Source organism: Pararhizobium sp. LjRoot255 (genome assembly GCF_964252905.1).
Taxonomy (GTDB): Bacteria; Pseudomonadota; Alphaproteobacteria; order Rhizobiales; family Rhizobiaceae; genus Pararhizobium.
In genome coordinates, this window is the sequence record NZ_CAXUPQ020000001.1 from 2564608 (window position 1) to 2679950 (window position 115343).

The 115343-nt window shown below is 61.5% G+C and carries 103 protein-coding genes and 1 pseudogene (1 of these 104 running past the window's edge); 77 read left to right on the forward strand and 27 right to left on the reverse strand.

What is annotated here, in order from left to right; all coding sequences use genetic code 11:
- Positions 1-35: 35 nt before the first annotated feature.
- A complete protein-coding gene (locus ACSQ2W_RS12435) occupies positions 36-518 on the forward strand; it encodes a class I SAM-dependent methyltransferase (RefSeq protein WP_436086508.1) in 483 nt (160 codons plus the stop codon).
- A 14-nt stretch (positions 519-532) separates the two neighbouring features.
- On the opposite strand, the gene ACSQ2W_RS12440 is transcribed toward ACSQ2W_RS12435, so the two are convergent.
- Both ACSQ2W_RS12440 and ACSQ2W_RS12445 read right to left on the reverse strand, forming a co-directional pair.
- A complete protein-coding gene (locus ACSQ2W_RS12440) occupies positions 533-1396 on the reverse strand; it encodes an FkbM family methyltransferase (protein WP_436086509.1) in 864 nt (287 codons plus the stop codon).
- Between the two features lie 105 nt (positions 1397-1501).
- A complete protein-coding gene (locus ACSQ2W_RS12445) occupies positions 1502-2665 on the reverse strand; it encodes a dihydrodipicolinate synthase family protein (RefSeq protein WP_436086510.1) in 1164 nt (387 codons plus the stop codon).
- Positions 2666-2997: 332 nt separating this feature from the next.
- On the opposite strand from ACSQ2W_RS12445, the gene ACSQ2W_RS12450 reads away from it, so the two are divergent.
- From ACSQ2W_RS12450 to ACSQ2W_RS12470, 5 genes are read left to right on the forward strand one after another with little or no spacing between them, the layout of a single operon-like run.
- Positions 2998-4047, forward strand: coding sequence for a LacI family DNA-binding transcriptional regulator (locus ACSQ2W_RS12450; RefSeq protein ID WP_436086511.1), 1050 nt, complete (start codon positions 2998-3000; stop codon positions 4045-4047).
- A complete protein-coding gene (locus tag ACSQ2W_RS12455; protein WP_436086512.1) occupies positions 4044-5045 on the forward strand; it encodes a Gfo/Idh/MocA family protein in 1002 nt (333 codons plus the stop codon). The genes ACSQ2W_RS12450 and ACSQ2W_RS12455 overlap by 4 nt, the downstream gene beginning before the upstream one ends.
- 10 nt (positions 5046-5055) lie before the next feature.
- Positions 5056-6669: an acyl CoA:acetate/3-ketoacid CoA transferase gene (locus ACSQ2W_RS12460; RefSeq protein WP_436086513.1), complete on the forward strand. Its 1614-nt coding sequence runs from the start codon at positions 5056-5058 to the stop codon at positions 6667-6669.
- Complete coding sequence (locus ACSQ2W_RS12465; protein WP_436086514.1) at positions 6662-7441, forward strand: enoyl-CoA hydratase/isomerase family protein; 780 nt, start codon at positions 6662-6664, stop codon at positions 7439-7441. Before ACSQ2W_RS12460 ends, ACSQ2W_RS12465 begins: the two co-directional genes overlap by 8 nt.
- Positions 7441-8952 (forward strand): aldehyde dehydrogenase family protein, encoded by a 1512-nt coding sequence (locus ACSQ2W_RS12470; protein WP_436086515.1) that lies wholly within the window; start codon positions 7441-7443, stop codon positions 8950-8952. The genes ACSQ2W_RS12465 and ACSQ2W_RS12470 overlap by 1 nt, the downstream gene beginning before the upstream one ends.
- Before the next feature lie 331 nt (positions 8953-9283).
- Here ACSQ2W_RS12470 and ACSQ2W_RS12475 read toward each other — a convergent pair whose 3' ends face one another.
- Positions 9284-10333 carry a LacI family transcriptional regulator gene (locus ACSQ2W_RS12475; RefSeq protein WP_436086516.1) on the reverse strand — a complete coding sequence of 350 codons (1050 nt, stop codon included), beginning with the start codon at positions 10331-10333 and terminating at the stop codon, positions 9284-9286.
- Positions 10334-10666: 333 nt separating this feature from the next.
- Here ACSQ2W_RS12475 and ACSQ2W_RS12480 point away from each other — a divergent pair, with 333 nt between their 5' ends.
- The 13 genes and pseudogenes from ACSQ2W_RS12480 (at position 10667) to ACSQ2W_RS12540 (ending at position 25768) form a co-directional block, all read left to right on the forward strand.
- The gene (locus tag ACSQ2W_RS12480; RefSeq protein ID WP_436086517.1) at positions 10667-11923 is read left to right on the forward strand and encodes an ABC transporter substrate-binding protein; all 1257 of its coding nucleotides are present in this window, start codon (positions 10667-10669) and stop codon (positions 11921-11923) included.
- A gap of 242 nt (positions 11924-12165) precedes the next feature.
- The gene (locus ACSQ2W_RS12485) at positions 12166-13047 is read left to right on the forward strand and encodes a carbohydrate ABC transporter permease (RefSeq protein WP_436086518.1); all 882 of its coding nucleotides are present in this window, start codon (positions 12166-12168) and stop codon (positions 13045-13047) included.
- A complete protein-coding gene (locus ACSQ2W_RS12490) occupies positions 13044-13925 on the forward strand; it encodes a carbohydrate ABC transporter permease (protein WP_436086519.1) in 882 nt (293 codons plus the stop codon). Before ACSQ2W_RS12485 ends, ACSQ2W_RS12490 begins: the two co-directional genes overlap by 4 nt.
- A gap of 4 nt (positions 13926-13929) precedes the next feature.
- Positions 13930-15042: an ABC transporter ATP-binding protein gene (locus ACSQ2W_RS12495; protein WP_436086520.1), complete on the forward strand. Its 1113-nt coding sequence runs from the start codon at positions 13930-13932 to the stop codon at positions 15040-15042.
- A gap of 8 nt (positions 15043-15050) precedes the next feature.
- Positions 15051-16559, forward strand: coding sequence for a GMC oxidoreductase (locus ACSQ2W_RS12500; RefSeq protein ID WP_436086521.1), 1509 nt, complete (start codon positions 15051-15053; stop codon positions 16557-16559).
- Positions 16556-17323 carry a 3-ketoacyl-ACP reductase gene (locus ACSQ2W_RS12505; protein ID WP_436086522.1) on the forward strand — a complete coding sequence of 256 codons (768 nt, stop codon included), beginning with the start codon at positions 16556-16558 and terminating at the stop codon, positions 17321-17323. Before ACSQ2W_RS12500 ends, ACSQ2W_RS12505 begins: the two co-directional genes overlap by 4 nt.
- 143 nt (positions 17324-17466) lie before the next feature.
- Positions 17467-19122, forward strand: coding sequence for a GMC family oxidoreductase (locus tag ACSQ2W_RS12510; RefSeq protein ID WP_436086523.1), 1656 nt, complete (start codon positions 17467-17469; stop codon positions 19120-19122).
- Positions 19123-19131: 9 nt separating this feature from the next.
- Positions 19132-19446: a Dabb family protein gene (locus tag ACSQ2W_RS12515; RefSeq protein ID WP_436086524.1), complete on the forward strand. Its 315-nt coding sequence runs from the start codon at positions 19132-19134 to the stop codon at positions 19444-19446.
- A gap of 6 nt (positions 19447-19452) precedes the next feature.
- Complete coding sequence (locus tag ACSQ2W_RS12520; RefSeq protein WP_436086525.1) at positions 19453-20721, forward strand: glycerate kinase type-2 family protein; 1269 nt, start codon at positions 19453-19455, stop codon at positions 20719-20721.
- Between the two features lie 332 nt (positions 20722-21053).
- The gene (locus tag ACSQ2W_RS12525; protein WP_436086526.1) at positions 21054-21971 is read left to right on the forward strand and encodes a transglutaminase-like domain-containing protein; all 918 of its coding nucleotides are present in this window, start codon (positions 21054-21056) and stop codon (positions 21969-21971) included.
- Positions 21972-22514: 543 nt separating this feature from the next.
- Positions 22515-23248, forward strand: a pseudogene (locus ACSQ2W_RS12530) (MBL fold metallo-hydrolase).
- A gap of 14 nt (positions 23249-23262) precedes the next feature.
- Positions 23263-24696, forward strand: a complete 1434-nt coding sequence (locus tag ACSQ2W_RS12535; RefSeq protein ID WP_436086527.1) for an aldehyde dehydrogenase family protein — start codon at positions 23263-23265, stop codon at positions 24694-24696.
- 166 nt (positions 24697-24862) lie between these two features.
- Positions 24863-25768, forward strand: a complete 906-nt coding sequence (locus ACSQ2W_RS12540) for a DMT family transporter (RefSeq protein ID WP_436086528.1) — start codon at positions 24863-24865, stop codon at positions 25766-25768.
- Here ACSQ2W_RS12540 and ACSQ2W_RS12545 read toward each other — a convergent pair whose 3' ends face one another.
- Together ACSQ2W_RS12545 and ACSQ2W_RS12550 are read right to left on the reverse strand one after the other, a co-directional pair.
- Entirely contained in the window at positions 25769-26947 is a 1179-nt protein-coding gene (locus tag ACSQ2W_RS12545; RefSeq protein WP_436086529.1) for an aminotransferase, read from the reverse strand. It lies immediately after the preceding gene.
- An 18-nt stretch (positions 26948-26965) separates the two neighbouring features.
- The gene (locus ACSQ2W_RS12550) at positions 26966-28012 is read right to left on the reverse strand and encodes a LysR substrate-binding domain-containing protein (RefSeq protein WP_436086530.1); all 1047 of its coding nucleotides are present in this window, start codon (positions 28010-28012) and stop codon (positions 26966-26968) included.
- Positions 28013-28264: 252 nt separating this feature from the next.
- Here ACSQ2W_RS12550 and speB point away from each other — a divergent pair, with 252 nt between their 5' ends.
- The 11 genes from speB to ACSQ2W_RS12605 all read left to right on the forward strand — a co-directional run bounded on the left by speB (position 28265) and on the right by ACSQ2W_RS12605 (position 38209).
- Positions 28265-29326 (forward strand): agmatinase, encoded by a 1062-nt coding sequence (gene speB, locus ACSQ2W_RS12555; RefSeq protein ID WP_436086531.1) that lies wholly within the window; start codon positions 28265-28267, stop codon positions 29324-29326.
- Between the two features lie 198 nt (positions 29327-29524).
- On the forward strand, positions 29525-30331 hold the full coding sequence (locus ACSQ2W_RS12560; RefSeq protein ID WP_436086532.1) for a transporter substrate-binding domain-containing protein: 807 nt from the start codon (positions 29525-29527) through the stop codon (positions 30329-30331).
- 4 nt (positions 30332-30335) lie between these two features.
- Entirely contained in the window at positions 30336-31004 is a 669-nt protein-coding gene (locus ACSQ2W_RS12565) for an amino acid ABC transporter permease (RefSeq protein ID WP_436086533.1), read from the forward strand.
- Positions 31001-31648 carry an amino acid ABC transporter permease gene (locus ACSQ2W_RS12570; RefSeq protein ID WP_112848098.1) on the forward strand — a complete coding sequence of 216 codons (648 nt, stop codon included), beginning with the start codon at positions 31001-31003 and terminating at the stop codon, positions 31646-31648. Before ACSQ2W_RS12565 ends, ACSQ2W_RS12570 begins: the two co-directional genes overlap by 4 nt.
- Before the next feature lie 92 nt (positions 31649-31740).
- Complete coding sequence (locus ACSQ2W_RS12575) at positions 31741-32829, forward strand: ABC transporter substrate-binding protein (protein ID WP_436086534.1); 1089 nt, start codon at positions 31741-31743, stop codon at positions 32827-32829.
- A gap of 208 nt (positions 32830-33037) precedes the next feature.
- Complete coding sequence (locus tag ACSQ2W_RS12580; protein ID WP_436086535.1) at positions 33038-34075, forward strand: ABC transporter ATP-binding protein; 1038 nt, start codon at positions 33038-33040, stop codon at positions 34073-34075.
- Complete coding sequence (locus ACSQ2W_RS12585) at positions 34072-34926, forward strand: ABC transporter permease (RefSeq protein WP_436086536.1); 855 nt, start codon at positions 34072-34074, stop codon at positions 34924-34926. Before ACSQ2W_RS12580 ends, ACSQ2W_RS12585 begins: the two co-directional genes overlap by 4 nt.
- A complete protein-coding gene (locus tag ACSQ2W_RS12590) occupies positions 34923-35723 on the forward strand; it encodes an ABC transporter permease (protein WP_436086537.1) in 801 nt (266 codons plus the stop codon). Before ACSQ2W_RS12585 ends, ACSQ2W_RS12590 begins: the two co-directional genes overlap by 4 nt.
- The gene (locus ACSQ2W_RS12595; RefSeq protein ID WP_436086538.1) at positions 35720-36502 is read left to right on the forward strand and encodes a carbon-nitrogen hydrolase family protein; all 783 of its coding nucleotides are present in this window, start codon (positions 35720-35722) and stop codon (positions 36500-36502) included. Before ACSQ2W_RS12590 ends, ACSQ2W_RS12595 begins: the two co-directional genes overlap by 4 nt.
- A 94-nt stretch (positions 36503-36596) precedes the next feature.
- Positions 36597-37550: a ring-cleaving dioxygenase gene (locus ACSQ2W_RS12600; protein WP_436086539.1), complete on the forward strand. Its 954-nt coding sequence runs from the start codon at positions 36597-36599 to the stop codon at positions 37548-37550.
- A 101-nt stretch (positions 37551-37651) separates the two neighbouring features.
- Positions 37652-38209, forward strand: coding sequence for an NADPH-dependent FMN reductase (locus tag ACSQ2W_RS12605; protein WP_436086540.1), 558 nt, complete (start codon positions 37652-37654; stop codon positions 38207-38209).
- Positions 38210-38226: 17 nt separating this feature from the next.
- On the opposite strand, the gene ACSQ2W_RS12610 is transcribed toward ACSQ2W_RS12605, so the two are convergent.
- Positions 38227-39783 carry a VOC family protein gene (locus tag ACSQ2W_RS12610; protein ID WP_436086541.1) on the reverse strand — a complete coding sequence of 519 codons (1557 nt, stop codon included), beginning with the start codon at positions 39781-39783 and terminating at the stop codon, positions 38227-38229.
- A 118-nt stretch (positions 39784-39901) separates the two neighbouring features.
- Positions 39902-40765 (reverse strand): SDR family NAD(P)-dependent oxidoreductase, encoded by an 864-nt coding sequence (locus ACSQ2W_RS12615; RefSeq protein WP_436086542.1) that lies wholly within the window; start codon positions 40763-40765, stop codon positions 39902-39904.
- 379 nt (positions 40766-41144) lie between these two features.
- On the opposite strand from ACSQ2W_RS12615, the gene ACSQ2W_RS12620 reads away from it, so the two are divergent.
- Genes ACSQ2W_RS12620 through ACSQ2W_RS12630 form a run of 3 tightly spaced genes read left to right on the forward strand, consistent with a single transcriptional unit; the run spans position 41145 to position 46419 of the window.
- Positions 41145-42242, forward strand: coding sequence for an efflux RND transporter periplasmic adaptor subunit (locus ACSQ2W_RS12620; RefSeq protein ID WP_436086543.1), 1098 nt, complete (start codon positions 41145-41147; stop codon positions 42240-42242).
- Entirely contained in the window at positions 42239-43318 is a 1080-nt protein-coding gene (locus tag ACSQ2W_RS12625; RefSeq protein ID WP_436086544.1) for an efflux RND transporter periplasmic adaptor subunit, read from the forward strand. The genes ACSQ2W_RS12620 and ACSQ2W_RS12625 overlap by 4 nt, the downstream gene beginning before the upstream one ends.
- Entirely contained in the window at positions 43315-46419 is a 3105-nt protein-coding gene (locus tag ACSQ2W_RS12630; protein ID WP_436086545.1) for an efflux RND transporter permease subunit, read from the forward strand. Before ACSQ2W_RS12625 ends, ACSQ2W_RS12630 begins: the two co-directional genes overlap by 4 nt.
- A 166-nt stretch (positions 46420-46585) precedes the next feature.
- Here the strand turns inward: ACSQ2W_RS12630 and ACSQ2W_RS12635 are convergent, their stop codons facing one another.
- Positions 46586-47617, reverse strand: coding sequence for a DUF2793 domain-containing protein (locus ACSQ2W_RS12635; RefSeq protein WP_436086546.1), 1032 nt, complete (start codon positions 47615-47617; stop codon positions 46586-46588).
- 156 nt (positions 47618-47773) lie between these two features.
- Positions 47774-48550, reverse strand: a complete 777-nt coding sequence (gene cysQ, locus ACSQ2W_RS12640) for a 3'(2'),5'-bisphosphate nucleotidase CysQ (RefSeq protein WP_436080410.1) — start codon at positions 48548-48550, stop codon at positions 47774-47776.
- A gap of 288 nt (positions 48551-48838) precedes the next feature.
- Between cysQ and ACSQ2W_RS12645 the strand changes: the two genes are divergently transcribed.
- The 11 genes from ACSQ2W_RS12645 to ACSQ2W_RS12695 all read left to right on the forward strand — a co-directional run bounded on the left by ACSQ2W_RS12645 (position 48839) and on the right by ACSQ2W_RS12695 (position 62409).
- Positions 48839-50089 (forward strand): sarcosine oxidase subunit beta family protein, encoded by a 1251-nt coding sequence (locus tag ACSQ2W_RS12645; RefSeq protein WP_436086547.1) that lies wholly within the window; start codon positions 48839-48841, stop codon positions 50087-50089.
- A gap of 8 nt (positions 50090-50097) precedes the next feature.
- Positions 50098-50376, forward strand: a complete 279-nt coding sequence (locus tag ACSQ2W_RS12650; protein ID WP_436086548.1) for a sarcosine oxidase subunit delta — start codon at positions 50098-50100, stop codon at positions 50374-50376.
- Complete coding sequence (locus ACSQ2W_RS12655) at positions 50373-53330, forward strand: sarcosine oxidase subunit alpha family protein (RefSeq protein WP_436086549.1); 2958 nt, start codon at positions 50373-50375, stop codon at positions 53328-53330. Before ACSQ2W_RS12650 ends, ACSQ2W_RS12655 begins: the two co-directional genes overlap by 4 nt.
- A 13-nt stretch (positions 53331-53343) precedes the next feature.
- Positions 53344-53898 carry a sarcosine oxidase subunit gamma gene (locus tag ACSQ2W_RS12660; protein ID WP_436086550.1) on the forward strand — a complete coding sequence of 185 codons (555 nt, stop codon included), beginning with the start codon at positions 53344-53346 and terminating at the stop codon, positions 53896-53898.
- A 200-nt stretch (positions 53899-54098) separates the two neighbouring features.
- Positions 54099-56525, forward strand: coding sequence for a GcvT family protein (locus ACSQ2W_RS12665; RefSeq protein WP_436086551.1), 2427 nt, complete (start codon positions 54099-54101; stop codon positions 56523-56525).
- A 287-nt stretch (positions 56526-56812) separates the two neighbouring features.
- Positions 56813-57715: a branched-chain amino acid ABC transporter permease gene (locus tag ACSQ2W_RS12670; RefSeq protein ID WP_436086552.1), complete on the forward strand. Its 903-nt coding sequence runs from the start codon at positions 56813-56815 to the stop codon at positions 57713-57715.
- A 4-nt stretch (positions 57716-57719) separates the two neighbouring features.
- Positions 57720-59111 (forward strand): high-affinity branched-chain amino acid ABC transporter permease LivM, encoded by a 1392-nt coding sequence (gene livM / locus ACSQ2W_RS12675; RefSeq protein WP_436086553.1) that lies wholly within the window; start codon positions 57720-57722, stop codon positions 59109-59111.
- Entirely contained in the window at positions 59111-59989 is an 879-nt protein-coding gene (locus ACSQ2W_RS12680; RefSeq protein ID WP_436086554.1) for an ABC transporter ATP-binding protein, read from the forward strand. Before livM ends, ACSQ2W_RS12680 begins: the two co-directional genes overlap by 1 nt.
- Positions 59989-60711 carry an ABC transporter ATP-binding protein gene (locus ACSQ2W_RS12685; RefSeq protein WP_436086555.1) on the forward strand — a complete coding sequence of 241 codons (723 nt, stop codon included), beginning with the start codon at positions 59989-59991 and terminating at the stop codon, positions 60709-60711. The genes ACSQ2W_RS12680 and ACSQ2W_RS12685 overlap by 1 nt, the downstream gene beginning before the upstream one ends.
- A gap of 112 nt (positions 60712-60823) precedes the next feature.
- Entirely contained in the window at positions 60824-61168 is a 345-nt protein-coding gene (locus tag ACSQ2W_RS12690; protein ID WP_436086556.1) for a DUF6867 family protein, read from the forward strand.
- Between the two features lie 122 nt (positions 61169-61290).
- Positions 61291-62409 carry a branched-chain amino acid ABC transporter substrate-binding protein gene (locus ACSQ2W_RS12695; RefSeq protein WP_436086557.1) on the forward strand — a complete coding sequence of 373 codons (1119 nt, stop codon included), beginning with the start codon at positions 61291-61293 and terminating at the stop codon, positions 62407-62409.
- A 98-nt stretch (positions 62410-62507) separates the two neighbouring features.
- Here ACSQ2W_RS12695 and ACSQ2W_RS12700 read toward each other — a convergent pair whose 3' ends face one another.
- Positions 62508-62957 (reverse strand): MarR family winged helix-turn-helix transcriptional regulator, encoded by a 450-nt coding sequence (locus ACSQ2W_RS12700; RefSeq protein ID WP_436086558.1) that lies wholly within the window; start codon positions 62955-62957, stop codon positions 62508-62510.
- 241 nt (positions 62958-63198) lie between these two features.
- On the opposite strand from ACSQ2W_RS12700, the gene ACSQ2W_RS12705 reads away from it, so the two are divergent.
- Entirely contained in the window at positions 63199-64197 is a 999-nt protein-coding gene (locus ACSQ2W_RS12705; RefSeq protein WP_436086559.1) for an alpha/beta fold hydrolase, read from the forward strand.
- Between the two features lie 120 nt (positions 64198-64317).
- Complete coding sequence (locus ACSQ2W_RS12710; RefSeq protein ID WP_436086560.1) at positions 64318-65292, forward strand: 2-hydroxyacid dehydrogenase; 975 nt, start codon at positions 64318-64320, stop codon at positions 65290-65292.
- Between the two features lie 11 nt (positions 65293-65303).
- Here ACSQ2W_RS12710 and ACSQ2W_RS12715 read toward each other — a convergent pair whose 3' ends face one another.
- Positions 65304-65585, reverse strand: a complete 282-nt coding sequence (locus tag ACSQ2W_RS12715; RefSeq protein WP_436086561.1) for a hypothetical protein — start codon at positions 65583-65585, stop codon at positions 65304-65306.
- 64 nt (positions 65586-65649) lie between these two features.
- Here ACSQ2W_RS12715 and ACSQ2W_RS12720 point away from each other — a divergent pair, with 64 nt between their 5' ends.
- Positions 65650-65976: a hypothetical protein gene (locus ACSQ2W_RS12720; RefSeq protein WP_436083003.1), complete on the forward strand. Its 327-nt coding sequence runs from the start codon at positions 65650-65652 to the stop codon at positions 65974-65976.
- Positions 65977-66082: 106 nt separating this feature from the next.
- Here ACSQ2W_RS12720 and ACSQ2W_RS12725 read toward each other — a convergent pair whose 3' ends face one another.
- The gene (locus tag ACSQ2W_RS12725) at positions 66083-67003 is read right to left on the reverse strand and encodes a response regulator (protein WP_436086562.1); all 921 of its coding nucleotides are present in this window, start codon (positions 67001-67003) and stop codon (positions 66083-66085) included.
- A complete protein-coding gene (locus tag ACSQ2W_RS12730; protein ID WP_436086563.1) occupies positions 66996-70385 on the reverse strand; it encodes a hybrid sensor histidine kinase/response regulator in 3390 nt (1129 codons plus the stop codon). Before ACSQ2W_RS12730 ends, ACSQ2W_RS12725 begins: the two co-directional genes overlap by 8 nt.
- Before the next feature lie 210 nt (positions 70386-70595).
- Between ACSQ2W_RS12730 and urtA the strand changes: the two genes are divergently transcribed.
- The 19 genes from urtA (at position 70596) to ureG (ending at position 85950) form a co-directional block, all read left to right on the forward strand.
- Positions 70596-71885, forward strand: coding sequence for an urea ABC transporter substrate-binding protein (gene urtA / locus ACSQ2W_RS12735; RefSeq protein WP_436086564.1), 1290 nt, complete (start codon positions 70596-70598; stop codon positions 71883-71885).
- Between the two features lie 293 nt (positions 71886-72178).
- Entirely contained in the window at positions 72179-73786 is a 1608-nt protein-coding gene (gene urtB, locus ACSQ2W_RS12740; RefSeq protein WP_436086565.1) for an urea ABC transporter permease subunit UrtB, read from the forward strand.
- Positions 73783-74976 carry an urea ABC transporter permease subunit UrtC gene (urtC, locus tag ACSQ2W_RS12745; RefSeq protein WP_436086566.1) on the forward strand — a complete coding sequence of 398 codons (1194 nt, stop codon included), beginning with the start codon at positions 73783-73785 and terminating at the stop codon, positions 74974-74976. Before urtB ends, urtC begins: the two co-directional genes overlap by 4 nt.
- A 5-nt stretch (positions 74977-74981) precedes the next feature.
- On the forward strand, positions 74982-75734 hold the full coding sequence (urtD, locus tag ACSQ2W_RS12750) for an urea ABC transporter ATP-binding protein UrtD (protein WP_436086567.1): 753 nt from the start codon (positions 74982-74984) through the stop codon (positions 75732-75734).
- 98 nt (positions 75735-75832) lie between these two features.
- Positions 75833-76327, forward strand: a complete 495-nt coding sequence (locus tag ACSQ2W_RS12755) for a hypothetical protein (RefSeq protein ID WP_436086568.1) — start codon at positions 75833-75835, stop codon at positions 76325-76327.
- A 19-nt stretch (positions 76328-76346) separates the two neighbouring features.
- Positions 76347-77042 carry an urea ABC transporter ATP-binding subunit UrtE gene (gene urtE / locus ACSQ2W_RS12760; RefSeq protein ID WP_436086569.1) on the forward strand — a complete coding sequence of 232 codons (696 nt, stop codon included), beginning with the start codon at positions 76347-76349 and terminating at the stop codon, positions 77040-77042.
- An 11-nt stretch (positions 77043-77053) separates the two neighbouring features.
- Positions 77054-77884: an urease accessory protein UreD gene (locus tag ACSQ2W_RS12765; RefSeq protein ID WP_436086570.1), complete on the forward strand. Its 831-nt coding sequence runs from the start codon at positions 77054-77056 to the stop codon at positions 77882-77884.
- Between the two features lie 25 nt (positions 77885-77909).
- The gene (locus ACSQ2W_RS12770; protein ID WP_037126742.1) at positions 77910-78212 is read left to right on the forward strand and encodes an urease subunit gamma; all 303 of its coding nucleotides are present in this window, start codon (positions 77910-77912) and stop codon (positions 78210-78212) included.
- Positions 78213-78223: 11 nt separating this feature from the next.
- Positions 78224-78478: a DUF1272 domain-containing protein gene (locus tag ACSQ2W_RS12775; RefSeq protein ID WP_436086571.1), complete on the forward strand. Its 255-nt coding sequence runs from the start codon at positions 78224-78226 to the stop codon at positions 78476-78478.
- A gap of 16 nt (positions 78479-78494) precedes the next feature.
- Entirely contained in the window at positions 78495-78800 is a 306-nt protein-coding gene (locus ACSQ2W_RS12780; protein ID WP_436086572.1) for an urease subunit beta, read from the forward strand.
- The gene (locus ACSQ2W_RS12785) at positions 78797-79228 is read left to right on the forward strand and encodes a lysozyme inhibitor LprI family protein (protein WP_436086573.1); all 432 of its coding nucleotides are present in this window, start codon (positions 78797-78799) and stop codon (positions 79226-79228) included. The genes ACSQ2W_RS12780 and ACSQ2W_RS12785 overlap by 4 nt, the downstream gene beginning before the upstream one ends.
- Positions 79229-79238: 10 nt before the next feature.
- The gene (locus ACSQ2W_RS12790; protein ID WP_436086574.1) at positions 79239-79889 is read left to right on the forward strand and encodes a Urease operon accessory protein; all 651 of its coding nucleotides are present in this window, start codon (positions 79239-79241) and stop codon (positions 79887-79889) included.
- A 5-nt stretch (positions 79890-79894) separates the two neighbouring features.
- Complete coding sequence (ureC, locus tag ACSQ2W_RS12795) at positions 79895-81604, forward strand: urease subunit alpha (protein WP_436086575.1); 1710 nt, start codon at positions 79895-79897, stop codon at positions 81602-81604.
- A gap of 20 nt (positions 81605-81624) precedes the next feature.
- The gene (locus ACSQ2W_RS12800) at positions 81625-82305 is read left to right on the forward strand and encodes a TIGR02117 family protein (RefSeq protein WP_436086576.1); all 681 of its coding nucleotides are present in this window, start codon (positions 81625-81627) and stop codon (positions 82303-82305) included.
- Between the two features lie 901 nt (positions 82306-83206).
- Positions 83207-83746 carry a peroxiredoxin gene (locus ACSQ2W_RS12805; RefSeq protein ID WP_436087770.1) on the forward strand — a complete coding sequence of 180 codons (540 nt, stop codon included), beginning with the start codon at positions 83207-83209 and terminating at the stop codon, positions 83744-83746.
- Positions 83747-83846: 100 nt separating this feature from the next.
- Entirely contained in the window at positions 83847-84143 is a 297-nt protein-coding gene (locus ACSQ2W_RS12810; protein WP_436086577.1) for a putative quinol monooxygenase, read from the forward strand.
- Entirely contained in the window at positions 84144-84638 is a 495-nt protein-coding gene (gene ureE / locus ACSQ2W_RS12815) for an urease accessory protein UreE (RefSeq protein WP_436086578.1), read from the forward strand.
- The gene (locus ACSQ2W_RS12820) at positions 84631-85302 is read left to right on the forward strand and encodes an urease accessory protein UreF (RefSeq protein WP_436087771.1); all 672 of its coding nucleotides are present in this window, start codon (positions 84631-84633) and stop codon (positions 85300-85302) included. The genes ureE and ACSQ2W_RS12820 overlap by 8 nt, the downstream gene beginning before the upstream one ends.
- A 36-nt stretch (positions 85303-85338) precedes the next feature.
- A complete protein-coding gene (gene ureG / locus ACSQ2W_RS12825; RefSeq protein ID WP_436080441.1) occupies positions 85339-85950 on the forward strand; it encodes an urease accessory protein UreG in 612 nt (203 codons plus the stop codon).
- A gap of 120 nt (positions 85951-86070) precedes the next feature.
- On the opposite strand, the gene ACSQ2W_RS12830 is transcribed toward ureG, so the two are convergent.
- From ACSQ2W_RS12830 to ACSQ2W_RS12860, 7 genes are all read right to left on the reverse strand, one after another.
- Positions 86071-89364 carry an efflux RND transporter permease subunit gene (locus ACSQ2W_RS12830; protein ID WP_436086579.1) on the reverse strand — a complete coding sequence of 1098 codons (3294 nt, stop codon included), beginning with the start codon at positions 89362-89364 and terminating at the stop codon, positions 86071-86073.
- A 13-nt stretch (positions 89365-89377) separates the two neighbouring features.
- On the reverse strand, positions 89378-90568 hold the full coding sequence (locus ACSQ2W_RS12835; RefSeq protein WP_436086580.1) for an efflux RND transporter periplasmic adaptor subunit: 1191 nt from the start codon (positions 90566-90568) through the stop codon (positions 89378-89380).
- Positions 90569-90932: 364 nt separating this feature from the next.
- Positions 90933-91925 carry an ABC transporter substrate-binding protein gene (locus ACSQ2W_RS12840; protein ID WP_436086581.1) on the reverse strand — a complete coding sequence of 331 codons (993 nt, stop codon included), beginning with the start codon at positions 91923-91925 and terminating at the stop codon, positions 90933-90935.
- 50 nt (positions 91926-91975) lie between these two features.
- A complete protein-coding gene (locus ACSQ2W_RS12845; protein ID WP_436086582.1) occupies positions 91976-92848 on the reverse strand; it encodes an ABC transporter permease in 873 nt (290 codons plus the stop codon).
- The gene (locus tag ACSQ2W_RS12850) at positions 92845-93729 is read right to left on the reverse strand and encodes an ABC transporter permease (RefSeq protein WP_436086583.1); all 885 of its coding nucleotides are present in this window, start codon (positions 93727-93729) and stop codon (positions 92845-92847) included. The genes ACSQ2W_RS12845 and ACSQ2W_RS12850 overlap by 4 nt, the downstream gene beginning before the upstream one ends.
- A gap of 2 nt (positions 93730-93731) precedes the next feature.
- Entirely contained in the window at positions 93732-94067 is a 336-nt protein-coding gene (locus ACSQ2W_RS12855; RefSeq protein WP_436086584.1) for a hypothetical protein, read from the reverse strand.
- A 189-nt stretch (positions 94068-94256) separates the two neighbouring features.
- Positions 94257-95048, reverse strand: coding sequence for an ABC transporter ATP-binding protein (locus ACSQ2W_RS12860; protein WP_436086585.1), 792 nt, complete (start codon positions 95046-95048; stop codon positions 94257-94259).
- A 142-nt stretch (positions 95049-95190) separates the two neighbouring features.
- Here ACSQ2W_RS12860 and ACSQ2W_RS12865 point away from each other — a divergent pair, with 142 nt between their 5' ends.
- On the forward strand, positions 95191-95601 hold the full coding sequence (locus ACSQ2W_RS12865; protein WP_436086586.1) for a cupin domain-containing protein: 411 nt from the start codon (positions 95191-95193) through the stop codon (positions 95599-95601).
- An 86-nt stretch (positions 95602-95687) separates the two neighbouring features.
- On the opposite strand, the gene ACSQ2W_RS12870 is transcribed toward ACSQ2W_RS12865, so the two are convergent.
- The 3 genes from ACSQ2W_RS12870 to ACSQ2W_RS12880 all read right to left on the reverse strand — a co-directional run bounded on the left by ACSQ2W_RS12870 (position 95688) and on the right by ACSQ2W_RS12880 (position 98864).
- Positions 95688-96065, reverse strand: a complete 378-nt coding sequence (locus ACSQ2W_RS12870; RefSeq protein WP_436080450.1) for a hypothetical protein — start codon at positions 96063-96065, stop codon at positions 95688-95690.
- A gap of 2 nt (positions 96066-96067) precedes the next feature.
- Positions 96068-97522 (reverse strand): dihydropyrimidinase, encoded by a 1455-nt coding sequence (hydA, locus tag ACSQ2W_RS12875; RefSeq protein ID WP_436086587.1) that lies wholly within the window; start codon positions 97520-97522, stop codon positions 96068-96070.
- 88 nt (positions 97523-97610) lie between these two features.
- Positions 97611-98864, reverse strand: a complete 1254-nt coding sequence (locus ACSQ2W_RS12880; RefSeq protein WP_436086588.1) for a Zn-dependent hydrolase — start codon at positions 98862-98864, stop codon at positions 97611-97613.
- 289 nt (positions 98865-99153) lie between these two features.
- Here ACSQ2W_RS12880 and ACSQ2W_RS12885 point away from each other — a divergent pair, with 289 nt between their 5' ends.
- Positions 99154-99804 carry a TetR family transcriptional regulator C-terminal domain-containing protein gene (locus ACSQ2W_RS12885; protein ID WP_436086589.1) on the forward strand — a complete coding sequence of 217 codons (651 nt, stop codon included), beginning with the start codon at positions 99154-99156 and terminating at the stop codon, positions 99802-99804.
- Positions 99805-99835: 31 nt separating this feature from the next.
- On the opposite strand, the gene ACSQ2W_RS12890 is transcribed toward ACSQ2W_RS12885, so the two are convergent.
- The 3 genes from ACSQ2W_RS12890 to ACSQ2W_RS12900 all read right to left on the reverse strand — a co-directional run bounded on the left by ACSQ2W_RS12890 (position 99836) and on the right by ACSQ2W_RS12900 (position 104756).
- Entirely contained in the window at positions 99836-101506 is a 1671-nt protein-coding gene (locus tag ACSQ2W_RS12890; RefSeq protein ID WP_436086590.1) for an adenylate/guanylate cyclase domain-containing protein, read from the reverse strand.
- Positions 101507-102065: 559 nt separating this feature from the next.
- The gene (gene preA / locus ACSQ2W_RS12895) at positions 102066-103379 is read right to left on the reverse strand and encodes an NAD-dependent dihydropyrimidine dehydrogenase subunit PreA (RefSeq protein ID WP_436086591.1); all 1314 of its coding nucleotides are present in this window, start codon (positions 103377-103379) and stop codon (positions 102066-102068) included.
- 15 nt (positions 103380-103394) lie between these two features.
- Entirely contained in the window at positions 103395-104756 is a 1362-nt protein-coding gene (locus ACSQ2W_RS12900) for an NAD(P)-dependent oxidoreductase (RefSeq protein ID WP_436086592.1), read from the reverse strand.
- A gap of 204 nt (positions 104757-104960) precedes the next feature.
- On the opposite strand from ACSQ2W_RS12900, the gene ACSQ2W_RS12905 reads away from it, so the two are divergent.
- The 9 genes from ACSQ2W_RS12905 to ACSQ2W_RS12945 all read left to right on the forward strand — a co-directional run bounded on the left by ACSQ2W_RS12905 (position 104961) and on the right by ACSQ2W_RS12945 (position 114976).
- On the forward strand, positions 104961-105914 hold the full coding sequence (locus ACSQ2W_RS12905; protein WP_436086593.1) for a sugar-binding transcriptional regulator: 954 nt from the start codon (positions 104961-104963) through the stop codon (positions 105912-105914).
- Between the two features lie 154 nt (positions 105915-106068).
- Complete coding sequence (locus tag ACSQ2W_RS12910) at positions 106069-107379, forward strand: ABC transporter substrate-binding protein (RefSeq protein ID WP_436086594.1); 1311 nt, start codon at positions 106069-106071, stop codon at positions 107377-107379.
- Between the two features lie 195 nt (positions 107380-107574).
- The gene (locus ACSQ2W_RS12915) at positions 107575-108447 is read left to right on the forward strand and encodes a carbohydrate ABC transporter permease (RefSeq protein WP_436086595.1); all 873 of its coding nucleotides are present in this window, start codon (positions 107575-107577) and stop codon (positions 108445-108447) included.
- 13 nt (positions 108448-108460) lie between these two features.
- A complete protein-coding gene (locus ACSQ2W_RS12920) occupies positions 108461-109285 on the forward strand; it encodes a carbohydrate ABC transporter permease (protein ID WP_436086596.1) in 825 nt (274 codons plus the stop codon).
- A gap of 50 nt (positions 109286-109335) precedes the next feature.
- On the forward strand, positions 109336-110337 hold the full coding sequence (locus ACSQ2W_RS12925) for an ABC transporter ATP-binding protein (protein WP_436086597.1): 1002 nt from the start codon (positions 109336-109338) through the stop codon (positions 110335-110337).
- Entirely contained in the window at positions 110334-111107 is a 774-nt protein-coding gene (locus tag ACSQ2W_RS12930; protein WP_436086598.1) for an L-iditol 2-dehydrogenase, read from the forward strand. The genes ACSQ2W_RS12925 and ACSQ2W_RS12930 overlap by 4 nt, the downstream gene beginning before the upstream one ends.
- A gap of 27 nt (positions 111108-111134) precedes the next feature.
- On the forward strand, positions 111135-112619 hold the full coding sequence (locus ACSQ2W_RS12935) for a mannitol dehydrogenase family protein (RefSeq protein WP_436086599.1): 1485 nt from the start codon (positions 111135-111137) through the stop codon (positions 112617-112619).
- Between the two features lie 81 nt (positions 112620-112700).
- A complete protein-coding gene (locus ACSQ2W_RS12940; protein ID WP_436087772.1) occupies positions 112701-113396 on the forward strand; it encodes an HAD family hydrolase in 696 nt (231 codons plus the stop codon).
- A complete protein-coding gene (locus ACSQ2W_RS12945) occupies positions 113396-114976 on the forward strand; it encodes an FGGY-family carbohydrate kinase (RefSeq protein ID WP_436086600.1) in 1581 nt (526 codons plus the stop codon). The genes ACSQ2W_RS12940 and ACSQ2W_RS12945 overlap by 1 nt, the downstream gene beginning before the upstream one ends.
- A 266-nt stretch (positions 114977-115242) precedes the next feature.
- Here the strand turns inward: ACSQ2W_RS12945 and ACSQ2W_RS12950 are convergent, their stop codons facing one another.
- Positions 115243-115343, reverse strand: partial view of a sensor histidine kinase gene (locus ACSQ2W_RS12950; RefSeq protein ID WP_436087773.1) — the 3' end only. It continues 862 nt past the right edge of the window; 101 of the gene's 963 nt are visible here — the last part of the coding sequence; its start codon lies beyond the right edge, outside the window — the gene reads right to left on this strand; its stop codon occupies positions 115243-115245.

The following is a 115343-nucleotide window of genomic DNA, read 5'->3' on the forward strand; positions in this document are numbered from 1 at the left end:
GCCCCGCATGATTTGGAATGGATGGACAGTATTCGATGAGCCGCCTCGACAGTTTTATTTCACGCATGCAGTCGCAGCGCGCTGTTCTCAACCATATCAGGGACAAGGCGATGGTTGCGCCCGATGGCGTGATTTTGGAAATCGGGCTTGGAAACGGACGGACCTATGATCACATCCGCGAGCTGTTTCCGCGCAACCGAATCATTGCCTTCGATCGTGCCGTCGGTTCCCACCCCGATTCGACGCCGCCGGAGGCGGATCTCATCCTCGGCGACATCCGGGAGACGATCGAGCAGTTTGCCGGAAAGGATGTTGCCTTTGCGCATGCCGATATCGGCACGGCCTATCCGGAAAAGGATGCCCAGACGCTGACCTGGCTGCCGCAATCGGTCGCCGCGGCGCTTGTCACCGGCGGCATCGCTGCAAGCGGCCTGCCGCTCGACCATTCCGCGCTTGAGCCGCTGCCGCTTCCGACCGGCGCTGAGCCTGGACGAACCTATTTCTACCGGAAACGTTGATCGGGCCGTTGCCGTCAGGGCAGGAGCAGGACGTCGAACTGCTCCATCTCGACCGGCATCGCCGTAACTTTCATCTCCACCTGCCGGTCCCCGAAGAAGACGATGCAGTTGTCATAGAATTGTGCGAGATGATCGATGAAGGCCGCTGATCCGTCAGGTCCGTAGAAGACCGGCGAAAACTCCATGTAGAACGGCACGCGGCGCTCGAGCAGCGGCCGCATCGAGCGTGCGGCGAACGGCTCATATCCCTCGATATCCATCCAGATCAGCCCGATCTCTTCCGGCGCGACAGTTGCCTCAGTGAGGATGGTGGTGACGGGCTTTACGGGAACTGTAATGGCGATGTCACGGTCGCTCTGGCGCAGGGCGCTGCTCTTGCCGTGATTGTCGCGGTGCAGGAAGAAATCGAGAGCGCCTTCGCTTTCGCCGGCGGCGCTGTTGATCGCGGTGACCTGATCCTGCAGGCCGTTCTGGTCGATGTTTGTGCGCAGCAGCTTGAAATTGCGTGGATCGGGCTCCACCGTCACGATGTGGCGGAAGGCCTGGCTCAGGGCAAAATAGAGGGTTTGCGTGCCGATATTGCCGCCGAGTTCGAGGAGGACAGCGTCTTGCTTCAGCAAATTGCGCTGGCGCAGGATCCGTAGCAGGCGATCGACGTTTTCGCGTTCGAAATGGCCCTTGCGATAGATTTTCCGGCCGATGTAGTCGTGCGGCGAGAAGGTCATCAGATGGTCGCCGCAATCGGCCGTCATCGACACGATGGTCGGGCTGACAGAACTGACGAGCAGCTCGCGGCCGGTGCGGGTGCTCAGGATGTGTCTTGCGACGCGGTTGCGCCATTTGCGCAGTCGCCGTTTCCAGGATTTCATCGCAGCCATGCCTTCGCCGTCTCCGCATTTTCTTGTCCTTCTTCAACACGAGATGAGGCAAGAAATGAAGTGTTTCCGCGAAAAAGACGGCAATAATCGCGGGTCTGAGAGAACTCAGAACCCTTGACTGACGAGAAAGGCCTTCATTCTCTCCATGGCCAGATCCGGCTTGTCGAGCACATTGGCGTTGTCGGCAAGGCGGAAGATGTCGGCATAGTGCATTACGCCACGGGCCGATTGCATGCCGGCCGGCATGGTGAAGTGCTTCTGGTGACCGTTCAGCCAGGCGAGGAAGACGACGCCGGCCTTGTAATATTGCGTCGGTGCCTCGAAGATCTTTCGAGAGAGCGGCACCGTCGGCTCGATGACGCTGCGGAACGTGGCAACGTCGCCTGTTGCCAACGAAGCCAACGCCTTCGACGCCGAGGGCGCGACGGCATCGAAAATGCCGAGCAGGGCATGGCTGTATTTCCTGCCGTCGCCCTCGATCAATTCGGCATAGTTGAAATCATCGCCGGTGAAGCAGAGCACGCCGTCCGGCAGCCGGTTGCGCAACGCGACTTCGCAGGCATTGTCGAGCAGCGAGATCTTGATGCCTTCGACCTTTGCCTTGTTGTCCTCGATGATCGACAGGACCGTCTCCAGCGCGTCCTCGAATTTTTCCGAGCCCCAATAGCCTTTCAGCTGCGGATCGAACATGTCGCCGAGCCAGTGGAGCACGACCTTGTCCTTCGTCTGGCGAAGAATGTGGCCATAGACCTTGCCGTAGTCGTCCGGCGATCTGGCAATATGGGCGAGCGCCCGGCTTGCCATCATGATCGACCGGCCGCCATGCCGTTCGACGAAGCCGATCTGCGTTTCATAGGCTCGGATGACATCATCCAACGAGCGCGTGTCGGACGGCGAGAGATGGTCGGTGCCGGCGCCGCAGGCGAGATCGGCGCCCGGCACTGCGCGGGCTTCGGCCAGCGAACGGCGGATCAATTCCTGGGCGCCGGCCCAATCAAGGCCCATGCCACGCTGTGAGGTATCCATTGCCTCGGCAATCTTGAAGCCCAGCGCCCAGAGATGATGCCGGAACGCCATCGTCGCATCCCAGTCGATGGCAGGGCGGCCCCAGGGCTCGCGATCGGCCAGCGGATCGGACACGACGTGGGCTGCTGCATAGGCGATGCGGTTGAAGGCTGGAACCGTTGCGGGCCGTGCGATCGGCGTTCCCGAAAGGCGGTACGGCTCGAGCGTGCCATCGGCGCGCGGCAGCGACAGGGTAACGGACATGCGGGCTCCTCCTCGGGTGTTACAGGTCGAATAATTTAGATCGTTCCAAATTTCAAGTGGTGATTTAATGCGAATATTGCGCCGCGGCACGCTAGGCCAGTGGCCAAAGACGTCTCATTCCAAGGTTGTGGAGAGCGATATTTCTTGCAAGAAGTCATTATTATTATTGAAAATCAATTAAATGAGCGACGTGCGATCTGCCCGGGACTTTCATTGAGGACGGGCGGTCGGCCTGCTCGCGTATTTTTCAAGAAATCCGCTTGACAAGTTTGGAACGTTCCAATTATCTAATGGCAGATGTTGAGGCGAAAAGACCTCGCTGGGAGGAAAATGTGGGCAAGGAACGGGTCACGGTCATCGATATTGCGCACGCCGCCGGTGTGTCGAAGTCGACTGTGTCGCTCGTGCTGCAGGCAAGTCCGCTCGTTAATGAGGCGACCCGCGCCAAGGTCAATACGGCCATTCGCGAGCTGGGTTATGTCTACAATCGCGGCGCCGCCAATCTGCGCCAGTCCAATGCCAAGTCGAAAATCATCGGCATCGTCGTCAATGACCTGACCAACAGCTTCTTCGCCGAGCTTGCCGTCGGGGTCGACATGGTCGTGCAATCGGCCGGCTATGTGCAGTTCCTTGCCAATACGGGCGAAAGCCTCGATCGGCAGCGCGAGGTCATATCCTCGATGCGCGAACACGGTATTTCCGGCCTGATCCTGTCGCCGGCACGCGGCACGGAAGCCGCCGACCTGAAGTCTCTGGTGGCGAGCGGTATTCCGGTCGTCAACGTCGTCCGCCAGGTCGCGGGCGCCAAGGTTTCGTCACTGGTTTCGGACAATCATGCCGGCACCCGCGAAGCCGTGCGGCACCTTGCCGGGCTTGGTCATCACCGCATCGCCTTCCTTGGGGGCTTTCCCGATACGGCAGTCTTTCATGAGCGGCTGCAAGGTTATCGCGATGCGCTCTCGGACATGGATCTCGCTGTGCATGACGAGTTGGTCATCAGTTCCGCGCCGTCGCGGGCAGGCGGTGTTGCTGCCATCGAGAGGGCACTCCTGCTGCGCGAACGGCCGACGGCGGCGGTCTGCTTCAACGATGCGGTTGCCTTCGGGGTCTGCGACGGGTTGCGTGCCCATCGTCTCGACCCGGGCGAGGATTTTGCCGTCATCGGGTTCGACGATGTGATCGAGGCGCAGACGGCAGTACCGGCGCTGACGACGGTTTCCGTCGATCCGCAAGGGATGGGCCGGCGGGCCGCGCAATTGCTCTTGAAACAGATCAATGCAGGCCGGGCGGACGCCGAAGCGATCGTCAGTTCGGTGCGGCTCGTCGTACGCCAGAGTTGTGGTGCTGCGACCGACAGACGAGAAAGGTTGTCCTTGCTATGACACATTGGGGTTTGATCGGGGCAAGCACGATTGCCCATGAATGGGTCATCGATGCGATCCGCACCGTCGGCGGTGAGGTCGTGTCGGTGATGAGCACGAGCGCCGATCGGGGTGCTGCCTATGCGCGCGATCATGACATTGCCAAGTCCGTGACCGGGGTTGACGAACTCGTCAATGATCCTGATGTGCAGGCCATCTATATTTCCACCACCAACGAACTGCATCGCGACCAGGTGTTTGCGGCTGCCCGGGCGGGAAAACATATTCTCTGCGAAAAGCCGTTGGCGCTCTCGCTCGACGATGCGCATGCGATGGTGAAGGCTGCTCGTGACGCCGGTGTCGTGATGGCGACCAATCATCATCTGCGGGGCTCTGCCACCCATCGCGCCATGCGCGACGCGATCGCCGCCGGGACGATCGGCATACCTCTGGCGGCCCGTGTCTTTCACGCGGTCTACCTGCCGCCGCATCTGCAGGGCTGGCGCCTCAATAAGCCGGAAGCCGGCGGCGGCGTCATTCTCGATATCACCGTGCATGACACCGATACACTGCGCTTCGTGCTTGGCGATGATCCGGTCGAGGCCGTTGCCTACGGACAACATGGCGGCATGGCGAAGGCCGGGCTGGAAGACGCGGCAATGGGCGTGCTGCGGTTCAAATCGGGGCTCATCGCCCAATTCCATGACGGCTTCACCACGAAATACGCGACGACGGGCCTTGAGGTCCATGGCACTGAAGGTTCGCTGATCGGCCGCGACTGCATGACCCAGCAGCCGGTTGGCACGGTCACGCTGCGCAACGTCGATGGCGAGACCGAACTGTCGATCAGCCACCGCAATCTCTACCAAAACACGCTCGTGGCCTTCGAGGACGCCGTCGCCGGTAGGGGCCAGCCGCTCTGCAGCGGGGAAGACGGCATCTGGTCGCTGAGCACGGGCCTTGCCGTCATGCAGGCTGCGGCGAGCGGCGGCACCGTTCGCATCGAAACCGGACTTTGAGACGAGACTGATGAGCAAGCATATCACCCCGGCGGAGGCCGCTTCCCTGATCCCGGACGGCGCGATCGTGTCGGTGTCGTCGTCGAGCGGGCTCGGTTGCCCCGACCTGATGCTGAAAGCGATCGGCGAGCACTTCGATGCGACCGGCCATCCGCGCGACCTGACGACGCTGCACCCGATCGCCGCCGGCGACATGAGCGGCATCAAGGGTGTCGACCACATCGCCAGAAAGGGCCTCTTGAAGAAGATCATCGGCGGTTCCTATCCCTCCGGTCCATCGACGGCCGAGCCGCCGTTGATCTGGCAGATGATCGGCAATGACGAGGTCGCGGCCTACAACATTCCCTCCGGCGTGTTGTTCGACATGCATCGGGAGGCGGCGGCCAAGCGGCCGGGCGTGCTGACCAAGATCGGCCTCGATACCTTCGTCGACCCGTCGCGCCAGGGCTGCGCAATGAATGCGTCCGCCGCGGCCGAGCCGCTGGTGAAAAAGATCGAATTCGAAGGCGAGGACTGGCTCTATTTCAAGGCGATCGTGCCGCAGGTGGCAATCATCCGCGCCACGACGGCGGACGAGCGTGGCAACCTCACCTATGAGCACGAAGGTGCCACTCTCGGCGGCCTCGATCAGGCATTGGCAGCCCGCAACAATGGCGGCATCGTCATTGCGCAGGTCAAGCGCATCACCAAGTCCGGTTCACTGAAGCCGCATGACGTGCGCGTGCCCGGCATGCTGGTGGATTATGTCGTCGTCGATCCCGATCAGAAGCAGACGACGCTGACGGAATACGACCCGGCCATATCAGGCGAAATCTTCCGGCCGCTCGACACGTTCCGTGTGCCGGAGTTCAACATCCAGAAGGTCATCGCCCGCCGTGTGGCGCAGGAGCTTCAGGGCGGAAGCTGCGTCAATCTCGGCTTCGGCATCTCGGCCAACGTGCCGCGCATTCTGCTCGAAGAAGGCTTGCACGGGTCGGTCACCTGGGTGATCGAGCAGGGCGCTGTCGGCGGCGTGCCGTTGCTCGATTTTGCTTTCGGCTGCGCCTCGAACGCCGATGCCTTCATGCCGTCGCCCTACCAGTTCACATACTTCCAGGGGGCAGGCTTCGATGCCTCGCTCTTGTCCTTCCTCGAAATCGGCAGGGACGGCTCGGTCAATGTCTCGAAACTCTCCTTCCGGCCGCATGTGACGGCGGGCGCCGGCGGCTTCGTCGATATCACGGCGCGGGCGAGGAAGATCGTTTTCTCGGGCATGTTCAATGCCGGGGCGAAACTTTCCATGGCCGACAGCAAGCTGGTGATCGAGAAGGAAGGCAAGCTGAAGAAACTCGTTAACGAGGTCGAGCATGTGACTTTCTCCGGCCGCCGCGCCGTCAGCCAAGGTCAGGACATCACCTATGTCACCGAGCGCTGTGTGATGAAGCTGACACCGGAAGGCATCATGCTCACCGAGATCGCGCCGGGCGTCGACCTGCAGACGCATATTCTCGACCAGTCGGAGTTTCCGCTCCGCGTGTCCGACCGGTTGACGGTGATGGATGAGGCGCTGTTCCATGCGGCGCCGATCGGTCTGATACTGCCGCAAAAGCCGGTGCTGACCCTGGAAGGAGCGTCGCATGGCTGATGCTCGGATCAAGATCGAGATCGAAGATGCGATCGCTGTCCTCACCGTGGCGCGGCCGGAAAAGTTGAATGCCTTCGACATCGAGATGCTGAAAGCGCTCTCGGCCGCCTGCGATACGGTCGAGGCTGACGCCAAGGTGCGGGTCGTTATCCTGACCGGCGAGGGCAAGGCCTTTTCCGCCGGTGGCGACATCAAGGCCTGGGGGGCGATGAGCCCCAATGAATTCGGTCATCAATGGGTGCGCTTCGGCCACCGGGTGTTCGAGCGGCTGGCGACGCTGCGCATGCCGGTGATCGCCGCGATGAACGGCCACGCGCTCGGCGGCGGGCTGGAACTGGCGGCGGCTGCGGACATCCGCATCGCGGAAGCGCAGATCAGGATCGGGTTGCCGGAAACGGGCCTCGGCATGGTACCGGGCTGGTCGGGCACGCAGCGTCTCGTCAAACGGTTTGGCGCGCAACTCGTGCGCCGCATGGTGCTCGGCGGCGAGATGTTTGCGGCCAAGGAGGCGAGGGAGCTTGGGCTGGTCGACGCTGTGGCGGAGACCGGCACGGTGCTGGAGGCGGCGAAAGACTACGCCGGCCGCATTGCCAAGCGCGGCCCGCCGGCACTGGAGATCTGCAAGCTGATGATTGCTTCGGCCAACGGCGAGGACAACGGCACGGCCGTCGAGGCGCTGGGCTCGATGCTTGCCGCCAAGACCGGCGACATGAAGGAGGGCGTTGCGGCTTTCGCCGGAAAACGCCCCGCGGAATTCAAGGGAGAATGGTAATGACGGTTCTGGTGAAGCCCAAGGCGCTAGCCGACGCGAAGGTGCGCGAATTCCGGATGCTGATCGACGGCAAATGGGTGAACGCGGCCGATGGCAGGACGCTGGAGCGTGTAGCTCCCGGCCACGGCGTCACCGTCAGCCGCTATCCGGCCGCCACGAAAGCGGATGCCGAACGGGCGATTGCCGCTGCGCGCAAAGCCTTTGACGATGGGCCGTGGCCGCGCATGACCGCATCCGAGCGCTCGCTGATCCTGCTCAAGGCGGCAGACATGATCGCGGCGCGGGCCGATGAACTCGCCTATCTCGACTGCATAGAATCCGGCAAGCCGATCAGCCAGGCCAAGGGTGAACTCGGCGGCGCGGCGGACATTTGGCGCTATGCAGCCGCTCTTGCCCGCGACCTGCATGGCGAGAGCTATAACACGCTCGGCGACGGCACGCTCGGTGTCGTCCTGCGCGAAGCGATCGGCGTCGTCTCGATCATCACGCCGTGGAATTTCCCCTTCCTGATCGTCAGCCAAAAGCTGCCATTTGCCTTAGCGGCCGGTTGCACCACGGTGGTCAAACCGTCCGAACTGACATCGGGGTCTACTTTGGTTCTCGGCGAAATCCTCGAGGCCGCCGGTGTTCCGGCAGGCGTCGTCAACATCATCACCGGCACCGGCCCGGATGTCGGCGCAGTGATCACCAGCCATCCGGACGTCGACATGGTCTCCTTCACCGGCTCGACCGGCATCGGCAAGCTGACGATGAGCAATGCGGCGCAGACGTTGAAGAAAGTCTCGCTGGAACTTGGCGGCAAAAACCCGCAGATCGTCTTTCCGGACGCCAATCTCGACGATTTCATCGACGCTGCGGTGTTCGGCGCTTACTTCAATGCCGGCGAGTGCTGCAACGCAGGTTCCCGGCTGATCGTTCATCGCGAGATCGTAGATGAGGTCACGCGCCGGGTTGCCGAGCTTTCGGCCAAGGTCAAGGTCGGCGATCCGCTCGATCCCTCGACGCAGGTCGGTGCCATCATCACGCCGCAGCATCTGGAAAAGATCGTCGGTTATGTCTCTGCCGCCTCCGGCAATGGCGCGACCGTGTCGCACGGCGGCGCGGCGCTCGATCTCGGCTCCGGCCAGTTCATGTCGCCGACCATTCTGTCTGCCGTGACGCCCGACATGGCGGTGGCGCGTGAAGAAGTCTTCGGGCCGGTGCTTTCGGTTCTGAGTTTCGAGACGACCGAGGAAGCGATCCAGATCGCCAATTCCATTGATTATGGCCTCTCGGCCGGCGTCTGGAGCCGCGATTTCGATACTTGCCTCACCGTAGGCCGCAAGGTGCGGGCCGGAACAGTCTGGATGAACACCTTCATGGACGGCGCCTCCGAACTGCCGTTCGGCGGCTACAGGCAGTCAGGCCTTGGCCGCGAACTCGGCCGCCATGCGGTGGAAGACTATACCGAGACCAAGACGCTCAACATGCATATCGGCGGCCGCACCGGCTGGTGGATGCCGCGTCCATAGCGCGATTTAAACTAGGTAGCCGAGAGGAAAGGAGGGCGTGATGGGACTGAATTCGAATTTGGAGCGGGGCGGTGCCTCAGTCTCTTTCACAAATTTGCTCCGGTTCGGGGACGCTTCCCCCCCTCTGTCACTTCGTGACATCTCCCCCTCAAGGGGGGAGATCATCCTTTTCCCTTATGGCGACAAGGGTTTCGGTCAGACTGCCGACAGAGCCAGCGGCCGATCCCCCCCCTTGAGGGGGAGATGTGGGCCCCCGGGTCTTGCCTTCGGCAAGCCCGAGGACAGGCTCAGCCGACAGAGGGGGGTAAGTTCGATACTCGGCAACTCAGGATCAACTTTCCGGCGCCGGAAAGTTGATCTGCGGCTTGAGCAGCACCTGCATATCGGTCGTTTCGTCGCCGGCGATCCGCGCCAGAAGAATTCGTCCCATCTGCTCGCCGGTATCCGTCAGGTCTTCGTAGATGGTCTCGACCTTTGGCTGGATGTTGACCAGCAGTTTCGAAGTCTGCTTGGCAACGATGTCGTATTCGACGCCAAGTGTCAGGCCATGGTCGCTCATGCCGGTGATGGTCGCAAGCGCGGAAACTTCGCCGCCGCAGGCAAAACCGTCGGGGGCATCGGGCTCGCCGGCACGGCGGCTGATATAGTCGCGGATCTGGTCGACGGGACAGTCGAGGTCGATTTCGGTCGGGATTTCGTAGGCCACGCCCGCCTCGCGAACGGCGGTCATGAACCCGTGCAGCAGGTGCTGCGCGAAGGTCATGCGCTTCGGCGGCAGGATGATCATCGGTTTGCGGCGACCGCGGGCGATCAGCCGTCTTGTCGCCTCGTAGGCGAACGAGAAATTGTCGTAATCGACGTAAGGATGCGGCGTGGAGAACTCGGTTCGCCCGTGGGTAACGAAGGGAAAGCCGTTTTCGAGCAGAAGGCGCACGCGCGGATCGAAGGGCTCGGTGCGCGAAAAAATCAGGCCGTCCGCCATGCCATTGCGGACGATGTACCTGATGGCGTCGACATTGCTGTCATTGATGAAATTCGGCGTGACGATCAGGTGGTAGGGCGTGTTCTTCAGCGCGGTGGCGAGGCCGAGCATCAGCGACGTGCCGTAGCCGAGGATTTCCGCGTGCGGATCAAGCAGTACGCTAATGACATTGGTTCGGCCAGTCTTCAGGCGCTGGGCGGCGCGATCCGGCAGGTAGCCGATTTCGGCTGCGACCGCGTGAACGCGCTTGCGGGTATCGAGCGAGATCTGCGGTGCATTGCTCAGCGCGCGCGACACGGTCGTCACGGCAAAGCCGGTGATATCAGCAATCGTGCGCAGGGTCGGCTTGCCGCTTTTCCGGATGCTTTCGGAAGGGGCGGATTTGGGAGTGTCAGCCAATGAAATACTCCCCTGAGGCGATGACAGGACGCTTTTGTAACGCGGGACGAACGGATGTGCAACGTCGTTTGTGCAAACGTTTTAAATCATACTTTTCGCTCTTTTTGCTGCAGTGCGGAATCGTGGAGATGGCTTATAAACATCCAAATTCAGTATGTTAAAGCTATTGCCGTGGAGATTGTGAGCAACGCTTGACTTGATGTAGCTTATAACGTTTTAAATGTGCCAGCGGCGGGAGCCGCGACCAATTGCTTCCCGCCTTCGAGACGGGACGGCATTCAACGGCGGGGGAGGAGTTTCCCGCTTTATGACTTGCAAAATGGGAGGAATGCGATGCGCAAGTTTTTGACGATGACGGCAGTGGCAGCGATCATGATGGGCGGCATGGCGGGCGTCAGCGCCGTTCATGCGGCCGAGAGTGTTGAAGTTCTGCATTGGTGGACATCCGGCGGCGAAGCGGCTGCTCTCGACGTCCTGAAGAAGGATCTGGAAAGCAAGGGCATTTCGTGGACCGATATGCCGGTTGCCGGCGGTGGCGGTACGGAAGCCATGACGGTGCTTCGCGCCCGCGTCACCTCGGGCAACGCCCCGACGGCCGTTCAGATGCTCGGCTTCGACATTCTCGACTGGGCCAAGGAAGGCGCGCTCGGCAATCTCGATGAGACCGCCGCCAAGGAAGGCTGGGACAAGGTTATTCCGACCGCCCTGCAGCAGTTCTCCAAATATGACGGTCACTGGATCGCCGCGCCGGTCAACGTCCACTCCACCAACTGGGTATGGATCAACAAGGCAGCGCTTGACAAGGCAGGCGGCAAGGAGCCCCAGAACTGGGACGAACTGATCGCTCTCCTCGATAACTTCAAGGCTCAGGGCATTACCCCTGTGGCGCATGGCGGTCAGCCCTGGCAGGACGCAACGATCTTCGACGCCGTCGTGCTCTCGCTCGGCACCGATTTCTACAAGCAGGCTTTCATCGATCTCGATCCGGCCGCTCTCGGCGGCGACAAGATGAAGGAAGCCTTCGATCGCATGACCAAGCTGCGTTCCTATGTGGACGACAACTTCTCCGGCCGTGACTGGAACCTGGCTTCCGCCATGGTCATCGAGGGCAAGGCCGGCCTGCAGTTCATGGGAGATTGGGCAAAGGGTGAATTCGTGAAGGCCAAGAAGGTGCCGGGCACCGACTTCGTCTGCATGCGCTTCCCGGGCACTCAAGGGTCGGTGACCTTCAACTCCGACCAGTTCGCGATGTTCAAGGTTTCCGAAGACAAGGTGCCGGCCCAGTTGCAGATGGCATCGGCGATTGAAAGCCCGACGTTCCAGTCAGCCTTCAACGTGGTCAAGGGCTCCGTTCCCGCGCGCACCGATGTTCCAGACACGGATTTTGATGCCTGCGGCAAGAAGGGGATCAAGGACCTGGCCGAAGCCAATGCCAGCGGCAAGCTGTTCGGCTCCATGGCCCACGGTCATGCCAACCCGGCCTCGGTGAAGAACGCGATCTACGACGTCGTTACGCGTCAGTTCAACGGTGAACTGTCCTCGGAAGATGCCGTCAAGGAACTGGCAGCGGCCGTCGAAGCCGCCAAATAGGCCTTTGAGCGGGCTTGTGGCCCCTCACCCTAACCCTCTCCCCGCTTGCGGGGAGAGGGGACTTTTCGAGGATGCGGCTTCTACCTTCTCTCCCCGCATGCGGGGAGAAGGTGCCCGACAGGGCGGATGAGGGGCCGTCGCTTTGTTCCAAGGGCTCGAAATGCCCACGGTAGGTTTCAAAACTGTGCGTAATCGATCCGGACCATGAGGGCCGGAGGTATGCGCCAAAGGTGGTGTTCACTATGGATAGCCGCAGCCGGTTGCAGGATATTGTGCCAAAGCTGGTACTCGCTCCAAGCTTCCTTATCGTCCTGATTTTTGTCTATGGCTTCATTGTCTATACCGGCTTCCTGTCGATGACGGACAGCAAGATGCTGCCGTCCTACAATTTCGTCGGCTTGAGCAATTATTCCAAGCTTTGGGCGCTGCCGCACTGGTGGCGGGCGATTTCGAACCTGGCGATCTTCGCAACGCTCTATATCGGCATCTGTTCGGTGCTCGGCCTTGGTCTTGCGATCCTGCTCGACCAGAAAATCCGTGCCGAAGGCCTGCTGCGACCAATCTATCTCTATCCAATGGCGCTGTCCTTCATCGTCACCGGCACCGCGTGGAAATGGTTCCTCGACCCCGGCATCGGGCTTGAGAACACCATGCATCTCTGGGGCTGGGAAAGCTTTGCGTTCAACTGGATCAAGGACCGCAACTACGCGATCTATTGCGTGGTGATCGCTGCCGTCTGGCAGTCCTCGGGCTTCATCATGGCGATGTTCCTCGCCGGCCTGCGCGGCGTCGACAACGAGATCATCAAGGCTGCCCAGATCGACGGTGCTTCTACGGCGACCATTTACCGGCGGATCATCATTCCGCTGATGCGCCCGGTGTTTCTGTCGGCCTTCGTCGTGCTCGCCCACCTCGCCATCAAGGCCTACGATCTGATCATCGCGCTGACCGGCGGCGGGCCGGGGCAGGCGACCGAGCTTCCGGCGACATTCATGTATTCCTATACCTTTACCCGCAACCAGATGGGCATCGGCGCATCCTCGGCGATCATCATGCTGGTGATGATCTTCTCGATCATCATTCCGTACCTCTATTCTGAAATCAGAGGGGAGAAGCGCCAATGAGCGTCCAGAGCCCTGACACCGCCATCTCCAGCGGCCGCCTGATGCGCGCGATCATCTATTCGGTGCTGATCCTGTTTGCGCTCTATTCGCTGCTGCCGCTCTATGTGATGGTGGTCAATTCCTTCAAGCCGCTCGATGAAATCCGTCAGGGCGGCATGCTCAGCATGCCGCAGATCTGGACGATCGAACCCTGGCTGTCCGCCTGGTCGACGGCGCAGATCGGCGTGCAGCCGACCGGCCTTCGCCCGTTCTTCATCAATTCGATCCTGATGGTCGTGCCGGCCGTGGCGATCTCGACCATCGTCGGCGCGCTGAACGGCTATGTGCTGACCAAGTGGCGGTTCCCGGGATCGGGCATTTTCTTCGGCATGCTGCTTCTGTCCTGCTTTATCCCGTTCCAGATCGTGCTCATCCCGATGGCGCGCATCCTCGGTATCCTCGGACTGGCGGGGTCGGTGCCGGGGCTGATCTTCGTGCATGTCATCTACGGTCTCGGCTTCACGACGCTCTATTTCCGCAACTATTACGAGGCTTTCCCGACCGAACTGGTCCGTGCGGCCCAGATCGACGGCGCGAGCTTTTTCCAGATTTTCCGGCGCATCCTGCTGCCATCCTCCGGCCCGATCATCGTCGTCTCCGTCATCTGGCAGTTCACCAACATCTGGAACGACTTCCTCTTCGGTGCATCCTTCTCCGGCGCCCATTCGACGCCGATGACGGTCGCGCTCAACAATCTCGTTTCCTCCTCCACGGGGGTCAAGGAATACAATGTCCACTTCGCAGGGGCGATCCTCGCCGCCCTGCCAACGCTTGCCGTCTACATCGTCTCGGGCCGCTACTTCGTCCGCGGCCTGATGTCCGGCGCCGTGAAGGGTTAAGACCATGTCGTTTCTGAAAATCACCGATCTGCGCAAGTCCTACGGCTCGCTGGAAATCCTCAAGAACATCAATCTCGAGATCGAGGAGGGCGGCTTCCTGGTGCTCGTCGGTCCCTCCGGCTGCGGAAAATCGACGCTGCTCAACACGATCGCCGGTCTGGAGCCGATCACCTCGGGCGAGATTTCGATCAACGGCAGGTCAGTGGCGGGTCTGCATCCGTCCAAGCGCGATATCGCGATGGTGTTCCAGTCCTATGCGCTCTATCCGAACATGACGGTGGCCGGAAACATCGCCTTCGGCATGGAAATCCGCGGCGTGCCGAAGGAAGAGCGCGAAAAGGCCATCCATCAAGTCGCCGACATGCTGCAGATCGGCCATCTCTTGGAGCGCAAGCCGAGCCAGCTTTCCGGTGGTCAGCGCCAGCGCGTCGCCATGGGCCGGGCTCTGGTGCGCAATCCGCAGGTCTTCCTGTTCGACGAACCGCTGTCCAACCTCGATGCCAAACTCCGCGTCGACATGCGCACCGAGATCAAGCGCCTGCACCAGCGCATGAAGACGACGATCGTCTACGTCACGCACGACCAGATCGAGGCGATGACGCTGGCGACGAAGATCGCCGTCCTGAAGGACGGCGTGCTGCAGCAGTTCGGTACCCCGGCGGAGATCTACAACAATCCGGCCAATCTGTTCGTTGCCGATTTCATGGGCTCGCCGGCGATGAACCTCTTGAGCGCCACCGTCGAAGGCGGTGGTAACGACCTGCGGGTGTCCCTGGAGCGCCCGGATGCGGAGCCGCTGCATTTGCCGGTGACGCAGGCCAATGGCCTTTCCGCCTATGCCGGAAAGCAGATCGTCTTCGGAATCCGGCCGGAAGCCTTGACCGATCCGGATGGCGCCGATCGCAATGCCCGCTCGCTGGTCGAAGGTGAGTGCCTCATCGAAGTGGTTGAACCGGCCGGCTCCGATACGTTTGCCGTGACGAAGCTCGGGGGCAAGGAAGTGGTCGCACGCCTGCGCGCCGACGCGCGTATCGCCCCCGGACAACACACAAGGCTTGCCTTCAACCTGGACAAGGCGGTGTATTTCGATCCGCAAAGCCAGCAGCGCATCGGCTGAGCCTGGTCATGGTGAAGCAGCCCGATATCATCATCATCGGCTCCGGCATCGGCGGGGCGACGATCGCGTCTGCCCTTGCGGGTTCCGGCGCCGACATCCTGATCCTGGAGGCCGGCGGCCATATCGAAGACCGGCCGGAAAACCGCGACCAGCGGGCGATCTTCCAGCGCGGCCATTTCCGGCCGAAGGAACTCTGGTACGAGACCGATGGTACCGGCTTCAATCCCGGCAACTACTACAATGTCGGCGGCAATTCGAAATTCTTCGGTGCCGTGCTGGTGCGCTACCGCCGCGAGGACTTCGCCGAGATGCAGCATCTGGAGGGGGTCTCGCCCGCCTGGCCGTTTGCCTATGAAGAGCTGGAGCCCTGGTATAGCCGGGCCGAACAGCTTTATCAGGTGCGCGGAACACTTGGCGAGGACCCGACGGAGCCGCCGCATTCGCAAAGCTATGCCTTTGAGCCGGTTCCGGACGAACCGCCAATCGCATCGGTGCGCGAAAAGCTCAAGCGCAATGGCCTGCATCCTTATTCGCTGCCGCTTGGCGTCGATATCGACAAATGGCTCGCCAAGGCGAAGACGCCGTGGGATGCACATCCCAACAGTTTCGACGGCAAGATGGATGCGGAGACGGCGGCACTGACGGTCGCATTGCAGCATCGGAATGTCCGGTTGCAGACCGGGTCGCGGGTGACGCGGCTGGAAACGGCGCCGGACGGCAAGCGGATCGAGACCGTTCGCTATATCAGGGATGGCGTGGAGCAGACGGTATCGCCGAAGCTGGTCATCCTGTCGGCGGGTGCGGTGCAGTCGGCGGCGCTCTTGCTGCGCTCGGCCAATGCTGTTCATCCGAAGGGGCTCGCCAACAGCTCGGATCAGGTCGGCCGCAACTTCATGAATCACAATTCGAGCGCGGTGATCGGGGTTTCGCCGTTCTACAGGAACGATTCGATCTATCAGAAGACCTTCGGCTTCAACGACTACTACCTCTCGGACGGCGAGGGCGGTCCGCCGCTTGGCAACGTGCAGCTTCTCGGGCGGATTTCCGGCCCGATCCTGAAGGCGAGCATGCCGTCGGTGCCGGAATGGCTGCTCGGTCAGATCTCCGCCCACGCCATCGACTTCTACGCCATGAGCGAGGATATCCCGCATCCGGAAAGCCGGATCATGGTCGATGGCGAACGTATCGTGCTGCAATGGGTGCGCACCAACTGGCCGGCGCATCTGGTGCTGGTGAAGAAGCTGAAGCAAGCGCTGAAGGCAGCGGGCTTTCCGATCGTGTTGTCCCGGCCGTTCGACAAGCGCACGCCGTCGCATCAGTGCGGCACCATACGCATCGGTAGCGACCCGGCGTCTGCACCGCTTGATGTCTATTGCCGCGCCTTCGATCATCCAAACCTGTTCGTCGTCGACGCGAGTTTCTTGCCAACATCCGCCGCGGTCAATCCGGCCCTGACGGTGGCGGCGCAGGCGCTGCGTGTTGCGGATCATATCGTTTCAAAGGATCTGGCGGCATGACGACACGTCCCGTTGCCATCGTCACCGGCGGGCGCCGCGGCATCGGCCTTGGCATCGCCAAGACGCTTGCGAAAGGCGGCTTCGACATCGCCATCACCGGCATCGGCGAAGCCGATCAGGTCGGTTCTGTGCTGGATGACCTTTCGGCACTTGGCGCAAAGGCGATTTTCCTGCAGGCCGATCTTTCCGATCTCTTAGGGCACCAGGCGACGGTCGATGCCGTTCAGGTGCAACTGGGTCCCATCGCCTGCCTCGTCAACAATGCCGGCATGGCATCAGTGGTGCGTGGCGATTTTCTCGACCTGGCGCCGGCGAATTTCGACACGATCGTCGCTACTAATCTGCGCGGCACGGTGTTTTTCACGCAAGCCGTGGTGAAGGCGATGCTGGCGGCCGGTTCCGGTGCGAAACGCTCGGTGATCAACATTACCTCCGTCTCGGCGACGATGAGTTCGCCGGAGCGGTTGGACTATTGCATGAGCAAGGCGGGGCTGGCTGCGTTTTCGCAAGGGTTGGCCCTACGGCTGGCGGACACCGGCATCTCTGTTTTCGAAGTGCGGCCGGGCATCATCCGCTCCGATATGACTGCTGGAGTTTCGGGAAAATACGATGCGCTGATCGATGGTGGTCTGGTGCCGATGAAGCGCTGGGGTGAGCCGGACGATATCGGCAACATCGTCGCGGCGCTGGCAAGCGGTAGCTTCGGCTTTGCGACGGGGTCGGTGATCAATGCCGATGGCGGGCTGTCGATCGGACGGTTGTGAAATTCACCTCCCCCTTGAGGGGGGAGGTCGCGCGGCACGCGCGGGTGGGGGTGACACTGGAGATCTGAGGATCACCCCACCCCGGAGCTTCGCTCCGACCCTCCCCCTCAAGGGGAGGGTGACAACGATTTGAGGAAGACGACATGACCTACGACTACATCATCACCGGCGGCGGCCCGGCGGGTTGCGTTCTTGCCAACCGGCTGACCGAGGACGTCGATGTCAGGGTGCTGTTGCTCGAAGCGGGCGGCAGCGATTGGAATCCGCTGTTCCACATGCCGGCCGGTTTTGCCAAGATGACCAAGGGCGTGGCGAGCTGGGGTTGGGAGACCGTGCCGCAAAAGCATATGAAGGGTCGGGTGCTGCGTTATACGCAGGCCAAGGTGATCGGCGGCGGCTCCTCGATCAATGCGCAGCTTTATACGCGCGGCAACGCGGTGGACTATGACCTGTGGGCGAGCGAAGACGGCTGCACCGGCTGGGATTACCGCAGCGTGCTGCCATACTACAAGCGCGCCGAGGACAATCAACGCTTTGCCGACGACTACCATTCCTATGGTGGGCCGCTTGGCGTCTCCATGCCCGTTTCCGGCCTGCCGATCTGCGATGCCTATATCCGTGCTGGCCAGGAGCTCGGCATTCCCTACAATCACGATTTCAATGGCAAGCAGCAGGCCGGTATCGGCTTCTATCAGCTGACCCAGCGCAACCGCCGCCGCTCCTCGGCGTCGCTCGCCTATCTCTCGCCGATCAAGGATCGCAAGAACCTGACGGTCAGGCTTGGCGCGCGGGTGAGCCGGATCGTGCTGGAGGGCAAACGCGCTATCGGCGTCGAGATCGCCACGTCGCGCGGTATCGAGTTCATCCGGGCCGAGCGTGAGGTGCTCATCACGTCCGGCGCGATCGGGTCACCGAAACTCCTGCAACAGTCCGGCATCGGCCCGGCCGATCATCTGCGCTCGGTTGGTGTCGAGGTGAAACATGACCTGCCGGGCGTCGGCTCCAACCTGCAGGATCACCTCGATCTCTTCGTCATTTCCGAATGCACCGGCGATCACACCTATGACGGCGTTGCCAAGCTGCACCGCACGCTCTGGGCGGGGCTGCAATATATGCTGTTCCGCTCCGGCCCGGTGGCCTCCTCGCTCTTTGAGACCGGCGGCTTCTGGTACGCCGATCCGAATGCCCGCTCGCCCGATATCCAGTTCCATCTCGGTCTCGGCTCGGGTATAGAAGCGGGGGTGGAGAAGTTGAAGAATGCCGGCGTCACGCTGAACTCCGCCTATCTGCATCCGGGCTCGCGCGGCACCGTGCGGCTGTCGTCTTCCGACCCGGCGGCGGCTCCGTTGATCGATCCGAACTACTGGAGCGATCCGCATGACCGCAAGATGTCGCTGGAGGGTTTGAAGATCGCCCGCGAAATCTTCAACCAAGCGGCGCTGCAACCGTTTATCATGGCCGAGCGCCTGCCGGGGCCGAAAGTCATGACTGACGAGGAACTGTTCGACTACGGCTGCGCCAATGCCAAGACCGATCATCATCCGGTCGGCACATGCAAGATGGGCACCGGTTCTGATGCCGTTGTCGATCTTGAACTGAGAGTGCATGGGCTCGAGGGCTTGCGCGTCTGCGACAGTTCCGTCATGCCGCGCGTTCCCTCTTGCAATACCAATGGGCCAACGATCATGATGGGCGAAAAGGGGGCCGACATCATTCGCAACCGGCAGCCGCTGCCGGCGGCGATCTTCTCCCACGAACGCAACGACCAGCGGCCGCGGGCACGCGCCAACATTCGATAGGGACTTGTCATGATCCGCCATTGTGTTTTCATCCGCTTCAAGGCCAGCCTTGCGGATGCCGAAAGAGCATCGATCCTCTCCGACATCGCGGCGCTGAAGCCGCTTGTTCCCGGATATCTTGCCATCGACATTGGCCCCAACGTCAACCCCGAGGGCCTTGGCAAGGGCTACACCAATGGCTTCATCATCGACTTCAAGGATGCTGCCGCCCGCGGCGCCTATCTGGCTCATCCCGATCACGAGAAGGCTGCTGGCCGGATCGTTGCCGCCACGGAAGGCGGCGTCGATGGTGTCTTCGTCTATGATTTCGACGTTGCAGGCTGATTTTACATGATATCTGAACCCCGCGCCTTTCTGACCAGCCTGTTCGAGGCGGCGGTCAAAGCAGCCGATCCGCTCGCCGCGATCCGCGCCCATCTGCCCGAGAAGCCCAAGGGCCGTACCATCGTCGTCGGAGCCGGCAAGGCGGCAAGCCAGATGGCGGCGGCGTTCGAAAGCCTGTGGGACGGGCCGCTCGAGGGAATTGTCGTCGCACGGCACGGGCCGGTTTCTGCCTGCGAACGCATCCGCATCCTGCAATCGGCGCATCCGGTGCCGGACGAGGCGGGGCTTGCCGGCTCGGCCGAATTGCTGCGGCTGGTCAAAGGGCTGACGCCGGACGATCTTGTCGTGGCGCTGATTTCCGGTGGCGGTTCCTCGCTGCTGCCCGCGCCGCCTGCGGGTCTCACCCTTGACGACGAGATTGCCGTCAACCGCGCACTTCTTGCCTCCGGCGCGCCGATCTCGGCGATGAATGTCGTGCGCAAGCATGTCTCGCGCATCAAGGGCGGCCGGCTGGCTTTCGCGGCGGCACCCGCCAAGGTGGTCAGCCTGATCGTCTCCGACGTGCCCGGCGACAATCCGGCCTTCGTTGCATCAGGTCCAACGATCCCCGATCTGTCGACGCCGGCGGATGCTTTCGCGATTGTCGAGCGATACCGGATGGAACTGCCCGAAGCCGTGATGCGTCACCTGACATCATCCGAAGCTGCGGCGCCGCCGCCGGACAACGCGGTTTTCGCCCGTCACGAGCGTCATGTCATTGCCTCTGCCAGCGTTTCGCTGGAGGCGGCGGCTGCCAGGGCGCGGCAGCAGGGCATTGAGGCGGTGATCCTTTCCGATGCCATCGAAGGGGAGGCTGCCGATATCGGCCGCATGCATGCGGCGATCGCGCGCGAAACGGCCTGGCGCAACCGGCCATTTCAGAAGCCTGTCGTCATCCTGTCCGGTGGTGAGACGACCGTGACGATCTCCGGCAACAATTATGGCAAGGGCGGACGCAACAGCGAATTCCTGCTCTCCTTTGCTCTTGATATCGATGGCGCAGACGGCATTCATGCGCTGGCTGCCGATACGGATGGTATCGATGGTTCCGAGGACAATGCCGGCGCCTTTGCCGATGGTGCCACGGTCGCCCGCATGCGCGCCGCGGGCACCGATCCGCGCGGCCATCTGGCTCGTCACGACGCCTGGAGCGCCTTTGACGCAAGTGGCGATCTGTTCGTTCCGGGGCCGACAGGAACGAATGTCAACGACTTCCGGGCGCTGCTGGTCGTCTGATTTCGTTGACGCCATCGCGTGCGCGCCGGTGCCCGGCATCCACGGGTAGGTTGCCAGATAATGCCGATGGTTCTAGTATCGCCGGTGGCGCCTGCCTCGCGGTGGCGCCCAAACGACCCTCTCGTCAGTCATCAGGGGGCGCTGACAGCGGCGGTATCCCCGCCTTCTCCTCGAAAGCTCGATCCTACACGGCGCCGGGACGAGTGTTAAATACATGCGCCGTTACGGTATGCGCCTTGTGTCGGAGGCCCGATCGGCTTCCTATTTCCAGACCTGAAACCGGAACTAGGATGCGGGAAACCCCGTTTCCGCTTGGTTGGTGGAGCTAGGGCATGTTCATACGGTTCGGATACGAGATCGGCATCAGCTGCGATCAGCCGACGCCGATGATGACCTATCTTTCCGTTGATCGCAGCAGGCGGTCCGACATCATCAGCGAGCGCGGCCCGAGTTCCAATCCGGCGGTGAAAATCGGCGAGGTTACTGATCCGCATGGCAATGTCTGCATGCGCATGGTGGTACCGGTAGGCGGGCTGCATTTGAGCTACGACGCCGTCGTCAGGGATAGCGGCCGCCCCGACCGCGTCAATCTCGACGCAAAGGCTGTGCCGGTCGAACAACTGCCCGCCGTCTGCCTGCCCTATCTTTCGGCCAGCCGCTATTGCGAAACCGACCGTTTTGCTGCGCTCGCCTGGCGCCTGTTCGGTGATATCGAACCCGGTTGGCAGCGTGTGAAAGCGATCTGCGACTACGTGCATGATCGACTGATCTTCAGTTACGGATATGCACCAGCCTTGCGGACCGCGATGGAGGCACATGAGGAGCGGGCAGGGGTCTGCCGGGATTACGCCCATCTGGCCGTCACCCTCTGCCGCTGCATGAACATGCCCGCCCGCTACGTCAACGGCTATATGGGTGACATCGGCGTTGCCGGTGACCCGGCACCGATGGATTTCAATGCCTGGTTCGAAGTCTATCTTCAGGACCGGTGGTACACGTTCGATGCCCGCCACAATATTCCGCGCATCGGCCGCATCGCTGTTGCGCGCGGCCGCGACGCCGCCGACATTCCGCTGATCCAGACCTTCGGCAAACACGAGCTGACGACCTTCAAGGTATGGACCTTTGCGGAGGAAACCGGTGCGATGTCGGAGCTGCACGGCCAGCCGGATGTTTCATTGCTTAGCCCCTGGTTCAGCGAGCGATGGGTCAGGCACGTTCGGGAAAGAGAACACAGCCGGGAACATTAAGGCGCCTGCCGCGTTTACTGCGACGGCCGATCGCGCAGAGGACGGTTTTTTCCCCTGAGGCGCAAAACAAAGAAAATAATATCTATAAACTCGATGGAAAATATCGGAGAAAGCTAGGGCGCGATACGGTCAGCAGAAGATCTGCAACAACTCAAGTGGAGGACAGGATGCAAGGTTCGAAACCAGTCATGCAGAATCGCCCAACCGCCTTTGGCCACGCCGGAACTTCCTGGAACATGGCCATGCAAGCGGTCGCACTGGCTGCGGCCTTCCTTTTCGTTTCCGCACTCGTCCTCGGGGCGATCTGACTTTCCGAGAAGGCGACTACAAAGTTTAATGATTGCGAGGCCTCTGAGTCGATACCGGTTCAGGGGCTTTCGTTTGTTTAGGACGTGCCTGGTTGCGTCAACGGGGTCTCACGGCGCTTGTCGAGTTGAGACCCAGCCAGCTTCAATTTGCGATTGCTGACGGCCAGATCGTGCCACTTGCCGCCGATCTTGCCGATATTGTAGCCTTGCTTGCGTGAGGCGGCAGGAGATGAGCATGGAACGCATCGGTCCCGACAGATGGTACGCCGTCAAGCCTCTTGACGACGACGTGACCGCCATTTCCGAGCCGTTCATCCAGCAATTCTACCGCTGCAACATCTGGCACGTGCGCGGCCGTGACCGCGATATGCTGATCGATAGCGGCACGGGGGTCGTGTCCCTGCGCGAGTGGGTGCCGCTGGTAACCGAACGCGGCCTGATCGCCGTCGCCAGCCACACCCATTTCGATCATATCGGCTGCCATCACGAGTTCGAATGTCGCGCGGTGCATTCAGCGGAGGCCGATCTGCTCGCCAATCCGACGCGGGAAAACACGCTTGCCGATCCCTATGTCACAGACGAGATTTTCGAGGCGCTGCCGCCGGAGCCCTATTGCTCGAATGTTATGCCGTAAAAAAAGCGCAAGCGACGCGCATTCTCGAGGATGGCGATGTCATCGACCTTGGCGACCGCGTCTTCGAGGTCATCCATACGCCCGGCCACTCCCCGGGCGGCATTGCGCTCTACGAGAAGGCGACTGAAATTCTGTTCTCCGGCGATATCCTCTATGACGGCCCGCTGGTCGAGAATACTTATCATTCCAACGCCGAAGACTATCTCGCCTCGATGGAGCGGCTGTCACAAATCCCCGTGCGCATCGTGCATGGCGGCCATTTTCCAAGCTTTAGCGGCGAGCGCTATCGCCAATTGATCACCAACTGGCTGACGGAAAAACAGAAGACGATCTGACGGGAGGGAAAAGCATGCTCGACAAACGCAAGTTCTACATCAACGGCGAATGGGTTGACCCGATTACGCCCAATGATCTCGAAGTGCTGAACCCGGCGACGGAAAAACCGGTCGCGATGATTTCCATGGGAACGGCCGCCGATATCGACTGCGCCGTTGCCGCCGCCAAGAAGGCCTTCGTCACCTATAGCCGCACCAGCGTCAAGGAGCGGCTGGCGCTGCTCGAAAGACTTCTGGCGATCTACAAGCGTCGCTATGACGAGATGGCTGAGACCATCACCGTGGAACTCGGTGCGCCAGTGACGATGAGCCGCGAGCAGCAGGCCGATGTCGGCGTCGGCCATCTTCAGGGCTTCATCGATGCGCTGAAGCGGTTGCATGCGCGCGAAGTCCTGCCGAACGGCGACGTGTTGTTGCGCGAGCCGATCGGCGTCTGCGGCCTGATTACGCCGTGGAACTGGCCGATCAACCAGATCGCGCTCAAGGTCGTGCCTGCACTGGCGACCGGCTCGACCTGTGTCCTGAAGCCGAGCGAGTTTACGCCGCTCAATGCGCTGCTTTATGCCGAAATGGTGCACGAGGCCGGCTTCCCGGCCGGTACGTTCAACGTCGTCAACGGTGATGGCCTGAATGCCGGTGCGGCCCTTTCCCGGCACAAGGACGTCGACATGATGTCTTTCACCGGCTCGACCCGCGCCGGCATCGCCGTCAGCAAGGATGCTGCCGATACAGTCAAGCGGGTCACCTTGGAACTCGGCGGCAAGTCGCCGAACATCGTCTTTGAAGATGCCGACCTGGAGGAGCGCGTTACCGCCGGCGTGCTCGAATGCTTCAACAATTCCGGCCAGTCCTGCGACGCGCCGACGCGGCTGCTTGTGCAGAAATCGGTCTATGACAGGGTCGTCGAGATCGCCACGCGGGTCGGCAGGCAGGTCAAGGTCGGTAACCCGGCGGAAGAGGGCAGCCACATCGGGCCATTGGTCAGCGATATCCAGTTCTCTCGGGTGCAGGCGCTGATCGAGGCGGGCATTTCCGAAGGTGCCCGGCTTCTGGTCGGCGGCGCCGGCAAGCCGCAAGGCTTCAAGACCGGCTACTTCGTCAAGCCGACGATCTTTGCCGATGTCAACAACACGATGCGGATTGCCCGCGAAGAAGTGTTCGGCCCGGTGCTCGCCATCATGCCGTTCGAGACGGAAGAGGAAGCGATCGAGATCGCCAACGACACCAATTACGGTCTCGCGGCCTATGTCCAGACCGGCGATCCCAAGCGTGCCGAGCGTGTCGCCTCGCGGCTTCGCGCCGGCATGGTCCACATCAATGGCGGCCCGCATCGCTACGGCAGCCCCTTCGGCGGCTACAAGCAGTCGGGCAATGGCCGCGAAGGCGGCAGGTTCGGGCTCGAGGACTTCCTCGAGGTGAAGACGGTGCACCGGCCGGACGCGGCGTAACGCCTGTGAGCGGACCCCCCGCGGTTTTGCTTGCTGCGGGGCTTGCTTCACCAATTCTCATGCTTCCATAAGGAGAAGTCGTTGTTTCCGGCGGCGGGTTTCTGGTAGCTCCATGCGTCATCGCGCGGGGCGCATTCCCGCGTAAGATCGTATTGGACAGCACGCCGTGTCAGACACTGCCCTTCCTTCTTCCTCGTCACCGGCTTCAGCGGCGAACCGTGTTGCGTTTGTTGCACTGCTCGTCGGTGGAATCGCAATCAGCGGGTCGCCGATCTTCGTGCGGCTGTCGGAAGTCGGCCCGATGGCGACGGCGTTCTGGCGGGTGGCGCTGGCGCTGTTGCCGCTTTTGATCTGGGCCAAGGCGACTGAAAAGACGGTTACGGATTGCCGGCCTGCCGGATTGACGGACTACGGCCTGCTCGTCTTGCCGGGTCTCTTCCTTGCAGCCGATCTCGCCGCCTGGCACCTGTCCCTGCATATGACATCGGTCGCCAATGCGACGCTGCTTGCCAATCTGGCGCCGATCTTCGTGACGCTCGGCTCGTGGGCGCTGTTTCGCGCCCATGTCAGCGGCGTGTTCCTCGCCGGCCTGGCGACGACGCTGGCCGGCGTCGTGGTCCTGAAAGGCGGGCCTGCGGCGCTCAGTGATGGGCATCTGGCCGGTGACGCGACGGCAGTCGTCGCTGCCGTCTTCTATGCCGGCTACATGCTCTCGATCGGCCGCCTGCGCAGCCGCTTTTCCACCAACCGGATCATGATCTGGAGTACGGCTTCGGCAGCGGTGTGCCTATTGCCGTTGGCACTCCTCTTCGAAGACAGCTTCATCCCCGTGGCGCTGTTCGGTTGGGCCATTCTGATCGGCCTTGCGCTTATCAGCCACGCCGGCGGGCAGGCACTGATCATCTATGCGCTCGCCTTCCTGGCACCGGCCTTTTCGTCGCTGACGCTATTGCTACAGCCCGTCGTGGCGGCGATCCTTGCCTGGCTTCTGCTCAGCGAGCCTATTGGTCTGATGCAGGCGCTCGGAGGCACCGTCGTGCTTGCCGGCATCATGGTCGCCCGCCGGGGCTGATCAGATCCCCGGCAGGTGGAACGTCGACAGCCGTTCTTCCAGTTTCAGGATCGTCGGCACGTCCGCGTTGGCGAAGGCGAAGCGCAGGTACCCTTCCTGGCCTTCGCCGAAATAGTCGCCCGGCAGGCAGACGACACCGGCAATCTTCGCCAGCTTCTCAGCAACGAATTCCGAACTGATATCGGGATAGGGGTGGCGGATATAGGCAAAATAGGCGCCGATCGCCTGCAGCTTCCAGCCCTTCAGCTTGCTCATCACCTGTTTCAGCGCCTCTGCACGTCTGGCGATTTCCGCGCGGTTGCCGGCCCGCCAGTCGTCCAGCGCCGGAAGCGCCTTGGCCACAGCCGCTTGCGCAGACCGCGGCGCGCAAATCTGCAGATTGTCCATGACCTTTGCGACCTGTTTTATGACCGCGAGGCCTGCCGTGATCGCGCCGAGGCGGTGACCGGGGATGCAGAAGGATTTGGAGAAACTGTAGAGGCAGATCAGGCCGTCCTGCCACCCCTCGACCGCCAGCAGGTCATGCGGCGCGCCGCTGCCTTCGGCCAGAAAGTCGCGATAGGTTTCGTCGAGGATCAGCCAGGTTCCGTTGGCGCGGCAAAGGTCATGGATCCGCCGCAGCAGGGCAGGCGGATAGACGGATCCGGTCGGGTTGTTCGGCGTGACGAGCGCCAACGCCCGGACGCCCGGCTTCAGCGATGAGGCGATGGCGTCGACATCAGGCAGGAACCCATTGCTGGCATCGCAGGGCACCAGCTCGATACCGATGCCGAGCATGGCAAGCGTCGTTTCCTGGTTGAAATAGAAGGGGTTGGTCATCAGCACCGTATCGCCTGCGCCGGCGATCGCAATCACGGTCGAGATGAAAGCCTGGTTGCAGCCGGAGGTCACGTGAATGTTCTTCGCATTGATCGAGGCGTTGTAGAGCTCCGAAACATGCGCCGCATAAGCGGTCCGCAGAACATGTTCGCCTTCGATCACGCCGTAGCCGGTGAACGCGGGGGAGGCGGCGGCCTCGCCGAGCCATTTCAGCATGTCGGGATGCGGTGGATAGCCGGGAACAGCTTGGCTGAGATCGATGAGCGGTCCGCGTGCGCCATCATAGGCCTTTGCCCAGGCGAGAACGGAAGGCACCGGCGGCGGCGACAGTCTGGCGATCAGCGGATTGAAACGCGGCATTCGGATGATCCTGTGTTTTCAAGACTTGACCCGGCGCTTTGGCGTCGGTTCGGCCCGGCGGGCGCGGGTCGGAGAGGAGACGGGCTTGAAGCCATCCTTGGATGGCAGGTGTTCGGGCGCGCTGACCTTGGCGGCGCGGGCGCGGATGATGGTGCGCGCCGAGGTCTGCAATTCCGGCATCGGATCGCTCTCGAGCGCCGAGAACAGCCAGTCGATGAAGACCTTGACGATGGGGGCGGCGCGGATCTCGTTGCGGCAGGCAACATAGAAGGCGTCGTTGGCGGGTACTGTGAGATCAAAAGGCGCGATCAGTTCGCCCTTGGCGATCAGGCTGCCGGCGGTGATCGTGTCACCGAGCGCCACGCCCTGATTGTGCAGCGCCGCTTCCGTCGAAAGGCGGGCGTCGCTCATGAAATGCTGGCGTCCGCGTTGGATATCGATGCCGTCGGCGGCGGCAAGCCAGGTGTTCCATTCACGGCCGTCGTCGCCATGTAGGATGACATGGTCGCGCAGGTCGCGTACCGAGCGCAGCGGCTGCATGTTGAGCAACGTCGGGCTGACGACCGGAAACAGTTCCAGCCGGCTCCACAGACGCGCCCAGCAATCCGGCCAGTTGCCGTCACCATAGAGCAGGCAGATATCCACATCGCGGGAAAACAGGTTGGCTGTGTCGTTCGAGGCAACCAGTGTCAGCCGCACATCGGGAAATTGCCCGGTGAACTGATGCAGGCGCGGGATCATCCAGAAGGACAGGAGCGCCGGCACGCAGGTAATGCGCAATTGGCCACTGGTTGTCGGTCGCATCATGGCCGCGGTGGCGGCTGCAATGCCTTCGAATGCCTCGGTGACAGCGGGCAGCAGCAGTGCGCCCTGAGAGGTCAGCTTCAGCCGCTTGCCGCCACGTTCGAAAAGCGCCGCGTTGAAGGAGAGTTCCAGCGCTCTTATCTGATGGCTGATTGCGCCGTGTGTGACGTTGAGCTCGCGCGCCGCCGCCGAAACAGAGCCGCGCCGGGCCGTCGCCTCGAAGGCGCGCAACGGGTTCAGCGGTGGCAGGCGGCTGGACAAGGAAACGACTCCGAAGGGCAAAAAAGGATGTGAGTTTTTCTCACATGAAACGCTATAACAATGTCAATTGATTTTCCAATCAAATTGTTTCCTAATATCGGCAACAAAGGCAAAAGCCTGGGGAACATGCACGCAAGCGCTCCGGCACCAATGTCGATGCGCGAACCGTTTTCGGCGAACATTCGAGCCGTTTGAAGGCTTTCCGATCGTCGATCCCGCACGTCTCCTCTGGCCCCGTACGAGGTGACGGACATGGCGTGGGATGAGAAGAAGCTGAGCGAGCTGAAGGCGAAGTATGGCGAAAGCCATGGCGGCGAGTTGTTCGATCCGGCCTTCCGCAAGGTGGCGGACAAAATCTTTTCCAAAAGCGGCACGCGTCTTGCGCCTTATGCCGGCGTCCCGACTTTCCTGACCGCGCCCTATATGCCGGTCGATGCCAATGAGCCCGATTTCGGCAATCTCCAGGTCGCCATCGTGGGCGTGCCGATGGATCTCGGCGTCACAAACCGTCCGGGCTCCCGTTTCGGGCCGCGCGCCATCCGCACCATCGAGCGCATCGGCCCCTATAACCATGTGCTCGATTGCGCACCGGTATTCGATCTGCGCGTCGCCGATATCGGCGACGTACCGTTCCAGAGCCGCTACCGGCTGGAACTCAGCCATGAGGACATCGAGAAGCGGATCAACCAGATCGTCGATGCCGGCGTTGTACCGCTGTCGGTCGGCGGCGACCATTCGATGACCCATCCGATCCTGAAAGCCGTCGGCAAGAAGCGCCCGGTCGGCATGATCCATATCGACGCGCATTGTGATACCGGCGGCGCTTTCGACCAGACGAAATTTCACCATGGCGGACCGTTCCGCAACGCGGTTCTTGACGGCGTGCTCGATCCGACGCGCACTGTCCAGATCGGCATTCGCGGTTCGGCGGAATATCTCTGGGAGTTTTCCTACGAGTCCGGCATGACCGTGATCCATGCCGAGGAGGTGACCGGCATGGGCATGCCGGCGATCATCGAAAAGGCGAAACAGATCGTCGGCGACGGCCCGACTTATCTGTCGTTTGATATCGACAGCGTCGATCCGAGCTTTGCGCCTGGCACCGGCACGCCGGAAGTGGGCGGTCTTACCACCCGCGAAGTTCTGGAGCTGATCCGCGGCCTGAAGGGCATCAATCTCGTCGGCGGCGATGTCGTGGAGGTTGCGCCGCAATATGACGCGACGACCAACACGGCGCATGTCGGCGCCCAGGTCCTGTTTGAGATCCTCAGCCTCATGGTGTTCAGCCCCTTCGTCAACGGCAAGCGGGATTGAGGGCAAAGCCGCCCCTCATCCGGCCATCGTTGTTTCAGAAGAAGGGCCGCCACCTTCTCCCCGTAGGCGGAGAGAAGGGACAAGCGGCAAATTCGATCGTCCCTCCCCCCGTTCACGGGGCAAGGGCTAGGGTGAAGGGCAAAAGCCAAACCCGGTTTTCCGTGCCTGCCATAAACAAAATCACAAAGGGGAATGAAAATGACCAGACTCTCGAACCTGAAATCATCTGTCGCCGCCACCCTGATGCTGGGCGCCGCCGTTCTCGGCTTCACATCCGCTGCCAACGCCGATGCCGTCGACGACATCACCAAGGCGGGCGTCCTGAATGTCGGCGTCTTCGCCGATTTCCCGCCCTTCTCCTCGGCCAGCGCCGATATGAGCCTCAAGGGCTATGATATCGACGTCGCGCAGTACATCGCCGACAGTCTGAAGGTGAAGCTCGTTCCGGTGCCGGTGACCGGCCAGAACCGTATCCCGTATCTCACCGAGAAGCGTGTCGATGTGCTGGTCAGCGTCGGTTACAGCAAGGAACGCGCCGAAGTCATCGATTTCGCGGCCGCCTACGCGCCTTACTATATCGCCGTGATCGGCCCGGCCGCTCTCGAGGTCAAGGGCAAGGAAGACCTCGCCGGCAAGAGCATCGCCGTCAATCGCGGCACGCTCGAAGACACCTCGCTGACGGAAGCCGCGCCCAAGGATGCCGACATCAAGCGCTTCGACAACTACAACTCGGTGATCCAGGCCTTCATCTCCGGCCAGACCGAACTGATGGTTGTCGGCAATGATGTCGGTGCCCAGGTTCTGGCCCGCCAGGAAGCCTTGAAGCCGGAGCAGAAGTTCCAGCTCCTGACCTCGCCGTCGCATCTGGCGCTCAACAAGGGCGAGGACCGCCTGAAGCAGGCGATCAACGACGCCGTCGCCAAGATGCTCGCCGACGGAAAGCTCAATGAAAGCTCGCAAGCGTGGCTGAAGACCCCGCTCAACCCTGAAAACCTGAAAGATTGATCCTTTGGGCTATGCGCTCGATTTCGGCTGGCTGAATGACGCGGTCTCGCTGATCGCGAGCGGCGCGGCCATGACGATCTTCCTGATCGCGGTGTCGGCAGTCGCCGGCATCGTGCTCAGCATTTTGGGCGCGGCGGCCCGGCGCAGCCGTCATGCCGTGCTGCGCCGGGCGATCGCCGGTTATGTCGAGCTCATTCGCAACACGCCGTTTCTGGTGCAGCTATTCTTCATCTTCTTCGGGCTGCCCAGCCTCGGCATTCGCCTCGATCCCGTCGTCGCCGCAATTCTGGCGATGACCTTGAACATGACGGCCTATACGACAGAGATCGTCGGCGCCGGCCTCGATGCCGTGCCGAAGGGGCAGAGGGAAGCAGCACTTGCGCTGGGCTTGCGGCCACGCCTTGTCTTCATCAAAATCGTGCTGCCGCAGGCGCTGAAGGTGATCTATCCGGCGCTGACGAGCCAGATCGTCATCATGATGCTGGAATCCGCCGTCGTCTCGCAGATTGCCGTACGCGAACTGACCTATGAGGCCGACATGCTGCAGGCGCGCACGTTCCGCGCATTCGAGACTTATTTCATCATCACCCTTGTCTACCTCGCGATGAGCATCGGCTTGCGCCGCTTGCTGATCGCCGGCGGCAACCGCATGTTGGCCGGGGGCGTGTCGTGATCGAGTTCACGCTTTGGGACATCGTTCGCAACCTCTTGCTGGCAGCCCGGTGGACGGTGCTTTTGTCGGCGGTCGCTTTCGCGGGCGGCACGATTGTCGGCCTGCTCATCCTGTTCCTGCGGATATCCAAGCGGCGCTGGATGCGGCAGTTCGCCGAATATTACATCGGCCTGTTCCAGGGCACGCCGCTTCTGATGCAGCTTTTCCTGTTGTTCTTCGGCCTGCCCCTGCTTGGGTTTCGCATCGAACCCTGGACGGCTGCCGTGCTCGGGCTTACCCTGTGTGCCAGCGCGTTTCTGGCGGAAATCTGGCGCGGCGGGGTGCAGGCGGTGCCGCTTGGACAGTGGGATGCCGGCAGCAGCCTGGGGCTGCATTATCTCAAGCAATTGCGGCTGATCATCCTGCCGCAGGCCTTTGCAATCACTCGGGCTCCGACCGTCGGTTTTCTGGTGCAACTGATCAAAAGTACGGCCCTGACGTCGATTATCGGCTTTGAGGAACTGGTCAGAACCTCGAATGCGATCAACAATGCAACCTTCGAACCGTTCACGGTCTATGGGTTTGTCGCCTTGATCTATTTCGCCTTGTGTTTTCCGTTGACACGATACGCAAAAGTGCTGGAGCTTCGGGCCTTGAAACACTGACCGGAATGCAATCCGGACTTGCATGCCGGATCAAAAATTGGGAACAGACCGGAGCTGAAAAAAGCGGTACCGGCAAAAACAGGAGAACGATGATGACTGAATTTCTGAAACAGACGATCGGCCGCCGCGCCGTGCTCGGCGCCGGCCTTGCCGGTGTGTCGATGCTCGCCATGCCATCGATCCTGCGCGCGCAGGACAAGTCGCTGAAAGTCGGAGTCTATGGTGGTTACTTCAAGGGTTCGTTCGACAAGAACATCTTCCCGGAATTCACCAAGGCAACCGGCATCGCGGTCGAATCCGTTGCCGAGCCTACGGGCGAAGCCTGGCTGGTGCAACTCGAGCAGGCCGCCAAGGCCGGCCAGGCGCCGGCTGACGTCTCGATGATGTCGCAGGTTGCGATGCTGAAGGGCCAGTCCACCGACCTCTGGGCGCCGCTCGATGTTGCCAAGATCAAGAATGCTTCCAACCTGATCGATCGCTTCGTCAACAAGTATCCGGATGGCCGCGTCGCCGGCATCGGCGCCGTTTCATGGTACATCACGCTCGTGACGAACACCGACGTCTACAAGGAAGCACCGACTTCCTGGGCTGCATTCTGGGATCCGGCAAACGTCGACAAGCTCGGCCTGCTGGCGCTCGTCTCCAACTCCTTCCTGCTTGAGGTGACCGCCAAGACGTATTTCGGCGGCACCAATGCGCTGGACACGGAAGAAGGTCTCGAAAAGGCCTTCGCCAAGCTCGCCGAAGTCAAGCCGAACGTCCGCCTCTGGTACCGCGACGAGGCGCAATTCGAACAGGCGCTGAAGTCGGGCGAAATCCCGATGGGGCAGTATTACCATGACGTTACCGGCCTTGCCGCTGCCGACGGCAACCCCGTCCGCTCGACCTTCCCGAAGGAAGGCGGCATTCAGGATTCGGGTTGCTGGGCGCTGTCGCGCGCCTCGCAGAAGGTCGAGGAAGCCCATATCTTCATCGACTATATGAGCCAGGCGTCGATCCAGGCGACTTTGTCGCGCAAGGTCGGGACCGCGCCGACTGTAAAACGTGAACTCACGGACTTGACGGCAGAAGAGTTCGCCGCCGTCTCGTCCGACATCGAGCCGATCATTCCGCGCTACGACCTCTACCAGACGAAGTCGGATTGGCTGAACCAGAAGTGGACCGAACTGATCGTCGGTTGATTTTTTACCCTCCCCTTGAGGGGGAGGGTCGGCACGCAGTGCCGGGGTGGGGTGACGTTTCGCGGAACCCAATGGATCACCCCCACCCGCAGCTATGCTGCGACCTCCCCCCTCAAGGGGGAGGTAAAGGCCGCTTCGACCTTCGTGTATCTGGAAGCGGTAAACGGACTAAACTATTTTCCGCATGATGCGAAAAGACAGGAAAACAATGTCAGGCCTCGCCCTCAACAACGTCACGAAGGAATTCGGGACTTTCACCGCGGTCAACAATGTCGAGCTGACGGTGCCGCATGGCACCTTCGTTTGCATGCTCGGACCGTCCGGTTGCGGCAAGACCACGCTGCTCCGGATGATCGCCGGGCTCGACCTGCCGACCGGCGGCGGAATCCGGCTCGACGGCGAGGACATCACCCGCGTCCCGACCCACAAGCGCAATCTCGGCATGGTGTTTCAGTCGCTGGCCCTGTTTCCGCATCTGACGGTCGGCGAGAACATCGCCTATCCCTTGCGCATCCGCAGCGCGCCGAAGGAAGACCAGAAGAAACGGGTCGATGAACTCCTGTCGATGGTCCATCTCTCCGGCTATGCCGACCGGCCGGTGTCCAAGCTCTCTGGCGGCCAGCGCCAGCGCGTCGCCATCGCCCGGGCCCTTGCGATTTCGCCGAAACTCTTTCTGCTCGACGAGCCGCTCTCGGCGCTGGACGCCAAGCTGCGCGAGGCGATGCAGGTGGAACTGCGCCAGTTGCAGCAGCGGCTCGGCATCACGACCATCGTCGTGACACACGACCAGCGCGAAGCCATGACCATGGCCGATACGGTCGTGGTCATGAACGGTGGAGAGATCCGCCAGGCCGCGTCGCCGATCGAAATCTACCGCCGCCCGGCCGATACCTTCGTTGCCGATTTCATCGGATCGACCAATCTGCTCGAGGCCGAAGCCGACAGCACCGGCCGTGTCAGCGTGCTTGGCCAGCCGGTCGCTGGCATTTCGCTTGGCGCGCATGCCAGGAAGGCGACGCTGTCGATCCGGCCGGAAGACGTGCATCTGACGGCGCCCGGCGACGGCGCGCTGTCGGGCACGGTGACCTTCGTGCGCGATCTCGGCGGCACGATCGAGACCTTCGTCGACGTTGCCGGTCGTCAGATCATCGCCGTCTCGACGCCGCGGGCGCGGCCCGAGGTTTCCGTCGGCCAGCCGGTCGGCGTGGTGCTGTTGCCCGACGTTTGCGTGGTGCTTGCCAAATGAGACGCGAAACGCCGCAACGCCTGGCCGATTACGGGCCTTTGTTCTTTCCGGCGATGATGCTCATCGTCTTCTTCGTCGTACCGTTCGCGACGATGATCGCCGTCTCCTTCTTCCAGCGCCAGCAGGGCGGCTTCTACGTGCCGGCCTTCGAACTGGCCAACTACCAGCGCTTCCTCAGCCTGTTCTTCGCCAATGTGCTCGGCTTCTCGCTGATGCTGGCGATCGCGGTTGCGATCTGCTGCGTCGTGCTCGCCGTGCCCTTCACCTATCTTCTGACGCGGATGGCGAGACGCGTGCAGATCATCTGGCTGGTGGCGCTGCTGTCGGTGCTGTCGTTGTCGGAAGTCATCATCGGGTTTGCCTGGTCGACGCTGTTTTCGCGCACCGCCGGGATCACCAATCTCCTGGTCATGGCGGGGCTCATGAGCGAGGCGAAGGCATTGCTCCCGAGTTTCGGCGCGGTCCTGACCGGCATGGTCTATCAAGCCCTCCCCTATACGGTGCTGGTTCTTTACCCGGCTTTGGTGCGGCTCGACCCGACGCTGACGGAAGCGGCCCGCACGCTTGGCGCTTCGCCCGTCAAGGCCTTCTTCACCGTCGTCGTGCCGGCTCTCCGCAACACCATCACCGCGACGCTGATCATGGTCTTCATTTTCGCGCTCGGCTCCTATCTCTTGCCGCAGATTCTTGGCCGTCCGCAGCACTGGACCCTGTCGGTGCTGATCACCGATCAGGCGATCTACCAGTCCAACATGCCGTTCGCGGCGGCCATGGCGGTGTTCCTGGTGCTGGTGACGCTCGGCCTCGTGGCTCTGACCGTCATTGCGGGACGCAAGGGAGAAGCAGCATGACCGGCGCACTCAGCAAAATCTATTTCTTCCTGATCGGCCTGTTTCTCGCATTGCCGTTGATCGTCGTCGCCGGCGTCTCGGTGAATGCGAAGCAGACGCTCGCCTTTCCCCCCAAGGGTTTCTCACCCTCCTGGTACGGCGAAATCTTCCTCAATCCGGAATGGCGCAATGCGCTGCTTGCCTCGCTGACGCTGGCGATCCTGTCGGCGGCTCTCGCCGTGGCGATCGCGCTGCCGCTTGCCTGGTTCCTATGGCGGCGGATCGCGCCCTGGGCAAATATCTTCCAGCTTCTCGGCGTCGCGCCGTTTACGCTGCCACCGGTCATCACCGCGCTCGGGCTGCTCACCTTCTGGGCGACGACCGGGTTTTACGGCCAGCCATGGACGGCGGTCATCAGTCACGCGATCTTCTTCGTGACATTGCCGCTGGTGACGCTGTCGCTCGGCTTTACCGCGATCGACCGGTCCCTGGTGGAAGCTGCCGCGACAATGGGCGCCGACGATCGCACGGTTTTCCGCACGGTCGTCCTGCCGCTGATCCTGCCCTATATCGTCTCGGGTTATGCCTTCGCCTTCGTGCTGTCGCTCAACGAGTATATCGTCGCCTACATGACCGTCGGCTTCACCATGGAAACGCTGCCGATCAAGATCTTCAACGCCTTGCGCTACGGTTACACGCCGACGATGGCGTCCGTCACGGTCCTGTTCGTGGTGACGGCGGCCGTCATCTTCTCCCTTGTCGCACGGTTCGGCGATCTGCCGAAACTGCTCGGCGCCATGTCAACGGATGGCAAATGATCACGCTCGCCGCCCTGCAGATGAGATCGGAAAGCGGCGATGTCGCCGCCAATCTGGCGCGCATCGGCGAGGCGGCGCGGGATGCGGCTGGCAAGGGCGCAAGCCTGCTGATCACGCCGGAGCTTGGGCTGACGGGGTATGGCGCCGGCGACTTCATCCGCGATCTGGCAGAGCCCGCGGATGGGCCCTTGGTGCAGCGACTACAGGCGATTTCACTGGAGACCGGGGTGGCGGTGATCGCCGGATTTGCCGAAAAGGCGGGCTTCGAGGTGTTCAATAGCGCCGTTTATGTCGACGGTGCGGCAGAACCCGTCGTCTACCGCAAATCCCATCTCTACGGTGACTACGAGCGCGCGCTGTTTGCCGCCCCCGCGCCGAGCACGGTTCTGTTTGCGCATCGCGGCATCAAATGCGGCATGCTGATCTGCTATGACGTGGAGTTTCCGGAAAACGTCCGGCGGCTGGCCATGGCGGGCGCGGACGCCGTGCTGGTCCCGACCGCGCTGCCGGCCGGTTATTCCGGCACCTTCATTACCGATCACATGATCCAGACGCGCGCCTTCGAGAACCAGGTTTTCGTCGCCTACGTCAATCATTGCGGCGCGGACGAGCGCTTCACCTTCGCCGGCTCCTCGCGCATCGCCGCACCCGATGGCAGCCTGCTTGCGGGTGCTGCATCCCACGGCGAGACGTTGATGATCGTGACGCTCAACCCCGTTGATTTCGATGTTTCGAAAGGCGAAAATACTTACCTGCACGATCTGCAGCGCAGGCCCTGATCGCCTCGCGCAAAGCCGTGCTTCCGGCGGTCGCCCTTTATTAAACAGCTCAAGCGGCCGATATTCACTCCACATAATTTCAATGGAGGCAGCCATGAGCTTGCAACTGACAGGAATCCATCATCTGACGGCGATCACCGCCAACGCGCCGGAAAACCTGCGTTTCTATACGCAGACGCTTGGCATGCGGTTGGTCAAGAAGACGGTCAACCAGGACGACACCACCGCCTATCATCTCTTCTACGCCGACGGACAGGCGACCCCGGGGACCGACCTGACCTTCTTCGACTGGCCGCTCGAGCCTGAGGGTCGCGGCACACACAGCATTTCGCGCACCGGCCTGCGTGTCGGCGGCCGCGACAGCCTTTTCTGGTGGAAGGCGCGTTTCGACGAGCTCAAGGTCAAATCCGACGCGGTGACCGAGATCGACGGCCGGGCGTCGCTCGACTTCGAGGACGGGGAAGGCCAGCGCTTCCGGCTGATCGACGACGGCGGGCTTTCGCCGTCCCATCCGTGGGACAAAAGCCCGGTTCCGACTGAGCATCAGATCAAGGGTCTCGGCCCCATCACCATGAGCGTACCGGACATCACCAGCACCGCACTGGTTCTGGAAGAGGTGATGAACATGACCAAGGTGCGCCAGTATCCGTCACCGGACGGCATTGGCGAGGTGCATGTGTTCTCGATGGGCAAGGGTGGTCCGGCAGCCGAGCTGCATGTCGCGGTCCAGCCGGGATTGCCGGCGTCCCGGCAGGGCGCGGGCGCCGTCCATCATGTCGCCTTCCGAGCGCCGGACCAGGCTACGCTGCACGAATGGACCGAACGGCTACAGAGTTTCCGACTGCCGTCGAGCGGCGAGGTCGAGCGCTACTATTTTCGCTCGCTCTATTTCCGCGAGCCGAACGGCATCCTGTTCGAGATCGCAACCGACGGACCCGGCTTTGCGGTGGACGAACCGATGGAAACACTCGGCGAGGGCCTGTCGCTGCCGCCGTTCCTGGAGCACAAGCGCAGTCAGATCGAAGCTCGGTTGAAGCCGCTGAACTGAAATCGAAAATCGAAAAGCCGGGCGCGCCGCTTTCCGGCTTTTTCATCTGTACTTTTGCGTGTTTCTGGCCATGCTTCCGGTGAATCAAAAGGACCACCCGCATGACGAAACTGATCGGAATTTCCGGAAGCCTGAGAAAGGCGTCTTTCAACAAGGCCCTTCTGAACGCGGCGCTCCCGTTCGCGCCGCAGGGCGTAACCTTTACGACCGGAACCATCGAGGGCATCCCACTCTACAATGCCGATGTGGAACGGGAAGGCGTGCCGGGACCTGTGCAGCTTCTCAAGGACCAGATTGCTGCGGCAGATGGCGTGATCCTGTTCACGCCGGAATACAATAACTCGATACCGGGCGTTTTCAAAAATGCCATCGACTGGGTGAGTTCCTCGATGACCGGTGCGCCAAACGTCTTTGCCGGTCGCGCCTTCGCCCTTGCCGGCACGTCGCCCAGCGCCTTCGGCACGATCCTCAGCCAAAATGCCTGGCTGCCTGTCCTGCGCACGCTCGGCGCCGATCTCTGGTCCGGCAAGCGGCTGATGCTGCCGAAAGCGCGCTCGCTGTTCGACAAGGAGGGACAGCTTATCGATGAGGATGCCAAGGCGCGGCTCAAGGCCTTCGTCGAGGCCTTTGCCGATTATGTTGGCCGCAAAACGGCCTGAGCTTTTGACGACCGCGATCAGTCCCCGATTGTCTCCAGCCATTCCCGAACGGCTCGCGCATCCCTGTCGCCGATCTCGTGGCCGGCTTTCAGCGTGACGGTGTCGAGTGTTGCCCCTGCTTCTCGCAGAATGGCCTCGAGCGGCGGGGCATAGCGGGAATAGGCGTCCGTCGCTCCCGTCACCGTCAGGATATTGGTGCCGGAAAGATCGGCGTCCGGCACGGTCTCCAGCGGGTTCATCATGCGCAGCAGCGCGGCATTCCTGATCAGCCCGGGATGAAGCAGCATGGTTGCGATCAGCATGTTGGCGCCGTTCGAATAGCCGACGAAAACCATCTTGTCGCGGTCGATGCCGTAGGCGGGTCCCGCACCTTCGATCATCTCGACAAAGGCCTCGGCTTCGGAGACGATATCCTTCTGGTCGAAGCTGAACGGCGTGATCCGGCGGAAGAAGCGCGGGAAACCTTCCTCCGTGCTGCGGCCCCTGAGGCTGAGGAGCAGGGAATTCGGAGCGATCTGCCGGCCGAGCGGCAAAAGGCTCGTCTCGTTGGCGCCGCTGCCGTGCAGCAGCACGAGAGTGCGGCCGTCCGGGTTCTTCGGCTGGTGCAGGCGGTGAATGAAGGGCAGGTCGCGCGGGGTGAAGCGCTCTTCGCCGGGCAGCGCGAACTGCGGCAGGACGACGAGGTTGGATTCCAGATCGCCGCCGAAATGCTCGGGAACGAACAGGCGGGTTCCGAGCGAGGCCACATCCTCGTCCACAGTCATGCCCGGCGCGTCGGTTGCGAATTCGAACAGGGTGCCGCCCGGCTCGCGCACATAGAGCGAAAAGAAATACTTGCGGTCGTGGGCCGAGATCGTTCCGGCGTCCTCCGCCTCCAGGCGTATGCGCAGGTCATCGACCGCGGCCTTGTCGATTGCCCGGAAGGCGATATGGTCGATCGTGCCGGTGCCGGGCGCTGCGGTCCAGAATCCGCTGGCATCGCGCACGTCGATGATATCGCCGGACGCGGAGCCAAGGCGGCGGATCGTCTCGGTTCTTGCCGTTTCGGCATAGCCGAAATGCCGGCCGATGAAGGCTGCCGTCCCCTCCGGTTTGTCCGTCAGGATCGTTGCGCCACGAAGACGCCGGATGGCATCCTGCAGCGGAATCTCCGGCGCGGCGCAGGAGGTGCCGGTGGTAAGGGCGTCCGTGCCGACAAGCTTGACGATGACGCCGTCCGGGTCCTTCAGCCGGATGACGGGCTCGCCGAATTCCTGCGCCGGGCCGGTTGTCGAAATATTGTATCGCAGCGCGCGGGTCAGCCAGAAACCGATGCTTTCCGGCGCAATGGCAAAGGCGATTTCGCTTGGCTGGCCGTGGCCGACCCGGCCCGGCGCACCGTCTTCCCAGACAAGGAACGTCACCAGCGATCCCGGCGATCCGACGGCATCGCCATAGAGCAGGTGCAACTGCATCGCGTCTTCAAACCCCGCCGTCCGCTTGACGAGACGCAGGCCGAGAAAGCCCGCATAGAAGTCGACATTGGCCTGTACCTTGCGGGTGATCAGGGTGATGTGGTGGATGCCGCTCGTCATGTTATGAAACCTTTTGATGTGGCCGCAGGAAAGCAGCAAATGGCGGACCACGCCAGCGCTGCTGCGTGAACAGAGCGTCCACCGCATGAAGCCACAAACAAGCCTGTTGCCGTTAGCCTCAACTGATTTTCGGGCGATCTTTCGTCAAAAACGCCTTGAAGGCCTCAGCGTGGGCGGGATGCCAGCGCGACAGCGGCGGACGGTTCTCGATGATATCGCCAGCGGCCCACAAAATGCGTTTCTCGTCGATCGGGCGTGCGACGTCGTTGTCCGGGCAAAGGATGTAGAAGTCATTCTTCTCGAGGCTCTGCATCATGAAGTCGACCGTTTCCTCCGGCGTCCAGGCGCCCTCCGGCTTTTCCGTGCGGCCCTGGGCGGTGAGCGCCGTATAGACGAAGCCGGGGATCAGCAGATGTGCCGTGATCCGACAGTCGGGCGTGTTGCGCAGTTCATGCTGCAGGGCTTCGGTGAAGGCTTTGACGCCGGCTTTCGTCACGTTGTAAGCGGGGTCGCCGGGCGGGGTGGTGATGCCCTGTTTCGAGCCGGTATTGATGATCAGGCCGGGCTGGCCGTGGCCGATCATGGCGGGTGCAAAGATACGTGAGCCGTTGACGACGCCCCAGAGGTTGACGGCGAACACTTTCTCCCATTCTTCCTGCGCCCCGAACATCGAACTGCCGTGAATGCCGGCATTGTTCATCAACACGTGAACGCGGCCGAAACGCGCGACGGTGTCCTGCTCCAGCGCCCGCAGCGAACCGATCGACGCGACATCCGCAGCGACGGCAACCACACTGTCGGGACCATGCGGGGAGAGCGCCGCCGTCTCGCGTGCCGCCTTGTCGAGCCGCTCGCCCGGCAAGTCGGCGAGCACGACGTTCATGCCGAGGCCGGCGAAGCGCCTGGCGGCTGCAAGACCGATGCCTGACGCGGCTCCGGTCACAACGGCGACATGGTTGCTGGCAAAGGCTGGATGGTTCATCGCAGTTCCGTCCCGTTCTTAAGAGTATGATCTGGAAGAGAAAACTAGTGCTGCCGGGTACGGAAGTCCACCGGTGCATTGCCAATTTCCCTTACCGGAAAACATTGGCTCTAATTTTCATTGTAAATCAAAGCACGGCTTCCCAGGCTGATCGTCACCTCGTCGAGGACCCCATGGCTGCGCCGCCGTTGGTCTTACTGTGGATTTCTGCGATAAATCCCCATGGCATCGGCGGTGTTTTCGCTTCGCCGATGACGTGCGTCCTTGTTCTGACGCGACAATTTCACCCTTCCTTTCCGACCGGCTTGTCTTTGCTATGGTCCCTGTATATTGAGGGTCCACAGTAAATGGGAATGGACATTGGAGCGAGCTGCTGCAGATGAACGCAAAACGAAACTACAGCCTTGGCGGGTGGTGCGCGGTATCGATTGCCGTACTCACCCTGGCGTCCTGCCAGGGTGAGGCGATGCTGCCGGAAAAGGAAAAAACGACCGTGCGCGCGCGGAGCGTTGATTTCGTTGATCACCGGCAGACGGTAACACTGACCGGCGAGGTTGTTGCCCATGTTCAGACCAATCTCTCGTTCCGCGTCAGCGGCCAGATCACCGAGTGGTACGCGGATGTCGGATCGCATGTGACTGCCGGCGAGATTCTGGCCCGCATCGATCCCAAAGAGCAGCAGGCGGATGTCGAGGCTTCCGAGGCTTCCGTCCGTGCGGCGGAGGCGAGTGTAAGGCAGGCGTCGTCCGCGTTCGAACGCCAGAAAGCGCTGCTGGCGAAGAACTCCACCACCCAGGAGGCCTTCGATCAGGCGCAGACGGCCTTGCGGACTGCCACGGGATCGCTCGATTCCGCCAGGGCGCGGCTCGGCACGTCGCGCGATGCCCTGTCCTATACCGAGCTTCGCGCCGATGCAGATGGCATCGTTACCGAGCGCAAGGCGGAGGCGGGGCAGGTGGTCCAGGCGGCGCAGACGATGTTCACCGTCGCCAGGGATGGCCCGCGCGATGCAATCTTCAACGTCTATGAATCGTTGCTTTTCGAAAGGCCCGCGGAGCCGAAAATCAAACTGGCACTTGTCAGCGACCCCTCCGTCAAAACCGAGGGAACGGTCAGCGAAGTCTCGCCCACCATCGATACAGCAACCGGTACCGTGCGTGTCAAAGTCGCCATGGACGAAACGCCCGAACGCATGACGCTCGGCGCGCCGGTCACCGGCCTGGGCAGTTTTGCGCCGACAAAGCTCATGATCCTGCCCTGGACGGCACTTTCTGCGCGTGATGGAAAGCCTGCCGTCTGGGTGGTGGACGAGAAGGACAGTACGGTCAATTTGAGACCCGTGACGATGGCGTCATACGAAACGGGCCGAGTGCTTATTTCCGGCGGCCTCGTCAAGGGCGATACCGTGGTGATCGACGGGTCGAAGATGTTGCGCCCCGGTCAGGTGGTCGATGTGATCAAGGAGCAGGCAGAATGAGCCGCATCTCGCTGGCGCTGCTTTTTGCGCCTCTTACACTTCTATTGCTCGCGGGTTGCCAGGAAAAGGAAGAGCAGGCCGCGCCGGCGATCCGCCCGGTACTTTCGCAAATCGTAAGCCTCAGGCGCCTTCCGGGGGCAAGCTTCGCCGGTACCGTGCAGCCGAAGGTTCAGACGATCTTCGGCCCGCGCGTGACCGGCCTTCTGGTCGCCCGCGATGTCGATACAGGGGACACGGTCAGCCGGGGGCAGTTGCTGGCGGCGCTCGATCCAACCGCGCTTGAGCTTGCCGTTGGATCGGCCCGTGCCGATCTTGCCAACGCGGAAGCGACGCTCGCCAACGCGGTTTCCGTCGAGCAGCGCACCAGGGCGCTTTTCACGGCCGGCACGGAAACGCAGGCCGCCGTTGAAAGCGCGGAACAGACGAGCGCTGCCGCGCAAGCTTCGGTCGTGCAGTCGAGAGCCGCCTTGTCGAAGGCCGAGGAGCAGCTTTCCTACACCCAGATTACGGCGGCGTTCGACGGTGTCGTGACGCAGACCGGGGCGGAGGTCGGCCAGGTCGTTGCCGCCGGTGCCTCCGTTGTGACTGTTGCGCGGCCGGACGACAGGGATGCGGTCATAGATGTCCCGGACGGCAGCGCCCTGTTGCCGGTGGGAACGCCGTTTTCCGTTTTCTTGCAGATCAATCCCGCCATGGGGTTGAACGGCAAGGTCCGCGAGGTCGCGCCGGCTGCGGATCCGGCAACACGGACGCGCCGCGTCAGGATCGCCCTGGAAAATCCGCCGCCAAGCTTCCGGCTCGGCACAACGATCACAGCCTCAAGGGAGGAAGTCGCGGTCGAGCAGATTGTTCTGCCGGCAACCGCGGTTTTTTCGCGCGACGGAAAAACCTATGTCTGGGTGGTCGATGAGGGCGATGGAACGGTCAAGACTCGCGAAGTGGTTATCGGGCCTCAGGCTGGCAATGTGATCATCGTCGTGTCGGGTGTTGAGCCCGGCATGCGCGTTGTAACGGCGGGGGCGCATAGCCTCGAGGAAGGCCAGAAAGTGAAATTCGAAGGCGAGGCACGTTCATGAAAAAATTCAACCTTTCCGACTGGGCGCTCGATCATGCGTCGATGGTCTGGTATTTCATGATCGTCTTCGGCCTGCTCGGCTTTTTCTCCTATCTGAGCCTCGGGCGCGAAGAAGACCCGTCCTTCACCATCAAGACCATGACGATCTCGGCGCAGTGGCCAGGCGCCTCGGTCGAGGAAACCACCCGCCAGGTCACCGAGCGTATCGAACGCAAGCTGGAAGAGCTCGAATCGCTCGACTACACGCGCAGCATCACGACGCCGGGCCAGACGCTCGTCTTCGTCAACCTGAAGCAGACGACGAAGGCCCGCGACGTAGCCTCGATCTGGGTGACGGTTCGCAACATGATCGGCGATATCAGCGGCGAGTTTCCTTCCGGCGTGCTCGGCCCGTCGTTCAACGATCGGTTCGGCGACGTGTTCGGCAATATCTATGCGTTCACGGCCGATGGCCTGACGCAGCGGCAATTGCGCGACTATGTCGAGGACGCCCGCCGGCAGATACTCACCGTCCCGAATATCGGCAAGGTCGATATCATCGGGGCGCAGGACGAGGTGATCTATCTCGAATTCTCGGCCCGCCAGCTTGCAGCCCTCGGCATCAACCAGAACGAGGTCGTCGCTACCCTGCAGGCACAGAACGCCATCGCCCCCTCCGGCGTCGTGCAGGCGGACGGTGAACGGCTGAGCGTCCGCGTTAACGGCCAGTTCACATCGGAAGACAGCCTTCGCGCCGTCAATCTGCAGGTCAACAACCGCTTCTTCCGGCTGAGCGACATTGCGACGATCACCCGCGGCTACACTGATCCGCCGTCGGCCCTGTTCCGCTTCGATGGCCAGCCCGCCATAGGTCTTGCCATCGGCATGAAACAGGGTGCCAACCTGCTGGAATTCGGTGCCCATGTCGAAGAGCAGATCAAGGCGGTCGAGGCGGAGTTGCCGGTCGGCGTCGGCGTGCATCTCGTCTCCGACCAGCCGCTGATCGTCGAGGAAGCCGTATCGGGCTTCACCCGTGGTCTGGCGGAGGCGGTGATCATCGTTCTTGCCGTCAGCTTCGTCAGTCTCGGGATGCGGGCCGGTTTCGTCGTGGCGCTGTCGATCCCGCTGACGCTTGCCATCACCTTTGTCGTCATGTCCTATTTCGGCATCTCGCTGCAGCGCATCTCGCTCGGGGCGCTGATCATCTCGCTCGGTCTTCTCGTCGACGATGCCATGATTGCCGTCGAAATGATGGTGGCGCGGCTGGAGGCCGGCGACTCGCTGCGCAAGGCGGCGACCTATGTCTATACATCGACGGCCTTTCCGATGCTGACCGGCACGCTCGTCACGGTCGCGAGCTTCATTCCGGTCGGCCTCAACAACAGCGCCGCCGGCGAATTCACGTTCACGCTGTTCGTCGTCATCGCCGTTTCTCTGCTGGTCTCCTGGATCGTGGCGGTGGTGTTCGCACCCTTGCTTGGCGTCACCATTCTCCCGAAAACCATGAAGCAGCATCATGGCAAGAAGGGTCCATTTGGGCGAGTTTTTTCCAGACTTCTTCTCTGGTGCATGCGCTGGCGCTGGGTGACGATCGGCTTTACGGCCGTCATTTTTGCGGCATCCGTCTTCGGCATGGGTTTCGTCCAGCAGCAGTTCTTCCCGTCGTCCGACCGCCTCGAACTGATCGTCGACTGGTCGCTGCCGCAGAATGCGTCAATTACCGAGACCAATGCGCAGATGGCGAAGTTCGAAAAGGACAAGCTTGCCGGCAATCCGGATGTCGAGCGCTGGTCCACCTATGTTGGGCAGGGCGCGGTGCGCTTCGTTCTCTCCTTCGACGTGCAACCGCCGGACACCTCGTTCGGCCAGACGATCATCGTGACCAAGAGCCTGGAGGTGCGCGACAAGCTGCGTGCCGACCTGCAGAAATATCTGAAGGAAACCTTCGTCGGCACCGATGCCTATGTGAAGCTGCTCGATATCGGTCCGCCGGTCGGCCGCCCTGTGCAGTATCGCGTCAGCGGGCCGGATATCGGTCAGGTTCGCACATATGCACTGGAACTGGGCAGCGTCGTCGGTCGCAATCCGCTGCTGGGCGATGTCGTCTATGACTGGAACGAGCCCGCCCGCGTGATCAAGGTCGATGTCCTGCAGGACAAGGCCCGCCAGCTTGGCGTCACGTCGCAGGACATTTCCTCGGCGCTGAACGGCATTGTCGGCGGAATGACGGTAACGCAGGTTCGCGACGATATCTATCTGATCAACGTCGTCGCGCGTGCCAAGGCGTCCGAGCGGCAATCGATAGAGACCCTGCGCGACCTGCAGCTTCCAGGCGCCAGCGGCAATTCCGTGCCGCTCGCCGCTGTTGCTAACTTCCGCTACGAAATGGAACAACCGGTCGTCTGGCGGCGATCGCGCATGCCGACGCTGATTGTCAAGGCCGGCATCAACGGCCCGACGCAACCGGCAACGGTCGTCGCGCAGCTTGAAAAGGACGTGGCGGCCTTTGCCGAAAAGCTGCCGCCGGGGTACAAGGTCGCAGTCGGCGGCAGTGTCGAGGAAAGCGGCAAGAGCCAGGCGCCGATTGCGGCCGTCGTGCCGCTGATGCTGTTCATCATGGCGACGATCCTGATGATCCAGCTTCAGAGCTTCTCGCGGTTGTTCCTCGTCTTCGCGGTGGCGCCGCTGGCGCTGATCGGGGTGGTCGCGGCACTGCTGTCGAGCAATTCGCCGATGGGCTTCGTCGCCATTCTCGGCATCCTGGCGCTGATCGGCATCCTGATCCGTAACTCTGTCATCCTCGTCGTGCAGATCGAGGATCTGCGTAAGGAAGGTATTGCGCCCTGGCAGGCGGTGCGGGAGGCGACCGAACACCGGATGCGGCCGATCATGCTGACGGCGGCGGCGGCCAGTCTGGCGCTGATCCCGATCGCCCGCGAGGTGTTCTGGGGACCGATGGCATACGCCATGATGGGCGGCATCATCGTCGGCACGGTCCTGACCCTGCTCTTCCTGCCGGCACTCTACCTCGCCTGGTTCCGCATCAAGCCCCCAAAGAAGGAAGACGACGTGGCGATCGCGGGCGAGGAAGCGCCGGTTCGGGGCGAAGTCGTTCCGGTTTAGGCAAGCGTCCTCGGATAGGCGAGTTCGCATATGGCATGCGTCGCACCTCCTTCATCCTCGCCCTTGTGACGGGGAGCCTTTAGCGCCGCTTCTGCGGCGCTAAAGGCTCTCTTCTTTGAACGGCTGAGCAGCTAGACATACCTCGCGTCCGTTTTTTTCCACCGCCTTACAGCATCACAACGGTCAGTTCCGTCTTGTCATAACCGAAATCCAGCGGCGTGGTGCCGGTGTGCTCCAGCACCAGCCAGTCGCCGGCGTTCAGGAGCGCCATGCCGATCGCGCAATTGCCGTAGGAGGTGGAGGCTGTATCGTTGTCGTTGATGCTGGCGACCGTCGTCGTTCCGTTGACCTTGACAGCGACGGAAAAGGCGCCGGCGGGATTGGCTTCGACACCAAGGCAGACGAGGTAAGGCGCTGTTACCGGGACGATCAGCCGGTTGCCACCACCGGCGACGGCGGCGCCGAGGCTGAAGCCGCCCTGGTTGACGCTCAGGGTGGAAAAGCCGGTCTGGGAGCCGGAGGAGGGCGTCAGCACGCCGCCACCGCGCGTCGCCCGCACCAGCGGCCGTTGCGGCATTCGCACCTGGCCCTGGCCGGTGATGCTGAGCGCTTGGGTCCAGGCCGAGCCGTCCGGGCTGACCTTGATGGCGAACTGATCCGAGCCGGCAAGGCCCATTTCCGCCCGGCCGGACCAGCCGCTCTGGAACAGCAGGCTCGCCGTATCGCCGGCTGCGGCCTTGTTCACTTTCACCTGGTGACCGTTTCCGTCATGGGTCAGCAGTGTGGCCGCCGCCGAGACGGCGAGCCGGTTGGTGCTGTCGGCGGTGGTGTTGATGCCGAGAGACGAGGGCGTGCCGATGGCGTCATAGGCCGCCCAGGCGCTGCCGTCATGGATCTTCAACTTGTCCTCGGCCAGGAACCAGCCGCGCCAGCCCTCCTTCGGGCTGATGAAGATCCAGTCACCGTCCTGGCGGAAGGCGAGGTTTCCGCTCTTTCCGGTCCATGCGCCGGTCGACGATGCGGCAATGTCGTAGCAGGTTCCCTCCTCTGGGTCGGAAGGCGGGGTTGCCAAAGTGGCGGTCACCGTCAGCTGGGTGACAGCATCGAGGCGCTGTAGCGCTTCGTTGTGGGTGACGTGCTTCTGCGCCTGGGAGGGCAGGATATAGGGCAGTTCGAGATTGGCGGTCGTCTCGCTCATCGGGCGGTTCTCCTTGGTCGTCAGGAGAAGGGTACCCGTTGAAGGCGGAGCGGGGATGCGCGTGCCAAGGCTGGGTTGTCTGCAAAGGGAAATCTCTGGCGACTGTTCCCGCTGCCGCACGGATGAAGGCATTCAGCGCCGGTCAGGGAAGGAGGATCAGTTTTTTCCCCGCGACACGAAATGCGGGTTGGCGAAATCCACGTCGGAGCCCTGATTGCGCTTGCCATAGGACAGCGGATTCCCATCCATGGTTACGGTTTCGCCGCCCGCCGCCCGCAGCACCGCGTCGCCAGCGGCGGTGTCCCACTCCATCGTCCGGCTGAGACGGGGATAGATGTCGGCCAGCCCTTCGGCGAGAAGACAGAACTTTAGCGAAGAGCCGATCGCTTCATAGTCGGTGATGCCGTGTTCGGCGAGATAGGCGATGGTTTCCTGGTTGTTGTGGGAACGGCTGGCCAGCGCTACCAGCCTGTCGCCGCGGCTGCGGCAGCCGATAATCGTCGGCGGGCCGATTTCGCGTTGACCCGAGACGACAGCCTTTGTCGCCTTGTTGCGGCTGGCGGCGTAGAGTATTCCGAGCGCCGGCGCGTAGACGACGCCGGCAACGGGTTCACCCTTTTCGATCAGGGCGATATTGACCGTAAAGTCGTCGTTGCGGCCGACGAATTCCTTGGTGCCGTCGAGCGGGTCAACGAGAAAGAAGGACTTGCCCTCGATATCGGGAATGTGGCCGGCGGAGACGGCTTCCTCAGCGACGACAGGGATGTCCGGAAAGGCCGCTGCCAGCCGATCGAGGATGATCTTCTCAGCGCGCGCATCGGCATCGGTGACGGGGGAGGAGTCGGCCTTGTAGCTGACATCCGGCCCGGCATGATAGATGTCGAGGATCGCTTTCCCCGCAGCCACGGCCGCTTCTTCCAGTATGTCCAGCATTTGCTTCCTGTACCTTTCGCCTGGTTCGGGCGTGGTGATGAATTTTCCCGGAAACGGTGAATAATGCTGTCCGGGATGATGATTGTACATCCACGTTCCTTACCGGTCTTTTCAAGATGTGTTCGTCAAATTTTTCCGACTGTGCCGCATTTGGCACTGTATCGCGGGCTCGCTTCGGCTAGAGCAGGGCGGCGGCGCATGCGATCGGGTCCTGCCGCGGCGCTCTTTGCGCCAGCGGCGGCTTGTGTAAATGTGGCGCGGCAACATGGTGGGGGAATTGGGACTGGCATGCGCTATTCGGCATTCTCGATCGTCAGGAACGCGCTTTCGGGCAATCTCAACTGGAAGCCGGCCTGGCGCCGGCCGGTGCCGAAGCCATTCTATGACGTGATCATCGTCGGCGGCGGTGGCCACGGACTGGCGACGGCCTATTATCTCGCCAAGGAATTCGGTCTCAAGAACATCGCGGTGCTGGAAAAGGGCTATCTCGGCTCCGGCAATGTCGGCCGCAACACGACGATCGTGCGCTCCAACTATATGCTGCCCGGAAACGAGCCCTTCTACGAGTTTTCGATGAAGCTCTGGGAAGGCCTGGAGCAGGATCTCAACTACAACGCCATGCTGTCGCAGCGCGGCGTCATCAATCTCTACCACAATGACGGCCAGCGCGACGCCTATATCCGCCGCGGCAACGCCATGTGGATGGAGGGCGTTCCGGCCGAACTGCTTGACCGCGCGGCCTTGAAGAAAATGCTGCCCTTCCTCAATTTCGATCATGCCCGCTTCCCGATCATGGGCGGCCTCTTGCAGAAGCGCGGCGGCACGGCGCGCCATGACGCTGTCGCCTGGGGCTATGCCCGTGCCGCCGACCGCCTCGGCGTCGATCTCATCCAGAATTGCGAGGTGACCGGCATCCGCCGCGAGAACGGCCTGGTGATGGGGGTCGAGACCTCGAAGGGGTTCATCGCCTGCGGCAAGCTGGGCCTGGCGGCGGCGGGCAATACATCGCGCGTCGGCCAGATGGCAGACCTGAAGCTGCCGATCGAAAGCCATGTGCTGCAGGCCTTCGTGACGGAGGGGCTGAAGCCCGCCATCGATCACGTCATCACCTATGGTGCCGGGCATTTCTACATCTCGCAGTCTGACAAGGGCGGCCTCGTCTTTGGCGGAGAGATCGACGGCTACAATTCCTATGCCCAGCGCGGCAATCTGGCGACGGTCGAACATGTGATGGAGGAGGGCGTGTCGATGATCCCCGGCCTGTCGCGCGTGCGCGTGCTGCGCGCCTGGGGCGGCGTCATGGATATGAGCATGGATGGCTCGCCGATCATCAGCCATACGCCGGTCAGCAATCTCTACCTCAACTGCGGCTGGTGTTACGGCGGCTTCAAGGCGACGCCGGCCTCGGGCTGGTGTTTTGCGCATCTGATCGCCAAGGACGAGACCCATTCCGCCGCCCGCTTCCTGCGCCTCGATCGTTTCGAGCGCGGCTATGCCATCGATGAACGCGGCGCTGGCCCGCAGCCCAATCTGCATTGAGACCCTGAATGGCAAGCCTCGTTCATTGCCCGCACTGCGGCATCCGGCCCAAGCAGGAGTTTTCGATCCGCGGCGACGCATCGGTGGTGCGTCCGGCCCCCGAAGCTTCTGATGAAGCCTGGCACGAATACGTTCATATCCGTTCCAATCCGCAGGGTCGTTATCGGGAACACTGGCAACATGTCGCGGGCTGTCGGCGATGGCTTGTCGTCGAGCGCGATACGTTCACCCATGACGTCTTTTCGGTGACGGATGGCGCAGCTGTGGCGCGGGAGGGTGGCCGATGACCGCTTATCGTCTCACATCCGGTGGCGTCATCGACCGCACCAGCACGTTGAGCTTCAAATTCGACGGCCGAGCCATGAAGGGACATGCCGGCGATACGCTGGCTTCGGCCCTGCTTGCCAACGATCAGCTTCTGGTCGGCCGCAGCTTCAAATACCACCGGCCGCGCGGCATCGTCACGGCCGGGTCTTGCGAGCCGAATGCGCTGGTAGCGATCGGCAAGGGGGCGGCGACTGACCCGAATACGAAGGCAACGGTCGCGGAGCTTTACGCGGGGCTCGATGCCCGCAGCCAGAATCGCTGGCCGTCGCTGAAATACGACGTCGGCGCCCTCAACAGTCTTCTGTCGCCGTTCCTGTCGGCGGGTTTCTACTATAAGACCTTCATGTGGCCGGCGGCCTTCTGGGAGAAGGTCTACCAGCCCCTCATTCGCCGCGCCGCGGGTCTCGGCCGGGCCGTGCTGGAGCGCGATCCGGACAGTTACGAGAAATGCTGGGCGCATTGCGACCTGCTCGTTGTCGGTTCCGGCCCGACAGGCTTGATGGCGGCGTTGACCGCTGGCCGTGCCGGGCTGCGGGTCATTCTGGCGGATGAAGATTTCCGGCTCGGCGGTTCGCTGCTGGCCGAGACGACGCAGATCGACGACCGCTCCGCGGCGGATTTTGCCGAGGCATGTCTCGCCGAGCTTCGCGCGTTGCCGAATGTCACGATCATGCCGCGCACCACCGTCTTTGGTTGGTACGACGACAATGTCTTCGGTGCGGTGGAGCGGGTGCAGAAGCATGTTGCCGCGCCGCAGGCGAAGCTGCCGGTGGAGCGGCTCTGGCGCATCGCCGCCAAGCGCGCGCTGCTTGCGACGGGCGCCGAAGAACGGCCGCTGGTGTTCGGCGGCAATGACCGGCCGGGCGTGATGATGGCAGGCGCAATGCGCACCTATGCCAACCGGTTTGGCGTTGCGGCGGGAAAGTCGGTGGCGATCTTCACCAATGGCAGTGCAGGCTACCGGGCAGCCAGCGATCTCTCTGCTCATGGGGTGGAGGTGGCGGCGATTGTCGACAGCCGCGCCGCGCCCGTCGATGCGGCGCCAGCGGACGTGCGCGTTATCCAGTCCGCTTCCGTCATCGAGACGCGGGGACGCCAGCGTGTCTCGGGTCTTGTCGTCGAGCGCTCGGGCTTCGAGGAAACGATCGCCTGTGACGCGATCGGCATGTTCGGCGGCTGGAACCCGGTCATTCACCTTGCCTGCCAACGCGGTGCAAAAGCGGTGTGGTCGCCGGAGCTGAATACGTTTCTTGCACCTGACGTCGGAAACGCGCTCGTCGTTGCCGGTTCTGCCGCTGGCCGATACAGCCTTGCCGGCTGTCTCAAGGACGGCGCGGAAAAGGCGGCGATGATCGCGGCCGATCTCGGTTTTTCACCCGCTATCAATCCGTTGCCGGCGGTGGGAGAAGAAGCCGATCATTCCTTTACGGCGCTGTGGTACTCCCCGGGTGCCAGGGCGAAGGCTTTCGTCGATTTCCAGAACGACGTTCATGTCAAGGATCTGGGTCTGGCTCTGCGCGAAGGCTTCGGCCATGTCGAGCATGCCAAGCGCTACACGACCACCGGCATGGCGACGGATCAGGGCAAGCTTTCGGGCATCAATGCCACTGGCCTTTTGGCGGGCATGCAGGGGATCAGCCCCGCTGACGTCGGAACAACCACCTTCCGTCCCTTCTATACGCCGGTCGCCTTCGGCGCCCTTGCCGGGACATCGCGCGACGAGCACGCCGCTCCGGTACGCAAGTCGCCTCTGCATGCCTGGGCGGAGAAGAACGGTGCGGTCTTTGCCGATTCCGGCCTCTGGTATCGGCCGGCCTATTTTGTCCGGCACGGCGAAAAGACATGGCGGGAAAGCACCGGCCGGGAAGTACTGAATGTCCGCCAGAACGTCGGGCTATGCGACGTCTCGACGCTCGGAAAGATCGAGATTTTCGGGCCGGACGCGGCCGAGTTCCTCAACCGGCTCTATTGCAACCCGTTCTTGAAGCTGCCCGTCGGCAAGGCCCGCTACGGGCTGATGCTGCGCGAGGATGGTTTGGTCTATGACGATGGCACCACCAGCCGGCTGGCACCCGGGCATTTCTTCATGACGACAACGACGGCGCTCGCCGGCGGCGTCATGTCCCATATGGAATATTGTGCGCAGGTGCTGTGGCCGGAGCTCAAGGTTCGCTTCTGTTCTTCGACCGATCAGTGGGCGCAGATGGCCATCGCCGGGCCGAACGCCCGCCTCGTCGTTCAGGCGCTCGTCGAGGACGATATTTCGGACGCGGCCTTTCCGTTCCTCGCCGCTGGCGTCGTCACGCTGAAAGGCGGCCTCAAGGCGCGGCTGTTCCGTATCTCCTTTTCCGGCGAACTGGCCTACGAGCTTGCCGTGCCTGCGGGTTTTGGCGAAGCGCTCGCCGATGCGATCATGGAAGAGGGCAGGGCGCACGGCATCTGCGCCTATGGGCTGGAGGCATTGAACGTGCTGCGCATCGAGAAGGGTCATGTCACCCATGCCGAGTTCGACGGCCGCGTGACGCCGGACGATGCCGGCTTCGGGCGCATGGTATCGGCGCAAAAAACCGATTTCATCGGCAAGCGGCTTTCGACGCGCTATGGGCTGACGGCGGCGGACCGTATGCAAATGGTCGGGTTGAAACCGGTCGAGACGGACCAGCTTATCCGCGCTGGTGCGCATCTGCTGCGCGAAGGTGCCAAGGCGTCGACCCTGAACGACCAGGGTTATGTCAGTTCCGCCTGTTTTTCGCCAACGCTCGGCCATGACATCGCCCTCGCCTTCCTCAAATCCGGCCGCGAGCGTTATGGCGAACGCATCGTCGTCTGGGACAAGCTCGGCGGCAACGAGACGGTGGCGGAAGTCTGCAGCCCGGTCTTCGTCGATCCCGGCAATGCCAGGCTGAATGCGTGAGGTGGATGCAGACATGATCAAGACCTACACCTCTTGCCACCCGCTGGACGGTCGCCTTCCGCTGGAGCCCGGCATTCGCGCCGTCGATCACCTGGAGATCCCGCGCAGACAGGCGATTGCGACGGTCATGGCTGTTGATGGCGAGGAGGCGGCGGTCGCCGCGGGGCTGGCCGCCGTGAGCGGCGTATCCGTGCGCTTCGCCGGGCCGGGCGAATGGCTGGCAGTATCTCCGTCGGAAACGCCCGACAGCCTGCAGCGCAATCTTTCGCTGCTGCTTGCCGAGATCGCCTACATTTTCGATCAGAGTGACGGCCGCGTCGTCTTGCGGCTGTCGGGGCCGAATGTGCGCCGCCTTCTTGCCAAGGGCGTCGCAACCGATCTGCATCCTTCCGCCTTTGTGATCGGCACCGCGTCGAATGTTCTGTGCGGTCATGTCAGCGTCAATCTGGCGCGTACCGGCGACAACGAATTCGAACTGATCGTCATGCGCAGTTTTGCCGAATCCCTGTTTGACGACCTCAGGCTGATGGGGCGTGAGTTCGATCTATCCGCCGATTTCTCCGGCTGAGAGCGAATGCGTCATCGCATGCCGTTTTTACGGCGCGGGTGAAGCAGCGAATGGCGGGAATGGGCAAGACCTGTTCGCGCGGGTGTCTTTCTCCGCCACGGCTTTGACACTACGGTTTCAGTCAAGCTCGCGCTTAACAAAGCTGGCCGATTGACTGGGGACACCTTCCCCAATTGAGCGCCCGAAACCGGAGAATTTTCATGAAAAGCCATGCCAGGGTCGTCGTTATCGGCGGCGGCGTCGTCGGTTGTTCGATCCTCTACCACCTGACGAAGTTCGGCTGGACCGACGTGGTTCTCCTAGAGCGCTCGGAACTGACCTCCGGCTCGACCTGGCACGCCGCCGGCGGCATGCACACCATCAACGGCGATCCGAACGTCGCCAAGCTGCAGAAATATACGGTCGAACTCTACGAGGAAATCCAGGACTATTCCGGCCAGGATATCGGTCTGCACATGACCTCCGGCATGATGCTGGCTGCCACCAAGGAGCGGTTCGACTGGATGAAGTCGATTCTTGCCAAAGGCCGCTACATGGGGCTGGAGGCAGAGCTTCTCAGCCCCAGGGAAGCGCACGAACTGATGCCGCTTCTGGATCCGAGCCAGTTCGTCGGTGCGGTGTTCGATCCGGTCGAAGGCCATCTCGATCCCTATGGCACGACCCATGCCTATGCCAAGTCCGCCAGGAAGAACGGCGCCGACATCTACCTGCACACCAAGGTGGAGGATCTGGTGCAGCTGGAAAACGGTACATGGCGGGTAATCACCAACAAGGGTGAGATCATCGCCGAGCACGTCGTCAATGCGGCCGGTCTCTGGGCGCGCGAAGTAGGGCGCATGACAGGGCTCGAACTGCCGGTGCTCGCCATGGAGCACATGTACCTCATAACGGAAGACATGCCGGAGGTCATCGAGTTCAACCAGACGCGCGGCAAGGAGCTGATGCACTGCGTCGATTTCGACGGCGAGATCTATCTGCGCCAGGAACGCAACGGCATGCTGATGGGCACCTATGAGAAGGCCTGCCGCCCCTGGTCGCCGATCACCACGCCCTGGGACTTCGGCCATGAATTGCTGGCCGAGGATATCGAGCGCATCACGCCGGAACTTGAGGTCGGTTTCCGACACTTCCCGGCCTTCAACAAGGCCGGCATCAAGAAGATCATCAACGGCCCCTTCACGTTTTCGCCGGACGGCAATCCGCTGGTCGGCCCGGTTCGTGGCCTGACCAACTACTGGTCGGCCTGCGCCGTCATGGCCGGCTTCAGCCAGGGCGGCGGCGTTGGCCTTGCGCTCGCCAACTGGATCATCTATGGCGATCCGGGCTTCGACGTGTTTGCCATGGACGTCTCGCGCTACGGCGATTTCGCCACGCTCGGCTATACCAATGCCAAGGTTCGCGAAAACTATTCGCGTCGCTTCTCGATCCGCTACCCCAACGAGGAGCTGCCGGGCGCGCGCCCGTTCCTGACCACGCCGATTTACGACAAGCTGAAGGAGGCGGGAGCGATCTTCGGAGCTTCCTACGGCCTTGAGGCACCGCTCTGGTTCGCGCCGAAGGGCGAGGAAGACAAGTTCTCCTGGCGCCGCTCCAACGATTTCGACGTTGTCGGAGCCGAGGCGAAGGCCGTGCGCGACAGCGTCGGCCTGATGGAGACCTCCGGCTTCGCGAAGTACTCGATCACGGGCACGGGTGCCGAGGCCTGGCTCGACCGCATGTTGACCTGCCGCATACCGGCGACTGGCCGCATGGCGCTTGCCCCGATGCTGAAGGACGACGGCAAGCTGATCGGCGATTTCACGCTGGCCAAGCTCGGCGAAGGCGATTTCCTGCTGATCGGTTCCGGCATTGCCGAGGACTATCATATGCGCTGGTTCGAGAGCCATCTGCCGAAGGACGGTTCCGTTGTCCTGAGGGCGTTGAACCTGCAATTGGTCGGTCTTTCCATTGCCGGCCCGAATTCCCGTGCCCTGATCTCCAAGCTGACCCATCTCGACGTTTCGGACGGAGCCTTCCCGTTCATGGACATTCGCCGCATGGACCTCGGCATGGCGCCCGCCATCGTCGGCCGTGTCAGCTACACCGGCGATCTCGGTTATGAAATCTGGATGAAGCCCGAATACCAGCGTTATCTCTATGACCTGATCATGGAAGCAGGCGCCGAGTTCGGCATCAAGCTCTTTGGTCTGCGTGCCCTGAATGCCCTGCGCATCGAAAAATCATTCGGCAGTTGGTCGCGGGAATATCGCCCGCTCTACGGCCCGCTGGAAGCCGGGCTCGGTCGATTCGTTGCCTTGAAGAAGGAGGCCGATTTCATCGGCAAGGAAGCCGCCGCGAAGGAAAAGGCGGAAGGTGGCACGTTGCGCCTGCGCACCTTCGTCATCAATGCCGTGGACGCCGATGTGATCGGCGACGAGCCGATCTCGCTGAACGGCAAAGTCTGCGGTTGGGTGACGTCAGGCGGATACGCGCACACTTCGGGTGTGTCGGTGGCGATTGGCTATGTGCCCAAGGATGTTGCTGATGAGACGGACGGTTGGCAGGTGGAACTGCTTGGCGAAATGCTGCCGGCTCGCCTGCAGGCGCAACCCTTGCTTGATGCCAACGGATCGCGCATGCGGTCCTGACCATCAGGCCGGCCGGATGGTGACAAATGTGCAGGGCGCGCTGCGCAGGCGGCTGGTCGTAGGATTCACGGTTTGGTGCCCAAAAACACCTCCTGAACTGCTAATTTTTTGATTTTTTGGCTGTTAAAGCGTCAAAATCACTAAACTGGGAAAGAATTTCAGGAAACCGTCATTTTACGCTTCACTTTTGGTTCGAAAGCATTATGGAATCCCTATCGAAAAAAGGCTCGGAAAGAGCTTCTAAAACAAGAGGTCTGACCTAACAGGATCAGGCCCGGGGGATATAGATGGAGTATTTTGTCCAGCAGCTCGTCAACGGGCTGACACTTGGCTCGATTTACGGTTTGATTGCCATTGGTTATACAATGGTTTACGGCATCATCGGCATGGTCAACTTCGCCCACGGCGACATTTTCATGCTTGGTGGCTTTGCCGCTCTGATTGTCTACCTGGTCCTCGTCGGATTGTTCGGTGGCATTCCGATCGCCGTTGCCTTGTTCATCATGATCATCATCGCGATGCTGATGACGGGGCTGTGGAACTGGGTCATCGAGAAATTGGCTTACCGCCCGCTGCGCGGTTCGTTTCGGCTGGCGCCGCTGATCACTGCGATCGGCATGTCGATTGCGCTGTCGAACTTCATTCAGGTGACACAAGGTCCGCGCAACAAGCCGGTTCCGCCGCTGGTATCCTCCGTTTACGACGTTTTCGGCATAGCGCTTTCGCTGAAGCAGATCATTATCGTGCTGGTGACTGCGGTTCTGCTGACCATCTTCTGGTACGTCGTCAATCATACGCCACTCGGGCGCGCCCAGCGCGCCACCGAGCAGGACCGCAAGATGGCGGCGCTGCTCGGCATCGATGTCGACAAGACGATCTCGATCACCTTCGTCATGGGTGCGGCGCTGGCCGCCGTCGCCGGCACCATGTACCTGATGTATTACGGCGTGATCGTCTTCACCGATGGGTTCACACCGGGCGTCAAGGCCTTCACGGCAGCTGTTCTCGGCGGTATCGGGTCCCTTCCGGGCGCCGTGTTGGGTGGCCTCATGATCGGCCTGATCGAATCGCTCTGGTCCGCCTATTTCACCATCGACTACAAGGATGTCGCGACATTCTCGATCCTCGCCATCGTGCTGATTTTCAAGCCGTCTGGTATCCTGGGTCGGCCGGAAGTCGAGAAGGTATAATTTCATGGCAAACATTTCGCACACCAATGAGAGCGCCAACAGCAATCTGATGGCGCGGGCTCTGCGCGAGGCTTTTTATGCCGGTCTCGTCGCTCTCGGCCTGTTCGTGCTGTTCGTCGGCCTGGAGACCGGCCAGAACATCCGGAATGAACTCGAACTCGTTCCGCGCTGGGGTCTTTTGGCGACCTTCGTCGCCATTGCCATGGTCGGCCGCTTCCTGTCTGTCGCCTATATTCGCCCCTGGCTTGAGGCGCGCAAGGCGGCAAAGGCCGCAGGCCCGGTCGTCGAGCGGGAGGCGGGCTTCGTCGCGCGCAATTTCACCCTGCTCGCCATCGCTGCCCTGATCGCGTATCCGCTGGTCATGGTCGCAGCATTCGGCTTCCAGGGCTCGCTGAAATGGGTCGATAACTTCGGTATCCAGATTCTCATCTATGTGCTGCTGGCCTGGGGACTGAACATCGTCGTTGGCCTCGCCGGTCTCCTCGATCTCGGCTATGTCGCCTTCTACGCGGTCGGTGCATATTCCTATGCGCTCTTGTCTTCCTATTTCGGCCTGTCCTTCTGGCTGCTCCTGCCGATGGCCGGTATCCTGGCGGCACTTTGGGGCACGATCCTCGGTTTTCCCGTGCTGCGCCTCAAGGGTGACTATCTGGCGATCGTGACGCTCGCCTTCGGGGAAATCATCCGGCTGGTGCTGATCAACTGGACGGAAGTGACCAAGGGAACCTTTGGTATCTCCGGCATCGCCAAGGCAAGCGTCTTCGGCATCTGGTCCTTCGATGTCGGCGCCGCGAATAATTTCGCCAAGGTGTTCGGCCTGCCGATGTCCTCGGCCTATTACAAGATCTTCCTGTTCTATTTGGCCCTGGCGCTGTGCATGCTGGCTGCGTTCGTCACGATCCGCCTGCGCCGCATGCCGGTCGGCCGAGCCTGGGAAGCGTTGCGTGAAGATGAAATCGCCTGCCGTTCGCTCGGTATCAACACGGTCACGACCAAACTGACGGCATTTGCCACCGGCGCGATGTTCGGGGGGATTGCAGGCTCGTTCTTTGCTGTTCGCCAGGGCTTCGTATCGCCTGAGTCTTTCGTCTTCCTGGAATCGGCGATCATCCTGGCGATCGTGGTTCTCGGTGGCATGGGCTCTCTGGTCGGCATTGCCGTCGCAGCGATCGTCATGATCGGCGGTACCGAACTGCTGCGCGAAATGGAATTCCTGAAGCGGATCTTCGGACCTGATTTCACCCCGGAACTCTACCGCATGCTGATCTTTGGTCTGGCCATGATCGTCGTCATGGTCTGGAAGCCTCGCGGCTTCGTCGGCTCGCGCGAACCCACAGCATTCCTGCGCCAACGCAAGAGTGTCTCCGGCAGCTTTACCAAGGAAGGGCACGGCTGATGGCCCTTGAGACAGACACAATGACGAAAGATCCAATCCTCAAAGTCGAGCATCTGTCGATGCGTTTCGGCGGCCTGATGGCCATCAACGACCTGTCGTTCGAAGCCCATCGCGGCGATATCACTGCGCTCATCGGCCCGAACGGCGCCGGCAAGACAACGGTGTTCAACTGCATCACCGGCTTCTACAAGCCGACGATGGGCATGATCACGATGCGGCAGAAGGCCGGGAAGGAATACCTTCTCGAGCGCATGGCGGATTACGAGGTCAACCGCGACGCCAAGGTTGCCCGTACCTTCCAGAACATCCGCCTGTTCTCGGGCCTGACGGTTCTCGAGAACCTGCTGGTTGCCCAGCACAACAAGCTGATGCTGGCGTCTGGCTACACCATCCTCGGCCTGCTCGGCTTCCCGACCTACAAGGCGGCGGTCGGAGAATCGATCGAGCGTGCAAAGTACTGGCTTGACAAGGCAAACCTGACCGACCGCGCCGACGATCCGGCCGGCGACCTGCCGTACGGTGCACAGCGCCGTCTGGAAATCGCCCGCGCCATGTGCACGGGTCCGGAATTCCTTTGCCTCGACGAGCCTGCAGCCGGCCTCAATCCGCGTGAATCGCTCGCCCTCAACGAGCTCTTGCGCAGCATCCGCAAGGATACGGAAACGTCGATCCTGCTGATCGAGCACGACATGTCGGTGGTCATGGAAATTTCGGACCACGTCGTGGTGCTGGAATACGGCCAGAAGATATCCGATGGAAATCCGGACTTTGTGAAGCACGATCCGAAGGTTATCGCCGCCTATCTTGGTGTTGAAGATGTTGAGGTCGAAGAGGTGATCGAACAGATCGCGGAAATCACGCCAGGAGACACGCACTGATGAGCGATACCCTCCTGAATGTAAAAGCCGTCGAGGCCTACTACGGCAATATTCGTGCGCTTGCCGGCGTCGATGTCGAAGTCAAGCGCGGCGAGATCGTCTGCATGATCGGGGCCAACGGCGCCGGCAAATCGACGCTGATGATGACCATTTGCGGTAGCCCGCAGGCGAAGACCGGTTCGGTTACCTTCGATGGCCAGGACATTACCCGCATGCCGACGCACGAAATTGCCCGGTTGCGCGTTGCCCAGTCGCCGGAAGGTCGCCGTATCTTTCCGCGCATGACCGTCTTTGAAAATCTTCAGATGGGCGCGAGCCTCGACAATATGAAGCATTTCAATGAGGACGTGGAAAAGATCTTCACGCTGTTTCCGCGCCTCAAAGAGCGCCAGGCGCAGCGCGGCGGGACGCTTTCGGGCGGCGAGCAGCAGATGCTGTCGATCGGCCGCGCACTGATGGCCCGGCCGAAGCTTCTGCTTCTCGACGAGCCCTCGCTTGGTCTGGCTCCGCTGATCGTCAAGAGCATCTTCGAAGCGATCAAGAAGCTCAACGAGCAGGAAGGCCTGACCGTCTTCCTCGTCGAGCAGAACGCCTTCGCGGCGCTGAAACTGTCTCATCGCGGCTATGTCATGGTTAACGGCAAGGTGACGATGAGTGGTAGCGGCAAGGAATTGCTGGCCAATCCGGAAGTACGCGCCGCCTATCTCGAGGGCGGTCATTGAGCCATGTCTGCCGGCGGCGTTTTGAAACAGCCGGCGGATATGTGATTTCGGTACGTTGGAGCGCTTTTGCGCGGCTCGAAAGCCGGCCAGCGCTTTGAAGGGGAGAAATGGAATGCAAGGCATTCTCTACGAAGAACCGACCGTTCTGCAGTTTGCGCTGGTGACCGTGGTGATGGGCGGATGGACTGCCTGGCGCACCGGCAAGAGTGCTGCCGAAGGCTGGAGCAAATACTCGACGCTGATTATCTACACCCTGCTTCTGGGTGTGGCGATTCGCTTTATCCATCATGCGCTTTTCAACGGCAGCATGTTGACTTTGCAGTACTATATCGTGGACACCGTCGTCCTTTTGTTGTTTGCTACGGCCGGCTATCGCTATTACCGCACGAAGCAGATGACCAACAATTACTACTGGCTCTATGAGAAGGCGTCGCCTTTCTCATGGAAGTCGAAATAATAGAGGGAACCCCGTGGCAGCGCCGGGTGCGCTGCCTGCGGATACAAGAATACCGGCGCGATTATGGTGGGTATCGTGACCGGTTTAAACGACACCCGCTCAAATTTTTTGGGAGTAACAAGATGAAGAAGTCACTTTTGTCGGCTGTTGCGCTGACTGCAATGGTCGCTTTCAGCGGCACTGCATGGGCTGACCTGCTGGTTGGTGTTGCTGGTCCGCTGACGGGGCCGAACGCAGCTTTCGGCGCGCAGCTCCAGAAGGGTGCTGAGCAGGCCGCTGCTGACATCAACGCTGCCGGCGGCATCAATGGCGAGCAGATCAAGATCGTCCTCGGCGACGACGTTTCTGACCCGAAGCAGGGCGTTTCCGTCGCCAACAAGTTCGTGGCTGACGGCGTCAAGTTCGTGGTCGGCCACTTCAACTCCGGCGTTTCGATCCCGGCTTCCGAAGTCTACGCGGAGAACGGCATCCTGGAAATCACCCCGTCCGCTACCAACCCGGTCTTCACCGAGCGCGGCCTGTGGAACACCTTCCGTACCTGCGGTCGCGACGATCAGCAGGGTGCCGTTGCCGGTGCCTACATCGCTGCCAACTTCAAGGATGGCAAGGTTGCCGTCGTTCACGACAAGACGCCTTACGGCCAGGGTCTTGCTGACCTGACGAAGGCTGCCATGAACGAAGCCGGTGTGAAGGAAGTCATTTACGAAGGTATCACGACTGGCGACAAGGACTTCTCGGCGCTGATCGCCAAGATGAAGGACGCCGGTGTAACGGTGGTTTACTGGGGCGGCCTGCACACTGAAGCCGGCCTCATCATGCGCCAGATGGCTGACCAGGGCCTGAAGGCCACTTTCATGTCCGGCGACGGTATCGTTTCGAACGAACTTGCTTCGATCGCTGGCGACGCTGTTGACGGCACCCTGATGACGTTTGCTCCGGATCCGCGCAAGAACCCGGCTGCAAAGGAACTGGTTGAAAAGTTCCGCGCTGCCGGCTTTGAACCGGAAGCCTACACGCTGTATTCCTACGCCGCTCTGCAGGTCATCGCAGAAGCTGCCAAGAACACCGGCGGCAGCGATCCGCAGGCGGTTGCCGAGAACATCAAGGGCAAAGGTCCGTTCCACACCGCCATCGGCGAATTAAGCTATGACGAAAAGGGCGACATCACCCGTCCGGACTACGTCATGTACACCTGGAAGAAGGGTGACGACGGCAAGTACACCTACTTCCAGAACGAATAGTCGTTCCGGGCATAGATATTGGTCCATCTGGATCGCGAAAGGCCCGGCATTGCCGGGCCTTTTTGCGTGTGCGCGAGGCACGCGAGGCAGCATCGCCGCTATCGCAGCAGGGCTGATCTCAGCGTTGCGATCTCCTTCTTGAGCCGCACCAGTTCGCCCATCTCCAGGCCGCTTGCCTCCAGAATGCAGGGCGGAATGGTTTTTGCCTGGTCCTGAAGGACACGTCCGCTTGCCGTCAGTCGCACCCGCACCTGCCGCTCGTCGGTCTTGTCGCGCGTCCGCACGATATGCCCCAAAGCTTCCAGGCGCTTCAGCACCGGCGTCAATGTGCTCGATTCCAGAAACAGCTTTTCACCGAGGCTCCCGACTGTCCGGTCGTCCTGCTCCCAGAGCGTGACCATGGCGAGGTACTGCGTGTAGGTAAGCCCGATCGCGTCCAGAAGCGGCTTGTAGACGCGGTTGAGGGCGTGGTTGGCGGAGTAGATGGCGAAACAGAGGAAGTCGTCGAGTTTCGCCGCCTCCGTTTTATCGCACGATGTTTGATCCATTGCGTTCGTCCTTCATCTGGTGTGCATAAGATAAATCGTTCGCGATTTAATCGCAAGGCATTGACATTGAAATGCCTAAGGACTAAACGTCGATAACGATTTAATTGTGCACAAGCGAAATCGGCGCTGATCCAAAACGATCGCAGCCAGAACTTCAAGCACGTATATCGTGCACGATTAAATCGCTAATAAGTCAACGCATTGCCGCCAGGCGGCACCACAAACGAAGAAGGAGAACGTCATGTCTGACAGCAGCAACGAACAGAACTTTTCTCGCCGTAACGTCCTGCTTGCCGGTGTCGGCGGAGCAGGCATCGCCGCCGTATCAGGCGCTCTGGCCGGGGCGCATGCGGTCGCCGAGGATCAGGCTGCGCCGGCATCGGCGGATCAGTCGCCGGCAAGGCGCAGCGTCAATACCATAATCACGCGCGATGGCGTTGAAATCTATTACAAGGACTGGGGTCCGAAGGACGGTCCCGTCGTCGTCCTCAGCCACGGTTGGCCGCTCTCCTCCGACAGCTGGGAGGCGCAGGCGTTGCATCTCGCCAACAACGGCTTTCGCGTCATCACCCATGACCGTCGCGGCCATGGCCGCTCGTCCCAGCCCTGGGACGGCAACGATATGGATCACTATGCCGATGATCTGGCCGACCTGATCGACGTTCTGGACTTGAAGACGATCTCGTTGTTCGGCTTTTCTACCGGCGGCGGCGAGATCAGCCGCTATATCGGCCGCCATGGTACGAGCCGCGTCGCCAGGGCGGGTCTCATCTCCGCCGTGCCGCCGCTGATGCTGAAGACGGCGGCCAATCCCGGCGGTCTGCCGATCGAGGTATTCGATGGTATCCGTGCCGCGTCGATCGCCGACCGGTCGCAACTCTACAAGGACATTGCTTCCGGGCCGTTCTTCGGCTTTAACCGCCCCGGCGCCAAGCCTTCGCAGGGCATGATCGACTCGTTCTGGCTGCAGGGCATGACGGCTGGCCACAAGAACACCTATGACTCGATCAAGGCCTTTTCCGAAACGGACTTCACCGAGGATCTGAAGAAGTTCGACGTGCCGACGCTGATCGTTCACGGCGATGACGACCAGATCGTGCCGATCGACGCTGCAGCACGCGCATCGAAGACGCTGGTGCCGCATGCCACGCTGAAGGTCTATGCCGGCGCGCCGCACGGCATCGCCGACACGCACAAGCAGCAATTGAACGACGACATGCTCGCCTTCCTGAACAGCTAGCGTAACGCGCGGGGCGCCTTGGTGGCGCCCCGCTTGTATATCTGTTTCACCCGATTGGCCGCTGGTTTGCGGCCATTCCTGTGTTAAGTGTCTGTTCCAGATTCCAGTCCGGAGCAGCCGATGGCCCAGAACCCCCGCATTCTCGTCACTCGCCGCTGGCCTGAGGCTGTCGAGCGCGTTCTGGCCGAACGGTTCGATGCTTCATTCAATGTCTCGGATACCGCCATGGATGCGGCGGCTCTCGCCGAAGCGCTTCGCTCGTTCGATGCGGTCTTGCCGACGGTATCCGACCGCCTGCCGGCTTCGCTTTTCGATGCCACAGACATCCGCACGAAAATTCTCGGAAATTTCGGCGTCGGTTACAATCACATCGACATCGCTGCTGCAAGGGCGAGGGGCATAGCCGTCACCAACACGCCGGGCGTGCTCACCGACTGCACGGCGGATATCGCCATGTCGCTGCTGCTTGCCGTTGCGCGTCGGGCAGGTGAGGGCGAGCGCGAGGTCCGCTCCGGGCAATGGGCCGGCTGGCGGCCGACGCACATGATCGGAACCAAGGTGACCGGCAAGACGCTCGGGATCATCGGCTTCGGCCGGATCGGCAAGGCGATGGCGAAACGCTGCCATTTCGGCTTCGACATGGATGTGGTCTTCTACAACAGGTCGAAGATCGATACGGCGGAAGCATCCCGCTATGGGGCCAGGCAGATGGATACGGTCGAGGAGGTGCTGGCCGCCGCCGATTTCGTCTCGCTCCATTGCCCGGGCGGTGGTGAAAACCGGCATCTCATCAATGCGCAACGGCTGGCCGTGATGAAGCCGCAAGCCCTTCTGATCAATACGGCCCGCGGCGATGTCATCGATGAAAATGCGCTGATCGAGGCGCTGGAAAACGGTACCATCCGCGGCGCCGGTCTCGATGTCTTCGAGGCGGAGCCCAATGTTCCCGAACGGCTGCGTGTTCTGGACAATGTCTTGCTCTTGCCGCACCTCGGCAGCGCGACGGAAGAGACGCGCACGGCGATGGGCATGAAAGTCGTCGAGAACGTCACGGCCTTCTTCGAAGGCCGGCAACCGCCGGACCGCGTCGCATAAGCCGCTGACTTTCAAATACTAAATATTAGAATGTTGCGATATTGCAACGTGGTGTGTTTGTCGATGGCCACCGATTGCCGACCCGGCGGAATCGGCAGATAATGCTTAAATATAAGGCAGGCTGGCGCTCGCCCAAGGGTTATGGTGACGGCGCCGTGTCCAGGAACGGACGCAGGGTCCGGAAGGATCGTGCCGATGTCGGCGCCGGCGGAATTTTCCGGCGTCAGCCGGTATGCGGGAAGAAACGCTTCGATGGCGGGAACAGCAGTGGTCCCAAACCAGGAGTTCTTCATGCGCTTCTCAAAGGTAGCCTACCGCCCAATCGCCGATGGACATGTTTCGGCTGCGATCCCCATCATGCAGGAAGGAAGATACTATCTTGCCTGGCTGATACCGCCGCTGATCGCGGCCAGCTTATGGCCTGCGGCGGGCAAGGCGCATGATGCGCCGTCCGGCTGGAGCTATCCGTTCTCCTGCTGCTCCAATCAGGATTGCCGGCCGGTCGCAACCAAAGCGATCAGCGAGAAGCCGCAAGGCTACGTCATCAATCTCACCGGTGAGGTCGTGCCCTACGCGGATACGCGCGTCCGGTCCTCGCCGGACGGCGAATACCATTGGTGCTCGGTTGCGGGTGAGGAAAAAACTCGGACCATCTGTCTCTTCGTGCCACCGCATTCCTACTGAAGGTGGCTAAAGCACATCGCCTCAAGACGGATTTGCGCGATGCGCTTTAGGTTTTGTTTTGCATGTCGTTGTCCCAAAACCGCTGCACACTTTTGGGCGACATGCATTAGACCTCACGCAAGGCGTTCGCCGCCTTGACGGCGGCAGACGCGCGGTTTTCGACGCCGAGCTTCACATAGATCTGTTCCAGGTGCTTGTTGACCGTGCGAGCGCTCAAGCCCAGGATTTCGCCGATGTCGCGGTTCGATTTGCCCTTGGCGATCCAGAGCAGCACCTGAGCCTCGCGCACCGTCAGCGAAAAATTCTGGCGGAGAATGTCGTCGTCGCTGGTCTGGCTGACGCCGGTCAGGCGGAACAGGAATTCGTCGCCGCCGATGGCGCCGAGATAGGCAAGCTGCAGCACCGGTTGGCCGTTCTGGTGGATGATCAGCGGCTCCTTGGAGACGCCGTATTTTTCGCGCTCCTCCAGCCAGGCGCGGATATGGTCGGCAAGCGTCTCCAGCCCATCATCCCGGCCCGTCGCGGCATTGACCAGCCGCGTCGCCTGCGGCGTCGACCACTGGATGCTTCCGGTGCCGCGCACGGCAAGCAGGTGCCGTCCAGCCGCGTCCAAGGCAACGCGCGCGCTTTGCGCCGAGCGGGCATTGGCAAGGTGTACGCGGATACGGGCGCGCAGTTCATCGATGTTGATAGGCTTCGAAAGATAATCGACACCGCCGGATTCCAGCGCGTGGACGATATGTTCGGTTTCCGTCAGCCCGGTCATGAAGATCACCGGAACCTGGGCGATGCCGGGATTGGCCTTGAGGCTGCGGCAGGTGTCGAAACCGTCCATGCCGGGCATCACCGCGTCCATCAGGATGATATCCGGCGTGATGCGGTCAACGACGTTGATCGCAGCCTTGCCCGAGGTGGCGATCAGCACCGAGAAGCCGGATTGTTCGAGCGCATCGGTGAGGAAGCCCAGCGTTTCCGGAGAATCATCCACGATGAGCACGATATCGCGTGGATGGACTGCTTCATTCACCGGCGGCTCTCCCCTGTTTGTTTATGCTCTGGAGGAAATCCGCATAGCCGGCAAGGTCGAAAGCCTGGACATAGGTCTTCACAGCCTCGGTAAAGGGCTGATTTTCCTCCGAACGCGCGAGATCGGCGAGCTTCGCCTCGATGCCGCGGACATAGCCGATTTCGCCCAGCCGGATCAGTTCCTCGACATGGGCGACGCCGGGCGTCTTGACCTCGGCGTTGACCTTTGGCTTTGGCGCAGCAGCGGCCGTATCGCTATAGTCCCATTCGAGCGCCAGATGGACGGCCAGCTTGTCATGCAACTGGCGGATATCGAAGGGCTTGGTGAGGGTGTCGTTGTGGCCGGTATGGGTGTCGGCCTCCGTCCCGTCGCCGATATTGGCAGACAGCATGAGCACCGGTGCAGTCTGTCCGTGCTCGCGCAGGCGTGTGACCAATTGCCAGCCGTTCATGCCGGGCATCGAGATGTCGATCAGGAAGAGATCGGGCTTGATACCCTCGATCAGCGTCAGGCATTCTGTTCCGCCTGCCGCTGTCAGCACGACGAAATCGAGCGGCATCAGCACCTCGCGCATCAGGTCGCGATGATCCTCGTTGTCATCGACGACAACGATCGTGCGGCGTGGTCCGGCATAACCGGCGATCTTGCGCACCGAGGGCAGGGATGCGGTCGGCCGGTTGATCGCCGAGAGCATCAGGCGGACACGGAAAGTCGAGCCCTTGTCGCGTTCGCTGTCGACGACGATCTCGCCACCGAGCGTCTGGGTCAGAAGACGGGTGATGGTGAGCCCCAGCCCAAGGCCGGGCATCGGCCGGACATGTTCGGCCTCGCCGCGCTGGAAGGGCTCGAAAATGCGCGGCAGGTCTGTCTGTGAAATGCCGCGACCGGTATCGGAGACGGTGAAGGTCGCAACCTGGCTGCGATAGGTGACGTCGAAGCGGATTGTGCCGCTGTCGGTGAATTTGATGGCGTTGGAGAGCAGGTTGACGAGGATCTGGCGCAGCCGCTTCTCGTCGGCGCGGACATATTGCGGCAGGGTGCCTGCCCGCTTGTGCTCGAAGACCACGCCCTTGGCCTGCGCCTGCGGGCGGAACATGTCGGTGACCTGGTCGAGGAAGTCCTGGATGTTGATCTCGTTCGAATAGACCTGCAGACGGCCGGCCTCGATCTTGGAAATATCGAGCAGCCCGTCGATCAGGCCCGACAGATGATCGGCGCTGCGCTTGATCACCTTGATCGCCGATTGACGCGGTGCCGGAATGGTCTCGTCGCGTTCGAGGATCTGCGCATAGCCGAGAACGGCGTTGAGCGGTGTGCGCAGTTCATGGCTGAGCCCCACGACATAGCGGCTCTTGGCGCGGTTGGCGGCCTCTGCCGTTTCCTTGGCATATTGCAGGGCGGCGTCGGTCTTCTTGTGGGCGGCGATTTCCTTCAGGAGCAACGTGTTTTGCCGCGAGGACTCCTCCTCGGCCACCAGCCGGCTGTCATGCGCGAGAACGTAGAACCAGCAGACGATGCCGGTGACGACGGCAAAGACGAAGAAGACGATGCCGATCGTCCGGTTGATGACCGATGCGGTCTGCGGCGATGCGCTCCCGGTCTGGTGGGCGATCATTGCCAGGATGATGCCGATGCCGGCAATGGAGAGGACGACGGCAATGCCATAGCGTCCGAGGCGAGTGGAGAGCGTTTCGGTGACCTTCTGCGGCAGCAGGGCCCTGGCGACAACGGCGGTCTGCGCGTTGAAGCTCGCATGCGGCTTGCACATGTCGTGGCAGCGGCTGTCGAGCGAGCAGCAGAGCGAACAGATCGGTGCCGAATAGGCCGGGCACCAGGCCATGTCCTCGGGTTCGAACGGATGTTCACAGATCGAGCAGGTGACGGTGGACAGCTTTTTCCAGCTCTGGCGCGGCTTGCGGGCGAGATAGTATTTGCCCTTGGTGGCCCAGGCGATGGCGGGGGAGGCGATGAAGGCGGTGATCAGCGCGATATAGGGGGCCAACGACGATGCCATCGCGCCGAGCAGACCGAAATGCGCGGTGAGGGCGACCAAGGCCGACAGCGTCATGGCACCGATGCCGACCGGGTTAACGTCGTAGAGATGGGCGCGCTTGAACTCGATGTTCGGCGGCGCCAGACCCAGCGGCTTGTTGACGAAGAGATCGGCGGAGATGGTGCAGAGCCATGACATGGCGATAATCGAGAAGATGCCGAGCGTTTCTTCCAGCAGCTTATAGATGCCGAGTTCCATCAACAGAAGCGCGATCGCCACGTTGAACATCAGCCAGACGACACGGCCGGGATGGCTGTGGGTAAGGCGCGAGAAGAAGTTCGACCAGGCGAGCGAACCCGCATAGGCATTCATCACGTTGATCTTCAGTTGCGAGACGACCACGAAGGCCGCCATCAGCAGCAAAGCCGCATTGTGCCACGGGATCATGTAGCCGAAGGCGGTCAGGTACATATGCGCCGGATCTGCGGCATCCTCGACCGGTACACCGGCGCTGAGGCAGAGCACGACGAGGAAGGAGCCTGCCAGCAATTTTGGGGCGCCGACGATCACCCAACCGGAGCCGGCGAGGAAAACCGCGATACGATGATGCAGCTTGCGCTGGCCCTCTGGCGGCAGGAAGCGCAGGAAATCCACCTGTTCGCCGATCTGCGCCATCAAGGCGAGGATGACGGCCGACGCCGCACCGAACTCGGCAAGGGAAAACGGTGCCAGCGAACCTGGAGCGCCAGCGGTCTTGTGGGCACCCGCAAAGGCGAGCCAGAGGTCGAATTTGCCCCAATCGGCCAGAGCAATGAAGACAAAGGGAAGGATGTTGAGGATGATCCAGAACGGCTGGGTGATCAGCTGGAACTTGCTGATGAGCCGAACGCCATGCGTTACCAGCGGGATCACCATGACGGCGCTGATGATATAGCCGATCCAGACCGGGATACCGAGCGCCAGTTCCAGCGCGGCCGACATGATCGAGGCCTCGATGGCAAAGAGCATGAAGGTGAAGCTCGCATAGATCAGCGAGGTAATGGTTGAGCCGATATAGCCGAAGCTTGCGCCGCGCGTCAGAAGGTCGATATCGACGCCATGGCGGATGGCATAGCGGCTGATCGGCAGGCCGACACAAAGCATGACAATGCTGGCGACCAGAATGGCGATAATGGCGTTGGTCGTTCCGTAGGAGAGGGTGATCGCGCCGCCGATCGCCTCCAGCGCCAGGAAGGAAATGGCCCCGATCGCCGTCTGGGAAATGCGCTGCGAGGAGAATTGCCGGGCGCTCTTGGGTGTGAAGCGCAGCGCATAGTCTTCCAGCGTCTGGTTGGCGACCCAACGGTTATATTCGCGTCGGACCGGTATGATGCGCTGGCGAGCTGTCATCGGCGGTGTCGGTTCCCCTTGCTATCTTCGCGGCCGCGACAAAAGTCGTAGCACAGAAGATCGCGATCCTTAAAGGTGCTGCATTGCACACTTCGCCCCGGCGCCTACGTCAATTGACGTATACAGGTTTCTCTGCCCCCGGCGGATAGTCCCTTTACGAACGGTAAAGGTCTCCCAAGAGCCGTCGTCAAAGAACGAGAGGGGTTCACAATGAAAATCAAATCTCATGTCATGAGCGCGTTTCTGGCCGGTGCACTGGCCACGACCGCATTCTCTGGCGTTTTTGCCGCCGAAGACACGATCAAGGTCGGGGTTCTTCACTCGCTTTCGGGCACCATGGCTATTTCCGAGACGACGCTCAAGGACGCCATGCTGATGCTCATCGAAGAGCAGAACAAGAAGGGCGGCCTTCTCGGCAAGAAGCTTGAGGCTGTCGTTGTCGATCCGGCGTCCGATTGGCCGCTGTTTGCTGAAAAGGCGCGCGAGTTGATCTCCGTCAACAAGGTCTCGGCCGTCTTCGGTTGCTGGACTTCGTCGTCGCGCAAATCCGTTCTGCCGGTCTTCGAAGAGCTGAATTCGCTGCTTTTCTACCCGGTCCAGTACGAGGGTGAAGAATCCTCGCGCAACATCTTCTACACCGGTGCTGCGCCGAACCAGCAGGCCATTCCCGCTGTCGATTACCTGATGGAAACGGAAGGCGTCGAGCGTTTCGTGCTTGAAGGCACCGACTACGTCTATCCGCGCACGACCAACAAGATCCTTGAAGCCTATCTGATCGCCAAGGGTATCCCGAAGGAAGATATCCTGATCAACTACACGCCGTTCGGTTTCTCCGACTGGCAGACGGAAGTGGCTAAGATCAAGGAATTCGGCTCGGCCGGCAAGAAGACCGCCGTCGTCTCGACCATCAACGGCGACGCCAACGTCCCCTTCTACAAGGAACTCGGCAACAAGGGCATCAAGGCAACCGATATCCCGGTCGTCGCCTTCTCGGTCGGCGAAGAAGAGCTTGCCGGTCTCGACACCAAGCCGCTGGTCGGCCATCTCGCTGCCTGGAACTACTTCCAGTCGGTCGATGCTCCGGTCAACGCCGAATTCATCAAGCAGTGGCATGCCTTCACCAAGAACGACAAGCGCGTGACCAACGACCCGATGGAAGCTGCCTATATCGGCTTCAGCGCCTGGGTGAAGGCGGTCGAGGCTGCCGGCACCACCGACACGGATGCCGTTCTCGACACGATCATCGGCACCAGCGTTCCCAACCTTTCTGGCGGCTATTCCACCGTCATGCCGAACCACCACATCACCAAGCCGGTGCTGATCGGTGAAATCCAGGAAGACGGCCAGTTCGAAATCGTCCAGCAGACGCCAGCCGTCGTTGGCGACGAATGGTCCGACTTCCTGCCCGACTCCAAGGACCTGATCTCCGATTGGCGCAAGCCGATGTCCTGCGGCAACTTCAACGTTGCAACCGGCAAGTGCGGCGGCAAGGGCTCCTGATTTCAGCACGTAAGTATATTGGGAAACGGCTTTACGGCCGTCTCCCGCAAGTCATTCACGGCATCGTCGAAGAATACCCCTCCGTCCGGATTTCTCACCCGGACGGAGGGACTTTCATCCTTTGCGCCATGGCTGGCATGGTTTCTGCATGGTGTAGGGGTGGGACAGAGCAGCCAGATGCAGGTCGCCTTCGATCTGATCGTCGGACGAGCGCATTGCGGAAACTTTAAGCAGCGCCAGCGGTCAAGCACGAGCCGGAAATCGCGACGCCGCCAACGGAACAAGAAGAGCTCATGTATCGCGCCATCCAGACCTTCCTTGTCGCTCTTTGCCTGCTGGTCAGTTGCCTTGCAACGTGCCTGCGCGCGCAGGAAGATATCCGGCCGCTGGTCGATGCGCTGGGCGCCAAGAGCTTTCCGCAGAAGATCGAAGCGGTGAAAGCGCTCGCCGCCTCGGGCGATGCCAAGGTTGCCGAAATTCTGCAAAGCCTGAGCGACGGCAAACTCTACGCGCCGAAGACCGGCGGCTCCGTTTACCTCGCCGCACCGACGGATGGCGCCTACCTCGACGTGCTGACCGGCGCGCCGGCAGCCGATGTTCCCGGCAATCTTGCGAAGATCAAGCTGAACAACGGTCTGCGCGGCGCGATCGGCGCGGCACTGAGCCAGCTGACGCTCTTGAGCCCCGATCGGGCCGCGCGGCTGGCCGCCTCGCAGGACCTGCTCAAGGATGGTGATCCCGACAATCTCGATTTGTTGAATTCCGCACTGGCGCAGGAGAAGGACCCAGAGGTCAAGGCGACCATGGAAGCAGCGCGTGCAGTGATCCTGCTCAAGACAGACGCCAGCGCCGAGGACAAGAAGGCTGCCATCGACACCATCGCGGCGCGCGGAAATCGCGATGCGCTGACGATCCTGACCGCGGCTCTGGAGAATGCGCCGCAAGACCTGAAACCGGCGATCGAGCAGAACATCGCGTCGATCAAGACCAGCCTTGCAGCATGGGACGTGGCGCAAAACGTCTGGTACGGCCTGTCGCTCGGCTCCGTGCTGCTCCTCGCAGCCATCGGCCTTGCCATCACCTTCGGCGTCATGGGTATCATCAACATGGCGCATGGCGAGATGGTCATGCTCGGCGCCTACACCACCTATGTGGTGCAGCAGACGGTCGCCTCCGTCGCCCCTGGCATGGCCGACTATACGCTCGCCTTTGCGGTTCCTGCCGCCTTTCTGTTCACTGGCCTGGTCGGCGTCGGCATCGAACGTAGCGTTATCCGCTGGCTCTATGGGCGTCCGCTGGAAACGCTGCTTGCCACCTGGGGCATTTCGCTGATCCTGCAGCAAGCGATCCGTACCATCTTCGGGCCGACCAACCGCCAGGTCGATAATCCAAGCTGGATGTCGGGCGCGTTCGAGTTCGGCGGTCTCGCCATCACCTATAACCGGATGTGGATCATCGTCTTTTCGCTCGGCGTTTTCGTTGCGCTGCTCCTGCTTCTGAAGCGCTCCAAGTTCGGGCTGCAGATGCGCGCCGTGACGCAGAACCGCCGCATGGCATCCTCCATGGGTATCCGCACGCCTTGGGTCGATGCGCTGACCTTCGGCCTCGGTTCGGGCATTGCCGGCATGGCAGGCGTGGCGCTCAGCCAGATCGACAATGTCTCGCCCAATCTCGGCCAGAACTACATCATCGACAGCTTCATGGTCGTGGTCTTCGGCGGCGTCGGCAACCTCTGGGGCACGCTCGTCGGCGCGCTCACACTGGGCATCGCCAACAAGTTCCTCGAACCCTATGCCGGTGCGGTGCTGGGCAAGATCCTCATCCTCATCTTTATCATTCTCTTCATTCAGCGGCGGCCACGCGGCCTGTTCGCGCTCAAGGGAAGGGCGATCGAACAATGATCACGCACATGCTGTTCAGCCGGCACGAGACGAAAATCCTCTTTGCCGTGGCGCTCATTCTTCTCGCAGCAGCCCTCGTGCCGCTCGCCAATCTCCTCATCCCGGAAGGCAGCGCCTTCCATGTTCCGGGCTATCTGGTGCCGCTTCTCGGCAAGTACCTCTGCTACGCCCTGCTGGCGCTCGCGCTCGATCTCGTCTGGGGCTATTGCGGCATCCTTTCGCTCGGCCACGGCGCCTTCTTCGCGCTCGGCGGCTATGCCATGGGCATGTACCTGATGCGCCAGATTGGCGATCGGGGCGTCTATGCCAATCCGCTGCTGCCGGATTTCATGGTGTTCCTGAACTGGAGCGAACTGCCCTGGTACTGGTATGGCTTCAACCATTTCGCGTTCGCGGCGCTGATGGTTCTGCTGGTGCCCGGCCTGCTCGCCTTCGTCTTCGGCTGGTTCGCCTTTCGCTCGCGCGTCACCGGCGTCTACTTGTCGATCATCACCCAGGCGATGACCTATGCGCTGCTGCTCGCCTTCTTCCGCAATGAGATGGGCTTCGGCGGCAACAACGGCCTCACCGATTTCAAGGATATCCTCGGCTTCAACGTCCAGGCTGGCGGCACCCGCGCGACGTTGTTTGCGGCAACCGCCATCGCTCTGGCTCTGGCGCTGATCCTGAGTTCCGCGATCGTCCGCTCGAAATACGGCAAGGTGCTGGTCGGCGTCCGCGACGCGGAAAGCCGGACCCGCTTCCTCGGCTACCGGGTCGAGAACATGAAGCTCTTCATCTTCACCGTCTCGGCGATGATGGCGGGTGTCGCCGGCGCGCTCTATGTGCCGCAGGTCGGTATCATCAATCCCGGTGAATTTGCGCCGGCAAATTCGATCGAAGTGGTCATCTGGACGGCCGTCGGCGGCCGCGGCACGCTGATCGGACCGATCATCGGCGCCGTTCTCGTCAATTTCGGCAAGAGCATCTTCACTGCGGCGTTTCCGGAATTCTGGCTGTTTGCGCTCGGCGTGCTGTTCGTTGCAACGACGCTGTTCCTGCCCAAGGGCGTTGTCGGCACGGTCCAACAGTTCGTCGCCTCCCGCAAGGAACGGAGACAAGCCGATGCTGTCGAGCAGGCCTATCAGGACAAGGCCGCTGCAAAGGCCGAAAGCCAGCTTGCCACTCAAGAACCCCAGGCTGCGGAGTAAGACCGATGGATGAAAAGACCTCCCGCAGCCTTCTCTATCTCGACGGCGTCTCGGTTTCCTTCGACGGTTTCAAGGCGCTGAACTCGCTGTCCTTCGTCGTCGAACCCGGCGAATTGCGCGCCATCATCGGCCCGAACGGTGCCGGCAAGACGACGATGATGGACATCATTACCGGCAAGACCCGGCCGGATTCCGGCCAGGTGTTCTTCAACGGTGATATCGACCTCACCAAGAAAGACGAGGCCGACATCGCCCAACTCGGCATCGGCCGCAAGTTCCAGAAGCCGACGGTGTTCGAAAGCCACACGGTCTGGGACAATATCGAGCTGGCGCTCAACCGGAAGCGCGGCGTTTTCGCGACCCTCTTTTATCGCCTGACGCCTGAGGACAAGGCGCGTATCGAGGAGATCCTCGAAACGGTCCGCATGACCGCCCGCAAGGACGATCTGGCCGCCAATCTCTCGCACGGGCAGAAGCAGTGGCTGGAGATCGGCATGCTCTTGGCGCAGGAACCGAAGCTGCTTCTGGTCGACGAGCCCGTGGCCGGCATGACGGATGCCGAAACCGCCGAAACCGCGGTGCTGCTCAAGGAGATCGCCAAGACCCGCTCGGTCGTCGTCGTCGAGCACGACATGGGCTTCATCCGCGATCTCGGTGTCAAGGTGACGTGCCTGGCGGAGGGCTCGGTGCTGGCCGAAGGCTCGATCGATTTCGTCAGCAACGATCCGAAAGTGATCGAGAATTATCTGGGGCGGTGAATGAACGGACAGGTTGAACACTTGCGGGAAAGCGGCTTAACATCGGCAGCCTTTCGCATTCGGGGGTTCAATCAATGCATATTGTCGGATTTTTAGTGATGGTCTTGGCCGGGGCGGCCGTCTGGTACTGGCGTTTGAAAATGGTGCGGGAAGCAGGAAACGAAATCATCGACTCGGTCGAACGCATGCGGGGCGCCTACAAACGCCGCCAGTTCCGCAAGCAGGCCGAGGCCGCGCCACTTGCTTCAATCGCCGAGCCTGCCATTGCGGCCGTCGCCTTTTTCCTCAGCCTCGCCAACGAAAAGCCGGTCTGGAAGGATGCCGCGCGTGACGTGATCCGGCAGCGGATGAACGGCATCATCAAGCCCGGCGATATGGATGAAGTACTCGTGTTCGCCGACTGGGCGGTCAAGAACGTGGTCAATCCGGAAGACCCGATCCGCCGCTTCCGCGATCTGTGGAGCAAGGCGCTGACCATGGACGAATGCCAGGAACTGATCGCCGTTGCCGACGAGGTTTCCATGGTTGGCGGCGAGGCGACGCAGGAGCAGAAACACGTTCTGCAGATGCTGAGGCGGACGCTTTTGAACTGATGCTGAAAAGGGTGATGGGATGCTGACGGTCGATAACATCAATCTGCACTATGGTGCGGCGCAAGCGCTTCGCGGCGTCTCCATCACGGCCCCCATGGGCAAGATCACCTGTGTGCTTGGCCGCAACGGCGTCGGCAAGACCAGCCTGTTGCGCGCCATCACCGGTCAGCATGGGCCGAGCGCCGGAACCATTACCTTCAATGATACCCCGCTGAACGGCATGGCATCCTACAATCGCGCCAAGCACGGCATCGGCTTCGTGCCGCAGGGACGCGAAATCTTTCCGTTGCTGACGGTCAAGGAGAACCTGGAATCGGGCTATGCGCCGGTGGCGCGCAAGGACCGTTTCATTCCGGAGGATATCTTCAATCTCTTTCCGATCCTGCGCTCCATGCTCGGCCGCCGCGGCGGTGACCTCTCCGGCGGGCAACAGCAGCAGCTGGCAATCGGCCGCGCGCTGGTGACCCGCCCGAAGATCCTCGTTCTTGACGAGCCGACCGAAGGCATCCAGCCGTCGATCATCAAGGATATCGGCCGGGCGATCCAGTATCTGCGCGATTCCACGGGCATGGCAATTCTGCTTGTGGAACAATATCTTGACTTCTGCCGCGAGCTTGCAGACCATGTCTATATCATGGATCGGGGCGAGATCGTGCATGAGGGGCCGGCGGACACGCTGGATACGCCGGAAGCACGCCGCCACCTGACAGTCTGACGGCGGGTTTTATGGCTGAAGCGGCGGCAATCGCTCCCCAAAGAGCGTGGGGCAAGGGACGGCTGGTGGCAAAGCCATTTGCCGGGCGCACCCGGCTTTCCGAATTCTACCAGGAAGGCTGCGCCAAGATCCGGCTGCCCGATACGTTCGATGCCACGATGGAGGCGGTGCTGATCAACAGCTCCGGCGGGCTGACCGGCGGCGACCATATGGAGTGGGAATTTTCGGCCGGAGAGGGCACGCATCTCACCCTGACGACCCAGGCTTGCGAGAAAATCTACAAGGCGAGCGCCGGAACAGCGGCCGTAAAAGCAAAGATCTCGGTTGGGGCCGGGGCGACGGTGCACTGGCTGCCGCAGGAAACGATCCTGTTCGACCGCGCCTCGCTGTCGCGCCGGCTAGACGTCGACATTGCGGAAGGCGGCGAGTTCCTGGCCGTCGAGGCCATCCTGCTCGGCCGCAAGGCCATGGGCGAGATAATGCGGACGGGGCTGTTTCAGGATTGCTGGCGTATCCGCAAGGGAGGAGTTCTGCTGCATGCCGAAAATCTGCGCCTGAACGGCGATATCGCCGCGCTGACGCAGGAGACCGCCACGCTCGGCGGGCAGGTCGCCTTTGCCACGCTCCTCTACAGCGGCGTGGACTGCGAGCAGCAGGTGGAGAAACTGCGTGCTCTGGTCGGCGGTGCAAATGGCGGGATCAGCCATTATCAGGTTGCCGGACAGGACAAGCTGATTGCCCGCCTCGCCGCCGCCGACGGCTTCGCCTTGAGAAAAATCCTCATCCCGGTCATTTCGCACTTGCGCAAGGGCGCCTCTGTGCCGAAAGTCTGGAACCTGTAGTCGACACGCAATCTGGTGACCGCGCATGAATCTCACTCCTCGTGAAAAAGACAAACTGCTGATTTCGATGGCGGCGATGGTGGCCCGCAGGCGCCTGGAGCGCGGGGTGAAGCTCAACCACCCCGAGGCGATCGCGCTGATCACCGACTTTGTCGTCGAAGGCGCGCGCGACGGCCGCTCCGTCGCAGACCTGATGGAGGCGGGCGCCCATGTCATCACCCGCGCCCAGGTGATGGAAGGTATCCCGGAAATGATCCACGACATCCAGATCGAGGCGACTTTTCCGGATGGCACCAAGCTCGTCACCGTCCATGAACCCATTCGCTGAAGGAACGGGCGATGCTGCAACTGAGACCGAATTGCGAATGCTGTGACAAGGATCTGCCGCCGGGCAGTCGTGAAGCGATGATCTGCAGTTTCGAATGCACCTTCTGTACGCATTGCGCATCCGAGGTTCTGGACGGGCATTGCCCGAACTGCTCAGGAGAACTCGTCCGTCGCCCGGTGCGCCCTGCGGCCAAACTTGGCAAGTTCCCGGCGTCCACCGAACGCGTTTTGAAGCCGGACGGCTGCGCGCCGATCAGGGCAGCCTGAACAGGAGAAACAGATCATGATCCCCGGTGAAATCATTGTCGAAAGCGGCGAGATCGAACTGAATGCCGGTCTGGAGACCGTGACGCTCGAGGTCTCGAACACGGGCGACCGGCCGATCCAGGTCGGCAGCCATTATCACTTCGCCGAGACCAATGCCGGCCTGTCCTTCGACCGGGCGCTGGCGCACGGCAAGCGTCTCGACATTCCGGCAGGCACCGCGGTCCGCTTCGAGCCCGGGCAGACCCGCAACGTCACGCTCATCCCGTTTGGCGGCAAGCGCGAAGTTTACGGCTTCCAGCAGAAGATCATGGGCAAGCTATGAACCGGCTTTCTCCCGCAAGCGTGGTCGTGGCGGGCTTTCTGGCCATTGCGTCGCTTGCGCAGGCACAGGACGAGCCCGAGGTCGATTGCGAGAACGCAATGACCCAGTCGGACATGAACATTTGCGCCAACAAGGACTATGAAGCGGCCGACAAGGAGCTGAACGCCGTCTACAAGACGACGATGACGGCGATGCAGACGACCGACAAGGAACTCGGTGAGATCGACCTGAATTATGTCGGTGCCGTCGAGGCATTGAAGAAGGCGCAGCGCGCCTGGATCGGCTATCGCGACGGTCAGTGCGATCTTGCCGGGTTCCAGGCGCGGGGCGGATCGATGGAGCCGACGCTGGTTTCCGGTTGCCTTGCCGACCTGACGAAGAAGCGCACTGCGGAATTGAAAAGCCTGACCGAAGGCCTTGGAAACTGAGAGGCGATAAGTGACGGTGAGCCGGACCATCATGATCGTCGGAAACGGGCCGGTACCGGAAGGTGCGGCGCCCGTGATCGATGCGGCCGATCTGGTGATCCGCTTCAACGACTGCCGCTCGTGCAGTGCGGGGGGCAAGAAGACCGATATCGTCGCCGTCTGCAATACCGGCCGTCCGGCACTGGCGATGCTGGGCGGCGGCCGGTGGAAAACCCATGCGGCCGTGCGGCGGGCGCGCGAGCTCTGGTGTGTCCGGTCTACGGAAAAGTTTCGGCAACTGCGGCCGGAAATCGAGAAACGCCACCCTGAGTTGGATGATCTCTGCGACGATTATACGGATGGTTTTCGCACTTTCGCGGCGGCGACCGGCCGGAGCTTCCATACCGTCCCGGCGTCCACACATGAAAGCGTCGACGCCGAGCTGAAAAGCGTCGATCCCGGCGACTATGTCGTGCCGAGCAGCGGCCTGATCGTGATCGCCGAGGTGCTCAGCCATTGGCGGCGGCCGCGTGACCGCGTCGTGCTTGCCGGTTTCGGCCACGCCGGCTGGGCGTGGCATCCGTTCGCGGCCGAGCGCCGGCATGTCGACGCGTTGATTTCAAACGGGCGCCTCATGCGCCTCGATCAAAATTATATATCCGCTTTTGCTCAGGGAGCCTGATACCCATGTCCTACAAGATGTCGCGCGCAGCCTATGCCAACATGTTCGGCCCCACCACCGGCGACAAGGTGCGGCTGGCCGATACCGAGCTCTTCATCGAGGTCGAGAAGGATTTCACCATCTATGGTGACGAGGTGAAGTTTGGCGGCGGCAAGGTCATCCGTGACGGCATGGGCCAAAGCCAGGTGACGCGCGCCGAGGGGGCCGTCGATACCGTCATCACCAATGCGCTGATCGTTGATCACTCCGGTATCGTCAAGGCGGATATCGGCCTGAAGAATGGCCGCATCGTCGGAATCGGCAAGGCCGGCAATCCGGATACGCAGCCGGGCGTCACCATCATCGTCGGTCCCTCGACCGAGGCGATCGCCGGGGAGGGCAAGATCGTCACGGCCGGCGGTATGGACAGCCACATCCACTTCATCTGCCCGCAGCAGATCGAGGAGGCACTGATGAGCGGTATTACGACGATGCTCGGCGGCGGTTCCGGGCCTGCGCACGGGACGCTCGCCACGACCTGCACGGGTGCCTGGCACATCGAGCGGATGATCGAGAGCTTCGATGCCTTCCCGATGAACCTTGCGCTTGCCGGCAAGGGTAATGCGTCGCTGCCGGCCGGCATCGTCGAAATGGTGCTGTCGGGCGCAAGTTCGCTGAAGCTGCACGAGGACTGGGGCACAACGCCGGCCGCTATCGACTGCTGCCTGTCGGTCGCCGACGAATACGACGTGCAGGTGATGATCCACACCGACACGCTGAACGAAAGCGGTTTCGTGGAAGATACGATTGCCGCGATCAAGGGCCGGACGATCCATGCCTTCCACACCGAAGGGGCGGGCGGCGGCCATGCGCCGGATATCATCAAGATCTGCGGCCAACCGAACGTCATCCCGTCCTCGACCAACCCGACGCGGCCCTACACGAAGAACACGCTGGCCGAACACCTTGATATGTTGATGGTCTGCCACCACCTGTCGCCCTCGATTCCGGAGGATATCGCCTTTGCCGAAAGCCGCATCCGCAAGGAAACGATCGCGGCGGAAGATATTTTGCATGATATCGGCGCCTTCTCGATCATCTCGTCCGACAGCCAGGCCATGGGCCGCGTCGGCGAAGTGGCGATCCGCACCTGGCAAACGGCCGACAAGATGAAGCGCCAGCGCGGGCGGCTCACGCAGGAGAGCGGCGAGAACGACAATTTCCGCGTCAAACGCTACATCGCCAAATACACGATCAACCCGGCAATCGCCCATGGCGTCAGCCATGAGGTCGGTTCGATCGAGGTGGGCAAGCGCGCCGATCTGGTCATCTGGAATCCGGCCTTCTTCGGCGTCAAGCCCGAAATGGTGCTGCTCGGCGGCTCGATCGCAGCAGCCCCGATGGGCGATCCGAATGCCTCGATCCCGACGCCGCAGCCGGTGCATTATCGCCTGATGTTCGGCGCCTATGGAAAGAACCGGACGAATTCATCGGTCACCTTCGTCAGCCAAGCGTCGCTCGATGCGGGCCTCAAGGGCCGCCTCGGTGTCGCCAAGGAGCTGGTCGCGGTCCAGAACACGCGTCACGGCATCGGCAAACATTCGATGATCCACAACAGCCTGACGCCGCATATCGAGGTCGATCCGGAAACCTACGAGGTCCGCGCCAACGGCGAGCTTCTGACATGCGAACCGGCAACCGTGCTGCCGATGGCACAGCGGTACTTCCTGTTCTAGCGTCGGAGGGAAATCCGCTGGTGGCCTGCAAACGGTCGATACGAGGGTTGTTTGCCCTGGCGCTCGTGCTGGTGTTGGCGGCGATTGCGGGGACGTTGATGCCGCGGCCTTTATGGCCTTCCGCAAAGGCCAGCGAGGCTTTCGGTCAGACGCGCCGTATCCTTGTCCTGTCGAACCCCATCCACACAGACATCGCTATTCCCGTTAATGCCGAAACGCTGGCGCGCTTTCCCTTTCTCGCGGAGAGCGGCATGCCCGTCGCCCATCCGAACGCGCGCTGGCTGGTTTTCGGCTGGGGCGGCCGCGCCTTCTATATCGAAACGCCGACCTGGGCGGACTTGAAGCCCATGCCGCTGATCAAGGGGCTGACGCTTGACCGGTCCGTGATTCATGCCGATGTCGCCGCAGAGATCGTCGAGCCTTCGGCTCGCGTCAGGAGTTTCGAGATCGGTTCGAATGAATATCAGCTGCTTTTGGCGTACATCGAGGCCAGTTTCAAAGCGGAAGACGGCGGTATCACAGCGATACCGGACACGGCCTATGGCCCAACCGACGATTTCTTCGAGGCGAATGGCTGGTTCAGCGCCGCGGTCGGTTGCAACACATGGACGGCAGGGGCTTTGCGGGAGGCCGGCAGCAGGACCGGTTGGTGGAATCCGCTGCCGGTATCGCTGTCCATGTCGCTTGATTTGTACAACTGAAATCCATGATCAGCGACGCGCTGCTCTGGTTCTCGCTTGCGCCGTTCCCTCCAATCAAGTCCACGTGGCGAGTCGAGCAAGAGACGTCGGGAAAAACCGGCCTACGCAGCCATTGCTCCAGAATTCATCCCCGCAAATCTCCGTCTGGAAAACCTGTGCCACGATCATGGCGTCCGGTCGCGGATACACCGCAAGACGTTTGCGGCGAGGCAGGACTGGCGCTCCACGGGAAACCTCGTGGCCTTCGATGAGGGGGCTGCGAACGTCAGGCGGACCGGAAGGAGAGCCCCGGAAAATGGATCCCCTCCGTCCTTATGGGGCGGGCGTGCGAGCATGTCCCGCCCGGCTTCGCCGGGCGAAAGGTGCATGCCTCCATATCAGAATCAAAGCCAGCTTGTCGCGATCCTACGGATCGCGGCGGCTTTGTGGGGCACAGATGTCGGGAGAGGACGCGTGACGTTACCGGATCGAGATTGCTTAATGCCGGTCCGGAAACCTACGCCACAAGGTCGTTCCGAGGCAGAGGGTCTAAAGCCGGGGTCTGTAGGGAGGAAAGCTCCCGAGAGAACGCCAAACGGGGCGCTGGAAGGCGTCACATATCCTATCCATCAGAGGCGGCTTCCAGTGCCCCGTCCGGATGAATGCATTTTTCGAAGACCACGGCAGCGCGCGGGAGGTTTCGGGCTGTCCTGCGGGCAGAGTGGCGGAGTGGCGGGTATTCCGGGGCGGATTGGACTTTCTATCATGCGCGTATCGCATGGCAGCCATGCAAAGCGACTTTCACGGCTGTCTGGTGCTGCATCGCAGCACGGCTTGCTGTAAAAAAGCGGCTTCGAGTCCTGTGCCGGGTTTTTCCCAAGACCTGCCGCGCGGGAAACGCAATTTCAAGGAGATCGCTATGATCGTTGGCAGAAAAGTGCCCTCCGTAACCTTCCGTACGCGCATCCGTGACGAGGCCGTCGGTGGTCCGAATCCCTATCGCTGGCAGGATGTTTCCTCCGCCGACTACTTTGCCGGCAAGCGTGTTGTCCTGTTCTCTTTGCCGGGTGCCTTCACGCCAACCTGCTCGACCTATCAGCTTCCCGATTTCGAAAAGCTGGCCGGCGAATTCAAGGCCCAAGGCATCGATGCGATCTACTGCATCTCGGTCAACGACGCCTTCGTCATGAACGCCTGGGGCAAGTCGCAGAATCTCGAAAACGTCAAGCTCATCCCGGACGGCTCCGGCGAGTTCACCCGCAAGATGGGCATGCTCGTCGCCAAGGACAATCTCGGTTTCGGCATGCGATCCTGGCGCTATGCCGCCATCATCAATGACGGCGCCGTCGAACAGTGGTTCGAGGAAGAAGGCTATTCGGATAACTGCGACAGCGATCCCTACGGCGTTTCCTCGCCGCAGAACATCCTGGAAGCACTGAAGTCGGAAAGGCTCGCAGCCTGAACCGAGCCATGGTGTCGATCTGAATTCCGGTGCCGGGCCTCTTTGGTCTGGCGCCGGTTTTTTTTATGGCTACAGTGGCGGAAAGCATTCCGAGGTTCACATGATCTATGTCATCGCCCATCTCAAGACCCATCCCGGCAAGGGGCCCGCGGTTGTTTCTGATGCCGGTCCCCTGATCGAGGGGACGCGCAAGGAGGCAGGCTGCATCTTCTACGATCTCTACCAAAAGCCCGGCGAACCGGAAACCCTGGTCTTCGTCGAGCAATGGAAGAGCCGCGAAGCGCTGGAGGCGCATTTCGCCGAAGCGCATATCATCGCCTTCCAGAAGGCGACGGCGGAACTGGTGGCGGATGGCCGTATCGAGGTTGTCCATTCGGAGAAGGTCGAGGTTCTCTGAATGCCCTATCGCTCGACCCAAATTCTTTCGCCTGGCCCGGCGGACAAGACGCCTCTGCACACGATCGCGCTTGCTCACGACCAACGGCACCTGCGCCGCAAACTGCTGCATCTCGACAATGATGACGTGGTGATGCTCGACCTGAAAGAACCGGTGATGCTTGCCGACGGCGATCTCCTGGTGCTGGATACCGGCGACTATGTCCGCATCGCTGCCACCCACGAGCCGCTATACGATATCCGCCCGCGCGATCCGCTGCACCTGATCGAACTCGCCTGGCATCTCGGCAACCGCCATCTGCCGGCTGAAATCCGGCAGGATCGGATTCTCATCCTGCGCGACCCGGTGATCAAGGCGATGCTCGAAGGCCTGGGTGCGACGGTGAGTGAGGTGACGGAACCATTCCAGCCGATGCGCGGCGCCTATCATGGTTCTGGCGGGCACGACCATGGACACTCCCACGGACATGGCGGCCATCATCACGCCCATGACTGAGCAGGCAGATACGCGGGCGCTGCTCAGGCTGGTGACGTGGCTGTCGCCGGCTTTTCCGGTGGGCGCATTCGCCTATTCCGGCGGGCTGGAACAGGCGGTTCACGACGGTCTGATCACCGATGCTCCCGCTTTAAGGCGATGGTTGGAGGCGCTGATCCGCCATGGATCGAGCTGGAACGACGCGGTCCTTCTGGCGGAGAGCTATCGGGCTTGCGATGATCCGCTCAGGCTTGAAGCCGTGCGGGAACTGGCCGAAGCGCTGGCCGGCTCACGCGAGCGCCACATGGAAACGACGTTGCAGGGAGAGGCTTTTCTCACTGCAGCGGCGCATTGGCCGCATCCGGTGCTCGATACCCTGATCGGTGCTGTCGCCTATCCGGTCGCGGTCGGCGCTGTCGCCGGCGCGCACAATACCGGGTCGGAGCCTGCCTTGGCCGCCTATCTGCACGCCACGGCATCCAACCTTGTCTCGGTGGCAATCCGTTGCAGCGTGACGGGCCAGAAGCACGGGGTCGGCGTTCTTGCCGAACTGGAGCCGGTGATCGCCGAAACGGCGGCACGGGCGTCATCGAGCACGCTGGACGATCTCGGTTCTGCTACAATTCTTGCCGACATATCGGCGCTGCGCCACGAGACCCTGCATTCGCGGCTCTTCCGTTCCTGACGGCCACGGATACAAGTTCGAGAAAGGAATATTACGATGAAATCTGCGAACGGTCCGCTTCGCGTCGGCATCGGCGGTCCTGTCGGCTCCGGCAAGACGGCGCTGACCGACAAGCTCTGCAAGGCGATGCGCGAGACCTACTCCGTCGCCGTCGTCACCAACGATATCTACACCAAGGAGGATGCCGAGGCGCTGGTGCGCATGCAGGCGCTGCCGTCCGACAGGATCGTCGGCGTCGAAACCGGCGGCTGCCCGCACACGGCGATCCGCGAGGATGCGACGATCAACCTCCAGGCCATTGCCGACCTCAACCGCCGTATTCCCGATCTCGACGTCATCTTCATCGAATCCGGTGGCGACAATCTGGCGGCGACCTTTTCGCCCGATCTCGCGGATATCACCATCTATGTGATCTCGGTCTGCCAGGGCGAGGAAATCCCGCGCAAGGGCGGACCCGGCATCACGCGGTCGGACCTGCTGGTCATCAACAAGAAGGACTTGGCTCCCTATGTCGGTGCCGATCTCGATGTGATGGAGCGGGATGCCAATCGCATGCGTGCCGAGCGGCCATTCGTGTTTTCCGACATGAAGCGCGGCGACGGCGTCGACAGGATCGTTGACTTTCTGAGGGTCGAAGGCGGCCTCTGAAGTCAGTTGCAGTTTCAAAGTGCCACAGCGTCCTTTGCGCGCCAGGTTTGACGCGCGGCGCTGTAAACGAAAAAAGGCCGGCCGCATCATCGATGCGGCCGGCCTTCTGTTTTGCTAATGTCATTCCGCGGCGAGGTGGATGACGTTGCCGCTGCGCTTCGGGCCTTCCAGCTTGTCGAGCCGCTCCCGCAATTGGCTGATGGTCTTGCTCTGGTCGGCGACGATTTCCGTCAGCGCGGTGTTTTCCAGAGGCTCCGTCTCCTGTTCCTTGCTGCCGACCAGGCGGCCAAAGAGCCAGCCGAGCAGGCGGGACAGATCGTCCATGATCAGGAAGAAGGACGGGACGACCACCAGCGAGATCACCGTCGAGACGATAATGCCACCGATCACAGCGATTGCCATCGGCGCGCGGAACGAACCGCCTTCGCCGACGCCGAGCGCCGACGGCAACATGCCGGCCGACATGGCGATCGAGGTCATGATGATCGGGCGGGCGCGCTTGCGGCCGGCCTCGACCATCGCGTGCGTCCGCTCCATGCCGCGATGCATCATCTCGATGGCGAAATCGACGAGCAGGATGGCGTTCTTGGTGACGATCCCCATCAGCATCAGGATGCCGATCAGCACGGGCATCGACATGGCATTCTGCGTGACGATGAGGCCGATCGCGACGCCGCCGATGGCGAGCGGCAGCGAGAACAGGATCGTGAACGGCTGGATGACGTCCTTGAACAGGAGGATGAGCACGACGAGCACCAGCATCAGGCCGAGCAGCATGGCGTTGCCGAAGCCCTGCTGCATTTCCGCCTGAACTTCAGCGTCACCACTTTCGAGGAACTGCACGCTCGCCGGCAGTTTCGTTTCCCTGGCGATCTCCTTGAAACGATCCGAGGCCGAGTTGAGCGCGACGCCGATCGGCAGGTCCGCGCCCATGGTCACGACACGATACCGGTCGTAACGCTTGATCGAGCTTGGGCCTTCCGAATAGTCGACATCGGCGACGCTCGAAATCGGCACCAGCGCACCCGCCGCAGTCTGGACCTTCAGGTTGCGGATGGCGGCAAGGTCGGTGCGGAAGTTCGTATCCACCTGGACACGGATCGGAATCTGCCGGTCGTCGAGCGAAATCTTCGTCAGCGCCGCATCGATGTCGCCGATCGTGGCGACGCGAACGACGTCAGCGATCTGCGAGGTCATGATACCAAGCCGCGACATCTGATCGGCGCGCGGGCGGATCTGCAGTTCGGGCCGCGGCAAGGCGCCGTCGGGGCTGACATTGGCAAGCAGCGGCTCGTCCCGCAGATTGGCTTCAAGCATGCCGACGGCCTTGTTCAGGTCCTCGTCGTTCTTCGACAGGAGGTTGAATGCCAGGTCGCGCTCACCGCGATCGTTCAGCTTCAGGATGCGGACGTCCGGAATGGAGCGGACGGCGGCATAGACCTGCTTCTCGATCTCGGCCTGCGGAATGATGCGGCCGGCTGGTGGCAGCTTGGGCAGATACTGGCCGATCAACGGGGTACGGCCGAGAACGTCGTTCACCACCTTGTTGAGCAAGGAATGATCGAGCTTGCCGAGCATGATGCTGATCGTTGCGCGGCGCAGTTCGAGGTCGCCCTTCGGCGAGGCACCACCGAGGACGAAGACGTCGTCGACACCGTCGAGATGCTTGACCTTGTCATAGATCTGCGCCGTCGTCGTGTCCGTGTCGTCCAGCATGGCGTCCGGCGGCAACTCGACCGACAGCACGATGCGCGAGGCGTCTTCCGGCGGCAGGAAGCTGCCGGGCACCGTCATGAGGAGAAAAACGGACCCGATCACGAAGGCAATCGCCGCCACGAGCGTCGCATAACGCATGTACCAGCGTCTGGTGGTTACGGTTACCAGCCACGTGTAGCCGCGCATCAGCGCGCCGTCCTTGTCTTCGTGATGACCGTCGCCGTCACCCGATTTCATCAGATAGGCAGCCATGACCGGCGTGATCAGACGGGCAACCATCAGCGAGAAGAACACTGCGACCGCGACCGTCAGGCCGAACTGGATGAAATACTGGCCCGGGATGCCCGGCATGAACGAGACCGGCACAAACACCGCGATAATCGTGAAGGTCGTCGCGATGACGGCAAGGCCGATTTCGTCGGCGGCCTCGATGGAGGCCTTATACGGCGATTTGCCCATCTTGATGTGCCGGGCGATGTTCTCGATTTCGACGATGGCGTCATCGACGAGAATACCGGTCGCAAGCGTCATGGCGAGGAAGCTCACCAGGTTCAGCGAGAAGCCGAGCAGTTCCATCACCCAGAAGGTGGGGATGGCCGAAAGCGGCAGGGCCATCGCCGAAATCAGCGTTGCCCGCCAGTTGCGCAGGAACAGGAGAACGACCGCCACCGCCAGCAGGGCGCCCTCGAGCAGCGTATGGATTGCAGCCTCGTAGTTGCCGTAGGTGTAGTAGACGGAATCATTGACCAGTTCGATCGACACGTCCGGGTTCTTCGCCCGCAGATCCTTCAGCGTCTTTTCCACCGTTTCGGCGACGGTCACTTCGCTGGCGCCCTTCGAGCGGAAGACCGCGAAGGTGACGACCGGATTGCCGTTGAAACGGGAAAACGACTTCGGCTCCTCATAAGTGTCGGTCACCTGACCGAGTTCGGAAAGGCGGACGAACCTGCCGTTCGGCATGGCGATCATCGTGCTTGCCAGGCCTTCGACCGAGCGTGCGTCGCCGAGCGTGCGGATCGCCTGTTCGCTGCCGCCCACCTGGCCGCGGCCGGAGCCGAGGTCGGTGTTCATCTTGCGCAACTGATTGTTCACGTCCGCGGCGGTGATGCCGTAGGAGTTCAGGCGAGCATCGTTGAGTTCGACGCGAACCTCACGGTCAGCCCCGCCGTAGCGGTCGATACGGCCGATGCCGCTCTGGCCCTGAAGCGCCCGCTTGATCGTGTCATCGACGAACCAGGAGATTTCCTCAAGCGTCATGCCGGGGGAGGAAACGGCGAAGGTCTGGATCGCCTGTCCCTCGACGTCGATCTTCGAGACGATCGGCTCCTCGACGGAGGCGGGGAGATCGCTGCGGATACGATCGATGGCGTCCTTGACGTCCTGTACCGCCTGGTTGGTCGGCACGTCCATCTCGAATTGGACAGCCGTCGTCGAAAGACCGTCGCTGATGGTCGAGGTGATGTGGTCGACGCCGGAAATGCCGGCGACCGCGTCCTCGATCTCCTTGGTCACCTGCGTTTCGAGCTCGGCCGGGGCTGCGCCGCTCTGGGTGACGCTGATCGAGACGATCGGCACGTCGATATTGGGGAAACGCGTGATCGGCAGCGTGTTGAACGACTGATATCCGAGATACATCAGCAACACGAAGCCGAGGATCGGCGCAATCGGATTGCGAATTGCCCAAGCTGAAAAATTCATCCCGCTGTTCCCGTCAATTGGTCGCCGTGGCGGCGGATGTCACCGGATTGATCTTGTCGCCGTCGCGCACATAGGCGCCGGCCTTGGCGACCACCTTGTCACCCGGCTTCAGGCCGGTGGTGATCTCGATGAACTCACCATCCTGGATGCCGGTGGTCACCGGTGTCAGGCGGACGATGCCGTCATCGACCTTGCGAACGACCGTTTCATCGTGGCCGACTGTAACGGCCGTCAGGGGCAGGACGATGGCCTGCTTTTCCTCGATGATGATCTGCGCATCGGCGTACATCCCCACCCTGGCCTTCTCGGGTTCGGAAAGGCTGATGTAAACGGTCCCAAGGCGGGTTTGCGCATCCACCATCGGTGAAATCAGGCGAATTTTACCGTCAACTTCGGTCTTGCCGTCCGCGAGCGTGACTTTGGCCTTCTGGCCGATGGCAAGCTTGATGAGTTCCGACTCGGTGATGTCAGCCTGCATTTCCACCGCGCCGTCGCGAATGATGGTGAACAGCGGGTCGCCCGTGCCATTGGCGATCGCGCCGATCTTGGCATTCCTTGCCGAGACGACGCCGCTGACCGGCGTTTTGACTTCGGTGCGGGCGAGGCGCAGGTCCAGATCGGATATCTGGGCTTCGACGACCTTGATCTCCGCCGTGGCCACTGCAACAAATTGTTCAGCCGAGTTGACGCGCGCCAATGCAGCGGTCGCCGCGGCCTTTTCCTGATCGCGTTGCGCTGTCGAGATGGTTCCGGCTTCCGAGAGCTTGATGGATCGCCCGCTCACCCGCACTGCTTCCTCGGCATTGGCCCGGGCTTCGGCAAGGAGTGCCTGATATTGTGCGAGCGACGCATTGGCCTTGGCGAGGCTTGCGGCAAACTGGCTCTTCTGCAGCAGCAGCGTGTCCTCGTTCAACGTCACCAGCGTGCTGTCCGCTTCGACCCGGTCACCGACATCGGCATTCAAAGTGCGGATGGAGAGCCCGTCGACCAACGGGGAGACGTAGATCTCCTCCACGGCCTTGATGGTACCGGTTGCGACAACGCGATCGACGACGGGCTTGTTCTCAACCTGGGTTACGACGATCGAAGGCAGTGCTTGCTCGGTCTTGGGCGCGGTGGCTTCCTCCGCAAATACGGCGCTGGAAAGGAAAGTCAGGACCAGGGCAGCAGAAATACCAAATGCAAAGGTCTTGTTACGGGCCATCGGCTTTTCCTTAAAATTCCGGATAGTTCAGTTCGCTAACGCCGCATAGTTCCAAGAAAAGGACGTGTCGTCGTCTAATGCTGGAAGGGAAGAAAATACCGCTTCGATCTCAATTAGCGAAAAATTTCCCCCGCCTCCTCCTCAAAATGCCACGGGGCTCTATTTAGGGAGCGCCTTTCGGCTATGCAAGGCGATACAAAAAAAGAATGGTGCCTCATTACTTTATTTGTTCCACCCATGCAAGACGATGTTCTTTTTCGCGGCGAAATGTAGCAGAAACGGTTCTGCGCGTGGGAGTTGAAAAAAGGACAAAGCGCGCGGGCCACCCCGCGCGCTCCTTTTTGTCTTGGACGATGAGATCGAACTACTTCAAGGCAGCGTCCGTGATCTCGTGGGTAAAGGCGCCTTCCGGTTCCTTGGTGATGACGGGATCGGAGCCACCCTTCATCAGCGAAGCGACCGTGCGCTTGTAGTCCGCCTCGTCGAGCGCGCCGTTCGAGCCGGCGGTGAGCTTGGCGATCTCGCCCATCATGCGCTTCTGGTGCGCTTCGGTCTGGGCGCCCGTCGCGTCGTTTTCGAGAACGATGCCGGCCGCCTCATCCGGGTTGGCCTCGGCATATTTCCAGCCCTTCATCGAGGCGCGGACGAACTTGACCATCTTTTCCTTGAAGGCCGGGTCCTTGAGCTTGTCTTCCAGTGCATAGAGGCCGTCTTCCAGAGTTGCGACGCCCTGGTCTTCATACTTGAAGGTCACGAGGTCCTCCGGCTTGATGCCTGCGTCAATGACCTGCCAGTATTCATTATAGGTCATGGTCGAGATACAGGCGGCCTGCTTCTGGATCAGCGGATCGACGTTGAAGCCCTGCTTCAGGACCGTGACGCCGTCCGGGCCGCCGTCGGTCTTGAGGCCAAGCTGGCTCATCCAGGAGAGGAACGGATATTCGTTGCCGAAGAACCAGACGCCGAGCGTCTTGCCCTTGAAATCAGCGGGCGTGGCAACGCCGGATTCCTTCAGGCAGGTCAGCATCATGCCGGAAGACTTGAAGGGCTGGGCGATGTTGACAAGGGGGACACCCTTCTCGCGGGTCGCAAGCGCCGACGGCATCCAGTCGACGACGACGTCGGCACCGCCACCGGCGATGACCTGCGGAGGTGCGATATCCGGGCCGCCCGGCTTGATCTCGACGTCGAGGCCTTCCTCTTCGTAGAAGCCCTTGTCCTTGGCAACGTAATAGCCCGCGAACTGGGCCTGGGTGACCCACTTCAGCTGCAGCACCACCTTGTCGGCGGCGATGGCCTGGAATGCGGACAGCGAAAAAGCGCTTGCCAGCAGCAGGGATGCAAGTCTTGTCTTCATGTCAGTTCCCTCGTTTTTGTTAAGCCTGTCCACCACGGACAGGCTTTTTCTCAGGCCGTCCGTGCGCTCCGCACGGACGGGTGCCAGAACGTGACGGCGCGCTCGACGAGTGCCACCGCCCCGTAAAAAACCGAGCCAGCCAACGCCGCGACGGCGATCTCGGCCCAAACCATGTCGACATTCATGCGCCCCACTTCCGTGGAGATCCGGAACCCCATGCCGACGATCGGGGTGCCGAAGAACTCGGCCACGATAGCGCCGATCAGCGCCAGGGTGGAGTTGATCTTGAGCGCATTGAAGATGAATGGCCATGCCGCCGGCAGCCGGAGCTTGATCAATGTCTGGAACCAGCTTGCCGCATAGGTGCGCATCAGGTCCCGCTCCATCGAACTCGTGGCCGCAAGCCCCGATACCGTGTTCACCAGCATGGGGAAGAAGGTCATGATGACGACGACCGCCACCTTCGACTGCCAATCGAAACCGAACCACATGACCATGATCGGCGCCACGCCGATGACGGGCAGCGCCGAGACGAAATTGCCGAGCGGCAGCAGGCCCTTCTGCAGGAAGGGCGAGCGGTCGATGGCGATCGCGACGAGGAAGCCGAGGCCGCAGCCGAGTGCATAGCCGGTAATAACGGCCTTCAGGAACGTCTGGCGGAAATCGGCCCAGAGCGTCGGCAGCGAATTGATCAGCCGCGCCCAGATCATCGACGGCGGCGGCAGGAGAACGGAGGGGACGTTTAGCCCGCGCACCAGACCTTCCCAGAGGACGAGTATGGTGATGCCGAAAATCAGCGGCACGGCGAGCCTGGCGGCCCGCGCTGCGGTCCGATTTGCGAACTTCCGGCGAACCAGCCATTCATTGTTAGCCCAGGCAACGAGCCAAAAGGCGAGGGCACTGACGAGAAGACCGGAATTCATGGCTTGATCCCCATACGCTTGAGGACGGCGGTGTGGGCAAGGCCGACGATGATCACCAGCGTTGCAGCCAGGGCCGCCGCCATGAACAGCGCCGACCAGATCTGCACGGTCTGACCGTAATAGGAGCCGGCGAGAAGTCTTGCGCCGAGGCCGGACACGGCACCGGTCGGCAGTTCGCCGACGATCGCGCCGACGAGCGAAATGGCGATGGCGACCTTCAGCGATGTGAACAGATAGGGCATCGACGCCGGCCAGCGCAGTTTCCAGAAGGTCTGGGAGGCGCTGGCATAATAGGTATGCATCAGGTCGAGCTGGATCTGTTCGGGGCTGCGAAGGCCCTTCACCATGCCGACGACGATCGGGAAGAAGCTGAGATAGGTGGAAATCAGCGCCTTCGGCAGCAGGCCGGCGATGCCGACCGCATTCAGGACGACGATGATCATTGGTGCGATGGCAAGGATGGGAATGGTCTGGCTGGCAATGACCCAGGGCATCAGCGAGCGGTCCATCGCCCTGTTGTGGACGATGCCGACAGCAAGCAGAATGCCGAGGACTGTGCCAATGCCGAAGCCGAGCAGCGTCGCCGACAGTGTGATCCAGGCGTGGTAGACGAGGCTGCGCTTCGACGTGATCGGCTTGTTGACGGTCGTGTCCCAGATCTCGGCGACCACCTGATGTGGGGCGGGGAGAACAGGCCGTTGCTGAAACATCGTTTTCGGCAGGATTTCCGAGAAGGTGATCGGCGTTCCGGCGCGAGCTGCCGTGTCCCGCTCGAAGGGGGTGTTGAGAAAGACGGCGGCGACATACCAGATGACCACCAGGGCAAGCAGGATGGCTCCCACCGGCATGATCCTGTCGTTGAAAAAGCTGGGCTTCTCCATGCTCAGGCCTTTCCGCTCGATGGCAAGAGCATCAGCGCCATGGAAACGACGCCGAGGGCGACGCCGGCCATCTGCGAAAGCGTCAGCCGCTCGCCGAACATGACAAAGGCAATGAGATTGACCAGCAGAAGCTGGGCAATCGCAGACGCGGAAATGGCAAGCCCCAGCCCGCCTTCGCGCATCAAGCGCACCATCATCAGATTGCCGATGCAATAGAGGCCCAGCGAAAACAGCAGGATCAGGATGTTGTTGCTGGCGACATAGTAGCGCGAGGCCGTGGCGGCGCTGAGGAATATGGCCATGGACGCGGCGAGCCAGAGGATGAAGGAGGGGTTCATGACAAGCACCTCGTTGTGGCGTGGCACCCCCCTCTGTCACTTCGTGACATCTCAGCCACAAGGGGGGAGATTAGCCGCAGGTATTGTGCTCGGCTTGCCCGAGAGGCGGCGAGGGAAAAGAGTGATTTCCCCCCGTGTGGGGGAGATGTCACGAAGTGACAGAGGGGGGTATCCACCGGCACAATTGATCTATTCATCATAGCTATGCCCCGCCCTCAGCCCTTCGCGGACCCGGCTGGCGATCTCCAGGAACTCCGGCGTTTCGCGGATATCGAGCGGGCGTTCTTTCGGAAGGGTGGACTCGATGATGTCGGTGACGCGGCCGGGGCGGGGGCTCATGACGACGATCTTTGTCGAGAGATAGACAGCTTCGGGGATGGAGTGCGTGACGAAGCAGATCGTCTTGTTGGTGCGATCCCAGAGCTGCAGCAATTGCTCGTTCAGATGATCGCGGACGATCTCGTCCAGCGCGCCAAAGGGTTCGTCCATCAACAGCAGGTCGGCATCGAAGGCGAGCGCGCGAGCGATAGACGCGCGCTGCTGCATGCCGCCGGAAAGCTGCCAGGGGAACTTCTTGCCGAAGCCGGTCAGGTTGACGAGATCCAGCGTCCGCTCGATGCGGGCCTTCTGGTCGGCGGCACTGTAACCCATGATTTCGAGCGGCAGGGCGATATTCTTCTCGATGGTGCGCCAGGGATAAAGTGCTGCCGCCTGGAAAACATAGCCGTAGGAACGGTTCTGGCGCGCGTCTTCTGGTGTCGTGCCGTTGACCGTTATCGTGCCGGAGGTCGGCTTTTCCAGATCGGCGATGACGCGCAAGAACGTCGTCTTGCCGCAGCCGGAAGGGCCGATGAAGGAGACGAAATCGCCCTTGTTGACGTCGAGATTGACGCCGGTCAGCGCGTTGACGGGGCCGTCATTGGTCTCGAAGGTGAGGCCGAGATTGCGGGCTGAGACGACGGATGCTGGTGTGATTGTCATTGGATCCGGTGCGCTCCGTCCTGAATGCCATTGGCTGGAAGTTTGCTGTGTCGTCATTCGGCTGTCTGCCTTCGATAGTCGTACTTCATATTTTTCGAATGAGGTATGCTGCGCGCGATATTGCTGCCGAGGAGATGTGGAAATGTTGCAATCATCAAAACCGACCTGCCGGATCGTGCGCCCTGGCCAGACCTATGACGGCAAGCAGGGGCTCAGTTATTTCGAAGGCATTTCGGCGGAGGCAACAGGTTCGACCGGCATCTGCATGCATCTCCTGACGATCCCGCCGGGCGGCCGCGCCAAGGCGCATCGGCACGAAAGCCACGAGACGGCGATCTACGTGCTGTCGGGAGAGGCGCACACCTGGCACGGCGACCGGTTGGAGCACCACGCCATCGTGCGGGCAGGCGAGATGTTCTACATCCCGGCCGGCGTTCCGCATCTGCCGGCCAACCTGTCGGACCAGCCCTGTTCGGCGGTGATCGCGCGGACAGATCCGAAGGGGCAGGAGAGCGTGGTTCTGTTGCCGGAGCTGGATGCCCTCGTGCCGTAGTAATGTCCGTGTTGCGTCAGCGGGCCCGTCGTTCCGCTCTTGGCCCGCCGGCCGGCGACAGAGTGATGTGCTGGATGGAGGGCGGCTCATTTGCATTTCTTCAGAGGCCCCCAGCGTGTCCCGTCCTTGAAAGCGATGGTGTAGTCCTTGCCGGTGCGCAGAATGTCGACGCTGTCGTCCGCCTCTCCGGTTTCGCCCTCAGCGCTGCAGGAAACTGTGGCGGCAAAGGATTTTCCGTTTTTTGTCACCGGACCTTTGAAGCTGCAATAAGATGCCGCCGTCGTGATGCCTTCGTCGGTCAGCAGAAAGAAGTCGTCGGAGCCGGTATATTCGCCGGTCTTGGCATAGGCGCAGCCGTCCTTGTTGCCATAGGCGCCGTCGAGGAAATTTTGGCTCGCAACGGCCGATCCGGCCGCCGCGACGATGGTCAGAAGCAACACAGCAATGCGAGTTGCGGCGCTCACCATCACACCCCGCTCGCCGGGATGCCGGTGCGCTGGACCTTGCGTGGCGCGGTGATATCCTTCCACGTAGAGAGCGCCTTGTTGACGGCGGTAAAGGGTTCACGGCTGATGAACTTGCCCTGGCCTTCGCGCGTCTTGATCGTCGATTCCTCGATCGCAACCACGCCGCCGGTCAACGTGTAGCGCGGCAGGCCGGTCACGTGCTTGCCCTCGAAGACATTGTAGTCGATCGCCGACTGCTGGGTGGCAGCCGAGATCGTCTTTGAGCGCTTCGGGTCCCAGACGACGATGTCGGCATCGGCCCCGACGAGAATCGCGCCTTTCCTCGGATACATGTTGAGGATCTTGGCGATATTGGTCGAGGTCACGGCGACGAACTCGTTCATGGTGATGCGGCCGGTCGCGACGCCATGGGTCCAGAGCATCGGCATGCGGTCTTCAAGGCCGCCGGTGCCGTTGGGGATCTTGGTGAAGTCGCCGATGCCGAAACGCTTCTGCGCGGTGGTGAAGGCGCAGTGGTCAGTCGCGACCACCTGCAGGGAGCCGCTAGCAAGTCCGGCCCAGAGACTGTCCTGATGCTGCTTGTTGCGGAAGGGCGGCGACATGACGCGGCGGGCGGCGTGGTCCCAGTCGGGATTGGCATATTCGCTTTCATCCAGCGTCAGGTGCTGGATCAGCGGCTCGCCATAGACGCGCATGCCCTTCTGGCGCGCGCGGCGGATGGCTTCGTGCGCCTGCTCGCAGGAGGTGTGCACGATATAGACCGGGGCGCCTGCCATGTCGGCGATCATGATCGCCCGGTTGGTGGCCTCGCCTTCGACTTCGGCGGGCCGGGAATAGGCATGCGCCTCAGGGCCGTTATTGCCGGCGGCGAGCAGCTTTGCCTGCATCTGGGCGACGACATCGCCGTTTTCGGCATGGACGAGCGGCAGGGCGCCGAGCGCTGCGCAGCGCTGGAAGGACGAGAACATCTCGTCGTCGTCCACCATCAGCGCACCCTTGTAGGCCATGAAATGCTTGAAGGTGTTGATGCCCTTGTCCTTGACGATGGTCTCCATCTCGTTGAAGACCTGCTCGCTCCACCAGGTAATCGCCATGTGGAAGGAGAAGTCGCAATTGGCCCGCGAGGTCTTGTTGTCCCACATGGTCAGCGCCTCGAGCAGCGACTGGCCGGGCGAGGGAAGCGCGAAATCGACGACCATGGTCGTGCCGCCCGAGAGCGCTGCACGCGTGCCGCTTTCGAAATCGTCGGAGGAATAGGTGCCCATGAAGGGCATTTCGAGATGGGTGTGCGGATCGATGCCGCCGGGCATGACATAGCAGCCGGTCGCGTCCAGCGTCTCGTCACCTGAGAGGTTCGGCCCGATCTCGACGATCCTGCCGCCATCCACCTTGATGTCGGCCTTGTAGGTGAGGTCGGCGGTGACGATGGTGCCACCCTTGATGACTGTGCTCATTGTGCTTGTTCCCTCATTCCGTGTTCATGATGGTTTTGCCGATCAGTGAAGGCGAAAACCGGATGACGTGGCACCGGGACGCATCGGCTTACTCCACAATCCCTGCCGTCTCCACCACCGCATGGAACAGAACGTCGCAGCCGGCCGACGCCCATTCCTTCGAGATATCCTCCGCCTCGTTGTGGCTGAGGCCGCCGACGCAAGGGCACATGACCATGGTGGCGGGTGCCACCTTGGCGGCCCAGCAGGCGTCGTGGCCGGCGCCGGAAATGAGGTTCATATGGCTGTAGCCGAGCTTTTCGGCGGCGGTGCGCACGGCTGTCACAAGCGTCGGATCGAAGGTGACCGGCGCGAAATGGCCGATCGCCTCGATGGAACAGCCGACACCAAGGGGTTCGGTTATCTTCGGCGCTTCGGCCTCGATCCTGGCGCGCATGCGGTCGAGCTTGGCCTTGTCCGGCGAGCGGATGTCGACGGTGAAGACGACCTTGCCGGGCAGCACGTTGCGGGAGTTGGGCGAGAAGAACACCTGGCCGACACCGCCGACGGCACCGGGCTGGTTTTCCATCGCGACACCCTGAACCATCTCCATGATGCGGGCCATGGCGAGCCCGGCATTGACGCGCATGTTCATCGGTGTCGAGCCAGTGTGCGCTTCGCGGCCGGTCAGCGTGAATTCCAGCCACCAGAGGCCCTGACAGTGGGTGACGACGCCGATGGTCTTTTCTTCCGCCTCCAGGATCGGACCCTGCTCGATGTGATATTCGAAATAGGCGTGCATCTTGCGGGCGCCGACCTCTTCGTCCCCCTGCCAGCCGATGCGTTTCAGTTCGTCGCCAAAGGTCTTGCCTTCCGGGTCCTTGCGGTCATAGGCATATTCGAGCGTATGGACGCCGGCAAAGACACCGGAGGCGAGCATGGCAGGCGCAAAGCGCGCGCCTTCCTCGTTGGTCCAGTTGGTGACGACGATCGGGTGCTTGGTCTTGATGCCGAGATCGTTCATGGTGCGCACGACTTCGAGCGCACCGAGCACGCCAAGCACGCCGTCGTATTTGCCGCCGGTCGGCTGCGTGTCGAGGTGGGAGCCGACATAGACGGGCAGCGCGTCGGGATCGGTGCCGGGGCGGGTGGCAAACATCGTGCCCATCTTGTCGACGCCGATGGTCAGCCCCGCGTCCTCGCACCAGGTCTTGAAGAGCTTGCGGCCTTCGCCGTCGTCGTCCGTCAGCGTCTGGCGGTTGTTGCCGCCGGCAATACCTGGGCCGATTTTCGCCATGTCCATCAGCGTTGCCCAAAGACGGTCCGCATTGACGCGCATGTTCTCGCCCGGTGCTGCTACCATGGCGGCTCTCCTCATTTTTTGCGGGAGGCACGTTGTGTGCGCGTCCCCTTGTTCCCGTCGGTCGAATCGGGGCCGTCTGGTTTTTTCGATTGCCCTGCGATCAGCCGTTGCGTTTGACTTTGAACTGACTGATAATTTGACCGGTTGGTAAAACATTACAACTTCCGTTGCCGCACTCAAGACGAAAAACGGAAAAAACGGAATTGCCGTCCGATTTTTTGAGGCAAGCGGTTTTCGGAGGTTTTCAAACCGCGCGCAGGCGGTGATTGGTGAGAAGACAGGGGGAAACATGGTACTTCCGAGGGCAGCCCGAACACAAAGGCGAACCCGCATCCAGGAGGAGAAGGAAGAACTGATTCTGGAGGCGGCGCTGGAGGTGTTTGCGACCCACGGCTTCCGCGGCAGCACCATCGATCAGATCGCCGATGTGGCGGGCATGTCGAAGCCGAACCTGCTCTATTATTTCCGCACCAAGGAAGCAATGCACCGGGCGCTGATCGACCGGGTTCTCGACAGCTGGCTCGATCCGCTGCGTGAGTTCGACGCCGAGGGAAATCCGGTCTCCGAGATTTGCAGCTACATCCGCCGCAAGCTGGAGATGGCTCGCGATTTCCCGCGAGAAAGCCGGCTGTTTGCCAACGAAATCCTGCAGGGCGCACCGCATATCGAGGACGAACTGAAGGGGCCGTTGAAGGCGCTGGTGGACGAGAAGGCAGAAGTGATCCGGGCCTGGGCGAAGGCCGGCAAAATTGCCAAGTGCGATCCCTACCACCTGATCTTCGCCATCTGGTCGACAACGCAGCATTATGCCGATTTCGATGTTCAGGTGCGCGACGTGCTCGGGGAGGAGCGATCAGGCGAGGGACGATTCGAAGACGCAGCGCGGTTTCTGGAGCAGTTGTTCGTCAAGGGCTTGGAGATCAAGGACGGGAATGCCTAACTGCGCCAGCGTCGCGGCAGTGGGCCTCTGGTCAGGTCGGCGTCTCCTTGAGGTGGTTGCCGGAAGCCATCATTATTTCGATCTCCGCCGTGTTCTGGACGATCAGTGTTTCGAGCATGCCCGCACGGCCACGAATGGAGATGTTGTAGCTTTCCCTGTCGTTGACCACGAGCCCGGCGTAGCGCACGACGTCGGCGGAAACGGCCAGCTGCGCATCATATTCCTTGGCAAACCCTTCCAGCCGGCTCGCGGCGTTGATGGTGTCGCCGACGGCGGTCAGCGACGAGGCCTTGCCATAGCCGATCTGGCCGATGATTGCCGAACCGGCGTGCATGCCCATCGCAATGCGCAGCGGTTTTTCCAGTTCGCTCATGAAATTCCGGTTGAGCAGATCGACACCCTTGGCAATGCGCACGGTTGCGTCGAGTGCCTGGGCGCAGGCCTCCTCGATCGTATTGCTCAGCCCGAAGATCGCCAGCGCGCCGTCACCGATGAATTTGTCGATGATGCCGCCCGATCCTTCGACGGCCTCGCCGATGGTCTCGAAATACCGGTTGAGCAGGAAGACGGTATCGAAGGGCAGTTGCTTCTGGGCAAGCTGGGTGAAGTCGCGCAGGTCGCAGAAGAGGACCGCGATGCGGCGCTCGCGCCCGGCTGCCTGCTGCTCGGTCGGCTGGGCCTTCAGACCGATATTGTCGCCACCGAGAACGGGCGCGATCGACAGGCTGTGGTTCGGCCGCAGCTGGCAGGCGAGGCGAACATCGCCAGGCGCGCGGATTCGCACGAGTGTTGTCCTTTCTGCCTCGTTTGGCGGCGGCAGCCGATCCAATCCCTCCGTCACCCGCACGCGACAGGTCGAGCAGCGCCCGCGCCCGCCGCAGATCGAGATATGCGGTATACCTGCGGCACGGCTCGCCTCGAGCACGCTGAAGCCTTTCGCGACGGAGATGGCGCGCTCGGGATAGGTGATCCGGACCTTCCCCCGCACCGGGATTGCACGCAGGATCAGCGTTCCGCCAATCATCGCCAGCAGGCCAGCACCGATGGAAAGCCGGATTTGTGCGAGGATTTCGGGCGGGGTGCGGTTCGCCATGAACCATGCCCCGGACGGCAACCCGCCCTCCAGCGACCGCGCGGCAACGGCGAAGCCGAGCAGGGAGAGCAGCGGCACGAGGACCGCGAAGGAATAGAAAAACAGGAAGTAACGCGGATACCAGCTGCGGCCGCGCATCCAGAACCAGGCACCGAGGCAGCCATGCGACCAGGCGAGAATGAGGGCAAGCGATTGCCGTATCGCGGTTGGGGTGTTCGACCAGAGGATTGGCAACATCTCGTAGTAGCCGTTGCCATAACCCGTCAGCATCCATTCGACACGCGTACCGACCACATGGCCAACGATGAGGAAGGGAAAGGAAAGCCCGAAGATGATCTTCAGCGCTTCCCGAACCGGCATGCGCAGCGTCTGCCGGCGGTAAAGGCTTTCCAGCGCCAGCAGGAAATGCACCAGCAGCGAGCCGTAAAGCAGGATCGTGCCCGGCCAACTGCGCCAGATCAGGTTGAAAACAACGCGCATTCTCTCCATCGCCTCGACCGAGACAAGGCCAAGCGCGTGATTGGAAAAATGGGTCAGCAGGAACAATCCCAGGCAAGCGCCTGAAAGCAGATGCAGCCTTTTGCGCGTTCTAGATGAGGCGACCTTCAAGCAAAAATCCGGAGTTGGCGGCGAAGCGCCGCATGTTGTTATGGCCTCTTATTGACGAGTTAGCCGCAAGGGGCAACGCACGTTTTGTGGACGCATCGTCGCAATTTCGTGTCCAATCCGTTATCGCCAACCTCGTCCACCGCGGACCACAGGCGCCAGGATAGAGGCCGGGCGCCTGCGCTCATCCTTCAGTTTCGCTCTCCAAAAATAATGATCCCGCTCGATGCCATCATAGCGGCCGGAGGCCAGACAGCAGTTCTTGAAACCGCCTCCCTGATCTGCAGGGGCAGGGATCTTTGCAGCCTAGTTTCCCGATCAGTTCGACGTTGCCGTGAACGAACTGGTTGCCGGTCTGACCTTGGGTTCCGAGGGCTAGGACTTGCGTCGCTTGGACGTGACCTCAAAAGCTCACGTCAGGGAAGGGTTTGCGTGCCATGATGGCTTCTGTCTTGGAGCGCTACGACAGATTGTAGCGTGCGCTTCCTAACAGGTTTGCGGTGCCAATCAAACGGCAATCGGCCGCCTCGATGTCGAAGCGGCCGATTCGCGTGCAAAACCCTTATTCCGCGGCCTGCCGGGCCATCGGATTGTTCGGATGGGTCGTCCAGTTGGCATAGTTCGGATCGACCACCTTGCCGGTGCGCTCGTCGAGCGTCCCCGGCTCAAGGCCGACCATGGTGATGCAGTCCTGTACGGGGCAGACGTTGACGCAGAGGTTGCAGCCGACGCATTCGTCTTCCATCACCTCGAAATGCCTGACGCCATCGACATACTGGGTGATCGCCTGATGCGAGGTGTCCTCGCAGGCGATGTGACAGCGGCCGCACTTGATGCAGGCATCCTGGTCGATGCGGGCCTTGGCGACATAGTTGAGGTTGAGATACTGCCAGTCCGAAACGTTCGGAACCGCCCGGCCGCAGATGTCGTCGAGCGAGCGATGGCCCTTGGCATCCATCCAGTTCGAAAGACCGGTGATCATTTCCTGGACGATCTTGAAACCGTAGGTCATGGCCGCGGTGCAGACCTGGACGTTGCCGGCGCCAAGCACCAGGAACTCTGCCGCGTCGCGCCAGGTGGTGATGCCGCCGATGCCGGAGATCGGCAGGCCGTAGGTTTCCGGATCGCGGGCGATCTCGGCCACCATGTTGAGGGCGATGGGCTTCACCGCCGGTCCGCAATAGCCGCCATGGCTACCCTTGCCGTCGATCGACGGCTCCGGCGAGAACGTGTCGAGATTGACCGAGGTGATCGAGTTGATCGTGTTGATCAGCGAGACGGCGTCGGTGCCGCCGGCCTTGGCGGCGCGAGCGGGCTTGCGGATGTCGGTGATGTTCGGCGTCAGCTTGGTGATGACGGGCATGCGGGTATACTGCTTGCACCAGCGCGCGACCATCTCGATATATTCCGGCACCTGCCCGACCGCAGCCCCCATGCCGCGTTCCGACATGCCGTGCGGACAGCCGAAGTTGAGCTCGATGCCGTCGGCGCCGGTTTCTTCGACCAGCGGCAGGATCGCCTTCCAGGCATTTTCTTCGCAAGGCACCATGATCGAGGCGATCAGCGCCCGATCCGGCCAGTTCATCTTCACCTGCTTCATTTCGCGCAGGTTCGTGTAGAGGTCGCGGTCGGTGATGAGCTCGATATTGTTGAGGCCGAGCAAGCGGCGGTCGGCGCCCCAGATGGCGCCGTAACGCGGGCCGTTGACATTGACGACCGGTGGGCCTTCCTCACCAAGCGTCTTCCAGACCACACCGCCCCAGCCCGCCTTGAAGGCGCGCTCGACGTTATAGGCCTTGTCTGTCGGCGGCGCCGAGGCCAGCCAGAACGGGTTCGGGGACTTGATGCCGACGAAGTTATTGCGGAGATCAGCCATTGTTCATTCTCCCCTTCAGGCGACGGCGATGGCCGGCTGCGTCGCAGCGGCAAGCACGCGGTTGATCGATTCGGCCGCATCGCGACCCATGGCCACGGCGGAGACCGTCAGGTCCTCGCCGCCCAGAACGCAGTCGCCGCCGGCCCAGACGCGCTCAAGCGAGGTGCGGCCCTCGTCGTCGACGACGATGCGGCCGGATTGCAGCGCGATGGCACCGAGACCGTCGGCCTCGAAGGTCTGGCCGATCGCCTTCAGCACATGGTCGGCAGTGATCGCGCCGGTTTCGCCGGTGGTGACGAGACGTCCGTCATCGAGCGCAGTGTAGTCGAGCTCGATGCCGGCCACCTTGCCGTCGCGGGTGAGAATGCGCTTCGGCTGCAGCCAGTGGCGGATGGTGACACCCTTGGAGGCCGCAAGATCCTGCTCGAATTCCGAGGCATTCATATGCTCCTTGCCGCGGCGATAGCAGATCGTCACCTCTTCGGCACCGAGCAGTTTTGCCTGCACGGCCGCATCGATTGCGGTCATGCCGCCACCGAGAACCACGACCCTGCGGCCGACCGGGATATCCGCCCTGGTTTCGGATTGCCGGAGTGCTGCGATGAAATCGACCGCATCTTCGACGCCCTCGGCCGTTTCGCCCTCGGTACGCAACGCGTTGACGCCGGCAAGGCCGAGGCCGAGGAAGACGGCGTCATGCTTCGACAGCAAGTCGCTTAGCGAGAAGTCACGGCCCAGCATCTGGCGGTTGCGCACGTCGATGCCGCCGATGGACAGGACATAGTCGACTTCCTTCTGGGCAAAGCTGTCGACCGTCTTGTAGGTGGCAATGCCGTATTCGTTGAGGCCGCCGGCCTTTTCGCGGGCGTCGTAGATGATGACGTCGTGACCCTTGACGGCAAGGCGATGGGCGCAGGCAAGGCCCGCCGGACCGGCGCCGATGACGGCAATGGATTTACCGGTCGGTTCGGCGCGTTCGTAGAACTGGACGTTGTCGCGCATGGCGATATCGGTGGCATAACGCTGCAGCCGGCCGATCTCCACCGGCCGGTGTTCGGCGGTGTTGCGGACGCAGGCCTGCTCGCAGAGCGTCTCGGTGGGACAGACGCGGGCGCACATGCCGCCGAGAATGTTCTGGTCGAAGATGGTGTTGGCCGACCCGGTCGGGTTCCCAGTCGATATCTGCCGGATGAACAGCGGGATATCGATGGAGGTGGGACAGGCCGTCATGCAGGGCGCGTCGTAGCAGAAATAGCAGCGGTCGGAGGCGACCAGCGCTTCATGCTCGTCCAGCGGCGGATGCAGGTCGGAAAAATTCCTGTCATATTCGGCGAGCGACAGGCGTCCGCTCACTATTCCAGTTTCAGTCGTTCCCATTTTATGGCTCCCAAATGTCATGCCTTAGGATGATGAAACGGTAACATGCTTTATTTTTTTATCAAACGGTAAAAATTCAAAATATGAAAATGTTGGAATCGCGGTGGCGCAAGGGTTTCAGCGTGTTTGCAATCACACGTCAACGGTCAATGTTTGACAGAAGGCGGGAAAAAATGTCAGCACATTTCCCAGGGAGTACGGACAATGGCGCGCAGACCGGAAGCAAGCAACAGGCTCGACGATGCCGCGCGCGCTGGCTGGCTTTATTATGTCGCCGGGCGCACGCAAGATGAAATCGCGTCCGCGATGGGGATATCGCGGCAGTCGGCGCAGCGGCTGGTTTCGCTTGCGATGGCCGAGCGGCTGATCAAGGTTCGCCTCGATCATCCGATCGCCGCCTGTCTCGAACTTGGGCAGCGGCTCAAGGAGAAATACGATCTGCGGCAGGTGGACATCGTGCCGAGCGATCCTGGATCGACATCGACGACGGTCGGCATTGCCGAAGCCGGTGCCGCCGAAATAGAGCGCTGGCTGAAATCCACCGATCCGATCATCCTTGCCATCGGTACGGGGCGCACGCTGAAGGCGGCGATCGACCAATTGCCGGCGATGGAATGTCCGCAGCACCGCATCGTCTCCTTGACCGGAAATATCGGTCCCGATGGTTCGGCTGCCTATTACAACGTCATCTTCTCGATGGCCGATGCCGTGAAGGCGCGGCATTTTCCGATGCCGCTGCCGGTTCTTGTCTCCTCGCCAGAGGAGCGGGCGGTGCTTCACAGTCAGGCACTCGTCAAATCGGCGTTGAAATTGGGCGCGGAGGCGGATGTCGCTTTCGTCGGTGTCGGCGAGTTGGGCGAGCGGGCGCCATTGTGCGAAGACGGTTTTCTTGCCCATGACGAAATGATGCGACTGATGGACGAGGGAGCCGCCGGAGAAATCTGCGGCTGGATGTTCGACCGCAACGGCCAGATGATGTCCGGCGGCATCAACAAGCGCGTCGCCAGCGTGCCTTTGCCACCACGCGACTCGGCGACCGTCATCGGTATCGCCAAAGGTCAGCGAAAACACCTGGCGCTGAGCGCTGCCCTCAAAGGGCGGGTGATCAACGGCCTCATCACGGATGAGGCAATGGCTGAGTTTTTGCTCACCCAGTGAGCCGGTGCTCATAAATAATCAATAAAAAATATCAAATGGTTAGTCCTTCGTTTCTGCAGTGCAGCAACGAATGCCAATTGACATTTTTTGCAAATGTGTGAGTAATTGCCCACGAACAAGGCAAATGCTCACAACTCTTCTGGGAGGAAGATATATGAACTTGAAAACTTTTTTGCTGGGCACGTGCTCGGCAGTCGTCATCGCGGGTTTCGCCCAGGCGGAAAGCCTCACCATTGCCACGGTGAACAATGGCGACATGGTCCGCATGCAAGGGCTGACGGACGACTTCACCAAGGCAAACCCCGACATCCAGCTCGAGTGGGTCACCCTCGAGGAAAACGTGCTGCGCGAACGCGTCACCACGGATATCGCGACCAAGGGCGGCCAGTACGACGTACTGACGATCGGGACCTATGAAGTGCCGATCTGGGCAAAGCAGGGCTGGCTCCTGCCGCTCGACAATCTCGGCGCTGACTACGACGTCGACGATCTGCTTCCGGCCATCCGCTCTGGTCTTACCGTGGACGGCAAACTCTATGCGGCTCCGTTCTACGGCGAAAGCTCGTTCATCATGTATCGCAAGGACCTGATGGAGAAGGCAGGGCTCACCATGCCCGATGCGCCGACCTGGGAATTCGTGGCCGATGCTGCCCGCAAGATGACCGACCGCGCGGCCGGCATCAACGGCATCTGCTTGCGTGGCAAGGCCGGTTGGGGCGAGAACATGGCGTTCCTGACCGCCACCTCCAATGCCTTCGGCGCCCGCTGGTTCGACGAGAACTGGAAGCCTCAGTTCGATCAGCCGGAATGGAAGAACACGCTCGATTTCTACGTGAAGCTGATGAACGATGCTGGCCCGCAGGGTGCATCCTCCAACGGCTTCAACGAGAACCTGGCGCTCTTCCAGCAGGGCAAGTGCGGCATGTGGATCGATGCGACCGTCGCCGCCTCCTTCGTGACCAACCCGAAGGATTCGACCGTCGCCGACAAGGTCGGCTTTGCCCTGGCGCCCGACACCGGCCTCGGCAAGCGCGGCAACTGGCTGTGGGCATGGTCGCTCGGCATTCCTGCCGGCACGCAGAAGGCGGAAGCGGCCCAGAAGTTCGTGTCCTGGGCAACCAGCAAGCACTATCTCGACCTAGTTGCCGAGAAGGAAGGCTGGGCAAACGTTCCTCCGGGCACGCGCGCCTCGCTCTACGCCAATCCGGAGTACCAGAAGGCGGCTCCGTTCGCCAAAATGACGCTGGATTCGATCAATGCGGCTGATCCGACCAAGCCGACCGTGAAGCCGGTCCCTTACGTCGGTGTCCAGTTCGTCGCGATCCCGGAATTCCAGGGGCTCGGCACGACGGTCGGACAGCTCTTCTCGGCGGCTTTGGCCGGTCAGATGACTGTGGATGATGCGCTCGCGCAGGCACAGCAGGTAGCCACCCGCGAAATGACACGCGGCGGTTACATCAAGTAGGTCCCTCCCAAGGGCGGACGACCCGGGGTCTATGATCCGGGTCGTCAAACTGGAACCTGACGTCAGCCGTTAGTCAATCTCCATCGTCATTGCGGCTGACGTCAGGATTTTTCGAGAAGAATACCAAGCAGGCCGGATTGCTGCCCTCCCGGCGGGGCGGGCGCCTGTACCGGAACGAGCGGGAGGGTTGTTTCTATGGCTACGCAGAACACGCGGGCGCTGGCGCGCTTCATGATGGCCCCCTCGGTCGGGCTGCTTCTGATCTGGATGATCGTGCCGCTGGCGATGACGCTGTGGTTCTCGTTCCAGAACTACAATCTGCTCAATCCGGCCAATGTCAGCTTCGCTGGCCTGTTCAACTACCAGTATTTTTACACGGATCCCGCCTTTTTCCAGTCGATCTGGAACACGCTGGTCATCGTCGTCGGCGTGCTGCTCATCACCGTCATCGGCGGGGTTGCGATCGCGCTCCTGCTCGACCAGCCGATGATGGGACAGGGGATCGTGCGCATCATGATCATCTCGCCGTTCTTCGTCATGCCGCCGGTCGCCGCCCTCGTCTGGAAGAACATGATCATGCATCCGGGCTATGGCGTGCTTGCCGATATGAGCCGGGCGCTCGGCCTGCAGCCGGTCGATTGGTTCGCGCAGTACCCGCTGCTTTCGATCATCATCATCGTCGCCTGGCAGTGGCTGCCGTTTGCAACGCTCATCCTCCTGACCGCGCTGCAATCGCTTGACGTCGAGCAGAAGGAAGCGGCCGAAATGGACGGCGCCAATTTCGTCAACCGCTTCATCTACCTGACGCTGCCGCATCTGGCCCGCTCGATCACCGTCGTCATCCTGATCCAGACGATCTTCCTGCTCAGCATCTATGCGGAAATCCTCGTCACCACCAATGGCGGACCGGGTTACGCGTCGACCAACCTGCCGTTCCTGATCTACCGCACCGCGCTGCTCGGCTACGACGTCGGCGGCGCCTCGGCAGGCGGCATCATCGCAGTCATCCTCGCCAATATCGTCGCCTTCTTCCTGATGCGCGCCGTTGGCAAGAACCTCGACAGATAAGGGAGGCAGGACCATGGCCCGCGCAGTCTCGACAAGAAGAACCGTCGCTTTCACCATCGCCGCATGGATCGTCGCGCTGATCATCTTCTTCCCGATCCTCTACACGATCATCACCAGCTTCAAATCGGAAACCGAGGCGATCCGGGGCTTCAGCCTGATCCCGTCGGGCACGGTCGAAAGCTATATCGACGTGCAGACGCAGAAGGATTACTTCAAGCCGTTCATGAACTCGGTGATCCTGTCGGTCGGCTCGACCCTGATTGCGTTGGTGATCTCCGTGCCGGCCGCATGGTCGATGGCGTTTTCGCCGACCAAGAAGACCAAGGACGTGCTGATGTGGATGCTTTCCACCAAGATGATGCCGGCCGTCGCCGTTCTGGTGCCGATCTACTTGATCTTCCGTGATTTCGGCCTGCTCGACAGCCGCATCGGCCTGACCGTCATGCTGACGATGATCAACCTGCCGATCGTGATCTGGATGCTCTACACCTATTTCCGCGAAATTCCGGGTGAGATCCTGGAGGCCGCGCGCATGGACGGCGCTTCGCTCTGGGGCGAGATCATCTATGTGCTGACGCCCATGGCAGTGCCCGGTATCGCATCGACGATGCTGCTCAACATCATCCTCGCCTGGAACGAAGCCTTCTGGACGATCCGTCTGACCGCAACCAACGCCGCACCGCTCACCGCCTTCATCGCCTCTTTCTCCAGCCCGCAAGGGCTGTTCTGGGCAAAGTTGTCGGCTGCCTCGACGCTGGCGATTGCCCCGATCCTGATCATGGGCTGGTTCAGCCAGAAGCAACTCGTCCGCGGCCTGACCTTCGGCGCGGTGAAATAACGACGAACGACGAAAAGACTCGTCACGGCAGAAAGACTGGGGAGAGACGCATGGGCAATATTACACTCAGGAAGGTCAACAAATCCTTCGGCGCGACGCAGGTCATTCCGGGCATTGACCTCACTATCGAGGATGGCGAATTCGTCGTCTTCGTCGGCCCCTCGGGTTGCGGAAAGTCGACGCTGCTGCGCCTGATCGCCGGTCTCGAAGACACGACCTCCGGCTCGATCGAGATCGATGGCCGCGACCTGACCGGCGAGGCGCCGGCCAAGCGTGGCTTGGCCATGGTGTTCCAGTCCTATGCGCTCTATCCGCATATGTCGGTGCGCAACAACATCGCGTTTCCGTTGAAGATGGCCAAGCTCGAGAAGACCGCGATCGACAAGAAGGTGACGGAGGCTGCGCGCATCCTCAACCTGACGAACTATCTCGACCGCCGTCCGGGGCAGCTTTCCGGCGGCCAACGTCAGCGTGTCGCGATCGGCCGCGCCATCGTGCGCGAGCCCTCGGCGTTCCTGTTCGACGAGCCGTTGTCCAATCTCGATGCTGCCCTGCGCGGAACGATGCGGCTCGAGATCAGCGAACTGCATCATCAGCTGCAGACGACGATGATCTACGTCACCCACGACCAGGTCGAGGCCATGACGATGGCCGACAAGATCGTGGTTCTCAATGCCGGCAATATCGAGCAGGTCGGGTCGCCGCTCGACCTCTATCATCGGCCGGATAATCTTTTCGTCGCCGGTTTCATAGGCTCGCCGCGCATGAACTTTGCGACCGGCGAATTCTCAAGGCCGTACAACGCCCATACCATCGGCGTCCGCCCGGAACACCTGCAGCTCTCGACACAGTCCGGGACATGGCGCGGTGTGGTCGGCGTGGCCGAACATCTCGGCTCGGATACCTTCCTGCATATTCATGTCGAGGGTATCGGCCTGGTAACGGCCCGCGTCGGCGGTGATTTCGGCGTCAACCATGGCGACCACGTCTTCCTGACCCCGGACGAGGGCCGCGTTCACCGTTTCAATGACAAGGGACTGGCAATTCGATGACACGTTTACAGGGAAAGAGCGCGTTGATCACGGGGTCGGCGCGGGGCATCGGCCGCGCTTTTGCCGAGGCCTACATCCGGGAAGGGGCGACCGTCGCGATCGCCGATATCAATCTCGGTCGTGCGAAGACGACTGCGGACGAGCTTGGGTCGTCGGCCTATGCCGTGGAAATGGATGTGACCAGCCAAGCCTCGATCGACGCGGCAATTGCCGCAGTCGTGGCGAAGGCCGGTGGCCTCGATATCCTCGTCAACAATGCCGCTTTGTTCGATCTCGCCCCGATCGTCGAGATCACCCGCGAAAGCTACGACAGGCTGTTTTCGATCAATGTCGGCGGCACGCTCTTCACGATGCAGGCCGCCGCGCGGCAGATGATCGCGCAGGGGCGCGGCGGCAAGATCATCAACATGGCAAGCCAGGCGGGCCGCCGTGGGGAGGCGCTTGTCGCCATCTATTGCGCCACCAAGGCGGCGGTTATCAGCCTCACCCAGTCGGCGGGCCTGAACCTCATCAAGCATGGCATCAACGTCAATGCGATCGCGCCCGGCGTCGTCGATGGCGAGCACTGGGAGGGCGTCGATGCATTGTTTGCCAAATACGAGAACCGGCCGCTCGGTGAAAAGAAGAGATTGGTCAGTGCCGAAGTTCCGTTCGGACGCATGGGCACCGCTGAAGACCTGACGGGCATGGCGATCTTCCTCGCGTCTGCCGAAAGCAACTACGTCGTTTCGCAAACCTACAATGTCGATGGCGGCAACTGGATGAGCTGATTAAAGCTCATCGAAAGGAATGAAGACATGACGACCAAACTTTCGCTCGCCAATCTCGACGCCATCAAGAAGACAGCCGCTGTTCCTGCCTATGACCGTTCAAAGCTGAAGGCGGGCATCGTCCATTTCGGCGTCGGCAACTTCCACCGCGCCCATCAGGCGATCTACCTCGATGATCTCTTCAATACCGGAAAGGATCTCGACTGGGCGATCGTGGGGGCAGGGGTTTTGCAGTCCGACGAAGCAATGCGGGCAAAGCTTGCCGAACAGGATTTCCTGACCACCGTCGTCTCACAGGATAACGACAGGAGTGCCGCCCGTGTCACGGCGCCGATGATCGACTATCTGGCCCCCGGCAATGCTGCAGCGACGATCGCGAAGCTCGCCGATCCCGCGATCCGGATCGTCTCGCTGACGATCACTGAAGGCGGCTATTTCATCGACCCGGCTTCCGGCACGTTCAATCCGGGCCATCCGGCCATCGCCTCCGACAGCCAGAATCCCTCTGATCCGAAAACGGTGTTCGGCCTGATCATCGCCGGCCTGAAAGCACGCAAGGACAAGGGCATCGTGCCGTTCACCGTGATGTCCTGTGATAATATTCCGGGCAATGGTGAAGTCACGCATGCGGCTCTTTCGGGTCTCGCCCGCCTGTCCGATCCGGCGCTTGCCGACTGGATCGACGCCAATGTCGCCTTCCCGAATGCCATGGTCGACCGCATCACACCGGCGACCGGGCCGCGGGAGGTCGGCATCGTCGCCGACGATTACGGCATTGACGACAACTGGCCGGTGTTCTGCGAAGACTTCAAGCAATGGGTCCTGGAGGATCATTTTCCCGCGGGCCGCCCGGCGCTCGAAACCGTTGGCGTCCAGTTCGTGCCGGATGTCGCACCTTACGAGCATATGAAGATCCGCATCCTCAATGGCGGCCATGCGGCGATTGCCTATCCGGCCGCACTTCTCGATATCCATTTCGTCCATGAAGCGATGGAGGACGAGACGGTCCGCGCCTTCCTGGCGAAGCTGGAGCACGACGAGATCATCCCGGTCATTCCGCCGGTGCCGAAGACCGACCTCAATGCCTATTTCAAACAGGTGGAGACGCGGCTGTTCAACCCGAAGATCGGCGACACCATCCCACGTCTGGCTCAGGACGGCTCCAATCGCCAGCCGAAATTCATCCTGCCGACGACGGCCGACCGGCTTCGGCGCGGCGAGGACGTGATCGGCTTGTCGCTCGTGTCGGCGCTCTGGTGCCGGTACTTCGCCGGAACCACCGATAGCGGCATGGCGATCACCTTCAACGACGCCAGCGCCGACCGGCTGCATGCCGCGGCTGTGAAAGCCAAGGATGATCCACAGGCCTTCCTTGCGCTTTCCGATATCTTCGGCGAAGTTGCGCAATCACCGCTGTTCCAGAAGCGATTTGTACATGCGCTGCGAACACTTTGGGACAAGGGCACGCGGGCGACGCTTCAGCTCTATCTCGACGAAAAACTTGGAGTATGACGTCATGACCCTAGAGGCCTCGCGTAACGTTGCGGCCGCACTGCGCCGCCGCCTTGGCGTGCAAGCGGTGGCTTGACGGATATGACCTTGCGGCATCCGCCCAAACTGGTGATCTTCGATTGTGACGGCGTACTGGTGGATAGCGAACCCCTGTCGATCGATGTGCTCGTGCGGGTGCTTCGCAATGCCGGCGTCGATATGGACGCCGAAGAGGCGACCGAGCGCTTTCTCGGCAAAAGCCTGAAGACGATGACGGATATTCTGCACGAGGACTACGGACTTGCGGTGGACGACCATTTTCTCGAGCGGATGCGTCTCGATCTCTACCAGCGTTTTCGGCAGGAGTTGCAGCCCGTGGCCGGTGTTGCGACTACACTCGATCAGCTCGACATTCCGCGCTGTGTCGCCTCTTCCAGCCAGATGGAACGCATCCGGCTGTCGCTGACCATCACTGGCCTAATCGACAGGCTCGACCCTTATCTTTTCAGCTCGACGATGGTGGAGCGCGGCAAGCCCGCGCCCGATCTCTTCCTGCATGCCGCTGCGGAAATGGCCACGCTGCCCGAAAACTGCATTGTCGTGGAAGACAGCCCGGCCGGCATCGAGGCTGCCCAGGCTGCCGGAATGCGGGTGTTTGCCTTTGCGGGCGCCTCACATGCGCGATCCGAGCGGCATCTCGCCGCGCTCAAGCGACTTTCGCCTGACGTGCTGTTTGACGACATGCGGGAATTGATCCATTTTGTCCGTGAAGAACAAACGGACGGGAACGCAGTTTAATGCGCGATCTGATTGTTGCTGTCGATGTTGGAACCGGCAGTGCCCGTGCCGGCATTTTCGACAGGCGTGGCAAGCAGTTGGCTCGTGCCGACTATCCGATCGCGATGAACCGGCCCGAGGAAAATCACGCCGAGCACGATTCCGAAAATATCTGGGCCGCCGTCTGCATCGCCGTAAAAACTGCCCGCGCCAAGGCAGGTGCGTCCGCCGAAGCCGTCGCCGCCATTGGTTTTGATGCCACCTGCTCGCTGGTCGTGCGCGACAGGAACGGCGCGCCTTTGTCCGTCAATCGCAAGGGCGATCCACGCTGGGACACGATCGTCTGGCTGGACCATCGCGCCTTGACGCAAGCCGACTTCTGCACGGCGACCGAACATCCGGTGCTCAATCATTCAGGCCGGGTCATGTCGCCGGAAATGGAAATGCCGAAGCTCATGTGGCTGAAGCAGAACCTGCCGCAACAATGGGAAAAGGCGGGATACTTTTTCGATCTGGCCGATTTCCTGTCCTGGCGGGCAACCGGCAATGCCGCACGTTCGCGCTGCACGCTGACAGCGAAATGGAACTATCTTCCCCACAAGACAAACGGCTGGCAGGACGAATTCCTGGAAAGGATCGGCCTTGAAGACCTGCGCGAGCGGGGCGGCCTGCCGGAGAAAACCTTGCCGGTCGGGCAATCGACCGGACACTTGACCGCTGCGGCTGCGGCCGAGCTCGGGCTCCATGAAAAATGCCAGGTGGCGACGGGGCTGATCGACGCCTATGCCGGTGCCATAGGCGTTCTCGGCGAATTTGCGGGCGAACCGGACCGGCTGGAAAGGCAGCTCGCCCTGATTGCTGGTACCTCCAGCTGCATTGTCGCCTTTTCGAAGGACATGAAGCCGGGCTTCGGCATGTGGGGCCCTTATTTCGAGGTGGCGTTTCCTGACAGCTGGCTGATCGAAGGCGGGCAATCGGCGACGGGAGCGCTTCTCGATCATGTCGTGCGCAGTCATAGCGCCGGCGGCGAACCGGATGCGGAAATCCACGCACGGATCGTGTTGCGCATTCAGGAACTGCGCGCCGCCCATGGTGCGGAGTTTGCCTCGCGGCTCCATGTGCTTCCGGATTTCCACGGCAACCGTTCGCCGCTCGCCGACCCGCATGCGCTTGGCGTCATCAGCGGCCTGACGCTCGACAGTTCATTCGATGCGTTGTGCCGGCTCTATTGGCGCACCTGCGTCGCCATTGCACTCGGGGTACGGCATATACTCGAGATGATGAAGCAGGCGGGCTACGAGCTGGATACACTGCATGTCACAGGCGGGCATGTGCGCAATCCGCTTTTGATGGAGCTTTATTCCGACGTGACGGGCTGCACGGTCGTTGTACCTGAAACAAACGACGCGGTGCTGCTTGGTACCGCCATGGTTGCGGCGGTTGCCGGCGACCTCTATCCGGATCTGGGCGCCGCGGGACCTGCGATGTCGCCGGGCGGGCACGAACGTCATCCCAACCCGGCGCGGAGGGAGGTCTATGATCGCGACTTTCGCAAGTTTCTCAGCCTCTACAAACATCGCGCAGAGTTGGAAGCCCTTTGAAGGAGCATCCTGGCAGGGCAATAATCTTCGGAAAAAAGAAACCGGCGCGGAACCTTTTGGCAGCGAGCCCGTTTATGCCGTGTCCGGATAGTCGTTCGCATCGCCCCCAATGCGAACACACCCTAACAAAGATCCGGTATCCAACTCACACGCCCCCTCGGTGAGTTGACGATATCAGCCAGTGTCTTCCCCGGACACTGGCTGTTCTTTTTTGCAGGGGATCATCACGTTCGTTACAGGATCTGCCGCTTCCGCGGGGAGCAGTTTTACTCTTCGACACGGGTAATGATTTCATATTCCCGCGACGGAATGGTCAGGTGATATTCGATGCGATCGGGTGCGGTCATATACATGGCCTTGCCGCCGA

Coding starts and splice junctions, on each gene's coding strand:
- ACSQ2W_RS12435 (WP_436086508.1), top strand. CDS start 36: ATGAGCCGCCTCGACAGTTTTATTTCACGCATGCAGTCGCAGCGCGCT.
- ACSQ2W_RS12440 (WP_436086509.1), bottom strand. CDS start 1,396: ATGGCTGCGATGAAATCCTGGAAACGGCGACTGCGCAAATGGCGCAAC.
- ACSQ2W_RS12445 (WP_436086510.1), bottom strand. CDS start 2,665: ATGTCCGTTACCCTGTCGCTGCCGCGCGCCGATGGCACGCTCGAGCCG.
- ACSQ2W_RS12455 (WP_436086512.1), top strand. CDS start 4,044: ATGACACATTGGGGTTTGATCGGGGCAAGCACGATTGCCCATGAATGG.
- ACSQ2W_RS12460 (WP_436086513.1), top strand. CDS start 5,056: ATGAGCAAGCATATCACCCCGGCGGAGGCCGCTTCCCTGATCCCGGAC.
- ACSQ2W_RS12465 (WP_436086514.1), top strand. CDS start 6,662: ATGGCTGATGCTCGGATCAAGATCGAGATCGAAGATGCGATCGCTGTC.
- ACSQ2W_RS12470 (WP_436086515.1), top strand. CDS start 7,441: ATGACGGTTCTGGTGAAGCCCAAGGCGCTAGCCGACGCGAAGGTGCGC.
- ACSQ2W_RS12480 (WP_436086517.1), top strand. CDS start 10,667: ATGCGCAAGTTTTTGACGATGACGGCAGTGGCAGCGATCATGATGGGC.
- ACSQ2W_RS12485 (WP_436086518.1), top strand. CDS start 12,166: ATGGATAGCCGCAGCCGGTTGCAGGATATTGTGCCAAAGCTGGTACTC.
- ACSQ2W_RS12490 (WP_436086519.1), top strand. CDS start 13,044: ATGAGCGTCCAGAGCCCTGACACCGCCATCTCCAGCGGCCGCCTGATG.
- ACSQ2W_RS12495 (WP_436086520.1), top strand. CDS start 13,930: ATGTCGTTTCTGAAAATCACCGATCTGCGCAAGTCCTACGGCTCGCTG.
- ACSQ2W_RS12500 (WP_436086521.1), top strand. CDS start 15,051: ATGGTGAAGCAGCCCGATATCATCATCATCGGCTCCGGCATCGGCGGG.
- ACSQ2W_RS12505 (WP_436086522.1), top strand. CDS start 16,556: ATGACGACACGTCCCGTTGCCATCGTCACCGGCGGGCGCCGCGGCATC.
- ACSQ2W_RS12510 (WP_436086523.1), top strand. CDS start 17,467: ATGACCTACGACTACATCATCACCGGCGGCGGCCCGGCGGGTTGCGTT.
- ACSQ2W_RS12515 (WP_436086524.1), top strand. CDS start 19,132: ATGATCCGCCATTGTGTTTTCATCCGCTTCAAGGCCAGCCTTGCGGAT.
- ACSQ2W_RS12520 (WP_436086525.1), top strand. CDS start 19,453: ATGATATCTGAACCCCGCGCCTTTCTGACCAGCCTGTTCGAGGCGGCG.
- ACSQ2W_RS12525 (WP_436086526.1), top strand. CDS start 21,054: ATGTTCATACGGTTCGGATACGAGATCGGCATCAGCTGCGATCAGCCG.
- ACSQ2W_RS12535 (WP_436086527.1), top strand. CDS start 23,263: ATGCTCGACAAACGCAAGTTCTACATCAACGGCGAATGGGTTGACCCG.
- ACSQ2W_RS12545 (WP_436086529.1), bottom strand. CDS start 26,947: ATGCCGCGTTTCAATCCGCTGATCGCCAGACTGTCGCCGCCGCCGGTG.
- speB (WP_436086531.1), top strand. CDS start 28,265: ATGGCGTGGGATGAGAAGAAGCTGAGCGAGCTGAAGGCGAAGTATGGC.
- ACSQ2W_RS12560 (WP_436086532.1), top strand. CDS start 29,525: ATGACCAGACTCTCGAACCTGAAATCATCTGTCGCCGCCACCCTGATG.
- ACSQ2W_RS12575 (WP_436086534.1), top strand. CDS start 31,741: ATGACTGAATTTCTGAAACAGACGATCGGCCGCCGCGCCGTGCTCGGC.
- ACSQ2W_RS12580 (WP_436086535.1), top strand. CDS start 33,038: ATGTCAGGCCTCGCCCTCAACAACGTCACGAAGGAATTCGGGACTTTC.
- ACSQ2W_RS12585 (WP_436086536.1), top strand. CDS start 34,072: ATGAGACGCGAAACGCCGCAACGCCTGGCCGATTACGGGCCTTTGTTC.
- ACSQ2W_RS12590 (WP_436086537.1), top strand. CDS start 34,923: ATGACCGGCGCACTCAGCAAAATCTATTTCTTCCTGATCGGCCTGTTT.
- ACSQ2W_RS12595 (WP_436086538.1), top strand. CDS start 35,720: ATGATCACGCTCGCCGCCCTGCAGATGAGATCGGAAAGCGGCGATGTC.
- ACSQ2W_RS12600 (WP_436086539.1), top strand. CDS start 36,597: ATGAGCTTGCAACTGACAGGAATCCATCATCTGACGGCGATCACCGCC.
- ACSQ2W_RS12605 (WP_436086540.1), top strand. CDS start 37,652: ATGACGAAACTGATCGGAATTTCCGGAAGCCTGAGAAAGGCGTCTTTC.
- ACSQ2W_RS12610 (WP_436086541.1), bottom strand. CDS start 39,783: ATGACGAGCGGCATCCACCACATCACCCTGATCACCCGCAAGGTACAG.
- ACSQ2W_RS12615 (WP_436086542.1), bottom strand. CDS start 40,765: ATGAACCATCCAGCCTTTGCCAGCAACCATGTCGCCGTTGTGACCGGA.
- ACSQ2W_RS12620 (WP_436086543.1), top strand. CDS start 41,145: ATGAACGCAAAACGAAACTACAGCCTTGGCGGGTGGTGCGCGGTATCG.
- ACSQ2W_RS12625 (WP_436086544.1), top strand. CDS start 42,239: ATGAGCCGCATCTCGCTGGCGCTGCTTTTTGCGCCTCTTACACTTCTA.
- ACSQ2W_RS12630 (WP_436086545.1), top strand. CDS start 43,315: ATGAAAAAATTCAACCTTTCCGACTGGGCGCTCGATCATGCGTCGATG.
- ACSQ2W_RS12635 (WP_436086546.1), bottom strand. CDS start 47,617: ATGAGCGAGACGACCGCCAATCTCGAACTGCCCTATATCCTGCCCTCC.
- cysQ (WP_436080410.1), bottom strand. CDS start 48,550: ATGCTGGACATACTGGAAGAAGCGGCCGTGGCTGCGGGGAAAGCGATC.
- ACSQ2W_RS12645 (WP_436086547.1), top strand. CDS start 48,839: ATGCGCTATTCGGCATTCTCGATCGTCAGGAACGCGCTTTCGGGCAAT.
- ACSQ2W_RS12650 (WP_436086548.1), top strand. CDS start 50,098: ATGGCAAGCCTCGTTCATTGCCCGCACTGCGGCATCCGGCCCAAGCAG.
- ACSQ2W_RS12655 (WP_436086549.1), top strand. CDS start 50,373: ATGACCGCTTATCGTCTCACATCCGGTGGCGTCATCGACCGCACCAGC.
- ACSQ2W_RS12660 (WP_436086550.1), top strand. CDS start 53,344: ATGATCAAGACCTACACCTCTTGCCACCCGCTGGACGGTCGCCTTCCG.
- ACSQ2W_RS12665 (WP_436086551.1), top strand. CDS start 54,099: ATGAAAAGCCATGCCAGGGTCGTCGTTATCGGCGGCGGCGTCGTCGGT.
- ACSQ2W_RS12670 (WP_436086552.1), top strand. CDS start 56,813: ATGGAGTATTTTGTCCAGCAGCTCGTCAACGGGCTGACACTTGGCTCG.
- livM (WP_436086553.1), top strand. CDS start 57,720: ATGGCAAACATTTCGCACACCAATGAGAGCGCCAACAGCAATCTGATG.
- ACSQ2W_RS12680 (WP_436086554.1), top strand. CDS start 59,111: ATGGCCCTTGAGACAGACACAATGACGAAAGATCCAATCCTCAAAGTC.
- ACSQ2W_RS12685 (WP_436086555.1), top strand. CDS start 59,989: ATGAGCGATACCCTCCTGAATGTAAAAGCCGTCGAGGCCTACTACGGC.
- ACSQ2W_RS12690 (WP_436086556.1), top strand. CDS start 60,824: ATGCAAGGCATTCTCTACGAAGAACCGACCGTTCTGCAGTTTGCGCTG.
- ACSQ2W_RS12695 (WP_436086557.1), top strand. CDS start 61,291: ATGAAGAAGTCACTTTTGTCGGCTGTTGCGCTGACTGCAATGGTCGCT.
- ACSQ2W_RS12700 (WP_436086558.1), bottom strand. CDS start 62,957: ATGGATCAAACATCGTGCGATAAAACGGAGGCGGCGAAACTCGACGAC.
- ACSQ2W_RS12705 (WP_436086559.1), top strand. CDS start 63,199: ATGTCTGACAGCAGCAACGAACAGAACTTTTCTCGCCGTAACGTCCTG.
- ACSQ2W_RS12710 (WP_436086560.1), top strand. CDS start 64,318: ATGGCCCAGAACCCCCGCATTCTCGTCACTCGCCGCTGGCCTGAGGCT.
- ACSQ2W_RS12715 (WP_436086561.1), bottom strand. CDS start 65,585: ATGAAGAACTCCTGGTTTGGGACCACTGCTGTTCCCGCCATCGAAGCG.
- ACSQ2W_RS12720 (WP_436083003.1), top strand. CDS start 65,650: ATGCAGGAAGGAAGATACTATCTTGCCTGGCTGATACCGCCGCTGATC.
- ACSQ2W_RS12730 (WP_436086563.1), bottom strand. CDS start 70,385: ATGACAGCTCGCCAGCGCATCATACCGGTCCGACGCGAATATAACCGT.
- urtA (WP_436086564.1), top strand. CDS start 70,596: ATGAAAATCAAATCTCATGTCATGAGCGCGTTTCTGGCCGGTGCACTG.
- urtB (WP_436086565.1), top strand. CDS start 72,179: ATGTATCGCGCCATCCAGACCTTCCTTGTCGCTCTTTGCCTGCTGGTC.
- urtC (WP_436086566.1), top strand. CDS start 73,783: ATGATCACGCACATGCTGTTCAGCCGGCACGAGACGAAAATCCTCTTT.
- urtD (WP_436086567.1), top strand. CDS start 74,982: ATGGATGAAAAGACCTCCCGCAGCCTTCTCTATCTCGACGGCGTCTCG.
- ACSQ2W_RS12755 (WP_436086568.1), top strand. CDS start 75,833: ATGGTCTTGGCCGGGGCGGCCGTCTGGTACTGGCGTTTGAAAATGGTG.
- urtE (WP_436086569.1), top strand. CDS start 76,347: ATGCTGACGGTCGATAACATCAATCTGCACTATGGTGCGGCGCAAGCG.
- ACSQ2W_RS12765 (WP_436086570.1), top strand. CDS start 77,054: ATGGCTGAAGCGGCGGCAATCGCTCCCCAAAGAGCGTGGGGCAAGGGA.
- ACSQ2W_RS12770 (WP_037126742.1), top strand. CDS start 77,910: ATGAATCTCACTCCTCGTGAAAAAGACAAACTGCTGATTTCGATGGCG.
- ACSQ2W_RS12775 (WP_436086571.1), top strand. CDS start 78,224: ATGCTGCAACTGAGACCGAATTGCGAATGCTGTGACAAGGATCTGCCG.
- ACSQ2W_RS12780 (WP_436086572.1), top strand. CDS start 78,495: ATGATCCCCGGTGAAATCATTGTCGAAAGCGGCGAGATCGAACTGAAT.
- ACSQ2W_RS12785 (WP_436086573.1), top strand. CDS start 78,797: ATGAACCGGCTTTCTCCCGCAAGCGTGGTCGTGGCGGGCTTTCTGGCC.
- ureC (WP_436086575.1), top strand. CDS start 79,895: ATGTCCTACAAGATGTCGCGCGCAGCCTATGCCAACATGTTCGGCCCC.
- ACSQ2W_RS12810 (WP_436086577.1), top strand. CDS start 83,847: ATGATCTATGTCATCGCCCATCTCAAGACCCATCCCGGCAAGGGGCCC.
- ureE (WP_436086578.1), top strand. CDS start 84,144: ATGCCCTATCGCTCGACCCAAATTCTTTCGCCTGGCCCGGCGGACAAG.
- ACSQ2W_RS12820 (WP_436087771.1), top strand. CDS start 84,631: ATGACTGAGCAGGCAGATACGCGGGCGCTGCTCAGGCTGGTGACGTGG.
- ureG (WP_436080441.1), top strand. CDS start 85,339: ATGAAATCTGCGAACGGTCCGCTTCGCGTCGGCATCGGCGGTCCTGTC.
- ACSQ2W_RS12830 (WP_436086579.1), bottom strand. CDS start 89,364: ATGAATTTTTCAGCTTGGGCAATTCGCAATCCGATTGCGCCGATCCTC.
- ACSQ2W_RS12835 (WP_436086580.1), bottom strand. CDS start 90,568: ATGGCCCGTAACAAGACCTTTGCATTTGGTATTTCTGCTGCCCTGGTC.
- ACSQ2W_RS12840 (WP_436086581.1), bottom strand. CDS start 91,925: ATGAAGACAAGACTTGCATCCCTGCTGCTGGCAAGCGCTTTTTCGCTG.
- ACSQ2W_RS12845 (WP_436086582.1), bottom strand. CDS start 92,848: ATGAATTCCGGTCTTCTCGTCAGTGCCCTCGCCTTTTGGCTCGTTGCC.
- ACSQ2W_RS12850 (WP_436086583.1), bottom strand. CDS start 93,729: ATGGAGAAGCCCAGCTTTTTCAACGACAGGATCATGCCGGTGGGAGCC.
- ACSQ2W_RS12855 (WP_436086584.1), bottom strand. CDS start 94,067: ATGAACCCCTCCTTCATCCTCTGGCTCGCCGCGTCCATGGCCATATTC.
- ACSQ2W_RS12860 (WP_436086585.1), bottom strand. CDS start 95,048: ATGACAATCACACCAGCATCCGTCGTCTCAGCCCGCAATCTCGGCCTC.
- ACSQ2W_RS12865 (WP_436086586.1), top strand. CDS start 95,191: ATGTTGCAATCATCAAAACCGACCTGCCGGATCGTGCGCCCTGGCCAG.
- hydA (WP_436086587.1), bottom strand. CDS start 97,522: ATGAGCACAGTCATCAAGGGTGGCACCATCGTCACCGCCGACCTCACC.
- ACSQ2W_RS12880 (WP_436086588.1), bottom strand. CDS start 98,864: ATGGTAGCAGCACCGGGCGAGAACATGCGCGTCAATGCGGACCGTCTT.
- ACSQ2W_RS12885 (WP_436086589.1), top strand. CDS start 99,154: ATGGTACTTCCGAGGGCAGCCCGAACACAAAGGCGAACCCGCATCCAG.
- preA (WP_436086591.1), bottom strand. CDS start 103,379: ATGGCTGATCTCCGCAATAACTTCGTCGGCATCAAGTCCCCGAACCCG.
- ACSQ2W_RS12900 (WP_436086592.1), bottom strand. CDS start 104,756: ATGGGAACGACTGAAACTGGAATAGTGAGCGGACGCCTGTCGCTCGCC.
- ACSQ2W_RS12905 (WP_436086593.1), top strand. CDS start 104,961: ATGGCGCGCAGACCGGAAGCAAGCAACAGGCTCGACGATGCCGCGCGC.
- ACSQ2W_RS12910 (WP_436086594.1), top strand. CDS start 106,069: ATGAACTTGAAAACTTTTTTGCTGGGCACGTGCTCGGCAGTCGTCATC.
- ACSQ2W_RS12915 (WP_436086595.1), top strand. CDS start 107,575: ATGGCTACGCAGAACACGCGGGCGCTGGCGCGCTTCATGATGGCCCCC.
- ACSQ2W_RS12920 (WP_436086596.1), top strand. CDS start 108,461: ATGGCCCGCGCAGTCTCGACAAGAAGAACCGTCGCTTTCACCATCGCC.
- ACSQ2W_RS12925 (WP_436086597.1), top strand. CDS start 109,336: ATGGGCAATATTACACTCAGGAAGGTCAACAAATCCTTCGGCGCGACG.
- ACSQ2W_RS12930 (WP_436086598.1), top strand. CDS start 110,334: ATGACACGTTTACAGGGAAAGAGCGCGTTGATCACGGGGTCGGCGCGG.
- ACSQ2W_RS12935 (WP_436086599.1), top strand. CDS start 111,135: ATGACGACCAAACTTTCGCTCGCCAATCTCGACGCCATCAAGAAGACA.
- ACSQ2W_RS12940 (WP_436087772.1), top strand. CDS start 112,701: ATGACCTTGCGGCATCCGCCCAAACTGGTGATCTTCGATTGTGACGGC.
- ACSQ2W_RS12945 (WP_436086600.1), top strand. CDS start 113,396: ATGCGCGATCTGATTGTTGCTGTCGATGTTGGAACCGGCAGTGCCCGT.